The organism is Staphylococcus schweitzeri, from assembly GCF_002902405.1.
Taxonomy (GTDB): domain Bacteria; phylum Bacillota; class Bacilli; order Staphylococcales; family Staphylococcaceae; genus Staphylococcus; species Staphylococcus schweitzeri.
Genome location: NZ_PPQS01000034.1, coordinates 7,422 through 122,764, shown reverse-complemented (window position 1 = coordinate 122,764; position 115,343 = coordinate 7,422). Strand labels below are relative to the sequence as shown.

Sequence of the window (115,343 nt, the reverse complement as noted above, 5' to 3'; positions counted from 1 at the left end):
TCTACCTTGTTTATTTTGACTTTAAATCCGATGATTGCCTTAGCTTGCATTCGTGTACTTTCTGCAAGATTATCCCACAAAACTGGATTTTCACGATATTGTTCATACTTTGCTAGTAACGTTTTCAAATCATTCATCGTTTCTTGTTCACTCAATACAGTCGCTTCCCCATATAAATGAATTGCCTGATAGTTCCAAGTTGGTACATTTTCCTTTTCATACCATGATGATGAAACATAAGCATGTGGGCCTTGATATATAATCAACACATTGCTATTCCTATTTAATGTCTTCCATTGCGGATTTCCTTTAGCAATATGTCCACTAATATAATAATCATCACCTTTTTTCTGTAAAATCAATGGTAAATGTGTAGCTAATGGCTTGCCAGATTTCTCAGTTATAATCATTCCAAAAGAGTTACTTTTTACAAATTGTTCGATTTCTTTAAAATCATCTATTTGAAAGAAATTGGGTATATACATATAATCCCCCCCTCTTTAACAATATTGATTATATAGTGAAATTTCAACAATTACATGTATTTTAGCTAATATTAAAACCTCATTATATTCAAGGTTAATCTTTCCACCTAGCTTGTTTCTTTAAATAATATAATACGATAAAAATTAGCAACAAATATAACGTAAAGAAAACTATTTCATCAAAACCGAAATCTTTACTTGTAATTAAAATATCGATGTCCTCTAAATCCATCATTTCAGTTTTAATGTAACTATTAAATCTTGGTAATTCCATTAAATGCACATTGTAAATATAGTAATAAAAGTCTATAAAAAAGATGTTAAAAAATATGTATGTCTTATCTAGATTAGTTTTAAAAAATAAAATGCCTGATATTGTCATTGGAATCACTAGTATAAGCATCATTGCTACTAAAATATTAATATTTAAACCAATTGCAGATAAAATGCCAAATATCAATAAATTAGCAACTAAACTAAGGATAAGATATTTCATAAAATCACCTCGTCGTTAAATACCATAATTATATTATATAAATATAATTTTATATTGCAAACAAGGTTGAGGACATAAAAAAGAGTGCTCAATTTGATATTGGCACTTAAAGCATTAAGTATTAGTAATAAGCATATAAAAACACCTTACATCTTGGTAAGGTGTTAGTTAAAATCAATGATTATAATCTAAGAATTATAGTTTAACAACGTTTGCAGCTTGAGGACCGCGATCGCCTTCAACTACTTCAAACTCAACAGCTTGACCTTCTTCTAAAGATTTGTAACCATCTTGGTTAATTGCTGAAAAATGTACGAATACGTCATTTTCTCCTTCAACTTCGATAAAGCCGAATCCTTTTTCAGCGTTAAACCATTTAACTGTACCTTGTTTCATAATCTGAAACCTCCAAGACTAAAATTCATTCAATATGCTTATTCGCATATTACAAAAAATACATGCAAATTTCACTCAAATATTCTTTGCAATATGGAATAATCATCTGCTTAACTTGTATTATAGTGCAGTTATTACCAAATTGCAATACAATAATAAAAAATATTCATTTAATCAATTATTGGTAGTTTATAATATACTTCATTATTTTGTAAAACAATGAAACTATAAAATATTTGTAAATCCTCTTCACAATCTTCGCAATAGTTCATATCACAATTATTATAAAATGCATAAATATTATATTTTCCTGTGACATAATTATCAAATTTAACTTTGCAATGATTAATTAATTGTTGATAGTGCGCAAGCATATCATCAAAAGTCTGATATTCATACTTTTCAACAATGTTATCTGGCCAGTCACTGAATAACCACCATCCCTCATAATCGGCTCTAATTTTGGTAACTGTCCACATTATTAAAGACCCCTTCCATACTTCAAGAACTATATACTTATTTTTAAACCTTTCGACTCTGAAAATCAAGTTTGACGACTCGAAACAATCATGATTAGTACTATAGTAATTATTAGTTTTTTTGAGTAAAACTCCGTATAATAACAATATGAGGTGGTAAATATGAGACATATACTTTTACAAGTATTTGGGCGCGTACAAGGCGTCGGATTTAGATATTTTACTCAGCGTATTGCAATGAAATATAGCATAGTCGGAACTGTTCAAAATGTAAATGATTATGTAGAGATATATGCACAAGGGGATGAAAAAGATATAGAGAAATTTATACAAAGCGTAATTGATGGTGCCTCACCAGCATCTGATGTGACAAATCATCATTTAGAAGAACTAGAACCTAATCAAACATTATCAGATTTTAGATCAATATAAAATGCTAAATAAAGGAAGATGACAGTGAGATATAATATTTCTCATATATTTGGGGTGTTAGTGGGAATTCCTGTAGCGTTTTTAACAAGCATATTTGGGATGATTGCACTTGATGTATCTTTTTTAATTGATATGTCTATTGGTATTGTTGGCTTTTTAATGACATACCTACCGATACAAAAACTCACTTCACGCAAATATTTAAACGAAATTGGTTTGACTAGAAAAGACTATCGCTATATTCGAAATCAGTTAAATCATACACACCAAAAGCTTAGAGGTATTTTAAAAACGTATGTCAATATAAGATCAATTAAAGATTTTAGGCAGATTAATGATATATACCAAATTTCACGTTCTATTTATACGACAGTTAGACAGAGACCTGCATCATTTTATAAAGTTGAAGGCTTTTTTTATTCTCATATTGATAATGCATTAAATTTGGTTGATGCATATACACGTCTAGCAAAAATGCCAAAAAAATCAATTAATGAACAACAAAAATTAGAACAAACACGAATTACTTTGGATGAGGTCAAACGAACATTAATCGCTGATTTAAAGCGTCTCAACGAAGATGATTATGAACGTTTAGATATTGAAATGGAATTAAATAAGTTACATCAAAAGCATCATCAAGATTGATGTAAAATAGCAACTATTGGAGAGATTATTGATGACTGAAAATAAAAGTTTCAAAGAAAACCATCCACTAGATGATTTTATAAGCGATAAAGAATTATCGAATACTACTATTCAAAAAGAAAAGTTAACAATTGAACAACAAAAACAGGTAGACACAATCAGTAAACAAATTAACCCTTTAAACAATGAAGGTTTATTAGCGTTTGGTTCTGATTTACAAAAACAAATGTCTCAATTTTCACATCAAATGTTGGATGAAGTACAAAGTAAAGATGTTGGTCCTATTGGAGATACTTTGTCAGATTTAATGTCAAAACTAAAGTCAGTTAATCCAAATGAGTTAAATACTGATAAACCATCTCTGTTTAAAAAAATCTTTAGCAGAGCCAAGTCTTCTATCAATGAAATTTTTTCAAGAATGCAATCTGTCAGTGCTCAAGTTGATCGTATAACAATCCAACTTCAGAAACATCAAAGTCATTTAACAAGAGATATTGAGTTATTAGACACATTATATGATAAAAATAAGCAATATTTTGATGACTTATCGTTGCATATTATTGCAGCACAACAGAAAAAATTACAATTGGAAACTGAAACCCTTCCAAAATTGCAAGAGCAAGCGCATCAGTCAACTAACCAAATGGATATTCAACAAGTTGCAGATATGCAACAATTTATAGATAGACTAGATAAACGAATTTACGATCTACAACTTTCAAGACAAATCGCGTTGCAGACTGCGCCACAAATTAGAATGATTCAAAATGTTAACCAAGCACTTGCTGAAAAAATTCAAAGCTCTATTTTAACAAGTATTCCTTTATGGAAAAACCAAATAGCCATTGCGTTAACACTTATGAGACAACGAAATGCAGTTGCAGCACAACGAGCTGTTACAGATACAACAAATGACTTATTAACAGCCAATGCGGAAATGCTTAAACAAAATGCAATTGAAACTGCAACTGAAAATGAGCGTGGCATAGTCGACCTCGATACATTGAAACGTACGCAGAATAATATTATTGAAACAATTGAAGAAACTCTAATTATTCAACAACAGGGTCGCGAAGAACGACAATTAGCTGAAAAAGAATTACAACAATTAGAACAAGATTTAAAGTCACATTTAGTGAATATTAAAGGACCTAATAAACAATCATAAATTACGAATTAGGTAATAACAAAAGGAAGCATCCTATCATTGAATTGGAGATGCTTCCTTTTATATTATTCATTATTCCTGTTGATATTTAATTGGATCTTGTTTTACAAATTTACCAACTAGATAGCCTAAAAGCGTTGCAAAGATTGCCACTGGGAACCATTCTAAAGAATATGCTCTTAAAGGCAATGATTCAATAAAGTTAATTTTCAGCCAACCTAACTTACTAATAACACTGAAAATCGACAATATAAATACAATAATAACCGGAATTTGTTGCGTAATACGTTTTGTTGGTATGAATTTGGCAATTAAAATTAATAATACAACAGTTATTGCTACTGGATATACAATGCTTAATACTGGGATTGACATTGATATAACAGCATTTAAACCTTGGTTAGCAATAATAAAACTCATTAGAATGAATATTAACACAAATGCTTTATATGATACTTTTGGTACGATTCTATGGAAATATTCAGAAACTGCAACAATAAGCCCACATGCTGTAGTAAGACATGCCAATGCCACAATGATGCCCAATAAATATTTTCCAAATGAACCAAATCCTGTTGAAGCCATTGTCGTTAATAAATATGTCCCAATATTTCGGTCTTTGGATTTCAATTGATCTAACATCATGTCACTTACCGGCATATGATTACCAATATAACCTAATGATATATATATGAAAATTAAAGCAACGGCCGCAATTAAACCAGCAGTCAAAGTTTGTTTGAAAATTTGATTCGTTTTTGTAATACCTGTTAGTTTTACTGCATTAACAACAATCATTGAAAAAGCAATTGCTGCAATGGCATCCATTGTTAAATAGCCTTGAGTGAATCCTTCGGCAAAACTTGAAAAATTAGAATGATAGAGAGCTTCATTGCCCTTTCCAGCATTATTGCCGCTAAAGTCTATGTATCCCTTAATAATCATCGCTAAAATAGTAATCAATAACAATGGTGTTAATAATGAACCAATACGATCGATTAACTTAGATGGATTTAAACAAATATACAAAACGACTATGAAATAGATAATCGTAAATATAAATAAAGCGATACTACTGTTGCTATGTATAATTGGTGTAATTGTCATTTCAAAAGATGTAGATGCAGTTCTTGGTATTGCGAAAAGTGGTCCGATAGTCAAATAAATAATAATTAAGAACATTATTGAAAATTTAGGTGAAATTTTATTTAATGCACCAATATATCCTTCTTTATCAAGTGCACCTACAATCACACCTAGTAATGGTAAACCAATCCCAGTTAGAACAAACGCTAAAATGGCAGGCCAAAAATATTGACCACTATCCAATCCGAGATTAGGAGGAAAAATTAGATTGCCTGCGCCAAAAAACATAGCGAAGAGCGTAAACCCAATGACCCATGTATTTTTATTCATAGAGTTACTCCTTTTTTGAAAACACGAAATAATTTACAAGTAAATATTTTAGCACAAAAAATAATAAAGAGTCTACATGAAATATGTTGTACATAGCAGGATTAAAACAAATGTGTTGTTTAAATCAGACTGTGACAGAAAATAAAATTCTTCAAATTTACTTTTTAGCTAGTAATAGATGACTTTTGTTCACAATTTTTAGATAGTCAAATTAAGATAAATCACTACTTTACTGTTTTTTAACGCCAGTAATTAAAATAGCTACTTTTAATAATTTGTCATTTGTTAGATAAAAAATTAAATATCTTCAAAATCAAATACTGATATTAAATCGTTATATTTTTCAGAATATCTTGCATAATCTTCATCATTATTAAAAGCTAACCAGAGTCCCCTATCATCATATAAATGATATATTAAGTTTTTAGTATTATTAATTATATATATTTCAGAATATGTATCGTTCTGATTGATATTTGGAACTAAGCCTTTAAAGTCTTGATTGGATATAGCTTTTAACAATTTTTTATATTTTATATCTTTTAGGGTACACTTATATGAAAACTCTCCGCACAAAATATTTTCATCCATCACAAACATATATTCTTTAAAGTAATATAATTTATCTATTGTTAACGATGTGAATTTTTTTATTATATTTGTTTTCTTATATGGTTCATTATATACATATACAACATGAACCAAATTTATAGAATCAGAGGATGAAAATAAATCCTCAAAAATGTTAATCGCATTTTCATATACAGCCAAAAAATAAGCTTTATTAATAGTATTGCCATTATCCAATAACTGGTATTTATCGCCACTTAAATTTAAATGAATTGCGTTTTTTATTTTAGAAAAATTCAACTTTTTTATGTCCGAACTATTTATATCAAAACGCATAATTTATAACACCCTTTTCCCTTAAGATTTTCCCTTCTTTAATTAAAGAAGTTATTCTTTTTCCTTTGCTATTTATTAACTTCTAATTAGAACCATCATGTGGTTTGCCCTTAAATTTGGGCGTAGTCCATTTAGTTTTGGATCTCCCTAGGTAGTTTTCCCTAAACATACCGTAAATTCTTATATCAGAAGAATCAGTCCTGTGTTCACCTCTGATAATAATGGTGTCAGGTGTCCATCTATCAACTACATTTTCATGGATATAAGCTTGACTGTTCTTTTAGGAGTAGTATTCCATGTCGGCCTCGGCCGCAATTAGATTTTCTTTACTTGCATTCTTGATGATATTCAAGTGCAGATATACCTGACTTAAGAGCATAGATTACGTTATATATTGTCTGTTTAGAACGTTTCTATCTACTTGAAATCTCTTTAACTGAAAGATTCTAGATTTAATATGCTGCTATGAATGTAAATCTATCCGTGTTAGGTTATGTATAGTCCATTCCGTACTAACTCCTTATGTTTTCTTTGGCAAGAAATACATATGGAGTTTAGCATAGAAGGCATTTTTAGTTGGCTAGCTTAATTTCACAATTTCACATAAACTCATATTTTAAATTTATTCATAAAGATTTAAGTAGTAATTTTTTCAATAATGGAGAAAGATGTCCAGGTAAATGCGCAACACCTTCAACGAAAATAGCATATTGACCATAAATATTATGAATTGTTTGTTCAACATCTTCAGTTATTGGATCTTGACTCAAAAATACATTAAATACTTCAATGCCAAATTTACGTGACATTTCTACAGCTTCATACGTATCAATAATACCATCTTGACTATAATTAAATGCAGACGGTTCGCCGTCTGAAAATACGATTAAAAATCGTTGATGTTGATTTCGACGCATTAATCGTTCACTTGCAACTCTAATAGCAACACCATCACGATTATCATCTTGAGGTTCAAGTGCCATAATACGTGGGCCATCTTTTTCAAAGGTTGAGTAATCATAGTTAATAATTTCATTAATGATATTTGGTTGTGCATGCTCGTCTGAATCAAAGGCGTCCTCACTGAATGATAAAATTTCATGTTTAATGTTCAATGCTTTTAACGTCTCGTGGAATAACACAACACCTTTCTTCGTTTCAGCCATTTTATCATGCATACTTGCTGACGCATCAATTAACAATGTAAACGTCGCATCAAATGATTTACTTAAATCTTGTTTTTTGTAAAACAATTTATACTGATCGTCGATAAACCAATTAATTAAATCCTTTTGTAATCGCCCTTTAGTTAAATTATAACGAGCATCACGTTGCTCTCTTTCGATTGTTTTCTTAATGATTTGAATTAAATCTTTGATTTCGTATTGAACAGCTTGCTTCGATTCTTGATATTCTAATACATATTGTGGCTCAATTTCAGGAATTTGCCATTTTATTTCTACATTTTTGTTCACACCATCAAGTTGAAATGCCTGGCTTTGACCAACAGCATCGCCTTCTTCACGATTTAGCGTATCGTTTGATCCTTTGCCCTTTTTGGTCATCATATCAGTCATATCGTCTGTAGCATCGCCTTCACGTGCTTCATCATCACCCAATGTTTCACTATTTTGTCCTTCGTGAAGCTCCATTTCTAAATAGGCACCGCCTTTTGACTCACTATCTGCAGATTTAGAGTCAGCTTTTTCACTTTGGTTATCATCATCTTCTGAAGTATCATCTTGCCCATCGACTTGGCTTGCATCCGTTCTCTTCAATTCATCAAAATCTTCACTAGCTAATGTTTCATATAATGTTTTTGGTAAGTAATAATATTCGTTCAACATATCTTCTTTTAAAATGTGATCCACTTGATACATGATGCGTTGAACTAGATACATATTATCTTCAGAATTTTGATTTTGGAAAAAATTAGGTAAATATAAGAACATATTAACTAAAATATCATCTAAATCTGAATGTATAGATGGTATATCAAAGAAATCTTGACTTAAAAATGCATGTTCTAAATACAAAAATAATAAATCTGTATATTGTGTTTTAGTACGATAAACTTTTATTTGAGATTCTGTATAAGCAATACGAGTAGCTAAACGAAGATTAACCAATTTAGCAGTACTTGGTCGTTGCTCCTTTATTGTATTAAATACACGCATATCTTCTAATAATTTAAAGAGTTGTTGATAAAATTTAGGATGTTTAAATGTTTCATCATTTGCTACTTCATTAACAATTGAAATATCCATCATTTGATATCCATAAGCCGCTAACATAACATCCGTTTTTAAGCCAGCCATTTCGATATGGCTGGGTCGATGTGACCAAAACCAACTTGTAATTAATACATTTTGAATTGGATTATAATAAGGGAACTTTTGAATTTTAACTTGTGTTTGTTCATTTTCTAATAGAAGTCGCGCTAAGTCTTGCAACATCATAACTTGTTTCGCGTCTAACTGTTCGTCGTTAAATTTTATGAAACGATCACTCATATTTTATCCCTCTTTAAAAATTTAATTCTACAGCGTTGTAAATTGCTTGTTGTTCACGTTCATCTTCTAATTTATCTATAATTGTACGTTTTATTGCTCGTTCAACTGGCATAACAGTCAATAAGTCACATAAATCTAATAATGCACGAATACTTGCGGCTTCTTCAGAAATTTGCCCTTGCTTAGACATTGTGCGTAAATCTTCATTAAATTTAATAATTTGTTCAATTTGTTTGTCTTCTTGCAACAAACTTTGTTCTTTTATAACATTTTTCAAAATATCCCCATCAATATAATCAACGTGAATAACGACAAATCGATTTTTTAATGCTTCATTCATTGGTAATGTTCCAACATATCCTTCATTGATTGCTGCTATCACATTAAAACCTGGTGCAGCCTTAATGACTTCACCAGTATAAGGATTTGTAATTTGTCGACGATAATCTAGCACACCATTCAGTACAGGTAAGGTTTCTGGTTTAGCCATATTGATTTCATCAATATATAAAATATGTCCTTCTTTCATCGCCTTGATAACTGGACCATCAACAAAGACAATTTCTTGTTGACCTTGAGCATTTGTTTTAATTGTTTTAAAGCCTAATAGACTTTCTGTATCTAAATCTACAGAACAATTCACTTGATGCATCGGTGTATCAACAACTTCACTTAAGGTTTCCGCCAACTTTGTTTTCCCAGAACCAGTTGGACCTTTCAGCAAAATATTTTTATTTAAATCAAATAATGCTTTTGCATCATTAAAAACAGTTGAATCTGAATTCTTATAGTGTTTAAGTGACATTTTTAAAACATTCTCCTTTAAATAAAGTAAAAAACTAAGACACGGAAAATGTATCCAAATGCCTTAGTTTACTATTCTATTCTGATATAAATTACAATTCATGAAATTTGAATTGATTATATTTTAACAAATTTAGCAAATGAAAATCTCATATTAGGATTTATTTCAATAGTTAAGCTTATACTTCTTTGAAATATGTTTTATAATAGCCACCAACTAATCCTGAATTATCAATAATTTGATAATATTCTTCAGTTTCATTGATAACATCATACTGTTTACCTATAGTTAACATATCAGATACTGTAAATTTCTTGGCATCGGTATTTATAACTTCTACTTTCTTAATAGGTGTATGATCTTTCCAAGTTTCATGTAACATATAATTCTTCCTCACTATCGTAAATAATTATTTTTGTAAAGTGAATATAAAAGATAATCCACTATTTTCGGTAATTCTAATTGATTCTATATCTTCTTGTTCAAGTGTTTGATAAGGAATTTCGACCTCATCTAAACGTAATTTCGCTTGGTTAAAGTAATCTTTATCTTTCGTTTCGAATTCAACTTGATCAACTGCACCATATTCTGGCATCTCAATTTCTTTGTCAGTAGGCATCAAATGGATCTCGCCACCTAAACCACCTTCACCAATTTTAAAAACTTGAACATGGTAATCAGCATCATCGAATGGTTGGTATTCTGCAAATACTTCAAGACCGAATATATTCGTTAAAATTTGTGCTGTGATATCGACATGGTTCACTTTAAGAATAACTGGTCCTAAACCTTGTACTTGATGTAACGGATTGACAGTACTTTCGAAAGAAGGCATACCTAAACCTACGCCATAATTATTCTCGTTTGAATATATTGAGAAAATATGACCATTGTTATCTTCGAAGCTGAAATATTTATTACCATTTAATTCTTTAACTGTTGTAAATGGAATATCTTTACTTGATAATATTTCTGCATACTCTTCTAAACCTAAGTCGCTAGGTGTACGTAGTCCGATACCAACAAAATGCGTATCAGATAATTGTTCACTTGGAACTTGTATAAATTGAAGTCTTGTTCCTGCACTAATATCAGCATCGCCAAAGCGAATTGAATTATCAAGTAGTTCTTCATAATTTAACCCTAATATGTCAACCATATAATGTTTAGTTTGTTCAATATTTGTTGTACCTAATGTAATGCTTCTAAGTCCACACATTATAGCCACCTCTATCTTTATCTTTACGAATATATTATAACTTATTTTAATCATAAATTATAGAATACCGGTCAGTTGATTTTGATTATAGATTCATATGTGAAAAGTGTATTTCTTTTTAAGAACAAATTTGTGTTAACAGTTAACATAATAATATTATAGTTATAATTGATTAAGTCTTTCAACAATTATCTAGTTTTATAAAAATAAAAGAACATAGCGACTTGTAAAAATTGCCGCTATGTTCTTAAATATTATGATTTTAAGATTCTAATAATAAGTCTTCTGGGTTTTCAATCAATTCTTTAATAGTTTTTAAGAAACCAACTGCTTCTTTACCGTCAATAATTCTATGATCATAGCTTAATGCGATATACATCATTGGACGATTTTCAATTGTATCTTGATCAATCGCAATTGGTCTTGTAATGATTGAGTGCATACCTAAAATTGCAGCTTGATTACCGTTGATAATTGGCGTACTCATCATTGAACCGAAAATACCACCATTTGTAATTGTAAATGAACCATTTACCATGTCATCTAAACCAAGTTTTTTCTCTCTTGCTTTCACTGCTAAATTTGCAATTTCTGCTTCAATTTCAGCAAAATTCTTTTTATCACAGTCTCTAACAAATGGTACTAATAATCCGTCATCTGTAGATACAGCTACACCAATATCATAATACTGCTTTGTAATCATATCTTCACCATCAATTTCTGCATTGACTTCTGGATATTTCTTCAATGCTGCAACAGATGCTTTAGTAAAGAATGACATAAATCCTAACTTAGTGCCATCATGATCTTTCATAAACTGTTCTTTCTTACGTTTACGTAATTCCATTACATTAGTCATATCAACTTCGTTAAATGTCGTTAACATTGCTGTATTATTAGATACTTCTAATAATTTTTTAGCAGCTGTTTTCTTTCTACGTGACATTTTTTCACGAATAACTGGTTTTGTTGGATATTGATTGTATTTTTTCTCTTCTTTAGCAGGTGCTTTTTGTGAAGTTGGAGCTGGTACTTGTTGTTTCTTATCAATATCTTCTTTACGAAGCACATCATTTGTTTTCGGACTTACTTCAGCTAAATTCACACCATTTTCACGCGCATATCGACGAGCAGAAGGTGTAGCGTTAACACGTTGTTGATTTTCATCAGATGTTTTTGATTCGATTGAATCATCACCCGTAACTTTCTCTGCTTTATTGTTCTCTGTTTCTTCTTTTTGTTGTGGAGTTTTATCTTTATCTTTATCTTTTTCTGACTCATTTGAAGCATTTTCACTGCCTTCGCCAATGACAGCAATTGCTTGACCTACTTCAACCGTGTCACCTTCACTTGCAAGTTGTTCAGAAAGTACACCTGCTTCTTCTGATACTACTTCGACATTTACTTTATCAGTTTCTAATTCAAGAATAGCTTCACCTTTTTCTACGCTATCCCCAACGTTTTTTAACCATTCTGCAATGGTACCTTCTGTAATAGATTCTGCTAATTCTGGAACTTTAACCTCTGGCATGACTTATTTCCCCCTAGTTATTTTTTAATGCGTTTTCTATAATTTTACTTTGAACAAGTTTATGAATCTCGCCGTCACCTTCAGCTGGTGCTGCTCTTTGAATCCTACCATGGTAACTTAAATCATATTTATCTGATACCAGTACTTTAACATATGGATAAACATACAACCATGCACCTTGATTTTTAGGTTCTTCTTGAACCCATGACACTTCTTCAAGTTTAGGTAACTGTTCTAATAGTGCTTTAATTTCTTCTTCAGGGAACGGATATAATCTTTCAATTGCTACTAATAATACCGTTTCATCTGGATTTTTAGCTAAAGCTTCTTTTAAATCAATAAACATTTTCCCTGTTGCTAAAATAACTTTTGTAACCTTATCCGATTGATATGATTCTGTCAAAATTGGTTCAAACCCACCAGCAGTAAATTCATCAATTGGTTTTGCAACAGTTTTATTTCGCAATAAGCTTTTTGGTGACATAACAACTAATGGTCGCATTTGTTCAGAATCTAAACTAGCTGCTTGTGCACGCAATAAGTGGAAATAATTACTTGAACTAGATAAGTTTACAACTGTGCAATTGTTTTCAGCAGCTAATTGTAAAAATCTCTCTAATCTTGCTGATGAATGTTCAGGCCCCTGTCCCTCATATGCATGAGGTAAGAATAATGTTAATCCTGAACGTTCTCCCCATTTTGAGCGAGAACTGAATAAGAAGTTGTCAAAAATCATTTGAGACATATTGGCAAAATCACCATATTGCGCTTCCCAAATATTGAAACTTTTTTTGTTTTCCACATTATAACCGTATTCAAAGCCAACTACTGCTGCTTCTGAAAGCGGAGAATTGTGTATATCAAATGTCGCTTTTTGATCAGGGACATGATGTAACGGTGTATATGTTTCACCTGTTTGCTCATCATGCAACACAGCATGTCTATGACTGAATGTACCACGTTCGCTATCTTGACCAGTTAATCGAATTGGTATGCCATCTTGTAAAATCGTAGCAAATGCAAGTTGTTCTGCTTGCGCCCAATCGACTAAACCATTTTCTTTAATAAACGGCTCATGACGCTTCTCAAGAACTTTGTTTAACTTTTTCAAAATATTAAAGCCATCCGGATATGTTAACAACGCCTCATTTATTTCTTTTAAATGCTCAAATGTAAATGATTGTTTGTCTGCTTGTAAAGGTAATGCAAGATCTGCTGGCTTTTCCATATCTGGATTATCCATTTTATCAGCTTTATTAATCTTATCATGCGCTTGTCTTAATTCCTTTTGTACTTGCTCTATAAACGAATGCATTTCATCTTCCGAAATAACACCTTCATTAACAAGCTTTTTGCCAAACACATATTCTACAGAGTCATGTTTGCGAATATTCTGATAAGGAACAGGATTCGTAATTGAAGGTTCATCCATTTCGTTATGACCATAACGACGATAACCTACTAAATCAATCACAACATCTTTATGGAACTCTTTTCTAAATTCCATCGCAATGTCAATAGCTTCAATTGTAGCTTCTACATCATCAGCATTGACGTGGAAAATAGGTACATCATAACCTTTTGCCACATCAGTAGAATAAGTTGTTGAACGTGCATCGACTGGTTCAGTTGTAAAACCAATTCTATTGTTCGTAATGATATGCAATGAACCGCCCGTTGAATAACCTTTCAAGTTACCTAAGTTCATTGTCTCAAAGTTAATGCCTTGTCCAGGATAAGCAGCATCACCATGTATGATTATTGGCATTGCTTTATGATGATCAGTTGTCGGCGCACCAGCACGATGTGTATCATCTTGAGCCGCTCTTGTTCGACCTTCTACAACCGGTGCAACAATTTCCAAATGACTTGGATTGTTAGCTAATGCGATTCGTTGAGTTGTACCGTAAGAGTCAGTTGTCTTTATGCCACCTAAATGATACTTTACATCTCCAGTCCAACCAGCAGTTAACTGCAAACTATCATCTTCAGGTAAAAATTTCATTGGATCTGTATGCATAAATTCTGAAATCATCATTTCGTAAGGTTTTTCTAAAACATGCGTTAAGACATTTAAACGTCCACGGTGAGCCATGCCTATTTGTATATTTTTAATACCTTCTTTAGCGGCGATTGTGATTGTTCGTTGTAACATTGGAACAAGCGCGTCTACCCCTTCAATTGAAAAGCGCTTTGCACCAACGAAATTTTTATGAAGATATTTTTCAAAACCTTCAACATAAGCTAATTGTTTAAATAGTGCCCTTTTTTCGTTATTATTTAACGTTACTTTATATGGCGTTTCAATTCTTCTTTTTAACCAACCACGCTCCGTATTATTATTAATATGCGTATACTCAAACGCGATTGGTCCTTTGTAACGTTTTTCCATTCTTAAAATTGCTTCATAAGCATTATCATAAATGTCGGCAAAGTGATCTGAAACAATTCCTGCTGATATACCTTCTAAAGTTTGTTGATCTAAATCAAAGTCTTCAATCTCTAATTTAGGTACATGTTTCCTTTTAGGAGGATTTACAGGATAAATATCGGCTTTAAGATGCCCGTATTGGCGAATATTATCAATTAAACGCATGACACGTTTAATTGTTCCGTCACTATTTTGACTACTTGTACTTTTTAAAGCTGGTACAATTGAGTCATCATTCTTAATTGTGCTGAATAAGACTTGTAAATCTTCTGGTACAGATGATGGATCTTGTAAAAAGTCATCATATAGATCTAACATTAGACCTAAATTCGCACCGAAGTTTACAGGAGCCTCTGAAACTTCTTTTCTTTCGTTAGTCATTTTACACCCTCCACAAAAATGTTGAAACGCTTACAATGTAATAATATCACTATTTAGTTATTTGTTAAAGTAGATTTACCTATTTATCTACTAAAAAGAAGAATCAACAAAAGCGTTGATTCTTCTAGGTTTATAGATATATTTTATTGTAAATTTTGAAGCTGGGATAGAAATGATAAAGAAGCACTAATGACTTATTATATAATGGTTCTTACACATTAGCTGTGGCTAAAGTGTACTTAAAAATAGGAATACATGAGCAAAACTTATACATAAGAAATACTAATTTCTAAAGAAAAAGTATTCCTTTATTGTTGTATCCCCAACTTGCACATTAATGTAAGCTGACTCCCGTCTGCTTCTGTGTTGGGGCCCGTCCCATGCAATGTTGTGTCTAGAATTGGAAAAGCTTGTTACAAACGCATTTTCATTCAGTCAACTACTAGCCAATATAACATTGTAGATTCTAGGACATTGTTTTATATTCCATACATGATTAAAAAATGATTTTAAATGTTGTTCCTTTATTGATTTCACTTTTGATTTTTATAGTACCACCATTTAACTGTATGATTTTTTGCGCAATTGATAAACCTAATCCATTACCTCCTTGACTTCTAGACCTAGACTTATCAACACGATAAAAACGATCAAAAATGAAATCTTGATCTTCTTTAGGAATACCAATACCGTGATCTGTTATTTCGATAATCTTCTGCTTATTCTTTAATCTTGTTTTTACTTTGATTTTTTTATTTTTAACATCATATTTAATAGCATTGTCAATAAATATTAAAAATAGTTGTTCAAATTGATGAGGTTTCATTTTAATTTCAAGGTTTTTAGAAGTAAGATCTGTTTCAAACTGATAATCTGGGTGTAATTGTTTCAATGAATGAATTCTTGAACGAATTTCATCATTAATATGAACTACTTGCGTTTCTGATGAAATATCATTCACATCACCTTTTGTGAGTTCAAGCAATTCTTCTACCAATTTGATAATACGATTCATTTCTTCAATTGAAATATTTAAAGATTCCTCTAGTATTGCTGGGTCTTTTTTGCCCCAACGTTGAATTAAGTTTAGATGTCCTTGAATGATTTGAAGTGGTGTTCTTAATTCATGAGACGCATCTTCAACAAATTGACGTTGTTGATTAAACGATTCTTCAATTTGACTCATCATTTCGTTAAATGTGTTTGCTAAATTATCAATTTCTTCATAATTTGTGTTTAATTGCAACTTATTTTGAAAACCATCGCGTCTAATCTCAATCATTTTATTGGATAAGCTTACAAGTGGTTTAGTGATTTGCGTTGAAAATACATAACTAATCGTTGCTGTAATAATTGTTGCAATGACACCGAATGCTAGTGCAATGATATATAATGATTTAACAATGTTATCGTAATTTTCAAGGGAATGAATTAATAAACTGTATCCCTTAAAATCTTGAGTCGTAATAGGCTCTTTAATTATCAAATAATCTATACCTTTATAATTTTTTTTAATTACACGGTCAAAATATCTATGTTCATAACCAGGTTCAACTCGAACTGTATTATCATTTGAAGTTTCAAATAATTTATTATTGTGTTCATCATATATAATAATTTCTTGAAAATTACCTAATGAAGCATTCAAATCTAATGCGGAAATATCTTTAACAGGCTTAGAATGAAAAAGATTGTTTATATCACTCGAACTTCGCTCTGCATCGTCAAGTTCACTATTATGTAATGTATCTTTCAAGAAAAATATTATAATCAAACAGAATAAGAAAATGGTAACAAAAGTAATCATCGTTGTGACAATAATCCAGTTATTGCGCAATTTTCGTTTTGTCATCGTATCACATACCCTACGCCACGTACAGTTTCAATCATTTTATCGCGATCATATGGCTTTAATTTATTACGTAAATATCTAATATAAACGTCTACTACATTTGTTTCAACTTCACTGTTATAACCCCAAACGTGATTTAAAATTTGTTCCCGTTGCATAACATGGTTTTTATTTTCAGCAAGTAAATATAATAAATCATACTCCGTCTTGGTTAAATCTATTTCAGCGCCATTTACAGTAACTTTAAAAGCATTTTTATCTATAGTTATACCATTAACATCAATAATATCTTTTTGTGGTTGTCGACGTAATATAGCACGAATTCTAGCTAAAAGTTCTTCTATATCAAAAGGTTTAACTATATAGTCATCTGCCCCATAATCAAGACCAGCTACTTTATCATAAGTATCACTTTTAGCTGTAATTATTATAATTGGTGTAGATTGATGTTGTCTTATTTTCCGGCAAATTTCTAAACCATTTATCGACGGTAGCATTAAATCTAAAATAATTAAATCATAGTAATGACTAAGTGCCTTGTCTAAACCATCTTGTCCATCATATTCAGTATCAACATTGTAATTTTCATGTGTGAGTTCTAATTCGATAAATCTTGCTAAATTTTGTTCATCTTCTACTATTAAAATTTGCGTCATTTGTACACCTCATATTACGACTTTTTCTAATAAGGTAATATATATTAAATTTTGTATTTTTCCATACAATAGTTGTTTTACAAATTAGTTTGTTTACATTTAAATTTTATCACAAATCAATAAATCTGTTTCGAATTTTTCAGAGTTAAATCATTAATTATTTATTAACTTGACTACTAAGCATTGACTTTTTAAAACATTTTCAATTTTTAATGCTAACTCTATCATAAAAGGAGCTTTATAAATTTAATCCTGAAAGTTACCTAAAATGCGTAGTGAAAATAACTTTTAAGCTGCAACATTAATATTTCTATTTTCACATAATATGAATGACTTAAACATAATCAGGTCCATAAATGAATAAGCATCGGTTTAATCCTACAAATTTTAATAAATACTGTAAATTAGTATGTGCAAGTCCATAATTATTTTTAAAATTTTTTATACTTTAAAATTGCATTATAAAGGGCTTTATTTACATTTGATAAAAAATTTCTCAAAAAAGTTTTAGTTTCTAATTGACAATGATTCTCACTAATGTATAATAGTAGTTGAAAATGATTATCAATACCACATAGAACATCCCCCCCACAACGTTTCGTTCATGTTGGATTGGTCATTTTCAGATATTCCCCTTTTATATGCCCGTAAAAGACAATATACGTTATAACAACGTTTTATAAAAGCAGTAAACCCTTACGACACTTTAGGTTTACTGCTTTTGTTATGTTCATATATATATTTAATTTAATAATTTATTTTTTAGTAGTACCGTTGATAAAATAATACAAAATACGCCACCTATAATACCGGCAATTATATCAGTCGGGTAATGTACACCTAGATAAACACGGGATATTGAAATTAATAGAATCATCACTGAACATAATCCGATAAGTAAACCTTTTGAATTACCATGTCCAAACCGATTTAAAATATAAATACCACTTCCAAAATATGCTGTTGAACCCATCGCATGTCCACTTGGGAAGCTAAACCCTGTTATGTCAATTAAACGTAATAATGTTGGTCTCTCTCTATCAAATATATTTTTTAATGCTGGATTTAAAATTCCTGATAAAGCCATTGTTAATGCGAAAAATAATGCTTCAATTTTATGGCGCTTTAACATTAAATACGCCACAAGAAGTAATGAAATACATAACATTGCCCATACTTCACCTACTTTAGTAGCACCAAGCATAATAGATGTCGTTATGAAGCTCTCAGATGCATAAATAAATTCATAAACTTCATTGTCGATCCATTTTCCAAGTCTTGATTCATGAAAAAAAGCGATGATTCCAAAAACCAAAGTAAAAACAATGAGCAAAGAGATACGTTTCCATTGACTCATAAAGCACTACCTCCCATTAATTCAAAGCATCTTTAATCATTTTATTAAATAAAGCTTCCTTAGTATAACTTTGTTCATAAGCTTTCATGTCATTGATGATTTGAGTTCTTTCCTTTTCTATAACAGTTAATTCTTCTAATAAATTTTCCGCAGTTAATTGATTTTCTTCAATTGTCTTTGCATAACCTTTTTCAGCAAAGTGTTTGGCATTATCAATTTGGTCACCACGTGATTGATCTAAACCTAGTGGCACTAGTAACATAGGTATTCGTAATGTTAAAAATTCATAAATGGCATTTGAACCCGCTCTACTTATAACTGTATCAGCAATAGCTAATAAATCTGTTAAATCTTCCTTTACAAATTCATATTGTACATAACCAGATTTTTTTACTTGATTATCATTTAACCCTTTACCAGTTAAATGAATCACTTGATATCGCTGTAGTAATGCGTCTAAATTCTTTCTAATAATTTCATTTAGCTTTTTACTACCTAAACTTCCACCCATAACGAGTAGTACTTTTTTATTATTATTAAAACCTGTCAATTGGTAACCTTTGTGAGCACTACCACTTTTTAAATCTTCACGAATTGTAGCTCCTATGAAATCTGCTTTATCTTTTGGTAAGTAATTTAACGTTTCTTCAAACGTCGTATAAATTTTCTTAGCAAATTTTAGTGCAATCTTATTTGCTAAGCCAGGTGTTAAGTCAGATTCATGAATAATTGTTGGTATTTTCAAAGATTTAGCTGCTATAACAACAGGTACTGATACAAAACCACCTTTTGAAAATAATAAATCTGGTTTTTCCTTTTTCAAAACTTTACGAGCATCTAAAATACCTTTCAATACTTTAAATACATCTTTTGCATTTTCTAATGAAATGTATCTTCTTAATTTACCACTCGAAATAGGATAATACGTAATTGCTGGTAATTGTGTTTCAATCATTTCTCTTTCAATTCCATTTTTAGAACCAATATAAAACGCTTCATGACCCTGGGATAATGCAGTCGGAATTAAACTTAAATTTACTGAAACATGTCCAACTGTACCACCACCGGTAAACGCGATTTTCGTCATTAATATTACCTCTATTCTTTTAAATTTTTATAATATGCATAAAAAGGCTCACCTTTATCATAAGGCGGATATTCCATTAATTGTTCCCCTACCTTATGAAAACCGAATTTAGCAAACAAACCTTGTGCTGGCTTATTTAATGCAAATGTATCTGTTAAAATAACGTTAGCTCCACGTGCTTTTACTACATCAATCACATAATTAAATAATTCTGTTGCTGCACCTTTATAATCTTTGGATCCAGTTAAACGATGTATGACAAAAGCACCATCTCTATTTACAGGCCAGTCAATGTCATCATACCATTCTGCTTGATTTTGGTCGACAACAATAAAGCCATAAATTTTGTCATTTTCCTCTAAAACATATAAGTAGTCTTTCGCAATATCTTCTTCGAAATGTTCCAAAAGTGGGTACTGATCGTCCCATTGTTCGTTGTCGTGTTCCTTCATAATTTCTTTCGCTTCTTCTACAAGATTTAAAATTTGATCTAAATCTGTCATTTTACCCAGACGAATCATGTACGTCACTCCTCGTATAATAAATTTAAAATGCGTTTTATTGCACATGTTATTCATACACACTATCGTGATACTTTAAACGTTTAATATGCATGAAAAACAGTAATTATAAAACATTGGGACAATAGTAGCCGATAAAAGTAGCATATACTAATAACAAAGTAGTTAGTGGTCATGAAATCAACTGTCCATAATTATGTTTACTTCAATTAATTGCCTTAAATGACATAATATCAGTCTTGATTCTTAAATGTTCTACCGACTTTTATTAATACTGAACGTCTAATTTATAACTTTTGTTATCCAACGTCAACAAGAGAGTAGGACAGAAACGATAAAAACCTCTAATGATTTATTATGTAGAGGAGGTTCTTACGCATTAGCTACAACTGATGTGTACTTAAAAAGGGAATACATTAGTAAAACTCATGCATAAGAAATACTAATTTCTAAAGAAAAAGTATTTCTTTATTGTTGTCTCCCCAACTTGCACATTATAGTAACCTGACTTTCTGTCAGCTTTTGTGTTGGGGCCCCGCCAACTTGAATTGTCTGTAGAATTTCGTTTTTGAAATTCTCTATGTTTGGATTCGTTCTCTGGCAAAATTGTAGAGTCTAGGACATCACTTTATATCTCAGGTACCTAATGAAAGCATTTTTTACTTACTTATTTTTGTTTTTAAAAAACACACTTCCTAAAATGTAACTAAAAACATTTCTGAAAGTGTGTTATCGTAATTTAACTATAATATTTTCTATAAATTTCTATCATAAATTATTTAAGTAGTTTAAGTAATTTGTCTAGAACATCATCATGTTTATTAGCTTTTTCAACTAATAATTCTGTAAATTTATTATTTGTTTCTTTATTAAATTCACCGTTTACTTCAACTTTATTATCTTGTTGGAACGCTTTAACTTGATTTTCTAAATCAGTATCAAATTTAGACGATTCGTTACCTACATTATAGCCTAATGCAGATAATCCGATTTTTATTGTTTTAACATTTTTATCATCATCGCCTAATTTAAATGTTCTAGAACTTGGAATAACATTTAATGATTGATATTTCGGTGTATTTATAGCTACATCTGGCTTAATACCTTTACCGTGAATATAATGACCATTTGGAGTTAACCACTTCATCTCTGTATATTTTAGTAATGAGCCATCATCAAACTCACGTGTAGTTTGAACAATGCCTTTTCCAAATGTCTTAGAACCATATACCTTTGCCTTATGATAATCTTTTAACGCACCAGTAAACACTTCAGATGCACTTGCTGAACCTTCATTCACTAAAATAGAAACATCCATATCTTTAGCCTCTTTTAAAGCATCATTTGATGTTTTAATTGATTCTGTGTCATTACCTTTTTCAAGTTTAACTACAGTTTTACCTTTATCAATAAAAATATTAGACATTTTAACAGCTTCATCTAATAAGCCACCTGGATTATTTCTTAAATCTAAAACAATTTTTCTTAATCCATCTTTATGCGCTTTAAGAACTGCATCTTTTAATTCACCTGAAGTATCATTTTGGAATTTATTGATTGTGATAACACCAACGTCACTTTTTTTCTGATATTCAACACTTTTGACATGAATTTTTTCACGTTTAATTTTTACATCTTTTTCTTCACTACCACGTTGAACAGTTAAAGTTACTTCAGTATTTTCTTTGCCTCTCACTTCTTTGACAACTTCATCAAGTGCTTTTCCTTTAATTGATTTGCCATTAACTTTAGTAATAACATCTTTCGGACGTATACCTGCACGTTCTGCTGGAGAACCTTTCATAGGACTTGTAACCATAATTTGATCATTTTTCTTTTGCATTTCTGCACCGATACCTACAAAATCACCTGATACGCCTTCATTAAATGATTTCGTTTGTTCTTGCGTTAAATATTCTGAGTAAGGATCTTTAAGTTCTTTAACCATGCCATCAATTGCTGCTTTCGTTACCTTATCAGAATCTTGCTTTTTATAATAATCCTTATTTAAAGTTTTATAAACATATTCAATCTTGTTTAAATTTTCTTGTTCTGTTTTACTTAAACCACTTATTTTTTGATTAATAAAAATATAGGCAAATACCGTAATAATAGCTGTAATTAAAATTGTTGCAATAATAATGGATATAAATTGCCAACGTTTAAAGTGAACTTGTTTCTTCGGAATTTGCTGATTCTGTTTATTCTGCTGTTCGGACTCGCTCTGAACAGCATTGGATGAAGATGTATGTCGCTTATCATCCATTTTATCACTTCCTTAATTATGGACTTTACATATATGTGTAGTTAATCATATCAATTTCTGCAGAATAGCGCACGATATTTCATTATAAATTGACATTTTCTAGTTTGAAATTATTTTTATCCAAATTAAAACCAGGATAATAGCGTTGCATCACCCTGGTTCTAATTATAATTGCCTTAATTAGCTAAAATTTTAGCCATTCAGTATATTCTTCATATAAATCATCAAATACAGACATTGGTAATGTAAAATCACCATGTGTTTCAATATAGTCAGATAACGTGTTAAAATCATCTTCATGTTTTGGAAAAGCAAGATCATCAAATATCTCTTCTGCAAGACGACCTTTATCATCGTGTCTACCACGAACTGTCATAACAAATTGATAAAATGAATAATTTTTCATTAGTTCATTGACACATCAATAACTTTTGTTTCGCCTTTGATGACTGCTTTTTCATCGTGAATATTGATAGAAGCTACTTGATCAGAGTTTGTAATAATGATTGGTGAGATTACAGATTTAGCATTTTTATTAATGAATTCGAGATTAAATCTTACTAATGGATCACCAACATTTACCTCATCCCCACTAGATACTAGCACTTCAAAGCCTTCACCATCTAATTGAACGGTATCTAAACCGATATGAACTAATAATTCTAATCCGTTATCAGCTTTTAAACCAATAGCATGCTTAGTTGGAAAGACATTGTCAACACGACCTGAGATTGGAGATACTACTTCTCCCTCAGTTGGATTAATGCCGAATCCTTCACCCATCATTTTTTGCGCGAAAACAGGGTCTGGAACATCTTCAATCTTTACGTATTCACCTGTTAATGGTGCATAAATCGCTATATCTTTATTAACTTCTTTGCCTTTACCAAATAATTTTTTAAACATACTTTCCACTCCTACTTATCAAAATGTGATATTAAATCGCCGTAACCCAACTCTTCTAATTTGTCATATGGAATAAATTGAATTGCAGCGGAATTGATGCAGTATCTTAATCCGCCACTTTCTTTTGGACCGTCATTGAATACATGTCCTAAATGGCTATTTGATTCTTCTGAACGAACTTCAGTTCTTAACATACCAAATGATTTATCAACTAATTCAATAATTTCTTCATCGTCTAGAGCTTTTGAAAAACTTGGCCAGCCGCATTCTGAATGAAATTTTTCTTCTGAAGTAAATAATGGTTTACCAGAAATTTTATCTACGTAAATGCCTTTAGCAAAATGATTCCAGTACTCATTCATAAATGGTGGTTCAGTGCCATTTTCTTGAGTGACAATGTATTCAATATCTGTTAATTCACTTTTATCTTTTTTAAGCATTTTGATTCCCCCAATGTGATTCTATAAACGCCTTTCTACCAGAACCTCGTTGATACTGGTAATAATGTACCGGGTTCTTTTTGTAGTAATCTTGATGGTAGTCTTCAGCTGGATAGAAATTTTTATATGGTTTAATAGGTGTAATCACTGGTTTCTTGAAAATACCTTCTTCATTCAATTGTTGTTTTTTAAATTCAGCAGCTTTCTTCTGATGTTCATCATGATAGAAGATCACTGGTTGATAGCTTTCGCCTCTATCGAAAAACTGACCTTGATCGTCGGTAGGATCAAATGTTTTGAAATATATATCTAATATATTTTCAAAGGAAGTAACCTCTGGATCAAATGTAATTTGTACTGCTTCGACATGGCCGGTTTGATTCGTACATACCTGTTCATAAGTAGGGTTTTCAACGTGACCACCACTATAACCAGATACGACTGACTTGATGCCCGGATATGATGTAAATGGCTTTACCATGCACCAGAAACATCCTCCTGCTAATGTTGCATATTCTTTTGTCATATGAATTACCTCCTTTATCTATCTAATTATAAATTTAGTCTATAAAAGATTGAAATGGAAGTAATTAACACTGAAATTGATAAATTTACTGCTTAAGGACTACAAGTCCAATAGCACCCTGCCCTGTATGTGCTGAAATTACAGGTGTAGTTACATTTATATCGTAGTTATTTATTGGGAATGCATCACTAAACACTTTTTTTAATTTATCAACATATTCAATGACATTAGCATGAGCCACACCAACGGATTTAATTTCATGATTACCAATAAATTCAGCTATTTCCTTTTTCAAGTATTGGATACTAGAATTTTGAGTTCTTGCATTGTGCACAAGCTCCAAGCGACCATCATCGAGTGTACCAATTGGTTTAATTTTCATAAGATTACCTATTAAACCTTTAGTTTTACTGATTCTACCACCTTTAATTAATTGATTTAATTGTCCAATAACTACGAATAATTTAATGTTTTCTCTAAAAGTATTTAGCTTTTCGACAATTTCGTCTGTAGATAAATCTTTATTTATTAGTTCAACTAAATGTTGTATTTGATATCCTAAACCAAATGAAATAGATTTAGAATCAATGACCGTTACATTTGCATCTACCATTTGACTCGCTTGAAATGCTGTATTAAAAGTACCACTTAAACCGGAAGAAAGATGAATACTTATGATTTCTACATCATCTTTTCCTAGTTCTTCGTACATTGATATAAATTCACCTATAGCAGGTTGACTTGTTTTAACATCTTCATCATTTTCAATATGATTTATGAATTCTTCAGATGTAATATCGACTTGGTCAACATATGATGCACCTTCAATAGTCAAACTTAAAGGAACTACATGGATGTTGTGTTGTTCTAAATATTTTTTTGATAAATCGGATGTTGAGTCTGTCACAATAATCTGTTTTGTCATGTGATTCTCCCCCTTATTTTTTTCGAATTAGATGTAGGAAGGTATGTGGAATTGTATTTTTTTCATCGAGTTGGCCTTCATCTGAAGAAGCCACTTCCCAATCTTCAAATGTGTAAGGTGGAAAGAATGTATCGCCACGGAATTTACCTTCAATGACTGTAATATACATGTCATCTACTTTATCAATCATTTCTTCAAATAATGTCTGTCCCCCAAATACAAAAACATGCCCAGGTAAATTGTATATTTCATCAATTGAATGAATAACATCAACACCATCAACTGCAAAATTTGTATCGGTTGTCAAAACCACATTACGGCGATTTGGCAACGGTCGACCGATAGATTCAAATGTTCTTCGACCCATGACAAGTGTATGACCAGTTGATAATTTTTTGACATGTTTCAAATCGTTTGGTAAATGCCAGGGCAATTGATTTTCAAAACCAATTACACGTTGCAAATCATGTGCAACTAGAATGGATAAAGTCATAATTATCCTCCTTCTTCTATCATTTCATTTTTTACTACTAAGTTACCTTTAATTTAACACAATTTTCACCATAAAGTGTGATAGAAATAATGATTTTGCATAATTAATGAAAACGTTTAACACAAAAAAGTACATTTTAACACTTGAAAATACTACAATGACATTTTGATGTCTAGATGGTTAGTTAATTATGCAATGATTACACCGCTATTGGAGCTTTAATTGCTGGATGTGATTCATAGTCAACAATTTCCAAATCTTCGTAATTTATATCGAAAATAGACTTGTCACTGTTAATTTTTAATGTCGGCGGATTGAAGCTTTCACGTGCTAATTGAGTTTGAATTGCATCAATGTGATTTGAATAAATATGTGCATCTCCAAATGTATGCACAAATTCTCCTACTTCGAGTCCACATTCTTTGGCAATAAGGTGTGTTAATAAAGCATAGCTTGCGATATTAAATGGCACACCTAAAAAGATATCTGCACTACGTTGGTACAACTGGCAACTTAGCTTACCACCTTGGACATAAAATTGGAACATTGTATGACAAGGCGGAAGTGCCATTGTGTCGATTTCTGTTGGATTCCATGCAGATACGATGTGTCGTCTTGAATCTGGATTATGTTTAATTTGTTCAATTACTGTTTTAAGTTGATCAAAATGATTGCCATCTTTATCAACCCAATCTCTCCATTGCTTTCCATAAACGTTACCTAAATCACCGAATTGCTTCGCAAAAGTATCATCTTCAAGAATGCGTTGCTTAAACTGGTTCATTTGTTCTTTATATTGTTCATTAAATTCAGGGTCGCTCAATGCACGATGTCCGAAATCTGTCATATCAGGACCTTTATATTCGTTTGATTTGATATAATTTTCAAAAGCCCATTCGTTCCAAATATTATTATTATACTTTAATAAGTATTGGATGTTTGTATCTCCTTTAATGAACCATAATAATTCGGTTGCTACTAATTTAAAAGAAACTTTCTTTGTTGTTAAAAGTGGAAATCCTTTAGATAAGTCAAAGCGAAGTTGATGTCCAAATTTCGAAATCGTACCTGTGTTCGTCCGATCATTTCGTGTATTTCCTATTTCTAAAACTTCCTCACAAAGACTGTGATATGCTGCATCAAATGAATTTAACATATGCGATAACACCTCATTTTCATTATTTATACTATGTATATTTAGTCCGATATAATTTAACTTTATGTAGCATTTTATTACCACTAATTTAAGGAATATGACATTAATTTCATGAATTCCGTTACTTTATTTATAAAATTTTGATTAAGCTACAATTACATAATTACGCGATATAAGCTTCCAATTGCTAATTGTTTACCCAAATCTATAACTTTAATGCTAAATAATTTTAAAAAAGAGGTTAACACATACTTTAAATATTATGTTTGATGTCCTATTAAAACAGCTAAATTTCGAGAAAATATAGTTAATGTGTACGGTCTTTATTTAACAATTGATATTCAACTATATTCTCTATTTTCAATGACAGACACCATTTTTAATATTATGAAATGTGTTAACCTTTATCTTTATTTATGTGTACTATTTACAATTTTCGTCAAAGGCGTCCTTTAAGTCCATTGCAATGTCATTAATATCTCTACCTTCGATAAATTCTCTAGGCATAAAATAAACCAAATCCTGTCCTTTAAATAAAGCATATGAAGGACTAGACGGTACTTGCTGAATGAATTCTCGCATTGTAGCTGTTGCTTCTTTGTCTTGTCCTGCAAAAACTGTAACTGTATTTGTTGGTCTATGTTCATTTTGTGTTGCAACAGCTACTGCAGCTGGTCTTGCTAATCCAGCTGCACAACCACATGTAGAGTTAATAACTACAAAAGTTGTGTCATCAGCATTTACTTGGTTCATATATTCTGTTACTGCTTCGCTCGTTTCTAAACTTATAAAACCATTTTGAGTTAATTCGCCACGCATTTGTTGCGCAATCTCCTTCATATAAGCATCATATGCATTCATATTTAATTCCTCCAATTAAATTGTTCTGTTTGCCATTTGCTTCCATACTGAACCAAGTGCTTCATCTCCGTTTTCAATACGAGATATGGCCATTTCGATTTGTAATTTAACTTCAAACGCATTGTCATTGATATGGGCTTTAAGTGCAGGAAGTTGCTCAGTATTACCTTCATCAAAGATAAACATTGCAGCACGCCACCTAACAATTTTCTGAGGGTCATCTAAGAGTAACACCATTTCTGGTAGTGCTTCTGGATACCCTAAATCACTTATACAATCCCCTGCTGTTCTTCTTACAGCAGGACTTTTGTCACGAAGTCCTTTATACAAGTACGGCAAAATATCTTTACTTTCAATCATACCTAATAATACAATCGCTTGACGTCTAACTGGTACTTTTTGATCAGATAACGCTAAATCAAGTAAAGGTATATCTTCAAAAGTCGGCTTTGGAAAATGATTTAACATTCGTAATCGAGTCTTCCAATTATCAGTCACAAGATATTCATCCAAAGAGACATGTCGATAGAAATGATAATTATTAGTCGTATGCCTTTCTTCTAAAGCATGTTTTACCAATACAGATAATTGTGATTCTGGATAGGTAACCAGTACTTCCTCTAAGACGCTAGACATTACTTCTTCAATATCTCCATAGCGATTTCCTAAGTCTAACCATTTGCGCATAAAAACGATATTATCACGTTCTGTTTGCGCTTGAGTCATATGATCAACATATGTTTGCGGTAATTGTTCACGTAATTCTTGGTCAGCAGAAGTTAATTTAATTTGATATGGAATACCTTTAAAAGTTAATAGTTCAGCTTTAATTTCACCAAAATGTTTATCAATTTGTGTTTCTTTTGCAGATTCTAAAACCTGATTTCCACCAGAAAAAACTACTTTAATTTTGGGTAATATTACTTCCCAATCAGCTTTTGGTGCCTTATCAACAGCTAAGAAGTCCAAGACATGAAAAATAGACGTGATACCATCTATAGATAACAGCTGATTAATAAACCTTGGTTGTGTTGCTTCAACTTTTTTATATGTGTTAGATAACTTGTCTTCTCTTGTATATGACAAAACAACTTTCATTGTATTTGGACTTGGTGTTGGCTCTATACGTAAAATTTCCATATACTTTATTCCCCCCGAATACTAGTTGATGAAAAATTTATTCGAATACAGCCTCTACTTTTGGCAATACCGTTTCCCAATTTGCGTCATTTTCTTTATCTACTGAAATAAAGTCCATAACATGGAAAATTGATTTAACACCTTCAATCTTTAAGATGTCATTAATAAATGCTGGCTGTGAATCATCAACTTTAGTATACGTATCTGATGTCATACCTTCTCTGGTTTCACTAAGTGTAATCTTCATTGTGTTGTGGTTCGGTGTTTCTGATATAGATATAATATGCATTTGACTTCCTCCTATTGAAGTTCATTTCCTAATTGTTTTATTTCTTTCCCTATTGAACACTCATTGATACAAAAATGATGTGCCTTCGTTTTCCCCTCTAATTTACGCAGACGAGTTTTGATTGGACATTGATTGCAATAAGTATTCATTAAATCATCTATTTTCGCGAGTGCATTTTGCTCTGAAAAAGTTAAAATACGCGACACTTCCTTTATTACTTCAAAATATTGCAACCTTGTAAATAAGTGTTACTGTTTTAAATTTGACATAAAAATATTATAACATTTTTGACCCTAAGATTTGAATGAAACCTTTTACAATTCTATACGTAAAATGTATTTATATTCAATTACTATTGCATCGCAAACGATTTTTCAGTAAAATAAGTAAGTTATTTATTGAGCGGTTTCTAAACACCCGCATGATCAAAATTTAGGAGGACATTTTAATATGTATAATGAAATTTTAGGACTAGTTACGTTTTTTGCAACGTTTGTACTTATGGTACTTATGTATCGTTTTTTCGGTAAGCAAGGTTTGATTGCATGGGTTGCTATTGGCACAATCATCGCCAATATACAAGTAATTAAAACAGTAGAAATTTTTGGTATTTCAGCAACATTAGGAAATGTTATGTTTGCTTCTATTTATTTAGCAACAGATATATTAAATGATATCTATGGGCGTAGGGTTGCAAAAAGAGCAGTTTGGTTAGGCTTTTCTTCAACATTAATTATGATTATTGTTATGCAATTATCATTACATTTTATTCCTGCACCAGAAGATATGGCACAAAAAGCATTGCACGCAATCTTTGATGTTGTACCACGTATTGCATTAGCATCTATCATCGCATATATTATCGGTCAACATATTGATGTATTTATCTTTTCACTAATTAAAAAGGTGTTTAGTTCTGACAAAACATTTTTCATCCGAGCATATGGTAGTACGTTTTTAAGCTCAATAATTGATACAGCATTATTTGTAGCAATTGCATTCGTTGGAAGTTTACCTGGTACAGTTGTATTTGAAATATTTATTACAACATACGTACTAAAATTATTGTCAACGATTTTCAATGTACCATTCGGCTATATTGCTAAATCTTTTTATCGTAAAGGGAAAATTGATAAGTTAGATCAAGGATATTAAAAGACTTCAAATAAATTTTTTATGACATATATTTGAAAATGTTTTATCAAGATGATTTTTTAATTATGAAGTCTATTACAGCTACTATGAATTAAAAACATTTCAGACTCAGCCATAATTTTTAACACGTATTACTTAACTTAAGTGATGCGTGTTTTTTAATGGATTGTTCAACATATTTTGTATTACAGTAAAAGTAACTTTAACTAAGTATTGAAAAGAAAGTAGGTTAATTATGGCGAAAATTAATTTTGATGCTGCGACAAAAGGAAATCCAGGAGTAAGTACGTGTGCCATTGTAATAAAAGAAGATGAGCAGCATTATACATATACGCACGAGTTAGGTGAAATGGATAATCACACTGCTGAATGGGCTGCTTGTATTTATGCATTAAAACATGCACGTGAATTAAATGTTCACAACGCACTATTATATACTGACTCAAAATTAATTGCAGATAGTGTTGAAGCAGGATATGTGAAAAACGCAAAATTCAAACCTTATTTTGATCAAATAGAAATATTTGAAAAAGATTTTGATTTATTATTTGTTAAATGGATACCAAGAGAACAAAACAAAGAAGCGAATCAATACGCACAGCAAGCACTTTATAAATTAGTAAAAAAGCATAAATAAAAGGAGCACCGACTGATGTGAAGTCAATCGGCGCTCCTCTTCTTATCGAAGAAGCGAATTATTTTTTATTTTTTTTAGATTTCTTTTTCTTCTTTTTAGCTGATATCTTTTTAGAAGCATTTTTTGACGTTGAATTTTTGCCTTTTGATTGATTATTTTTTTGATTTTTCTTTTCAACCAATAATAAAGGTACGTCCTCATCCTTAGATTCAATACTAGTTGTTGTTTCAACATTTTCCTCTTTATCTTTGCGACGTTTTGCAATTAAGATTGGTGAATGTTCGTTATCTTGTAACACTTTTTCATCTGTGTTTTCATTTGTAACTTCAACATCTTCTTCATCTTCTTTTCTGCGACGTTTAGCAAATAATAGTGGTAAATGCTTAATTCCGTCTAAAGCATCTTTTTTCGTATCTTTATTATTTTCTCGAATTTCTAATTCTTCCTCATCATCTTCTTTACGACGACGTTTTGCGATGAAGAACCAGAAGCTTGCAAGTAAACCAGATATTCCTACAACTCCTAGTGCCCCTTTAAGAACATTAGAGAAATTGTTACCGAAGTGACGCATATGAAGCGGATCAATGTCATCATCTTCTTCGTGTTTCTTCTTACGTCCATTCGTCGAATTGTTATATGGATGATTTGTAGTGCCATAACCAACTCGTGAATTTCCAGATTCGTGAATTACTATATTTCTTGGTTGCGTACTATTCTCAATCGGTATAATTTGAACTGCTAAAATACGAGCGATACCTTTATTTAAAGCATCTTCAACTTCTTGAGTCGAATGTGCACTGTTAATATTTCTAATTGTATCAAGCACAATTTCTTTAATATGATTTATAGCAATTTGTTTTTCATCAGCTGTACCAATTGTACTATTTCGAATACTATCAAGTTTATCATTAGAAATATCTTTTACCCTTGATATAGCTTGTTGTTTTTTCTTAACTAATTCAACACTAGTTGGGCTTACCGTACTAATTTGTGAGTTAAATTGACTTAACTGTTCCTTAATATCAGCAATGTTTTGTGCACGTTGAATAGCTTTAATTGTATGATCTTTTAATTGATTTAAAATAGCTATTGCTGCTTCTTTTTCTTTATCTGTCAGATCTGTGCGTGCATGTATTTCATCAATTTTATGCTGAATTTCAACTTCAATCGCTTTGATAGCATTAGCTTTGGCTTGATCAATAGTAAATTGATTTGGATTAAATTGTTCGATGTGTGCTTGTTCTTGGTGTTGAACTTCTTCAACTGAGTGAACATTAGGTGCATTATTAATATAATCAATTGCTTGTTGTTTAAGCTTATTAACTTCTGCAATTGCTGCTTCTTTTTGTTCAGGTGTTAATGTATCGTCGTTATTGATGTCGTTAACCTTTTGTTGTGCAGCATTTTCAATTGATTGAATCGCTTGCTGTTTCGCAATTGTTAATTCTTTTTCAATCACTTTAACTGGAACATCAACAATCACTTTTGTTCCATCAAGTAAAGTAACTTCAACTTTTGCTGTTAAGCTATCTGAAATGTTACCTGTAGACGGTGTTTCGATTACTTTCGCTGTAATCTGATCTATTAGGTTAATATGTGCTAGAACATCTTGTTCTGTAATGATGTCATCACGGTGTATGATTAGTTCACCATTTACAAGTATTTGTTCAGGTGTGGCTTCTGAAATATCGTTTACAGCAGGTTGTTCGTCAGCTTCCCATACATGCGTATTTCTAATATCATCTAAACCTAAATCTAAACCTTTATTTAATTGATCTTTTGTTTGAGCATTTTCAATATTTTGTAATGCTCGTTTTTCAGCTTCGTCAATTTCTTTAAGTGCTTTCGCTTTTTGCTCAGATGTTAAATTGGTATTTGAATTGATTTGATCACGCTTAGCATTTGCTAATGATTTTATTGTATTTTTCGCATCTTCTTTAGTTTTCACTAAATCTTGGATAGCTTGTAATGCTTGTGCTAAATGCTCTTTTGCTTGTTCAATTTCTTCTTTAGTCATCGCATTGTTTATGTCGTTATGACCTTGTTCAAGTATTTGATTGATTTTATCTTTAAGTGCTTGTTTTTCCTTATCTGTTAGATTTGGATTTTGATCGATTGCATCAATTAAAGCTTGAACACGTTTATCAACATCTTGTTTCGCATCTTCTTTAGTTCTCACTAGATCTTTGATGGCTTGTAATGCTTGTGCTAAATGCTCTTTTGCTTGTTCAATCTCTTCTTTAGTCATCGCATTGTTTATGTCGTTATGACCTTGTTCAAGTATTTGATTGATTTTATCTTTGAGTGCTTGTTTTTCCTTATCTGTTAGATTCGGATTTTGATCGATCGCATCAATTAAAGCTTGAACACGTTTATCAACATCTTTATTTGTATCAATTTTAGCTTTCGGTATTTCATTTGCGTGCACTTGTATAATCGCTTGGTTACCAGCTGTTTGAACTTCAGTTACAGTTTGATTACTTAAAGATTTATTAATGTTGTTAATAATATTGTTTGCTAATTCTTCTGCTTTATTTTTCGCAATAAGTTTGTCTTGATCAGTTGCATTTGATGCTTCGATTTCTTTCAATTTATCAGCTAATGCTTGGTTAACTGCTTGAATTGCTTTTTCTTTGGCTTCTTGTAGACGTTGCTCACCATTAAGATTTTGAATTGCATCGTTTACTGTTTGAATTGCACCATTGATTTCATTCACATTTGTGTTATCACTATTTGTTAACACATTAGCTAGACGTTTCGCATCAACAAAGTTTGATTTAGCATTGTCATCAGCATTTCGATAATTAACAGTTTGTTCTACATTTGGAATTTCATTGTCAACTAGGTGCTTCAATGCTTCCATTGCGTCATTCAAGTCGATTTGATTATTAACAATATCTTTTACACCTGCTACAGTATCGGCATTATTAATGGCTTGATGTGCAAGATCTTGTTGTTGTTTATTTAAGCCATTTAATGTATCGATATATGCATTTGCTTTTTCTTTGGCATGTGCAAGGTTTTGATCGCCGTTTAAAGCTTTTTGCGCATCGATAATATTTTGTTTCATTCGCTCAACTTCAGCTTTAGTGATTGCACTACCTTGAAGTTTATCTAACTCATTTGCTGCATTCATAACGGCATTATCATAATTCGATTTTAAGTTATCATCTGCATTTTGGTAATTTGAACTACTAATAACATTTAAGTGATGCTCATCAATATATTGCTGTAAGCCACCCATTACTTCATCTAATTGTTTAGCCCTATTAATCGCTCGAGACACTTTGTTAAGTGTTTCAGCATTATTAATTTGTTGCATTGCTAATTGTTTTTGTGCATGGTTTAACTGTGCTAATTGATCTAATCTTTGTAACGCTTCAGATTTACGATTGTTTAGTCTTTCTTCTCCGTTTAATGCATTCTTAGCTGCAGTAACTGCTTCATTTAATTTAATAACTTGATCTGAAGTTAAATTTTGACCTGTCGTTTTATCAAGTGCTTGTTTCGCATTTTCAACTGCTTCATCATATGCACGCTTCAATTGCGTATCTGCATTGACATAATTCGTACTACCTTTCGGACGACCTTCATTTTCAGAAATATCTTGAGACAATTGACCCATTGAACTATTTAGCACTTTAGCTTCATCTACAATTTGTTGAATTTCATTTAAATCATTTGACTGATTAATTCTGCCTTTAAATCCATCTTGTTGTGCATGATTTAATGCATTTAATTGATCAATGTCATGTTTACCATTTGTTTTAGCAATAGCCACACGTTCATCGCCATTTAATGCTTGTTTGGCATTTAAGATGTTTTGAAGAGCTTGATCTAATTGTTGCTTATTTACATTTTGTTTCAATACATTTTCAGCATCAGTAATAGCTTGTTTATATGCATTTTGCTTATCTGAATCTGCTTGAGTGTAATCTATAGTTTGCTCAACGTTTGTATGCGCATTAACCGCTTGTTGTAATTGATCCATAGATTGGTTCAATTGCGTTGCTTGATCTACTAGTTCAGCTATTGGTTGAAGCATAGTCGCTTGATCAATGTCTTGTTTAGCAGTTGCAATCTGATCAACATTTAAATGTGTTAATTGGTCAATGTTTTGCTTCGCTTGTGCTTTAGCTTCAGTGACTCTCTCATTACCATTTAACTCATTTTCTTTTTCTTGAAGCTTAGTTAACGCTTGTTCAACTGCGTCTTTATTAGCATTTGAACCATTAGTAGGGTTAATAATGCTTTGCGCAGCTTGTAACGCTTGATTCACTGCTTCTTTTTTATCCGTTGACGCTTCAGTGTAATTTGGACGAGCCTTATCTGTGTTAACTTGATCTACTTTGTTCTTCAATGTTTCCATCGCATGATCAAGTTCAGTTGCTGTTTGAACATGTTGTGCAACTTCTGTTCTTGTAGGTGCTGCATTAATAGCATCTGTTAATGATTGTTGTTGTGCATGATTTAAGTTTGGTAATGCATTAACAGTCGTTACTGCTTGTTGTTGATCATGAGCAAGTTTTTGATCACCATGTAGGTTATCTTTTGCAGTAGTAACAACTTGTGTCAATTGCTCTACTTGTGACTTATCAAGTGTTGGATTACCTGCTTGGTCAATTAAATCTTTCGCATTTTGAACTGCTTCTTGATATGCATCTTTTTGCAGCTTATCTTCATTGATAAACTTGCTACCAGATTCAGTTTGTGGTTGATCTTGGATGCTATCACGTAATGATTGCATTGCTTGATTTAATGCATTTGCTTCAGCTAATTTTTGAGCTACTTCGCCACGAGTTGCTGCATTGTTTATTTGACTTTCAAGTGCTTGACGTTGCGGACCATTCAAACCATTTAATTGATTTAAATCAGTAACCGCATGTTGTTTATCGTCTGCTAGTTTTTGATCACCGTGTAGGTTATCTTTAGCTTGGTTAACAGCTTGTGTCAATTGTTCTATTTGCGCTTTATCAAGTGTAGGATTTGATGTTTGATTAATTAAATCTTTCGCGTTTTGTACCGCTTCTTGATATGCATCTTTTTGCGGTTGATCTTCATTGATAAACTTGCTATTCGCTTCTGTTTGCTGTTGATCTTGAATACTATTACGTAAATCTTCCATTGCTTGGTTAAGGGCTTGTGCTTCAGCTAATTTTTGTGCTACTTCATCGCGAGTCGCTGCTTGATTAATTTGATTTTCAAGTGCTTGACGTTGCGGTGCATTCAAATTAGATAAATTATTTATCGATTCATTAGCGTGTTGTTTATCATCAGCTAGTTTTTGATCACCATGTAAATTGTTTTTAGCATCAGTTACTGCCTGTGTCGCTTGATCAATAATTGATTTAGCTAATGTAGGATCAGTTGTTTTGTTGATCAAATCTTTTGCACGTTGTACCGCTTGTGTATATGCATCTTTTTGCGCTTGATCTTCGTTAATAAACTTGCTACCCGCTTCTGTTTGTGGTTGATCTTGAATGCTATTTTTCAATGCTTGCATTGCTTCATTTAATGCTTGTGCTTGTGCAATAATTTCAGCCACTTTCTCACGAGTTGCAGCATTATTTATTTGATTTTCTAGCGCTTGTTGTTGAGCTGGTGACAATTGATCTAAATGATCTAGAGAATTTCCAGCTGTTTGCTTATCTTGAGCTAAGCGTTCAACTCCGTCCAACGAATTTTTAGATGACATTACTGCTTGCGTTGCACTTGATACATTACCTTTATTAATTGTTGGATTATTTAATCCTGCAATGATAGACTCAGCATTTTGAACTGCTTCATCATATGCTTGTTTTTTATTCAGTTCTGCATTGACATAGGCACTGCTCGCACGTGTTGCATCTTTGTCAGCAATACTTTGTTGCAATGTATTCATAAGTTGATCTAATGCTTGTGCTTCAGTCAAATCATGGTTAACGGCTGTTCTAGTTGTTTCACTATCAATTAACGTATCTTCCATATGTTTTTGAGCATTGTTTAGATGCGCTAATTGGCTAACCGTTTGTTTCGCACGATCTTTATCATTTTGTAATTTCACATCACCATGTAATGCTGCTTTCGTTGTATTCACAGTTGTCGCTGCTTGATTAATTGCGTTATTATCTAACGTTGCTGTTTGTTCATTGATAATATTATTTGCAGCTTGAACAGCTTGATTATAATTTTGTTGTTCTGGTTGATCTTCATTGATATAAACGCTATTCGCTTTAGTTGCTGCGTTATCTGAAATACTTTCTCTTAAACCATGCATTGCTTGGTTAAGCGTATTCGCATTTTGCTCAATTTGAAGAACCGCGGTAACTAAAGTTGCAGCTGTAACTTGGTCTTTTAATGCTATTTTTTGAGGATCATTTAAGCTTGTTAAAGATTCAATTGCTTGCGCTGCATTTGCTTTAGCAACTTGTAAATTATGATCTCCGTTTAACGCTTGAAGAGTAGTTTGAACTTTAGTTATAGCTTGTTCTACTTCTGTTTGGTTCGCATTTTGACCAGTTTGTTTGTTAATTATAGCTTCTGCTTCATTTACTGCTGTAGTATAAGCAGTTTGTTTATCAGTATCAGCATTGACATAGTTGCCACGTTGTTCAACTTCTTGATGATTCGCAATCGTATTAATCAAGTTACCCATTGCTGTATTTAAAGCTTCTGCTGTTTGCTTATGACCATTAACTGTTGCAATATCTGATGATTGTGTAATTTGTGATTGTAACTGTTGCTTTTGCGCATTATTCAAATGATCTAATTGATTAAGTCTGTTGTTTGCTTGTTGTTTAGCTGCTGTAAGGTTTTCATCACCATCTAATGTAACTTTCGTGTTATTCACTTGTGTCGTTGCACTATTAACTTCATCTGGATTCATCGTAGGTGACGTTGTTTGATTAATGATGTTTTTAGCAGCTGTTACAGCTTGGTTATAGTCATTTTGTCTTTGCGCAGTTGCATCATGATAATCTTCAGATGCTAATGTCGCTTGGTTATCCGCAATACTATTTCTTAATAATTCCATTGCATGATCTAACGCTTGTGCTTTTTGATTTATCGTAGTGACATCTGTAACAAGTGGCGCTTGAGTAATTTGACTTTCAAATGAATGTTTTTGTGCATCATTTAAGTGTGTTAGATTCGCCAGTTGTTGTTTCGCTTGTTGCTTAGCATTCGCTAAATTATCATTACCATTTAATGCTTGTTTCGCTGTATTCACTTCATTAGTGATGCTTTCAACTTGGGCTTGTACTTCATTAGTACCACTTTGTTCATTTAGTAATGCTTCAGCTTTTGCTACTGCCTGTTTATACGCATTTTGTTTGTCAGGATCTGCATTTAAGTAATTACCATCCGCTAATGTTTGAGCCTTATCATTAATAGCTTGTGATAATTGATCCATTGCATGATCTAGGCTTGTTGCTGTTTGTTTAACTTGAGTTACTGTAGCAATTTCAGGCGATTGATCGATTTGACCTTTTAATGCTTGTTTTTGAGCATCGTTTAAATGCGTCATTGCATTGACAGCATCTTTAGCATTTTGTTTTTCAGTTGCCAATTTAGCTTCACCATTTAAACCATTTTTAGCATCAGTCACTTGAGTTAATGCACGTGTAATGTCATCTGGGTTAAGCGTTGGATTTGTCGTTTGATTGATAATACCTTCCGCTTGAGACACTGCATTTGTATATGCCGTTTGTTTATCGGCATCAGCATCGTGGTAGTTCTCACTTGATTTTACAGTATCTTTGTTTGCAATACCTTGTTTCAAGTTACCCATTGCTGTATTCACATTTTGTGCATTTTGTTTAGTTTGTTCAACTGTAGCTAACGCTTGTGCTTGATTGATTTGGTTTCGTAATGCATCACGTTGTGGTTGATTTAAGTCACGTAACGTATCAAGATTTGCTATAGCTTCTTGTTTCGCTTGTGCTAATTTTTCATCACCGTTTAAAGCATCTTTCGCTTGATTCATAGTTGTAACTGCTTGGGTTACTGCATCAGGTGTTAATACGGGTGTTAGTGTGCCATTTGCGATTTGTTGCGCTTGGTTAGCTGCATTGTTATATGCTTGTTGTTTATCTTGATCCGCTTGTGTAAAGTCAACTGATTGTGGTACTTGACTGTTTGCTTGAATTTGTTGTTTCAACGTACCCATTGCATTATTTAATGCATCAGCATTTTGCTTAATAGCATTAACACCTGTAACAAGTTCTGCATGTGACACTTGGTCTTTTAACGCTGCTTTTTGTGGTTGATTTAAGTTTGGTAACTGATCAATGGCTGTATTCGCATTGTCTTTGGCAACTTGTAAGTTGTGATTACCGTTTAAATCACCCTTAGATTGAGTCACTTGTTGTAACGCTTGAGCCACTTGTTGTGGATCTACGTTTGCATTTGGTGTACCACTAATAATTTGTTCAGCATGTGTTACGGCATTGTTATATGCATTTTGCTTATCAGGATCTGCATTGACAAAGTTACCATTTGCTTTAGTTTGCTCTTTATCTGCAATTCCTTGTTTCAATTGTGTCATTGCTTGATTTAAATCTTGTGCTGTTTGCTTAACCGCGTTTACATTTGCAACAGTTTGCGCAGCATCGGCTTGTTGTTTTAACGCATCTTTTTGTGCTTGATTTAAATCATTTGCATTTGTAATTACTTGTTTCGCTGCATCTTTTGCACGTTGTACATTGTCATTACCATTTAATGCTTGTTTCGCTTCGTTCACGCGTTGCATCGCTTGTTCCACTTCAGTTTGACTTGCATTACCACCATTTGCTTTAGATAAAATACCTTCTGCATGTGCAACTGCATTAGTATAAGCATCTTTCTTAGCTTGATCTGCATCAGTAAAGTTAATGCTATTTAATGTCTCAGTTTTATCTTGTAATGCATTACTTAAGTTAGTCATTGCATTATTCAGATTTTGAGCATTTTGCTTAACATGATTAACTGTTGCAATATCAGGTGCTTGTTCAACTTGCGTTGTTAACGCTTGTTTTTGGGCATCATTTAAATGATCTAATGTACCAAGCGTTGACTTAGCATCTTGTTTAGCATCAGCTAATTTTTGATTACCGTTAAGTGCTTGATTTGTGTCATTTACTTTTGTTAATGCTTGTTGAATTGTATTTGGATCCATTGTTGGATTTGTTGTTTGTTTCAACAATTCTTCTGCTTTTGTTACTGCATTATCATATGCTGTTTGTTTGTCAGTATCAGCATCGTGATAGTTTTCGCTACCTTTAATTTGTGCTTTATCAGCAATACCTTGTTTCAATTGTGTCATCGCATCATTAAGCGTTGTTGCTGCTTGTTGAATTGCATTGACGTTTGGTACAAGTGTACCTTGCGTAATTTGTCTGTTATATTCGTCACGTTGCGCTTGATTCAAGTTTGGCAATTGCTCAATAGCATGTTGAACATTTTGTTTCGCAGTTGCTAAGTTCGTATTACCATTTAAATCATTTTTAGCTTGTGTAACTTTATTTAATGCTGCAGTAATTTCACTAGGTGTAACGACAACATCAGGCGAACCACTAATTAATGCTTCAGCTTTGGCTATTGCTTGTTTATATGCATTTTGTTTATCAGGATCTGCATTGACAAAGTTACCATCTGCTTTCGTTTGATCTTTATCTGCAATTCCTTGTTTTAATTGTGTCATCGCATTATTTAACTCTTGAGCCGTTTGTTTAATATTGTTCACTCCAGCTACAGTCGTTGCATTTTGTGCTTGTTGTTTTAATGCATTTTTCTGTAATTGGTTAAGATCATTAGAGTTATTAATTAAAGCAGTTGCTTCGTCTTTTGCATGTTGAACATTGGCATTACCATTTAATGCTTGTTTTGCGACACTAACTTGTTGTATTGCTTGCTCAACTTCAGTTTGTGTTGCATTGCCGCCGTTAGCTTTTGAAATAATATTTTCAGCATTTGTAACAGCAGTGTTATATGCTTGTTGTTTTGCTTGATCTGCATCAGTGAAGTTAACTGCTGCTTTAGTAGCATCTTTGTCAGCAATCGCTTGTTTCAAGTTACCCATCGCTGTATTTAAGTTTTGCGCATTTTGTTTAATTTGATTTGCTTCATCAACAGTATGCGCGCCATTAATTTGATCAGTAACAGTTTGTTTCTGCGCATTATTTAAGTTATCTAATGAACCTAAAGATTGCGTCGATTGTTGCTTAGCTGCCTCTAAATTTTCATTACCATTCAAAGCATTTTTAGACGTACTTACTTGTCCAGCAGCTTGAGTGATTACCGTCGCATCTAATGTTGGATTAGTCGTTTGATTGATAATACCTTGTGCAGTTGTTACTGCATTATTGTATGCATGCTGTTTATTCGGATTTGCATCGGTATAATTTTGGTTTTGTTTTGTTGTCGCATTATCTGCAATGCTTTGACGTAATTTATCCATTGCTGCATCAACATTGTTTGCTTTTTGTTCATTACCTTGTGCTTCTGCAACAGTAGTCGATTGTTGTACCAATTGTTTTAATGCCTCTTTTTGTGCATTTGTTAAATGGCTTAGACCGTCAATTGCTGTATTCGCATGTTGCTTAGCTTTTTCAAGGTTTTGAGAACCATTAAGCGCTGCTTTTGTTGCATTCACTTGATTCATAGCTGCTTCAACTTGATCTTTAGGTACATTCGTACCTGTAGATTTATTTAAAATACTTTCAGCATTATGAACCGCTTCATTGTATGCATTTTTCTTCTCTGGATCTGCATCTGCAAAGTTTTGACTGCCAAGTGTAGTGTCTTTATCATTCAAGCTGTTTTTCAAGTTACCCATCGCTGTATTCAGTTCCTGAGCTGTTTGAATGGCTTGCGTTACTTCAGCTATAGTGTGCGCTTGATTGATGCTTCCAGTAACAGCACCTTTTTGTGCATTGTTTAAGTTATCTAACGTAGATAATGTTTGATTTGCATTGTTTTTAGCATCTGTTACTTTTCTATCACCATTTAACGCTTGCTTAGTAGTTGTTACAGTTGAAAGTGCTGCTTCAACTTGTGATTGGTTCGCATTTGTACCATTTGCTTGATTAATAATATTTTCAGCTGCAGTTATCGCATTGTTGTATGCTGTTTGTTTTTCTGGATCTGCATCTGTAAAGTTAACACTTTGTTTCACTTGATCTTTGTCATGGATTCCGTTGATTAAGCGTTCCATTGCTTGATCTAATTGTTCAGCTTTTGTCTTCACTTGATTTACTGTGCTGATGTTTGGTGCATTTGTCACTTGCGTTTTTAAATCTTGCTTTTGAGCATTATTTAAATGACTTAATTGGTTGATGTTAGCAATTGTTTCTTGCTTTTTATTCGCTAAGTTATGTACACCATTAAGCGCAGTTTTGTTTGTGTTCACTTGATTAGCTGCTTGTGTTACTGCAGATGGATCAAGTGTTGGTTGATTAGTTGCATTAATGATATTTTCAGCACTAGTAACAGCTGTGTTGTATGCATTTTGTTTATCCGTATCTGCATCAACATATGGTTGACTCGCTTTTACTTCATCTTTATTCGCAATGCTATTTCGAAGTTGATTCATGGCATTGTTAAGATTTGTAGCGTTGTCTTTCACACTTTGTACACCAGTTACTTGTGTCGCATTATCAATTTGGCCAGTAATATTTTGTTTTTGTGCATCAGATAAATGTGTCATTTGACGTAATGCATCTTTAGCTTGTTGCTTCGCAGTTGCTAAGTTTGAATCACCATTTAAACCTGTTTCAGCATTATTTACACGTTGTGTTGCCGTTGTGACATCAGCTGCATTTGTAATCACATTAGGTGAACCATTTACAATGTTTTTCGCTGCATTATATGCATCTGTGTAAGCACCTTGTTTATCAGGACTCGCGTTAGTGTAATTACCACCAGCTACAATTGTGTCATGATCAGCAATTGCTTGTTTTAATTGATTCATCGCATTATTAAGTGATGTAGCACTATTTTTCAGGTCAGTTACACCTGATACGCGTTGTGTAGCGTTCACTTGTTGTTTTAATGCTGTTTTTTGCGGTGTATTCAAATGTGTCAAGTTATCGATAGCTTGTGTAGCTTCAGTTTTAGCGCGTTGTAAATTCGCGTCACCGTTTAAAGCATTTTCAGTAGACGTTACACTTTGAATTGCTTGTTCAACAGCTTGCTTATCTTTATTCGCGCCTTGATCTTTATTTAAGTAAGATTCAGCTTGTGTGATGGCATTATCAAATGCTGACTTCTTAGTTGGATCTGCGTCGATGTAGTTTTCGCTCGCTTTAGTTTGATCTTTATTTGCGATTGCTGATTGTAATCGTTGCATTGCGTTATCTAAATCTTGCGCTTTCGTTTTAACTCCATTTACACCGTTGACTGTTGTAGCGCCATCGATTTGTAATGTTAAATCTTGTTTTTGTGCATTATTTAAGTGTGTTAATGTACCTAAGTTTGCTTTAGCATCTGATTTTGCTTGTCTTACATTTGCATCACCGTTTAAAGTATTCTTAGCAGTCGTTACTCGACTTAATGCGGATTCAACTTGTGCTTTTGTCATATTTTGACCGTGTGCTTTATCTAAAATACCTTGCGCATTCGTAACAGCATTTGTGTAAGCATCTTTCTTACCTTGGTCAGCATCTGTAAAGTTCACTTGTTGTTTAACAGTGTTTTGGTCATTAATACCATTTTGAAGTTGACCCATTGCTGTATTTAATTCATTAGCAGTATTTTGTGCAGCAGTTACTTCTGCTACTGTCGTTGCATTGTCGATTTGACTAGTTGCCGCAGTTGATTGCGCGTTATTCAAGTTACTATATGAAGCTAATGCACGTTTCGCTGCTTCTTTCGCTTGAGCAACTTTATTATCACCATTCAAGTCATTTTTAGCTTGATTCAATTGGCTAAGCGCTGCTTGAACTTGTGTTTCATTCGCGTTGCTGCCATTAGCATTAGTAATTGCTTCTGCTTGTGTAACCGCAGTATCATACGCTTGTTGTTTAGGTTGATCCGTATCTGTGTAATTGACACTACGTTTCGTATTATCCTTTTCAGCAAGTGCATGTTTCAAATTACCCATTGCTGTGTTTAACGATGTTGCTTTATTTTTAGCCGCTGTGACAGCTGCAAGATTTGGTGCTTGATCCACTTCAGCATTTGCCGCAGTTCGTTGTGCATTGTTCAAGTCTGTCAAACGACCGATATCTGATTTCGCAGTTTGTTTTGCTGCTGCTAATTTTTCATCACCGTTCAATGCAGACTTCGCACTGTTCACTTGGCTAGCTTTTTGGTTAATCGTATCTGGATTCATTTCAGGATTATTCGTTGCACTAATAATACCCTCAGCATCAGATACTGCACGGTTGTATGCATTTTGTAAATCTGCATTCGCGTCTTGATAATCTTCGCTTGATTTAGTTGCATCTTTAGAAGCAATACTTTGTCTTAATTGATTCATTGCTTGATTTAAAGTACCAGCATTTGCTTGAATACCTTGAACACCAGCAACAGTCGTACCGCTTTCGATTTGCGATGTTAAGTTTGCTTTTTGAGCATTAGTTAAATGTGACATTGTCGCTAATTGTTGTTTAGCTGTGTTCTTAGCTTCATTTAATCGCGCGTCACCATTTAATGCTGACTTAGCAGTATTCACACGTTGTAATGCTTGTTCAACCGCTGCTTTATTGTCATTTGAACCAGCTGTTTTATCTAATAACGTTTTAGCTGCTGTTACAGCATCATTATATGCTGTTTGTTTATCTCTATCTGCATCAGTATATTTCTGAGCTGCTTTTGTAGCTGTTTCATCATTAATACCACTTTGTAAGTTGCTCATTGCAGTATTTAATTCAGATGCCGTTGTAGACACTTGATTTACACCTGCAACTGTTGTCGCACTATCAATTTGTGATTTCAAAGCTTCTTTTTGTGCATTATTAATAGACGTTAGGTTATTTAATGCATTTTTCGCGTTTGTCTTAGCATTCGCAACATTTTGATTACCGTTCAATTCGTTTTTAGCACGTTGTACATTTTGTAACGCAGTTTCGACACCGTCTTTTGCAGTATTTGGACCTTGTGCTTTATTTAAAATTTGTTCAGCTTGCGTCACTGCATTTGTATATGCATTACGTTTCGCCTCATCTGCATCAGTGAAGTTAACACCTTGCTTAATCGTATTTTGATCTTGAATACCATTTTTCAAGTTCGTCATAGCTGTATTTAATGCATCCGCATTATTTTGTGCTTGTGTTACTTCATTAACATGCGTTGCACCTTCGATTTGACGTTTCACTGCATCTTTTTGAGCGTCAGTTAAGTCACTTAAGCCATTCAAATGTTGCTTCGCATTTGTTTGCGCAGTTCTTAAGTTTTCTTGACCATTTAAGGCTTGTTGTTTAGCTGTCACTTGCTCTTTCGCTTGATTGATATCTTGCGCATTCATAGTTGGACTAGATGTTTGACCAATGATTGCTTTTGCTGCAGAAACTGCATTGTTGTAGTCAGTTTGTTTGCTTTGACTTGCATCAGTGTAGTTTTGAGCTGCTTTAATCGTTGATTCATTCGCAATGCTATCTCGTAGACCTTTCATTGCAGTGTTCAATGTTTGTGCATTATCACGAACAGTTTGAACATTTGGCAACGTCGTCGCTTGACCCACTTGTTCTTTAAGTTTTGCTTTTTGCGGACCATTTAATGAAGTTAAACCATCAATTGCTGTGTTAGCATTTTGTTTCGCTACTTCTAAATTATGATTACCGTTTAACTGCGTCTTCGCATTCGTTACTTGTGTTGCTGCATTTGTAACATCTGATGGTGTTAACGTTGGTGTTGGTGTACCACTAACGATATTTTCTGCAGCTGTCACTTTTTCATCATATGCTTGACGTTTATTCGCATCAGCATTGACATAGTTACCACTAGCTTTTATCTCAGTTTTATCAGCAATGGCATGTTTTAAAGCTGTCATCGCAGTATTTAATTCAGTCGCATTATGTTTGACACCATTTGCTGCAGATACGCGTCCCGCACTCGTTACTTGTGCTTTTAAAGCTTCTTTTTGTTTCGTATTTAAGTCCGAAGCATTTGTAATAGCTGTGTTAGCATCCTGTTTCGCACGATTTAAGTTTTGAATACCGTTTAATGCAGTATTGGTTTGTGTAACAGCTTGCATTGCTCTTTCAACATCTGCTTTAGATGTATTACCACCAGCTGTTTTATTTAAAATTGTAGCTGCTGCATTTACTGCTTGAGAATAAGCTGTTCGCTTAGCATCATCAGCATCTTGATAATTTTGACTTTGTAACGTCGTGTCTTTATCCCGAATTGATGATTCTAATTGACCCATAGCACCATCTAATTGTTGTGCTTTGACTTTAACTGTATTAACACCATCAATATTTGTTGCTTGTGTAATTTCATTATCTAATGCAGTACGTTGTGCATTATTAATGTGTGTTAATGCACCTAACGTTTGTTTCGCAGTGGTTTTAGCTTCATTTAATTTCGCATCACCGTTCAACGCCGTCTTCGTACTATTCACATTTTGTAATGCTTGTTCAACTGCTGCTTTGTCTACATTTTGACCACTAGCTTTTGTTAAAATTGCTTTCGCTGCAGATACTGCTTGATCATAAGCTGATTTCTTACTTGGCTCAGCATCTAGATATTTCTGAGTTTGTTTTGTTTGTGTCTCATCATTGATACCGTTTTGTAAACTATGCATTGCGTTATTTAATTCTGTTGCTTTTGCAGATTCTTGATTTACACCAGCTACTGTTGTTGCACCATCAATACTATGCGTTAACGCATCTTTTTGTGCATTGTTGATTGATGTAAGGTTATTCAAACCATTTTTTGCAGTTGTCTTAGCTTGAGCTAAGTTTTGTGCACCATTTAGTGCATGTTCTTTAGATGTCACTTGTGATGTTGCTTGCGTAATAGTACTTGGTTCCATCGTTGGGTTCGATGTTTGATTAATGATTGCTTGTGCTGAGGTTACTGCACTATCGTATTCATTACGATTATTTGGACTTGCGTCAGTGTAGTTTTGACCTGCTTTAATCGTTGCTTCATTCGCAATACTATCTTTCAAGCCTTTCATCGCTGTGTTCAACGTTTGAGAACTATTTTTCACGGTTTGAACGCCTTCTAATGTAGTCGCACTTTGAACTTGTTCTTTTAATTTTGCTTTTTGTGCATTATTCAATTGTGCTAAGCCATCAATTGTATTGTTAGCATGCTCTTTCGCTACACGTAAGTTGTTATCACCATTTAATGCTGTTTTAGCTGCATTTACTTGTGAAGTCGCACTATTTACGTCATTGACTGTTAATGTCGCATTCGGTGTACCACTAGTTATATTTTCAGCGTTCGTCACTTTTGAATCATACGCTTGACGTTTTTCTTGATCAGCATTGACATAATTACCGCTCGCTTTTGTTCTTTCTTTATCAGCAATAGCTGCTTTAAGTGCTGTCATCGCGCCGTTCAATTCAGTAGCTGTATGTTGAACATTATTTGCATCAGATACACGTTGTGCATTGTTAACTTGTGTTTTTAATGCATCTTTTTGTTTTTGGTTTAAGTCATGTGCGTTGTTAATTGTGTTCGTCGCATTTGTTTTAGCTTGAGCTAAGTTTTGAGTTCCATTTAACGCTGCTTTTGTTGTATTGACTTGATTCGCCATGCCATTAATCGCATTTACATCCATATTTGGATTGTTAGTTGCATTAATAACGGCATTGGCATTATTAACAGCAGTATTGTAATTATTTTTGTTGCTATCAGATGCATCAAGATAATTTTGACTTGTTTTCGTCGTATTATCATTTTGGATACTTGTACGTAATGCACCCATCGCAGTATTTAACGTATTCCCTTTATCTTTAACACCATTTACACCCGCTACATTTTGTGCTTGATCAACCTGATGCTTCAAGTTGTCCTTTTGTAATTGTGTTAAGTTTGGTAAACCATTAATTGTATTTGTAGCTGTTGTCTTCGCAGTTCTTAAGTTTTCAGTACCATTTAAAGCAGCTTTCGCCCTTGTAACTGCATTTAATGCATTATCGACGTCTGCTTTAGATGTGTTTCCACCAGTTTGTTTATTTAAAATGCCTTCAGCCGCTGTGACAGCTTGCGTATATGCATTTCGTTTTGATTCATCCGCATCAAGATAATTTTGATTTCTTAATGTAGCATCTTTATCACTGATTGAACTTTGTAAACTATTCATTGCACCATCTAATGCATTGGCATTAGTTTTAACGGAATTGACATCATCCACCGTTGTTGCATGATTGATTTGACTTTCTAATGCAGTACGTTGCGTATTAGTAATATGGTTTAAAGTACCTAGATTTTGTTTCGCAGCTGCTTTAGCTTCTGTTAATTTAGCGTCACCATTCAATGCATCTTTCGTACTTGTGACTTGTTGTAAAGCACGGTCAACTGCTGCTTTATCTGAATTTGATCCAGTTTGTTTATTTAAAATTGCTTTCGCTGCAACTACAGCTTGATCATAAGCAGTTTTCTTACTTTGCTCTGCATCACGATATTTTTGAGTTTGTTTTGTTGCATTTTCATCGTCAATACCATGTTGTAATTGACCCATAGCTGTATTAAGTTCATTTGCAGTTTGTTGGATACTTGTTACATTTGCAACACGTTGTGCACTTGTCACTTGTACTTTCAGTGCATCTTTTTGCGCTTTATTTAAGTTAGTAGCACCATCGATGGCATTTGTTGCTGTTTGTTTTGCTTGCGTTAAATTATGTGTACCATCTAATGCATTTTTCGTTGATGTCACTTGTGTAGCGATTTGCTTAATTGCATTAGCATCCATATTTGGATTGCTTGTTGCATTAATGACACCATTAGCACTATCAACAGCATTGTTATAGTTTGTTTTGTTACTTTCTGTAGCATCAAGATAGTTTTGGCCATTTTTCGTAGCTGTGTTATCTTGAATGCTATTTCTTAACGTACCCATAGCACCATTTAAGGTGTTAGCACTTGATTTAACAGTATCTACACCTGCAACATTTTGTGCTTGTTGCACTTGTTGTTTCAATTTATCTTTTTGTGCAGTTGTTAAATGTTGAAGTCCGTTTATAGTAGTGTTTGCATTTGATTTAGCTTGCTCTAAATTATGGTTACCATTTAGGGCACCTTTCGCATTTGTCACTTGTGACAACGCGTTTTCAACGGCAGCTTTGTCTAAATTTGATCCACTATTTTTGTTTAAAATATTTTCTGCGTTCGTAACGGCTTGAGTATAAGCAGTTTTCTTATCTGAATCAGCATCATGATAGTTTTCGCTCGCTAAAGTATTCGCTTTATCATTAATACCATTTTGCAAGTTAGCCATCGCTGTATTCAATTGTGTACCTGTATGAGATACCGCTTCAACACCAGCTACTGTTGTTGCTTGATCAATTTTAGTTGTTAAGTCACGTTTTTGCGCATTATTAATTGAAGTTAAGTTATTTAATGCATTTTTAGCTGCATTCTTCGCATTTGTAACGTTTTGATCACCATTCAATGCATTTTTAGCACTTGAAACATTTTGAATAGCCGCTTCAACATCCTGTTTAGAAGTATTTGCACCTTGTGTTTTATTCAAGATTGTTTCAGCTCTACTTACTGCATTTGTATAAGCATCACGTTTAGCTTTATCTGCATCAGTGAAGTTAACACCTTGTTTAACTGTGTTTTGATCATGGATAGCTTGTTCCAAATTACTCATTTGCGTATTCAAATCAGTTGCTGCATTTTTAGCAGATGTTACCTCACTCACATGACCTGCATGATCAATTTGCGATGAGATTGCAGTTTTTTGGTTATTTGTTAAGTGTGATAATGTACTTAAGTTTTGCTTAGCAGTGTTTTTGGCATTGCTTAAGTTTTCAGCACCGTTTAGTCCATTATTAGCATTAGTAACTTGAGATGTTGCTTGGGTAATTGCACTAACATCCATAGTTGGATTATTAGTTTGATTAATGATGCTTTTCGCATTTGACACCGCGCTATTATATGCTGATTGGTTATTCGGACTTGCGTCAGTATAGTTTTGACTAGCTTTGACTGTTGTTTCGTTAGCAATACTATCTCTTAAGACTTTCATTGCATTATTCAATCCTTGTCCATTTGTTTGAACAGATTGTACATCTTCTAATCTATTAGCTTGTTCCACTTGTTCTTTTAATTTAGCTTTTTGAGGCGTATTTAATTGTGCTAATGCATCAATAGCAGTATTGGCGTTTTGTTTTGCTACACGTAATCTTTCGTCACCATTTAATTCTTGTTTCGCGCTGTTCACTTGATTAGCAGCAGCTGTTACTTCTGAAGGTGTTGTAACAACTGTTGGCGTACCGCTAATAATATGTTCAGCATTGGTAACTTTAGTTGTGTATGCATTTTGTTTAGTGCTATCGGCGTTAACATATTTACTACTTGCTAACGTATTCGTCTTATCTGCGATGGCATGTTTTAAAGTACCCATTGCCGTGTTCAGTTCAGTCACATTACGTTGTACATCTTGTGCATTAGAAACGCGTTGAGCACCATTGGCTTGTGTTTTTAATGCATCTTTTTGTTTTTGATTTAAATCAGATGCGCCATTGATTGCTGTAATCGCTGCTTGTTTCGCATTATTTAAGTTTTGCGTACCATTTAATGCATGTTTAGCACTATTAACATTATTAAGTGCTTGTTCGACTGCAGTTTTCGCTGTATTCGGTCCAGTTTGTTTATTTAAAATTGTTTCTGCAGCTGATACAGCTTGATTGTAAGTATTACGTTTTTGCTCATCAGCATCTAAGAAGTTTTGGCTCGCTAATGTTCCAGATTTATCGTTGATAGCAGTTTGTAAGTTACCCATTACGCCATCTAAACTGTTCGCACTTTGTTTAACAGATTCAACACCAGCTAAGTTTGTAGTTTGTGAAATTTGACTTGTTAAATCATTGCGTTGTGCTGTAGTGATATGTGTTAACGTACCTAAATGTTGTTTCGCTGCGTTTTGAGCTGCAATTAATTTTGCATCGCCATTCAATGCATCATTCGCAGTATTCACACGTTGCAATGCTGCTTCAACTGCATTTTGCGCAGTGTTTGGACCTGTCGATTTATTTAAAATCGCTTTCGCTGCAGCAATAGCATTATCATACTCTTGTTGTTTATTTGTATCAGCATCACGATATTTCTCAGATGATTTCACTTGAGATTCGTTGTTAATACCACTTTGTAAACTAGCCATAGCTTGGTTTAGATGTTGTGCATTTTGTTTTACAGAATCTACACCACTCACTCTTGTCGCACTAGTAATTTGGCTATTCAAATTGTTCTTTTGATTATCTGTAATACTTGTCAATGTGTTTAAGTATGTTTTCGCATTTTGTTTTGCTGTAGCTAAGTTTTCATCACCGTTAAGTGCTGTCTTAGTACTATTCACTTGCTCTGCTTTTTGTGTAATCGTACTTGGATTCATTTCCGGATTACTATTTGCATTAATAATCGTTTCAGCAGTAGCTACTGCGTTGTTATATGCTGTTTGCTTATCATTATTAGCATCTACGTAATCTTCACTTGCTTTAGTCGCATCTTTGTTGGCAATACTTTGTCTCAACGTATTCATCGCTTGATCTAATGTATTCGCATTTGATTGAACCGTTTGAACACCAGCGACAGTCGTACCACTGTTAATTTGATTTGTTAAATTCGTTTTTTGTGCAGTTGTTAAATGCGTCATATTATTTAACTGCTGTTTCGCTGTTTGCTTCGCTTGATCTAATAAACGCGTACCATCTAAGTTGTTTTTAGCTGAATTCACTTGATTCATCGCTTCAGTAACTTGATCTTTCGTTTTATTAGCGCCACGTGCTTGATTTAAAATATCTTTCGCAGCTTGTACTGCATTTGTGTATGCTGTTTTCTTACTTGGTGTCGCATCTTGATAATTTTGACTATTAAGTGTCGTTTGTTCATCATTGATTGCGCCTTGCAAGTTACCCATCGCTGTATTTAAATCTGTACCTTGTTGTTTAACAGTATTTACGCCAGCAATATTTGATGCAGCATTAATTTTAGATTTAACATCTGCTTTTTGTGCATTATTTAAATGTGGTAATGCATCAATTGCGCTTGCAGCATCTGTTTTAGATTGTGCTAATTTTTCATCACCATTTAATCCATTTTTATTAGTAGTAACAGCTGAAGTTGCAGGATTAACATCATCAACAGACATTGTCGGATTAGCAGTTTGATTAATGATTGTTTCAGCACTTGAAACAGCGCTGTTATATGCGTTTTGTTTAGCTGTATCTGCATCCGCATAATCTTCTGTACGTTTCACTTGATCTTTATCTGCAACAGCTTGTCTTAAATTACCCATTGCACTATTTAAGTTTGTTGCATTTTGCTTAATCGAATTAACTGTCTCGATTTGATGCGCACCATTAATTTGCGATTGTAAGTTTTGATGTTGTGCATTATTCAAGTTATTTAATTGACCTAATGCAGTGTTCGCTTCTTGTTTCGCAGTATTTAATTTTGTATTACCATTCAATGCTTGTTCTTTACTTGTGACATTTGACAATGCATTGTTAACATCACTTGGTGTTATAACTGGATGTTGTGCATTACCATTAATAATATCATTCGCATGGTTGTATGCATTGTTGTAATCATTTTTCTTATTAGTATCTGCGTTGACATAATTATCACTTTGTACGACTTGGTTATGATTAGCAACGCCACGTTTTAAACCTGTCATAGCAGTATTTAAGCTTTGAGTCGTTTGTTTAATATCATTTACTGCTTGTACATTTTGAGCGCTATTTACTTGTTGTGTTAATGCATTCTTTTGTGCTTGGTTTAAATCACTTGCATGCGTAATCGCATTTGTTGCTTCTGTTTTCGCACTTTGTAAGTTTTGTTGACCATCTAAAGCATCTTTCGTCGATTTAACAGATGCTGCTTTTTGGTTCACTGTATTAACATCCATCGTTGGATTATTTGTTTCTCCAATGACACCTTTAGCCGCAGTAACTGCATTATCATAAGCTTGTTTATTAGCTTGTGTTGCGTCAGTGTAATTTTGATTTGATTTAATTGCATTATTATCCGCAACACTTTCTTTTAGCTTAGTCATCGCATTATTTAAAGCTGTAATGTTAGACTTAATTGTTTCAAGTGCAGCATGATTTGGTGCAGTGTTAATTTGTTGCGTGAAATTATTTTGTTGTGCTTGGTTTAAGTTAGATGCACCATGTAACGTATTTAACGCTGGTTGTCTATCTAATGTTAATCCTTGACGTACTGTATTTAATTGATCCTTAGCTTGGTTTGCTTCTGCCACTTTATCATTGATATTATGGACAGTTGGGTTACCATTCAACACTTGATTAATTTCAGTTAACTTTTGACGTGCTGCTTGTAATTTTTGGTTATACGCATTTAACGAAGCGGTCGTCATACCTGTTGTATCCGTTGGTTGATTAATGCTTTGTTCTAATTGCGTTTTCGCAGTTTGAAGCGGTGCTTTATCTGGTGTTAACGCTTGACGTGCATGATCCAAATCAGATTTAGCTTGATTTGCTGCAGTCGTATTTGTATTGATTTGATCTACTGTAGGTGAACCTGCTAATACTTGATTGATTTGTTGAATCTTATTACGTGCAGCCGTTAACTTCGCATTATAAGCATTTACAGAGTCTTGCGTCATACCAGTTGTACTTGTTTGCGTGTCAATACTATGTTGTAGTTGAGTTTTCGCATTTTCTAAAGGTGCTTTATCGACAGTTAATCCATTACGCGCTTGATCAAGTGCTGATTTCGTAGCATTCGCTGCTGTCACGTTTTGACGAATCGTTGCAACATCTGGATGAGACGCTAATACACGATTGATTTCTTGAATTTTAGTTCTAGCTGCTGAAAGTTTTTCATTAAATGTAGCTACAGATGCACTTGTCATACCTGTCGTACTTGTATGCTGGTCAATATCATTTTGTAACTCTGTTTTAGCAATATTTAATGGTGCTAGGTCAGGTGTTAATCCAGCAATTGCTTGTTTTAAACTATTGTATTTTTCTTCTACTTTCGTTTTCTCAGAAGCAATTTGTTGGTCTGTTGCATCACCATTATTAATAACATTTTGTGCGTTTGTTGATTCTGTTTGACCCGCACGCTTAGCACTTTCATAAGCTTGGATTGATGATTGTGTCATACCATCAGTAGTTACTGATTTATTGATTTCTTCATCAAGTTTCGTCTTAGCTGTTCTTAAAGCACTATTATCAGCTAAAGGTACTAATTGATTAATAGCTTGTGTTAAACGTTCGTTTACACGATTTACATTTGTTAATGCTGTTTGTACTTCTTGTACTGTTCTAATTGGCTTTTGAATAATGGCATTAGCATTATTTTTAGCACTAGTTAAGTCACTTTGAAGTGCATGAATCGAATTATTATAGGCAGTGATACTTGCTGGTTTCTTACCAGTAGTTGTACCTGTGCGATTCAATTGTTGAACTGCTTGTTCCAATTCATGTGTATCTGCAGTTAAATCATGTTTCGCTTGATTTAAAGCTGTTAACGCATTATCTACACGATGTTTTTCATCTGAAATTTGTTGTGCAGATGCATCACCATTATCAATGATACGTTGCGCTGCCGTAATTTCAGTTTCTGCTTCACGTTTCTTCGCATTATAGTTATCAATACTTTGTTGCGTCATACCAGCAGTTGTCGGTACTTGGTTTACAGAACTTTGTAGATTATTTTTAGATGTCACTAATTGGCTATTATCTTCTTTATTTTGAAGTAATGCTTTAGCTTGATTAATCTTAGTTTGTGCTGCACGAACTTTAGTTAGTGCGTCAGAAACTTGTTGTGGTGTTGCACGCTCATTATTAATCACTTGTTGCGCTTCTGTTTTCGCAGTATTGATTTGTTGTTGCGCATTATGAATTGCATTATTGTACTGCGTAATTGTACCTGGCTTTTTACCTTCAGTACTTACTGGATCATCTAAATGGTTTTTAGCTGTGATTAACTCACGTTTATCCGCTTTTGTGAAAATGGACTCTTGTACTTCTTCAGTACTGCCATCATTGTAAGTTACTGTAACAGGAATCGTCGTTGTGCTACCACCAGCTAAATTAGTAGGCATTGCTGTGCCATTTTTAATTGTTGCAGTGCGTTTGTTGTTAGCTTGAACAGCATTGTTAATTTCAGCAGCTGTTACATTTGAACCATAATCTTTTACAATTTCAGTTGTGTTGACAGTATGAGTTGCCGGTGCAGTTAATGTACTTGGATTACTACTTGCTGAGTGACCTGTACCAGCTTTCGGCGTAATTGTGATTGTTGAATTTGGTTTTATAGTATTGGCATTGAACGTCACTTTACCAGTTTGTGCATCTAACGATACATAGTCAGGTTTATTTGCGATTGTCCATTGATTATTTTGACTAAGAACAACAGTAATTGTCTTACTATGTTCTACACCATTACCAATCTTTTCAGTGTAAGCAATATCCATTGCTTGTGTTGGATTAATTAAATGTCCTGATGGATTATTAGACGTGATATCAATATGACCATTTTGCCAAATTTTAGTAGTCGCCTGATTTGGTTGTGGTGCAACGACAGTAAAATCATCACTTCGTTGTTCATCACTGGCTGTTTCACCACTACCTTGAGTTGCAACAACTTGAATCGTGTCAGCTGGATTGAAAGTACCTGCTGCCACTGTAATGCCATTATTTGTTCCAACAATACCTGCCACATTAGCCGCTGAAGTTTCTTTTACCCATGGACTTGTGTTATTACGACGAGTAAAGGTTGTCACAACATTACCATTTCGTTTAATTACTAATTTATCAGCATATGTTGTTACATTACCGGTATGTGTATTAACTGTTTGATTCGCACCAGGTGTAATAGTAATAGCGCCTGCCGTTGTTTCAGTAAGCGTTGGTTTTGCTGGTTGTATATCTTTCACAACAAACTTAGCAGGTTGAGATGTCGCAAATGTATGACCATTATAGATGACATCATACTTAGCGTTAACGACTTTAGCCACGTTCGGTTTATTCATTGCTGTCCAGTTTGCATCATTTGTACCCGTAGTATCACGATTCCATTTATAAGTAAATCCATCAGTTGGCAATCCATTCGGATTTTCAATATGAATATAATTCGAAACTTGAGTTCCATTTGCTAATGTACCACCCACTGTTGTAGTATACGTATTTTGAGGAAAATCAAATTGATATACATTGACAGTTACAGGTAGACGTGTTGCTGTAGAGATACCAGGATAATTTACATCAATATTTAAATGTTGAACGCCAGCTTGCTGATTATTAGGTTGTTGGCCATTAACCCATGTTGCAGTTATACCTGTCGTATTTTGATTAGGCTCAAAAGAAACATAATCAATAGCATTCGTTCCATGTGTTAACGTTTGACCTTTTACATCACGTGTTACAGCTTTTGCAGTTGCTACAGGATAAACTTTTACAGGAATTTCAACATCCCTAGTACCTTGTCCATTCGGTAAAGTTACTACTGCAACTTTATTATAACTACCAACATTATTTTTCCAATTATTAGCATTATCTTGCCAAGCAACAGTTGCTCCTCTTGGTACATTTTGAATAAATCTTTCTACATGACCAAAGTCAAAATTCGTATCACCTTTAATATAAATTGGTCCTGTTGATGTAGGTTGTAATTGTGGTGTTACTCGCACAGAAGCACTATGATTTGAATCAATCTGTTTTCGTTCTGTTACATCAACTACTTGACCTTGATCATTTTGCGTTGTATAGGTAGCATGGTCGTCTACAAGTGATGAATAAACTTTGATATCCCCATTTGGTAGTGCATCACTTACTGTAATAATTGCTGTATTACCTCGGCCATATTCTGTATGTGTAATAGTTAATGGTGTATTATCAGCTTTCAATAATGTTAATGGTGAATTCGTAAGTACATTATTAATTTTAATTTGTTGGTTCGTTAATCCAGCTTTATATGTGACAGAGTTTCCATCTATCCTTGGAGCATCAGGTCTTACTAGTGCTAACACTTTAACATCTTCAGTTTGACCATTAGCATAAGTCACCCTAGCAGTTTTAGACTGCACACCTACAACTGTTGAATTAGGTCCATCATTGTTTAAAAATGCAAAAGACATTCTTGGTTCATCTTCCCATGATTGATTAATCGGTTTTAAATAATCTTTAGCGTAAAAGATATGTTCAACACCTGGGAATTGTCCAACTCTACTTGTAATAAATATTTGTTTTGGCACTGTACGAACTACGCGATAAGTAGATGTTTTGGTAATTGGTGCCGTCTCACCATCAATTAAAATATGAGCAGTTACCGTTATATCTTCACCAATTCGTGTATTATTCTTATCTGGCGCTTGATTTGCCAACCAAGTAATTGTAGCATCTGGCACTGGACTACCATCTTGCAATTTAAAGAAATCTGCAGCAGTGCTTCCCTTACCAGACGGAAAATCTTGCCCTTGAATCGTATATCTAGGATTTGCGATTATATCAGGAATAACATGTTTTACTGGAACATTAACAGTTGTAGAAGTACCATCACTGTAAGTTACAGTTACATTAACACTTGCATTATTTCCAGATCTGTTCACATTACTTACGGTCTTATTAGTGATTTCATTTCGACCTGGTGTTGCATAGTTTCTTCCAGATGCAAGATCTGTCGTTGTTATTGAATTAATTATCGCTTGCTGATCAGCTTGAGATACTGTCGCATTATTCGCAATATTGGCAATTCTTATAGGATTATTAGTTGTTGCCGATGTTGTTACTCGATATTTATCTTTTAAAGGTTTTACTAACACATTAAATGATGTCGTTGCTGTATTTCCACTAGTATCTGTAGCTAATAGATTAATCGTCTTCGTAGTTACGGATGTAACATTTGGTGCTATCAACGACACTTGACGATGATTATTATCAACAGTTCCTGTAATTTGAGATGAACTCGGAACAGTTACAGATTGAATTCCAAAATTATCATTTGCTGTAATTGTATTTGTAAATGTTTCACCTGAAAATACTTGATGATTTGCATAATTACCAACAGTAATCGTTGGATTTGTTACATCACTCGGTACAAAATATATATTTATTACATTAGTATTATTTGCCAAATTAGTATTTAGATGCTCCATATATACTTTTGGTGAATATGGTGATAAATATAATTGCGCCTTGTATACCGAATCTTGTGCATTATGTGTTGAATTATTCTTCAAAACATGATTTATTGTAAAAGCACTTGCACCATTTGCCGCTGGTTCATTAACATTAACGACAGTTGCGTTACTATGATTTGAATGTACATTTGAATTTGTCACAGTTTGCCCACCATATCCATTGGTAGGATTAACAATATCTAAAACTTGAATTACTTGTCCATTATATGTGTATTGTCTTTGACCATCTGAAGAAGGATTCGATTGTGAATAGCCTGTCGTTTTATAATTTGGACGACCACCAGCTTCCGCTTGCACCTTCTCATTACCGTTAATGTTATTTCTCAAACTAGGTACAGTTGTTGTTGCTCTTAATAAAGGTAAAATATCATTTGTGGTAATTTGTCTGCCTAATGTAGCATCATATCTGTAAATAATTGATTTATGATCATTGGACCATTCAAATCCACCATCAGTAGGTCTTGAAGTGATTTTATCGTGTGACCATGTCACTGTATAATCACGTGGAAAATCAATCCATTGTAAAAAGTTCATATGTTCCAAAGTAGATGTAAACGTTTTACTTAACCTACCTTTATGGATATTGACAGTAATCGTACTAGCGTTCGCACCATTTGGCGTATTTGTTACTGTTATATCATTATTATTTAAAGTAATCGCTGCTCTATTTGCATTAATAAAAGCTTGTTTAATTCTTTCAATTTCATTAGTAGTAACATCATATGTCGAAGTACGATATACACGTTGATTACCTTCTGGTTGTGTAATATCTACAACATTGACTTTTAAGAATAAGTTATCTTGATCTTCATGATATGCATTATTTGCTTGAACACGATATAAATAAGTACCAGCATTTTGTTGTGATAGTTGGTCCGCAGTTGGAAGTGTATTTGCACCTGTCATACTAGTAAATGTTGATGATGGTATTGCTTGACCATTACTTAATTTAAAATACTGACTTATATCTCCAATTGTATAGTGTTGACCTTTGGCAATTGTTATTGTTGCCATTTTATGATTACTTCCGTCCAAAAATTCATCTTTAGCTACAGGTTCATACGTCATTACATTGCTAGCATCAATTTCATCTTGAGAGCCATCGCGATAGTTAAACGTAACATTTCCATTATTTGAAACAGTAATCGGATTGCTTGATGCTAAATAGCCATTGATATTCGGATTTTTCGCTTTAATCGTATTTAAAATTCTAGTCTTTTCATCATTGGTTAATGCATTTGGATTTACTACAGTAATTTTTTCAACGTTTCCAAGAACAATCGGGTTTACATCTTCACTAATTTGCCCAACATGCACTGATACATGCTTAGAATGACTATTGTCAGTCGTATTGTTCGCATTATCCGTTGATGAAATTTTGAATGTAATATCACTATTAAATGGTTGATTCATCGATACTGTACCGTTAACAGTCAATGTAGCATTATGATCATTATTTGATTTTACTAAATTAGATGTCCATCCATTTGGTAAAGTGACAATTGGCGTATTCTTTATTCCAGTGTGTTGATCTGATGTCTCAACAGTAAAGTTTACAGTATCACCACGATAATATTTGGCATTTATACCAACTGGTTCATTTAATGTTGGTGGTGTTTCATCTGCTAAAATTGGTACAGCATTACTAAAATTAGAAGCTACATTTTTGTTATAGAAAATTAATGCCTTTATCTCCCTCCCAACTGGCGGTATAAACACACTATACCCTGATGGTTGGATTGTGAGTGTATTATTATAGCCATCCGGTGTTCCACTTGCAATAATTGTGTAATTTTGCGGTACCGATGATGGACTACTATTCCCATCAGTTGTTTGTGGCGTTGGCAAAGCTATATATACTAATGCATCAGGATCTAATGGAACTCCTGATACTGTAATTGGCACTTTCTTGTAAGCTTGTCCTCGTAATTCTTCTGCAGTAGTAGTAATTGTTGGTGGATTTGGTTTGACTCTAATTTCAAAAGGTTGTTCCTTTCTTCCAAAACGAACTGTTGCAAAATAATCACCTGGTGCTAAATTACCAACTAATTCCAAATTTCGTTCTCTAGGACTTCGCGTTCGACGAACAGCATCTTCAATTCTTAATGAAGATGGTAATCCTGTAATTTCCCAATCGTTATCTGCAAAGTTTTCATTACTAGTTAAATTGATACGTAACGGTTGGTTTGCTCTAAAGCTCCCAGACCCTGTATCAACAACTGAATTACTTACTTGCCCTTGATTTACACTGAATACTGGATGTCCAGCTTGACGAGAAATCTGTGAATCAGCAAGGTTTTGAGGATTATCATTTTCAAAAAATTTAATATTATGTTGTACTTCTGGTTTAACTGTTAAATATACTCGTTTTAATGTTTCCTGATTACCTGATCTATCTGGATAGTTAAAACCAATTACTAAAGGAATCTTATTTCCAGTTCGTGCAGCCTCAGCTAACTTACTATCTGAAAATAATTGATTCAAGGCATATTGTTCAAGTGGTTGTGCGGCTACTGGTCTATAGTGATCGACATCTGCATTAGATGGGTAAAATCCAATTATGCTACTGCTTGGTGTTCTAACATAACTTGATACATCTTCAAGAAAATCATCTGTATTTAAATTTGTATTGTCTAAAATTTTCTTTCTAGAAACGTTACCATTTTGTGCTTCAACTAACTTAGTCGAATTCAAATGATACGTACGATCTACTACTTGTGTCAGTCCTGCTAGTCTATTCGCTAAATCCTCATTTGTTTCTTCAAATAACTGGCTATACATATATTTTTGATTATATTCAAATGCTTTACCACCAGCAGCATAATATAATTTCGTTGTTGTAGGGCCTTGAGTTTTAAATGAGATTGTGTAACTAGCATCACCACTACCTATAAATCTATAAATTTTATCAACACCTGAAGTCTGTTGAGTATCACCATTGATGTATTGGAAAATCTGTCTTCCAAACAATTTAGCAGCTTCTGTTGCACCTTCTTCAATAATAAAGTCATCAGCTCTAGCTAAATCTCTTAAACTATTTGTATCTGTTGCTTTGTTTATAATTTTAAAATCACGTGAGCGATTATCATCTACACCGCTGTTCCACATAACATTTAATGGTTGATTAGCTGCACTACCTACACCAGTACTCCAATTAACGTTAGAACCATCACGGCCAACTGTTACAAAAGTCGTCTTATCAACAGGTGTTTGATCACTTGGCAAAGCAAACCAATAAGTCATTTCACCATGGTTCCAATGGCCTTTATTAAATTTAATTATCCATTGATATCCATCTTTTACTTGTTTGACAGTCATTAACGCAATTTCTTTTGCATCAGATGCATTCAAAAGATTATACCTTTTCTTCGGTAAATTGAATGGCCATCTTCTATTTGATGCATTGATATATGTACCTGCGGGATAGCCAGAACCATCATTTGCAGTAGACACATAATAAGATGATTTAGCATTTGCGTAATCGGAAGCTGCCCTTGATTCAATATTACTACGCGTCTCTGGTTGAACAGACCGTTCTTCAATTCGACTAGATTGTCTAACAGGTGCTTGTCTTTTCGGCATAGTGCGAATTAATGCTACGGCGTTTTCTAATTCTTTATATGCAAGTTGCAATTCATTATTATTAATTACCCCATTATTGCCTAACAGCATGTTTATTTTATCAAAAATACCTTTTACATACTTAAATGTTCCAGAATCTGCATTTTCGCGATCAATAAAGCGATAATCATGATAATTTGCGTCAAAAAATGCTTGTAATTCGTTGCGATCATGGTGAACATTACCACTATCATCCGATACGCCTGAAGCTGTCACTACATTAGCTCGATGACTATCTACGTGAGTTACCTCATTAGCATTTGCAGAATAATCTGCAGAACGACTTTCATTGTGTTTAAGATTACCCTCAGAAATATTTGATTGTTCTTTCGCAGCAACTTTTGTTTCTATCTTAGCTTGTGTATTTTGAGATACAGTTTGTTGCTGTTTAGAAGTAGATGGTTGTGCTGCATTGGCATCTACACTGTTAGTTATACTATTAGTTGGTTGTTCATTTACATGAGTAGTATCCAATGATTGACTATCTTGAGAATTTTGAGAATTTTGTACTTGAGATTTTCCATTCTCAGTCTGCTCATTACTACTTTGTTGCTTCTGTTTCACCACGCTTGCTGGTTGGTTTGTCTCAGTAGCTTGTGCTTGTGATGTATTTAATCCTAAAAACACCAATGTCGCAATAACAGTTGAGAAAGTCCCAACGGTATATTTACGAATACTAAACTTTTGAATTTTGTCACGATAATTCACTGCTATTGTTCACTCCTTATCTTGTTGTTATGTCTCTGTTGTGTTGTGAATGTATTTACAATTGATTGGTTGTATATTGTAATGCTCATTTCATTCTCATTTAAAAAAATTAAAACGATGACGATTCAATACGATTACGCAATCTATCTAAAAAGTATCGAAACACATTACAACTATATGTTGAACAATTTATTTATGCTCCAGAATATAATATCACAAAATATATTGTGACGTAAATTGAATTTGTGACAATTTATAATAATTATAAATAAAGTAATGAAAAAGAGTAATAAAAAACCGACCTTATGTTGTATCATTTATAATGATTACACATAAAGATCGGTCTATTTTTTACAAGATTACTTAATATAGTAGCGACGTTTATAATTTCATATTTATTAAAGTTTATTGTAATTGTGATACGTCTTGTTTTGGTACAAGGAACATAATGATTATAAATGATAAAATTCCCATACCAGCGTTCAACCATAACGCTATCATTGCACCCGTATAAATGTTTGTAATGTTTGATATGATTGCGTAAACTGCACCGCTTAATGCAACTCCAAATGCACCGCCCAATGCTGATGCCATTTTATAGATACCTGCAGCAACGCCTACTTTTTCCAAAGGTGCATTTGCGATTGCAGTATCTGTAGATGGTGTGGCATATATTCCTAGACCTAAACCAAAGAATAAGTAACCGATAATACAACAAATGACATAAATTAATTCTGGCAAGAATGTTAATGAGATAAGAAATTCTCCGACAATTAGAACTCCCGTTCCGATTAACATTGGTTTCTTGCACCCAAGTGTTTGCAGTAATTTTTCACCGACACGTATCATCAATAGTACCATTACTAAATAGGTAATCGATAAACTACCTGCTTGCAACGATGAGTAACCTAAACCACGTTGCACAAATGTATTTGCTACAATTAAAGTTCCAGCAACACCATTTAACAAAAAGTTCGATGCTGTTGCACCTGTATATGCCTTATTTTGAAATAGTTTAAAATCAATCAAAGGGTTTTTAACATGTTTTTCAAGAATGATAAAATATGCGAAAGACCCGATAGTAATAGCTAGCAAAATGATGAAAATCATTGATGTTATACCTAATTCTGCCCCTTTTGTTATTAAAATATTTAAACTCAATAACATAATAACTAATACAACTAAGCCTTTAATATCGAATTTGTTTAACGAAATATTTTTGGCTTTCGTTTCAGGCGTACCTTTGATTAAAAAAAGTGCAATTAGCGAAATAATAATAGAAATAATAAAAATCCAACGCCAACCTAATATTGTAGCCACTGCACCTCCAAAAAACGAACAAACACCAGAACCGCCCCATGAACCAATCGACCAGTAACTTAAAGCACGTTGCCTTTCTTTTCCAACATAATACGATTTTATAATAGATAATGTTGCTGGCATAATACATGCTGCAGAAAGTCCTTGTACTAATCTACCGAAAATAAGTAATAAAGGAATATTTGAAATAATGATTAATAATGAGCCTAAAATACTTAAAATTATACCGATATTTGTTAGCTTAATTCTGCCATACTTATCTGCAAGTCCACCTGCACCAACAACAAACATTCCTGAAAATAATGCAGTTATACTTACAGCAATATTTATCGTTCCAATATCTGTACTAAAACTGTCTTCAAGTATTGGTACAACATTAACCAAGGATTGTGCAAATAACCAAAACGTTATAACACTTAACACAATCCCTATTAATAACTTATTATTGCCTTCAAACACTACTCTTGACGGCTTTTCCATCTCAATTTGCCTCCCTATGCTTTTGAAAACCAGACAAATTTCATTATCGAAACTTGTCTGGTTAATTGAATAATTGAATGATTTCAGGCTGACTTAAATAAACGTTACATTCATTTATTCTCAATGATAATTGTCACACTTTATACCATCTTTTGTTTCTTTTTATAGTAATAAACTGGTATTCCTAGTGCCGTAATTAGAATACCAATGATGGCTAGTATAAATTGTGTAAACAGTGTATTAATTAATACAAATGATCCTGCTAATATTGCAATTAACGGTATGATTGGGTATAAAGGTACTTTATATGGTCGCTCCATATTTGGCTCGCGTTTTCTTAGAATGATTACGGCTACGAATGACATACAGTAGAACAGCCAAATTACAAAGATTAACATATTTGTAATCGTATCAAATGCGCCCATTGACATCATGACGATTGCAATTAATAGTTGTATAATTGCGCCAAACCATGGTGCACCTGATTTTGTTAATTTTGCGAATAAGTGACTAAATGGTAATAACTTTCTTTCAGCCATGGCATAGGGTACACGCATACCAGTCATTGTATAGCCGTTGATTGTACCGTAAACTGATATTAAAATTCCAATTGTAATAATTTTACCGCCATATTCACCAAATAATATTTTAGATGTATCTGATGCTGCATTTAAATTACCAGCAAGTAGTTCAATTGGTAATGTTAATAAAAATGTAGCGTTAATCAATAAGTAAACAGCCATAATACAACCGATACCTACTGAAATAGCTAGAGGTAAATCTCGTTTTGGATTTTTAAGTTCACCGGCAACATTTCCTACATGAATCCAGCCGTCATATGCAAACATAGTTGCCAATAGTCCACTACCGATTGCCGTAAAGAAACCATTTCCTGAATTACCAGTAGTTGGAATCAATGAAAACGTGACGTCTCCAGATTGAAAAATACCAAAAATTACGATAACGATAATTGGAATAAGCTTAATTACTAAGGTAACAGATTGTAAAATACCACCTGCTTTAGAACCTAGGAAATTTATCAGCACTATCGATAATGCCGAAGCGATAGCTATAGGAATTAATGATCCTGTTGATAAATGGAATAAATTAATTAATTGTGTCGCAAATACGATAGATAAGGCTGCAACGTTTGCTGGAAAATAAATAAATGATTGTGCCCATCCTGATAGGAAGCCCCAGAAATCACCGTATGTATATTCTATATACTTCGTTAAGCCACCTGTCTCAGGGATTGCAGCAGCAAGTTCTGCTGCTGTTAACCCCGCACAAATGGTAATGATGCCGCCAAGGAACCATACAAACAAGGCCATTCCTGCTGTTCCTGTAACTTCTGTCACGTTTGATATTTTAAAGAATACTCCCGAACCAATAACTGTTCCCATTACAATAGCAAACGCTGAGAAGAAACCTATATTTTTTTGTAATTCTTTACCATTTGACATAATTACACCTCATTTTTAAGATTAAATGTTTTAACCTACCACACCCTTGCTTGTATCTGCAATGTTAAGTCCATGTTCAATGACACCTGACACTCTAGTTAAATCAACGTTGCCACCTGACACTAACGCCACAACATTTTTATCTTCAAGCCACTTTTTATTTATTTTCCCACTTAAAATTGCTGCTGTTGGTAATGCACCGGCACCTTCAGTAATGATTTTGGCACGTTGCATTAAATCTTGCATTGCATGTTCAATTTCTTCTTCAGTAACAAGAATAAATTCATCCACTAAATGTTTTACTACTTCATAAGTTTGTTCACCTGGCACTTTTACATCACAGCCATCTGCAATAGTACTATCATCACGATGCTCAGTTAAATCTCTCTTATAGAAAGACTCAGCCATACCATGAACATTTTCAGATTGAACGCCAATAATATGAATTGAAGGATTAAATGATTTTAATGCGGTGGCAATACCTGCAATTAAGCCACCGCCACCTACTGGTACGATAACTGTGTTAACATTCCAAATATCATCTAATATTTCTAAACCAATCGTTCCTTGTCCTGCCATGACAAATTTATCATCATATGGATGAACGATTGTCATGCCATTTTCTTTTGCCAATTCTTCCATATAAAGTCTGGTTTCGTTAAAGTTTTTACCTTTTAAGATAACTTTGGCACCGTAGCCTTTTGTTGCTTGTTGTTTTGCTTGTGGTGCTGTTTCTGGCATACATATTGTTGCATCAATACCCAATAATTTAGCGGTTAAAGCCACACCTTGTGCGTGGTTTCCAGCTGATGCTGCAATAATGCCTTTGGCTTTTTGTTCATCTGTCAAATGGTTGATTTTATTGCTTGCGCCTCTAAATTTAAAAGATCCAGTGAATTGCATATTTTCTAATTTTAAAAATACATTTCCTTTAGTTATACTTTGGCTTAAATACATTGATTTAATAAGCGGTGTTCTTCGAATAAATGGCTTTGTACATGCTTTCGCTTCTTCAATATCTCCTAAACTTACAATATGTGCTGTTTGTAATGTAACTGTGTTGGTTGTCATAATGATTACATCCTTCCGTTTTGTAAATTTTTAGTCCAAATTATAATGCTTTATTTAAAATATTCATTTCACGCTATTTTGTTGCGTTGTTATTTAATCAATGACACTTAAGATATCTTTAAACTCTAGATTATGTGATGTAGCTAATCCTTGGTTTGTCACTTGTCCTTTGTATACGTTTACACCAGTACTTAAAGCTTCATTTTCTTTGATAGCTTTTTCTAGACCTTTATTGCAAATTTCTAGAATATAATCAATGTTTCCTTGTGCTAACGCCATTGTTGAAGTTCTTGGGACAGCACCTGGTTGGTTAGGTACACCGTAGTGAATTACACCTTCTTCTTCATATACTGGATCAGATATTGTAGTTGGTCTGATTGTTTCTATGGTTCCACCTTGGTCAATAGCTATATCGATTAATACAGATCCTTTTTTCATTGATTTAACCATGTCACGCGTAACTAATTTTGGTGGTTTCGCACCAGGAATTAAAATTGTAGAAATAAATACATCGGCTTTTTTGATTTGTTCAGCTAAGTTTTCTGGAGTTGATTTGACTACAGTAACGTCTTTATTAGCGTACATTTCTTCTAGATATTTAATACGATTATCGTCTAACTCAATGATGATAACTTTAGCATTTAAACCTAGTGCAACATTTGCAGCGTTTGTTGCTGCAACACCACCACCAAAGATGACATATGTGCTTCCTGGTATATCTACATTTTCATGCACACCTGTTACTAATGTACCTTGCCCACCATGTTGTGCTTCAGAGTAATAAGCACCCATAATTGATGAACGTTGTCCTGCTATAGCACTCATCGGCGCTAATAATTCTGCTTTCCCATTTTTTACAATGGTTTCACCACTAATAGCAGTAACACCAACTTCTTGCATTTTTTCTACTATCTCTTTTGAAGATGCTAAATGTAAGAATCCCCAGATAATTTGATTCTTTTTGAAGTATTGATATTCGCTTTCATGAGGTTCTTTTACTTTAATAACAAGATCTGCTTCCCATGCTTGTTCATGGCTTACAATTGTTGCCCCTTCTTGTTCATACATTTCATTAGAGAAACCTGAACCAATACCTGCATTTTTTTCAACTATTACTTTATGACCTGCATCCGTTAACTTACGAACATTTTCAGGTGTACAAGCTACACGTCCTTCACCTTGTTTTAATTCTTTGACTACTGCAACTAACATTTGCAACACTCCTCTTTCATTTGTGAATAATTTCACAATAATTTTATCCTTTGATTATGAATATGTAAATACCATTAATTAATAATTCATAATTTATCTATAATTCGTTAATAAATATTTAAAATATTATTCTTATTTTTAAATATTCCGTGCAATTATACCACTATATTTATTTCTTATACTCCATTCGATTTAAAGTTGCATTAATATATTGACTCAAAAACTAAATAATATAATCTGTTTTTTAAATGAATAAAATTGTAACTGTACTATTTTGTAGTGTATAGTTATTTATTTGGATGAAATTTAATTCTTGAAACTCTATTGATTAACCAAGATACATCTACAAATTTAGGGCTATTTATTCACTCTGACATTTTCAAACACACAAAAAAGACTATTTCCACCTTGTATCAATAGAAATAGTCTTTTTATACTTAATTAGTTTTATTTTTCATAAAATCTTATAACTTTTTAAAAATGGGATGAAATATATTTCCCTGAAACATATAATTCATGTTCGTTACAAATCGATAAGATATGATTAAGTGTTGTGGCAAATGACATTTTTTCAAAAAGTGCTTCACTATCAATTGGTACTTGTGTGTGAATTTCAGCAAGTCGTTTTGATAAATATAGTTCATCTAAATTGTCATTAATTTTATTACGTTGACCAGCTGATAATGCGTCTATGTTTTCAACCACATTTTCAACGCTTTGATATTGCTGAATTAACTTAATAGCTGTTTTCTCACCAATACCTTTAACACCTGCATATCCATCTGCTGTATCACCCATAAACGCTTTAATATCGATTAGTTGTTGTGGTTCAAGGGCATATTCTTCGTTAAAACGATGTAATGTATATCTATTATAAATGTTAAAACCTTTTTTAATTAGCCAAACTTCAACATTGTCATTAATACATTGCAGTAAATCTTTGTCGCCCGTAATAATATAGACATCGTTATCAGTTGAATATTGTTGTGCTAATGTACCTATAACATCATCCGCTTCATAGTTTTTAACACCAATATTTACAAAGCCAAATTGCTCAGAAATTTCTTTAACATAATCAAATTGTGGTATCAATTCTTCTGGTGGTGCAGAACGGTTTTGCTTATAACCATCAAACATATCATTTCTAAAAGTTGATTGACCCATATCCCAACATACAGCTACATGTGTAGGTCGTATTTCATGTATCGCCGAAAAGATATGACGCACAAATCCTTGTATCCCATTTGTAGGTACACCTTGTGAATTGTACATAAATTGTTTATGAAGACTTGTAGCGTAAAAATGTCTAAATAGTAGCGCCATACCATCTACAAGTAATATTTTATTTGGCATTTAAATTGTTCCTTCTTTCTTAATATATAATAGCTTTAAGTTGTTGATGTTTATCTTTCAATTGATTGATAAGTGTTGTATCTAAATCAAATGCTAATAAATCGTTTATTTGCGTTTGAATATTAGCTTCAAAACTTTCAAATTGCGATTCAGCTTCTACAGCCATTTGCTTTACATATAATTCAAGTTGTTGCCTTAATAATCCCATTTGTGGTTGTAATAATCCTAACGTACTTTGGCAAATCGATTCGTGTATATCTCTTTGCCCATTTGGATTCAAAATTTTACGTTTCGTTAATTGTTTAGGCAATGCATTTAGCATATCGTTGAAATCGATGTGCAATAATGGTTGTTCTATATTAGCTGATTCAAAGTTAAACTGAGGATTAATAATGACATGTAAATCTGCTAATTGTTGAACGATTGGTGCAATTTGCTCAGTGAGTTGCTTATTAAAGTATTTTTTTATACGTTCTGTAATTAAAGATTGCTCTAAAAACAACCGTTGATGAATTTGATCTAAGTATACTTTCGTAGACACTTTCTTTTCTCCGTTAAAATCACTATTTTGCGTCATTTGTGAATTAAATATTGATTTAACATCGTCAAGTAGTTGTAGTTTTAAACGTGCATTTAAATGATATACTTGTTCTTCCACTTCATTGTCTGTATGTTGTAATGTCGCGTCAATTAATTGATATTTCAAGCGCTGTTTATCTTTATAAACTGTTAACTTTTGTTGGCGACGTGAAATATCAGCTTTGTTTGTTTCAAATTCTGTAATCATCTCAACATAAGAATGATCCATTTGTTGAAGCTGATGAATCATTTGTTGTTCTAAAATTGATTTAGATTCAACATCCACAAATTGTTGTATGCTTTGTTTTAATTGATCAATGCCCTTATCTTTACCTTGCAATGCATTTCGACTTGATACTGCAAAAATGTCTGATTGTAATTGTACTTGTCTTAATGCATCCGATACATATGTTTCAACCGCTTCAAGATCATCTTGACTTTCTGCTAAATCAGCAGCATTAATTACCATTTTAAATGCTTGATTTTCATTCAATTGATTCATATCTTTCATGTGTTCTATAAACGCCTTGTCATTATCAGTAAATGAATGATTAAAATAACTTACATACAATATTAAGTCTGAAGAAGTTAAAATTTGCTCGGTTTCATTTGTATGTCTTTGGTTATTTGAGTGTAATCCTAATGAGTCAACAATTATTTTACCTTTTAACCAATCATGCTTTAATGCAATATGCACTGTTTTGACAAATGTTGCATATTCATCTTCTGCACTCCACTTTTTCAATTCTTGTTGATCAATGGCATGTTTTTCTCCATTTTTCAACATATTGACATACAATTTATAATGTTTTTCAACTGCATGAACAAAAGCAAGTTGATTTTTATTTAAATGTGATTTTAACTTTTCTAAATCTGAATTAACAAAGTCTTCTATAGTCGAAAAAGATATATCTTGGTATTCAATTACTGCATTAATTTCATCTAATAATTGCGATTGTGATTTTAGCGTTATATAACTTTCGTCTCCATAAGATATTTCTGTTGTAGCTGCTGTAGTAGGATTTGGAGAACTGACTAAAATATGTTCGCCTAATAATGCATTTATCAAACTACTTTTACCAGCACTAAATGTTCCAAACACACCAATTTTTATTAATTTATTATCTATACGTGTTAATGTTTCATAGATATCCTGCTTAGTACGCTTGAATAAAGGCACATCAGAAATTATATCAAGTGCTTTTTGAATATCGATTGACATATTTGTTGTAGCTGTTTGCTGATTTAGTTGTTGTTTATCTCGGTTATCCTGAGCAATATCAGTAGCCAATTGATATGTCGTCTCTTGACGACCTACTAATTTATCTAGAGATTCATCTAAATGAATATAGTAATGTCGATAATTCTTAGTCGTCAATGACTGACGTAACTCATTTAATTCTGTGTAATGTTGATATTCTTTTAAATCTTCACTTTCTTCTGTTGGTAATTCATCTACCTGCACATTTTCTATAATTTCTTTAAAAATCGGTGTTGATTCTTGTTCAACATGTTTCTTAATGGATTTAACCACTTCGTCTGAAAATGTAAGCACATAAGTATTGCTGATTGATGTTTGTGGCTGATATAAACCTTCAATCGTTTCCGGTTTGACGTCATAATGCTGATTTAACACTTTGTCTGAAGCTTCTTTTTTATTTATAAAACGCGTAACAAAAGACATATCCTCTCGCATTGGTTGACGAATTTGTTGATTAACGTGTTCTTGTAACGCATCTATCGCTGTTAATAATCGTTGTTGTTGAATTTGTAGTTTTTTCTTCTTTTTATTAAAAAGCCCTCCAACAATAAAGTCTTGAGACATACTTTCCAAATAACTACGTAACATTTCTCTCATATTATGAGGCATAATGTATGCATTTTCTAAAATATTTTTACGCTTGTTCTTTAAAAATGCCATTAATTCATCTGGATTATTTAAAAGTTGTGCCTCTTCACTAATTGCTTGATGCTGTTGACTATTTAAAAATGCTTGTTCAAAATCTGCTTCTTCGATACCCAAACCTTCTAATACTTCCTGAATTTCAGACTGAATGTAATCTAGCTGAGCTTCGGTAATATATTCAACCGTTCTTGATGTATAATCTTCAATTGTTTCTCTGTGCTGATCTAAAGATACAAGATAATTAGATAATGCTTCAAGTTCATTTTCAGGATGATCAAATTTTGAAACGTAAAATGTTCGTGCCAATTTAATATCCCAATCTGCAATTGACTTTTCAACTCGAGATTTAAACGTAGTGAATGACAATTCATCGTCTTGATGTTTGTCAATTTGATTGATGATAAACACTACAGGTATTCCAACATCATTTATATGCTTCATAAACTTAAAATTGAGTTCAGATTGAACGTGGTTATAGTCAACCGTATAAAATATCATATTACTTGTATACATGTATTGTTCTGTTATTGACTGATGTGATGCAACATTAGAATCAACACCTGGCGTGTCTTGCAACGTAAACCCATTTTCAAATTTAGTTGATTGAAAATTAATTTCTACAGATTCAACATCGACATTTTGGCGATTCATTTGTCTTACTTCATCATAATTGGCTAATTTGGCATACGTTTGGTTCGGCAAATTAGCAATAATTTCGTGATTGTCTGAAACTGACACGATTGCAGTATTGCTTGTAGTTGGTACAGGTGAACTTGGTAAGATATCTTGTTCAATTAATAAATTTATCAGTGTCGATTTACCTGCGGAAAAATGTCCAACGAACGAACATGTATATTGTTGCAAATATACTTTCTTAATTACTTGGTTAATTGTATGTAAAAGTGCTTCATTTCGCGACTTTTCAACTTCTTTTTTTAATTTATATAAAAGATCTAATTGTTCTTTATTAATCATGTTACTTTCCCCTTTGGTTCGTTCACATATAAATGTTTGCTTGTTAAAGCGAATTCACACAATATCGGTGTCCATTCATACATAGATAGTTGAACAGCTCATATTGTATTATGTTTAAATTTTATCATAGCTGCTTGATAAAACATACGGATATTCAATTTTCCCAAATATTTTAACTCAAAAATCCACTTTTCTAAAATTCATAATTTACCGTTAAATTTTTTTAAAAAATAAATATTGTCACATTTTGTTCACACACGTCGCAGAATTGACACCGTATAATAGCCAATTGGGAGGGAAATATGAAAAATACATTTAATCCATTACAAAGATTGCATTTCTATGCAGCAATATTTATTGCACCACTGTTAATCACTTTAACTATTTCGGGCATTGGTTACTTGTTCTTTCCAGAAGTTGAAAATAATATTTATAAGAGCGAGTTTTTTGGTAACAGTGATGTTAAATCGCATCAAACGTTAAATGATGCAGTGCATCAAGTTGAACGACAATATGAAGGATTCTTTGTTAGTAAAGTTAGTATACTTGAAGAACCATATAATAAACGAATTACACTGAGTGATATGGCAGGAAATCAACGTTACGTCTTTCTAGATCAAAACAATCAATTTGTTGCTGATCAAAATGCGAAACATACGTATTCCAATGTAATGCGAAGTATACATAGTTCATTGTTTACTGAAAATACTATTATTAATTATTTAGTTGAGTTAACCGCATGCTGGACGATATTCATGATTTTATCTGGGACTTATTTACTCATTAAGAAGCACCTGATTTCTAACAAAAGCAAAGCGCTTCGTTGGCAAAAATGGCATGCTATAACTGGAGTTACAATTGCAATTCCAGTATTTATATTAGTCTTAACTGGATTGCCATGGTCAGGTTTTATGGGCAGTAAAATTGCCGGTATGATGGATACAAATGGCGACCTTGGTCAAGGTGAATTATCGATTAATCCACCTAAATCAGATTTGAATGAGTTACCTTGGGCTACACGTAAAAATAAACAGCCAGCTTCATCTGAAAAGAGTTCAAGTGGTCATCATGGTAATGCAGCAATGCCTCAAACCAAATTAGATCATCAAATATCTATTGATAAGGTCGTTGAACAGGCGCAAAAAGGTGGTGTTGAAAAGCCATTTTCAATCGTATACCCAAGTGATAAACATGGTACCTTTATTGTATCTAATACTAGTAACTCAGGTGTTACTGGGCTAGATGTATCACCTCATAAGGAACAAACGCTTTATTTCGATCAATATAGTGGTAAAAAATTGGGTAGTATTAAATATGATGACTACGGCATTATTGCTAAATGGTTTACATGGGGCATCCCGCTTCACGAAGGACATTTATTCGGTATTTTAAACAAAATCATTAATTTATTAGTATGTATCGCTTTATTAGTAGCAATTGGTATGGGGTTTGTCTCATGGATAAAGCGTACAAAAAACACTGTTGTAAAAGTACCACATCGCGTCAAAAAACCAGCATCATTATCTTTAGTTTCCTTCTTAGTAATATTAGGACTATTAATGCCGTTATTTGGATTATCACTCATACTAGTGTTGGTAATTGAATTAATTTTGTATTTTAAAGATCGAAAAACTAAGCAATAATATATACAAGATTAAAAATCAAACAAAAGAAATAACGGAAACTTTTCATCAGTCAAATTTAATAAAAATCCAAAAATAAAAGCATCTAAAACGTATTTTTAGGTCGAAATTATAAGACCATAAATACGAAATAGATGCTTTTTTATTAATTCATATGCATGTCGTGAATTTTCATCATTAAACCGTGAGGAACATCATCATGTTCAACAACATCTTGTTTATAAAATGTCTTACCATCATCTTTAGAGACAAGTTTAACAAAGTCACCTTTTTTCGGCTTGAAATCATTAGATGGTTCTACTTTGATATTATGTTTTACTAACCCATCTTTTTCACTGACAACTTTTTCTGCATTTGTATTACTATTCATATAACCAAAATAAGTAGTTTTTTGACTTGAAAAAACCATTAAACATACAACGGCAATACCAATAACAACCAATGTTATAGATAAACCTAGGCCCATTTTTTTGCTCATGTATAAACTCCTCCATTTTTCAAAAATACCTATAATTATGAGAACATAAATATAAATAATTTTAGTCATGCATTAGAAACACTTTAGTTTTCAATGATTTTACGTTCTGTCTTTTTACCCCAGTATTGATAATAAGTACATTCTATATATCCATTAAATAACTTACGTCGCTTCGTTGCTTTACGATCTACTAAATATTCAAATTCTTTATTACTTGTCAAAATGTATGTCGATAAAAATGGATGTTGTTTCATTAGTTTACCAATATAACGGTACATCTCTTCAACTTCTTCACGATCACCAATACGCTCACCATATGGTGGATTTCCAATTAATGCCACCGGTTCTTCTGTATCAATTGTTAATGTATTCACATCTTTCACACTAAATTTAATAATGTCTGACAAGCCAACTTCTTCAGCGTTACGTTTAGCAATCTCTACCATTTCTGGCTCAATATCAGAAGCATAAACTTCGATTTCTTTATCATAATCAGCCATTTTATCCGCTTCATCACGGTAGTCATCATAAATATTTGCTGGCATGATGTTCCATTGTTCTGATACGAACTCACGATTAAAACCAGGTGCGATATTTTGAGCAATTAAACAAGCTTCTATAGCTATTGTTCCCGAACCGCAAAATGGATCAATTAAAGGTGTATCGCCTTTCCAGTTTGCCAGACGGATTAAACTCGCTGCCAACGTTTCTTTAATTGGTGCTTCGCCTTGCGCTAGTCTATAGCCACGTCTGTTCAAACCAGAACCTGAAGTATCGATAGTCAATAATACATTATCTTTTAAAATGGCAACTTCAACGGGATATTTGGCTCCTGATTCATTCAACCAACCTTTTTCATTATATGCACGACGTAATCGTTCAACAATAGCTTTCTTAGTTATCGCCTGACAATCTGGCACACTATGTAAAGTTGATTTTACGCTTCTACCTTGAACTGGGAAATTACCTTCTTTATCAATAATAGATTCCCAAGGGAGCGCTTTGGTTTGTTCGAATAATTCGTCAAACGTCGTTGCGTTAAAACGTCCAACAACAATTTTGATTCGGTCTGCTGTGCGCAACCATAAATTTGCCTTTACGATTGCACTGGCATCTCCTTCAAAAAATATACGACCATTTTCAACATTTGTTTCATAGCCTAATTCTTGAATTTCTCTAGCTACAACAGCTTCTAATCCCATCGGACAAACTGCAAGTAATTGAAACATATATAATTCTCCTTTTATACAGGTATTTTATTCTTAGCATGTGTTTTTTATACATTTCCAACATTTTTAATCACTGATACATTAACGTATTCGCTTATTATTTTAAAATGAGGCAGTGTCATTATATCAAGACAAGCTATTAATTTTAAGTGTTCTTTTCATGAAAAAAGCTCTCCATCATCTAGGAGAGCTAAACTAGTAGTGATATTTCTATAAGCCATGTTCTGTTCCATCGTACTCATCACGTGCACTAGTCACACTGGTACTCAGGTGATAACCATCTGTCTACACCACTTCATTTCGCGAAGTGTGTCTCGTTTATACGTTGAATTCCGTTAAACAAGTGCTCCTACCAAATTTGGATTGCTCACTCGAGGGGTTTACCGCGTTCCACCTTTTATATTTCTATAAAAGCTACGTCACTGTGGCACTTTCAAATTACTCTATCCATATCGAAGACTTAGGATATTTCATTGCCGTCAAATTAATGCCTTGATTTATTGTTTCATCAAGCACGAACACTACAATCATCTCAGACTGTGTGAGCATGGACTTTCCTCTATTAAAAATAGCGATTATCCAAAATATCACTTTTAAAATTATAACATAGTCATTATTAGTAAGACAGTTAAACTTTTGTATTTAGTAATTATTTACCAAATACAGCTTTTTCTAAGTTTGAAATACGTTTTAATATATCTACATTATTTGAAGATGTGTTTGTTGTTGTATTGTTTGAAGAAAAACTTTTATTATCTTGAGGTCTAGATGTTGCTACACGTAGTCTTAATTCTTCTAATTCTTTTTTAAGTTTATGGTTCTCTTCTGACAATTTTACAACTTCGTTATTCATATCGGCCATTTTTTGATAATCAGCAATAATGTCATCTAAAAATGCATCTACTTCTTCTCTTCTATAGCCGCGAGCCATTGTTTTTTCAAAATCTTTTTCGTAAATATCTTTTGCTGATAATTTCAATGAAACATCTGACATTTTTTCCACCTCATTAGAAACTTTGATCTTCAGACCACTGTAAGTCATTGATGAATGCTGTTAATTCATCGAACGTCACAATATCACAAGTATAGTTTGTTTTATTCATAAAATCAACTAACATCTGCTTGAAGAACTTAGGACTCGCCTCTTGTTCCTCATCATAAATGAGCAATGTTTGATCCGAATGTTCAAGCATAAACTGATCTGCTTGCTTAAATTGAAAAGGACCTTGATACGGGGCATGAAAAATACTATCAACATAATCTGCATGTTTAATAATATTGGCATACTTGCTTTGATTATGTTCATTCCACTTTTCGGTATGTCCTAGAAACGGTGTAATAACAGCGAACTTTAATGTTTCGTGCATTTTTTTAAGTTCAATCACCACTTCAGCAGTCCATAATTCTATACCCATTTGTCCTTGAATTAACACCCATTCTAATCCTTCATCTAATAATTGTTCGATTTTATGTTTTATAAATTGTTTTAAATAATGAACTTCAGGTGCGTCGTCTTTAAAAATATTTAATTCGAATGATTTATAACCTGTGACATATACTGTTTTAACCATAAATGCCCTCTTTAACTAAGCCATCTAAAATATTTTTCAAATCATAATGAACACTTTTCAGCTTTTCAACAAATAACTTTCTGCTAGTTCGCTTAAAATGACATTCAACTGATAGTTGTTCAATGTTAGCGATTAGGAGTTCAAACTTCCTCGCATTCATATATGGTATTTCAATGATAATTTCACGTTGCAACTTCATTTCGTTTAATAAATTATCAATATATACTGTATATGGTTTTACAATTTGATGAAAATCATGGTCTTGTTGTTGAGATTTAACATTTTCAAAATTTTGTTGCATATTATTAACTTCATAAATTAGTGATTCAATTATATCATTCATGAGGACGCCTCCTACATTTTTAAATTTATCACAATATACTACAATAGTCATGTTTTAAGACTTTAATTGATTTTAATTTTTTATATTTCAAAATAGTCAGTTTGCATACCAAGATAATCTAAAAACTTCCTATATAAATGGTGTTTTTTATAGCTATTTCATGAAAGGATAAATAAGACAAACCTATTTATTTTTTAAGTGTTTTTTTAAATTTAACCTGTCATTACAATCATACATTACCACCAAATTTTAAAAAACTTGTTTTAGATTTTAATTTTTAGAAGTAAATCTTTTACAAAGTATAAATTCATGTGTAAATTTCCAACAATAACGGTAAATGTATTATAATAATATTGTGTTAATGTCGAAATCACGTTAAAATAAGCTTTGGTGTATTGTGTCTTTCGCATTTATACTAATTTAAGTTTGGTGTTTTACTATAATGTTGTGTATAATGAACATCGTTTACTACCAAACTTGTGTGGTGAAATTTATGAATTATCCAAATGGTAAACCATATCGTAAAAATAGTGCTATAGACGGAGGGAAAAAGCTCCCTGCCTTTAGTAATATTGAATACGGTGGACGTGGTATGTCACTTGAAAAAGATATCGAACATTCAAATTCGTTTTATCTTAAAAGCGACATTGCTGTTATTCATAAGAAACCTACTCCTGTACAGATAGTTAATGTTAATTATCCAAAACGGAGTAAGGCTGTGATTAACGAAGCATATTTTCGTACACCTTCAACAACTGATTACAATGGCGTTTACCAAGGTCATTATATTGACTTCGAAGCAAAGGAGACCAAAAATAAAACTTCCTTTCCTTTAAACAATATACATGACCACCAAGTCGAACATATGAAAAATGCATACCAACAAAAAGGTATTGTCTTTTTGATGATTCGTTTTAAAACGCTAGATGAAGTTTATCTCTTACCTTATTCAAAATTCGAAATATTTTGGAATAGATACAAAGATGATATTAAAAAATCTATAACAGTTGATGAAATACGAAAAAATGGTTACCATATTCCTTATCAGTATCAACCAAGATTAGACTATCTAAAAGCAGTTGATAAGTTGATATTAGATGAAAGTGAGGACCGCATATGACGGAAAACAAAGGATCTTCTCAGCCAAAGAAAAATGGGAATAACAGCGGGAAATCCAATTCAAAAAAGAATAGAAATGTGAAGAGAACGATTATTAAGATTATTGGCTTCATGATTATTGCATTTTTCGTTGTTCTTTTACTAGGTATCTTATTGTTTGCTTATTATGCTTGGAAAGCACCTGCTTTTACCGAAGCTAAATTACAAGATCCAATTCCTGCAAAGATATATGACAAGAATGGTGAACTTGTTAAGACATTAGATAATGGTCAAAGACATGAGCACGTTAATTTAAAAGATGTGCCAAAATCAATGAAAGATGCAGTACTAGCTACTGAAGACAATCGTTTCTACGAACATGGTGCGCTAGATTATAAACGTTTGTTTGGTGCGATTGGTAAGAACTTAACAGGTGGATTTGGTTCTGAAGGTGCTTCGACGTTAACACAACAAGTTGTTAAAGATGCATTTTTATCTCAACATAAATCTATCGGACGTAAAGCTCAAGAAGCTTACTTATCATATCGTTTAGAACAAGAATATAGTAAAGATGATATCTTCCAAGTATATCTGAATAAAATTTACTATTCTGATGGTGTAACCGGCATCAAAGCTGCCGCTAAGTATTATTTCAACAAAGATTTGAAAGATTTGAACTTAGCTGAAGAAGCCTATTTAGCTGGATTACCACAGGTTCCAAACAATTATAATATTTATGATCATCCAAAAGCTGCCGAAGATCGTAAAAACACTGTTTTATACTTAATGCATTATCATAAACGTATTACAGATAAACAGTGGCAAGAAGCGAAGAAAATCGACTTAAAAGCGAACTTAGTAAATCGTACTAAAGAAGAACGTCAAAACATTGATACGAATCAAGATTCTGAGTATAACTCATACGTTAACTTTGTAAAATCTGAATTAATGAACAACAAAGAGTTCAAAGATGAAAATTTAGGTACTGTGTTACAAAGTGGTATAAAAATTTATACAAACATGGATAAAGATGTTCAAAAAACATTACAAAATGATGTTGATAACGGTAGCTTCTACAAGAATAAGGACCAACAAGTTGGTGCAACTATTCTTGATAGTAAGACTGGTGGCTTAGTTGCTATTTCTGGCGGACGTGATTTCAAAGACGTCGTAAATAGAAACCAAGCAACAGACCCACACCCAACTGGCTCATCTTTAAAACCATTCTTAGCGTATGGACCTGCCATTGAAAATATGAAATGGGCAACAAATCATGCGATTCAAGATGAATCTTCATATCAAGTTGATGGTTCTACATTTAGAAACTATGACACGAAGAGTCATGGAACTGTATCTATTTATGATGCATTACGACAAAGTTTCAATATTCCAGCGTTAAAAGCTTGGCAATCAGTTAAACAAAATGCCGGAAATGATGCACCTAAGAAATTCGCTGCCAAACTTGGCTTGAATTATGATGGCGAAATCGGACCTTCTGAAGTACTTGGTGGTTCTGCGTCAGAATTCTCACCTACACAATTAGCATCAGCATTTGCTGCAATTGCTAACGGTGGTACTTATAACAATGCTCACTCAATTCAAAAAGTAGTGACACGAGACGGTGAAACAATTGAGTATGATCACACTAGTCATAAAGCTATGAGTGATTACACAGCTTATATGTTAGCTGAAATATTAAAAGGTACTTTTAAACCTTATGGTTCTGCATATGGTCATGGTGTATCTGGCGTAAATATGGGTGCTAAAACTGGTACTGGTACTTACGGTGCTGAAACTTATACACAGTATAATTTACCTGACAATGCAGCGAAAGACGTATGGATTAACGGCTTTACTCCTCAATACACTATGTCAGTGTGGATGGGCTTCAGTAAAGTTAAACAATATGGTGAAAATTCATTTGTTGGACATAGCCAACAAGAATATCCACAATATTTATACGAAAATGTAATGTCTAAAATTGCTTCTAGAGATGGCGAAGACTTCAAACGTCCAAGCTCAGTAAGTGGTAGCATTCCATCAATCAATGTTTCTGGCAGTCAAGATAACAACACTACAAATCGTAGCACACACGGTGGTAGCGACACGTCAGCAAACAGTAATGGTACAGCTCAATCAAATAGTAATAACTCTAGATCTCAACAATCAAGAAATAGCGGTGGATTAACAGGAATATTTAACTAATTCACACACAACATAAAATCCTCAGTTATCCCATAATAATGGTGTAGCTGAGGATTTTTTATTTCTATACACACATGCACTATTTGATACTTTGGTGGAAATGGTAAAGCCAATTATTTACTAATATTATACAAGAGTCTATTATAAACACTTTTATATTACCGTTTTAAGATTAGTTATAATTTTGAATTCCCATAATTGTTTGTCTCCTTTTTAAATAACCTGGTCTTTTTTTCATAAAAATTAACAACAAGAACATTCAACAAGTTGTTTTGCTTCTATTTTTAAAATTCTGATCATATACTTTCGTAAATTGATATTATGGTAAATTTACTACGTCTGTTAATCAGTCGAATATCAACATACTTGTAATGTATATATGCAGTTATAGACATAAGAAAACCACCTACGACTCGAAATTGAAATCTTAAAGCATGCATCATGATTTACATTTCGATATAGGTGGACAGTTTTTAAAATTAAGAAATTAATCACACGACCCCTAACATAAAAGCTCATATTAGTGTATGGATTAGTTTATAAATTATCGACATTAGGAAATGTTCGAATTACGGTTTATATGCTTATTTTTTAATCTTGTTTGATAACTGGCATTCATTTTAATAATTTCTATTAAAAATGTTTTCATTTGTCGATATCCCATAAAATGATATTTACGTTCAATCATATAATCATATCTTTCTTTGAAATTCATAGGAACCACAGGATAGTAATCTAGATTATCAAAATCAATATCACCACTAATTTCATTAATATGCTTAAAATATGCAATGATTTTTTCATGATATTCATCTAAATACGGCTTTGCTTCATCAGAACCTAATTTTTTATTTTTAGCAAGAATATCAATAGTGTCTTCTAATGTTTGAAAATCCTCTTTCGTTATCTTAGTCATCATATCACGCTTCTTTCAAACTAGCTTTATAACGTTTTTGTCCTTCTCTACAATCATCTAACAATGGACATATATCACACTTAGGCTTACGAGCTAAACAGTGGTATCTTCCAAAGAAAATTAGTTGGTGATGGCTTCTATTCCATCTATCTCTAGGTATAATAGAGCATAAACGATCTTCTACTTGACGTACATTGTCTTTCCATCGGTTAATACCTAAACGTTTTGATACACGTTCTACATGGGTATCTACTGCTAATGACGGCTCTCCAAATGCTACACTCATAACTACATTTGCAGTTTTGCGCCCAACACCTGCTAAACTTTCTAATTCTTTATGTGTTTGTGGTATTTCTCCATTATATTGATCAAGAAGTGATTGACAAAGTTTTTTAATATTTTTAGCCTTATTACGATATAAGCCAATAGAACGAATATCATTCATTAGTTCTTCATCACTCACTACTAAATAATCTTCTGGTGTTTTGTATTTTTTGAATAACTCATTAGTTACTCTGTTTACAAGTACATCTGTACATTGTGCAGACAGTAGTACTGCTATAGTCAATTCGAATGGATTATCATGTTTCAATTCACACTCTGCATCTGGAAACATATTCGCTATTATATCAATCATTTCTAAAGCTTTTTTCTTACTTACCATCAAGGTTCTCTCCATTTAACCAATCAAATTTCGGCACCGGTTTAACGGTGTGAGTCATTTTAGGTTTATTAAATTTTTGACGTATTTTTCTAGAATCATCAATGGTTTTCACATTATTTTTCTTCCAATTTAGTAAAATACGATCCATATATTTAAAACTGAGTTTGTTTAAACTATTCGCTTCATCTAAGGCAGCTTGAATAATTGCAGTATCATGCTTATCAACATCAATCCATTGATTTAATGTTTCAATTTCAAATGGAGATAAAGGTCTAGCAAAAGTATCTTCTAATATTCTAAATAGTTGTTTGAACTTTTCTTTATTATCTTGTTCTTTCGTCTCCATATTTTGTTGTTTTAAAATCTGGCTTAACTTTTCAAAAAATGGATCAAGATTCATATATTCAGTAAACTTACCTTCTTCGTCTTTCTGAACTTGTAATTCAAGCAATTCACGTTGAATTAAATTCTGAATAACTGCAGTAACATCACGTGGTTGCATAGTTGAACCTTTTTGTAATAATTCTATTGAAGGCTGTTTATTTGAAGTTTCGGAAGCATAAATCAATTTGAGTAAAATAACTAAATCTTGCTCATCTAAACCTAATTCACTGTAATGGTCTAACAATTCTCTTCGAATCACTACAGGTCTTGTTTTCAATTGATATTTATCCATGTTAGTGCCTCCCTATATATTAAATCATTACTTATTAGTATAAATCATTTTCTTTAATTATCGACTAAAATGCTTACTATATTTAAAATTATTAAAGCTAACTTTATAAAATTGATATGTCACCTGAAATGAAATATCAATCATCATATCGAACATATTTTCAATTTGAACTAAGATAAATTAATGAAAAACTAAGCACAAATCGCCCAGCCATTTAACAATAGACTGGACGATTGGTTTAATAGTCAGAAAATAAACTTTTGATTCATTTATCGAAAATTATGGGTATAAACGGTTTAACAATCTTGGGAATGGTGCCGTTTCTCGAACGTGTTCTACACCAGATATCCAAGCAACTGTGCGCTCTAGGCCTAGACCAAAACCACTATGTGGTACGCTACCATATCGACGTAAGTCTAAATAGTAGCTATATGCTTCTTCATCTAATCCGTGCTCTTTAACGCGTTGTTCTAATAATTCTAAATCATCTACACGTTCAGATCCACCAATAATTTCACCATATCCTTCTGGAGCAATTAAGTCTGCACATAATACAGTTTCTTCATTTTCAGGATTTGGTTGCATGTAGAAAGGCTTGATTTTAGTTGGATAATTAGTAATAAACACTGGTAAATCATAATGATTAGCAATAGCTGTTTCATGTGGCGCACCAAAATCTTCGCCCCATTCAATATCATCAAAACCTTCTGCTTTTAAGAATTCAATTGCATCGTCATATGAAATTCTAGGGAATGGCGTCGCAACTTTTTCAAGTTTTGAAGTATCACGCTCTAAAATTTTCAATTCAAGTTTACAATTTTCTAAAACTGATTTAACAACATGCGTCACATATTGTTCTTGAATTTCTAGACTTTCAGCATGATTTGTAAATGCCATTTCACCTTCAATCATCCAGAACTCAATTAAGTGTCTACGTGTTTTAGATTTCTCAGCTCTGAAAGTTGGACCAAATGAAAATACCTTTCCATGAGCCATTGCAGCAGCTTCTAAATATAACTGACCACTTTGTGATAAAAATGCATCTTGATCAAAGTACTTAGTATGGAATAATTCACTTGTACCTTCTGGTGCACTTGCAGTTAAAATTGGTGGATCAACCTTAGTAAATCCATCATTATTGAAAAATTCATATGTAGCACGAATAATTTCATTTCTAATTTTCATTACAGCATGTTGCTTTTTAGAACGTAACCATAAGTGACGGTGATCCATTAAAAATTCTGTACCATGATTTTTAGGTGTAATTGGATAATCATGCGCTTCAGAAATCACTTCAATTGATTTCACTTGCATTTCATATCCTAAGTCAGAACGATTATCTTCAGTAATTGTACCAGTCACATAAAGTGATGATTCTTGTGTAATTTCTTTCGCAAGTTTAAATACCTCTTCATCAACTTCTGATTTAACTACTACACCTTGCATAAATCCAGTACCATCACGTAGTTGTAAAAAGGCGATTTTACCACTTGAACGTTTATTTGTTAACCAAGCACCAATTGTAACGTCTTGGTTTAAATGATCTTTCGCTTGTTTAATCGTTGTTTTCATAACCATTCTCCTATTTATTTTTTCGTTATACAATACTCATTCATTTTAACAAAATACGCTTTCAAGTTCTAGAACTACACATAAAGATAACGTGTAAATGGTAATGATTTACGTATAGACTTTTAATAAAATCTACAAAAAGGATTCTATTATCTTGTTTTGCAATTATATTAGTTAAGTCCTAAAACATATATCTAATTATAAAACTATATGATTAAAACAACATTTTCTTTAATATCTCTATGAATTTAAATTATATGTACTCAAACATAAACACAAAATCCTCGTAACATAATATCAATTTCAACATGTTACGAGGATTTTATAATTTATATTACTTTTTCTTTTTTTGAATTTGTCTTAATAACTTTCCAAATTGTTGAATGTCGCCCTTTTTCTGACGATAATTTTCTAATGTTTGTTCAAAGAAATTTTTGTAATTACTGTTAATTAACCGATCATCAAATGACACTATAACGCCTCGATCATTTTCATTTCGTATTAATCGACCAAGTCCTTGTCTAAATCGAATGACCGCATCTGGTAACACATATTCTCTAAATGTTGAGGTGAATTCTGAATCCATTAGCCAATATTTTGCATTATGTTTATTCATAAATGGCAATTTAGCAATCATGACACATTTAATGCCATTTGCTTGGAAATCAAAACCTTCAAAAAATGTTGAGGTACCTAATAAAATAGCTTTGTCAAAATTATTAAATTGTTGTACTATTTTATAATTTTGGTTCTGCTGTTGTGTTAAAACAACATAATCTTCAAATTCAGGTAATTCATTCAACATATCTTGAACCATATGCATCATTTTATAACTTGTAAATAACACTAAACATTTTGATGAGGTAATTGACGTATATTCTATAATATAGCTCACTATTGATGCTACGTATTCATCTATATTTTTATATTGATAAGATGAAACGTCGCTTGGAATAAAGACACTTGTATTTTTCGAGCTTTGTAATGAAGTGTTTACTTCAAATGTATTAAAATGAACATCTTTATTAAATAAGTGTTTAAATGCATCAAATGAATGGTTGAATTTTAAAGTGCCAGAAATAAAAATTAAAGATTTGAATTTTTCAAGTACTTGTTTGGTTAATACGTCTTTCACAGCATAGTCTTTAACATATAAACGAATTGTTGATTTTTGTGATAAATTTTTAATTGAAATAAAACTCGTATGACCTGCTTTCAAGCTTTGTTCAATATTTTTAAATTTATCTTTTAAATATAATAATTGCTTACGCAAAGACTTAACTGTCTTATGACTGATACCGTTAAAAATTTCTAAAGTCTTATTGAGCTTGTCGATAATTGCATGTAAGTCTTTCAAAATATCTTTCGATTCAAAAGTAAAAACATTATGGAATCTATGAATATCATCATCATAAACTTCTGAATCGTTAACAATTTTATAAATTGTCGAGAACAACTGTTCATTCAACTCATGAATTTCATTCATACTCGCTTTTAAACCAAATATATCAATAGGTGCTATATCTAATTTTTCCAAAATTCGTTGTTTCTCTAATTGATCAATTGCTTTTAGTAACTTTTCATTTTCATTTTTACCAATTAATCCAAGCTGATATTTAACATCTGCATAACTTAATTCGTTAGTCACTTGATTCAACGCATAATCCGGTAATCGATGTGCTTCGTCTACTATGCAATCATCAAACAATTGATATATTGAATTTTCCGCATCTGAATGTATTAAATGCGCATGGTTTGTTATACCAATTTGAATATTTTGTGCATTTCGTTTAATAAAATTATAATAATGTACATCATGACGTGCCGGAACGTATGTTTCAATTTTCTGGTCAAAATACATCTTTTGACCACCTTTTAAATTCAACTCTTGAATATCCCCGGATGGTGTTTCAGTAATCCATATCAATAATTGCATTTTTAAAATGCCAACTTCATAGTTACTAGTTTCATCTTTTAAAATTTGGCTAATTAATCCTAATGATATGTAATCACTCTTACTCTTAATTAATAATGCATTAATTTTAAAATTCAACGCCTCATTCATCGCAGGAATATCTTTCTCTAACAATTGACTTTGCAATAATTTAGTATTCGTTGATATCATTACATGCTTACCAGTTTCAATATTATACATTAAAGCGGCAAGCAAATATGCTAGTGACTTACCACTACCTAATGAAGCTTCAATCATCGCTTTTTCACTATGCATTAATTGATCTAAAATTGTTTCTGCCAAATATAATTGTTGCGGTCGATAAGTTAATTCCATTCGCTCTACAACTTTACTATATAACGATTTTAAACTTCCATTATAATTAGTTGTTGGCTTTTTCAAATCTACTTGCTTACGATAAATAATCTGTTCAAATTTATCATAAGACTTATCCAACGGCTTAGCTTCATATTGCCTAACCATTTCAAAGAAAATATCATATAAATCATACTTCAATTGTTTACTTAAATAATACAATTGTTTTAAAGTATCTAGTGGTAACTTTTCAAATTTTTTAAAAGCTAAAATCATTAATTTTGCAGTTGTAGCAGCATCTTCATCAGCTCGATGTGCATTCGTTAAAGTAATATCATGTGCTTCTGCTAGCTCACTCAATTGATAGCTTTTATCTGTTGGAAAAGCAATTTTAAATATTTCTAGCGTATCTATCACTTTTTTAGGACGATAATGAATGTTACAATCTTTAAATGCTTTTTTTATAAAATTTAAGTCAAAATCAACATTATGTGCGACAAATATACAATCTTTTATTTTATCATATATTTCCTGTGCGACTTGGTTGAAATATGGCGCTTTTTGCAACATATTTTCTTCAATGGATGTTAACGCTTGAATAAATGGTGGAATTTCTAAATTTGTTCTAATCATTGAATGATATGTATCAATAATTTGATTATTACGCACAAACGTTATCCCAATTTGAATAATATCGTCAAAATCTAATTGGTTTCCTGTTGTCTCTAAATCGACAACAGCATAGGTTGCCATACCCATAGCTATCTCTCCTTGCTTTAGTGTTAAAAATCTATATCTGCACTAATTAAACGGTGTGATTCACCCGCTTCATCTCTAACAATTAGATAGCCATCGTAATCTAAATCAATTGCTTGACCTTTAAACTGTTTGTCATTTTCTGTAAATTGTAATGTTCTATTCCAAATGTTTGAAGCTACAATATATTCATTTCGAATTTCAGAAAACGGTAACGTTAAAAATTGATTATATCTCTTTTCAATTTCCTGAAGTAATTTCTCTAAAAATTGATATCTATCTAATTTATTTTCACCATGTAATTGTATACTTGTTGCTCTATGTCTAATACTTTCATCAAAATCTTCTATTCGCTGAGTCAAATTAATCCCAATACCACATATAATTGCTTCAATACCGTCATTATTTGCTACCATTTCGGTCAAGAAACCACAAACTTTTCCATCACCAATATATATATCATTTGGCCATTTCACTTTAACTTCATCTTTACTAAAATACTGAATGGCATCTCGTATGCCTAAAGCAATAAATAAATTAAATTTAGATATCATTGAAAAAGCAACATTGGGTCTTAAAACAACCGACATCCATAATCCTTGGCCTTTCGTAGAACTCCAATTTCGATTGAATCGGCCACGTCCTTTGGTCTGTTCGTCACTTAATATAAAAAATGATGAATGATTGCCTACAAGTGACTTTTTCGCAGCAAGTTGTGTTGAATCTATTGAATAATATACCTTACTAAAATTAAATAGTGCTGAGTTTTGTGTATATTGATTAATAATACCTTGATACCATACATCTGGTAATTGTTGTAATAAATGACCTTTATGATTCACTGAATCAATTTTACATCCTTCTAATTTCAATTGATCAATTACTTTTTTAACCGCAGTTCTTGAAATATTTAGTGATTCAGCAATAGTTTGACCAGATATGTAATTAGGCTTACTTTTATATAATAATTGAAGTACATCTTGACTATATTTTGACATGATTATCCACCCATTTCAAAATTTCAGTTTCTTTGTTATTTACTTTACCTGTTACAATCGCTATCTCAATTTGTCTTAGCACATCTTTTAACCATGGACCACTTTTTTTATTTAAGTGCGACATTATCACGCCACCATTTATATTCATTTCTTTCCTATTATTCATAGGTAATTGATGGTTAATTTCATCAATCGTTTGAAGGTTAACTATTAATGGTTCATGTCCTTGAATATCATTTGCCTTTAACACGTCTGCTGCAACCATTACATTTTTAATGAGATTCGTATCATAATCATAAACAAACATTTTTAATTGTTCTTTGGTAATAATACTTGGTAATGCATTCATAATTTGAATATATTGATTTATATCTTTTACTTGTCGGTTACTTAGCTTTAAAGGCTTTAATGAGTAATTAATATCAAATTTAACTGACACTATAGCAATCAACAATTCTAAATCAATTGGTTCAGTCACATTAATTTGATTCATATCAAGATGTTCGAAATATGGCATATAATTAAATGCTTTCAGCGATTTTAAATGATTAAAACTCTCTTCAACATTAATACCTCGCATTAATTTAGTTAGTTCAATCACTATACGCTCAATTGATAAAAATTTAATATCTGCCATTTGTGTACGCATCGCTTCAAATGTTTCCGTTGCAATATCAAATGATAATTGTGACTGGAATCTTAAACATCGAATCATACGTAAAGCATCTTCTTGGAATCGTTCCTCAGCTATACCTACAGTTCTTATTATTCGATTATTAATATCTTGTTGACCATCAAAATAATCATATAATTTGTATGCTGTATCCATTGCTATCGCATTCATCGTGAAATCTCTTCGTTGCAAATCTTCGTATAAATCACGAACAAATGTAACACCACTTGGTCTACGGTGATCGACATAATCTTCTTCAGCCCGGAATGTTGTCACTTCATAATTTTCATCATTAAAAACTACATTTATCGTGCCATGTTCTTTACCTACAGGTATCGTATGTCTAAAAATCATTTCTATTTCATCTGGCGTTGCACTTGTTGTGATATCTATATCATGAATATTTCTTCCCATGACATAATCTCTTACTGAACCACCTACATAATATGCTTCAAAACCATTGTCTTGAATTTGTTCTAATATAGGTCTTGCCTGTTCAAATAGTGATTTATCCATTTTATTACTCGCCTTCATTTTTACTTTTATCATTTAGCATCTTTTTATAAAAATACTCATATTGGTCTGTAATGAGTTCTGAACCAAAGCGTTCAGCAATATCTTCAAGCATATTTTTTTGAAGTTTTTTGTATAATGCTTTATCTTGAAGTAATTGTATAGCATATTCACTTGCAGCATCACTGTCTCCTACATCAACGACAAAACCAGTTTCGCCATGTTTAATGACCTCTTTGATACCACCTGCATTTGAACCAATTGGCACTACTCCCGTCTTCATTGCTTCAAGTAATGTTAGGCCAAAACTTTCCTTTTCACTTAACAGTAACACTAAATCAGATAATTGATAAAATTCACTTACACAATCTTGTTTTCCTAAAAATAAAATATTCTCTTCTACGTTTAACTCTTTCGTCATTTGACGCATTGGCACTAATTCAGGACCGTCTCCAAGTAAAAGTAATTTACTAGGTATTTTTTCACGTACTTTTGCAAATGTTTCTATAATAGTATCTATGCGTTTTACTTGTCTAAAATTCGATACATGTATTAACACTTTTTCATCTGGTGCTATACCAAATTGTGATTTTAATGCTGTGTTATGTTTAGTTGGAAACTCATTTTCACGTACAAAATTATAAATCGGTATAATTTCTTTGTTTGTTTCGATAATTTCATGTGTTTCTTGCGCTAAAGATTTACTCACACTTGTCACAATATCACTTTTTTCAATGCCAAATTTAATTGCACCTTGGAGTGAATGATCATAGCCCAAAACAGTAATATCAGTACCGTGTAGCGTTGTCATAATTTTTATATCTTTACCTGACATCTCACGAGCTAAAATCCCACAAATTGCATGAGGTACAGCATAGTGCATATGTAACAAATCAAGATCATATTCTTTGATAACTTCAGCAATTTTAGTACTTAACGTAATATCATACGGTGGATATTGAAATACTGCATATTGATTCACTTCAACTTGATGAAAAATCATATTCGGTAATGGTTTTCTTATTCTAAACGGGATATTTGAAGTGATAAAATGTACTTCGTGACCTCGCTCTGCTAATTTAATTCCTAATTCTGTGGCAATAATTCCAGAACCACCCATGGACGGGTAACATGTTATACCTATCTTCATTCGCTTGCCCATCCTTTCTATTTCTATATATTATTAATAATCGTGTCATTTTGATATTTATCTTCAAATTCAATATTAATAGGCTCGTTAGCTTTATATTTCATGATGCATCATAATTTATACTTAGCAATATTTTAAAAACTAAAGCGTTTTATCTTTCTGTAACGCAATTCAAACTAACATTCGTCTTAGAAACGCTTCTGATTTTTCATAAAGCGGCTAATGTATCAATGTCTATTTACGTTCAAAACGATTTTTATCTCGTGTATTAAACTTTTCCATTGTTTCATTAAAGCTCTCTGTCATATCTATTCCCATTGAATTCGCTAAACATAACAACACAAATAAATTATCACCTAATTCTGCTTTAATTGTATTTGCTTCCTCTGTTTCTTTTTTCTTTTTTTCACCATAGGTATGATTTATTTCACGTGCAAGTTCGCCCACTTCTTCAGTCAATCTAGCTAAGTTAGCTAATGGTGAAAAATATCCTGTTTTAAATTGTCCAATATATTCATCAACTTCACGTTGCATTTCTACCATTGATTTCATTTCTACGTTCTCCTTATATTGCATTTCTAATATAGTATATATCAATTTGAAGTCTCATGCATGTTTAGTGCAATCTACTGACTCTAGCTAAACTAGATGACAAGTTGTTTATTTTAGAAGTTTAATAATTCAGTTTATATAAATGTAATGCATTCCTAACTAAATTAAATCAATTGAAATTGGGATTATAACTTTATGATACGTAACACTACAATAAAATAATATAGTGAATAATCTACCATTAGAAAAATAAGCACAAAAAAACTAGCAACCACACAAAAATGTGATTAGCTAGTTAATAAGTGTCTAATTTAAGTTAATTGTTAATCTATAAGATTAATCACTTGAACGCGCAATCAAAATAATACGTACAAGCTCTGCTACAGCGACAGCAGTTGCTGCAACATAAGTCATTGCTGCTGCAGATAATACTTTACGCGCATGTTTGTATTCCTTTTCGTTTACAATGTTCAATGCCGTAATTTGTTTCATCGCTCTTGAACTCGCATCAAACTCAACTGGTAACGTAACAATTGAGAATAATACCGCTAATGACATTAAACCAGCACCAATCCATAAAGCAGTTGAACCAAATGCACTACCTATCGCTGTTAAGATAATACCTAACATGATGATCATATAACTTAATGAACTCCCTAGGTTTGCAACAGGTACTAATGCTGCTCTGAATCTTAAGAACCAATATCCTTGGTGATCTTGAATGGCATGACCAACTTCGTGGGCTGCAATTGCAGTTCCAGCAACTGATGGTCTGTCATAGTTTGCAGGAGATAGTGAAACAACTTTCTTTTTAGGATCGTAATGATCTGTTAAGAATCCTTCACCTTTAACAACTTCGACATCATAAATACCGTTTGCATGTAAAATTTCTAATGCAACTTCACGACCCGTTTTACCACTCGTTGATCTAACTTGTGAATATTTCTCATAGTTAGATTTAACTTTGTGTTGTGCCCATAAAGGAAGCACCATTAATATTACGAAATAAATTATCATAGTAAAAATTGAAGACAATAAACTCACTCTCCTTTATAAATATTTTACTGTCATTTGCCGTTTTTATCAAATCATTTACACTTTAATAATTTGTTTAATTCAATATAAAGCAAAAGTCCAAAAACACTCAGACAACATGATAATACACCAATTTGCCACACATGTGTAGTTATAAAATCATAATATGGAAATTGAAGGTGAAAATAGTCAATATAATCATTCAAAAATACCCAAGTCATCGCTACACTGATTCCAATCATAGAACGTCTAAACCTAGGATAGAAGTAGATTGCCTGAACAGCCATTATACTGTGGGAAAACATTAATACCAGGCCATTTACTGAAATATCACCTTGTTCAATAATAAATAATATATTCATAATAACTGCCCAAATCCCATATTTGAATAATGTTACAAATGCCAGTGCATCGATAATACTATTTTGTTTTTGGATTAATATCAATGAGATAGAAATAACTAAGAATAATATTGCAGTTGGGCTATCTGGAACAAAAATCTTAAACTGCCACGGCGTATGACTTAATTGTTCACCATACCATATATAACCATAAATCATCCCTAATATATTACAAATGAGTAACATCATTAACCAAGAACGTTGATAAAGTGTATATTGCCAAAATGTATTAATCGTCATCTGCTAAGTCCTCAAATTGATTATGTTTATTTACTAGCTTGAGTGTATTTAAAATTTGCGTTAGTTGATAAAAACGTTGCTTTTCATTCATCTGTAAACTTAAATCAATATTATGTAGCAAGTAATCTATTAATAACGCATGTTTATGACGATCTATAGACATACTATTTAAATCATGAAGATAAGTTTGATAGCTGGGTGATTCCGTTAGTTGAGCAACTATTAAATCATCTAGTCTTTGCTCACGCTTTGACACGTTTGCGAAGTGAATTTGAATATCAAAAGCACAGTTATGATTAGCAATATAATCAAATATTTCATTTGTATTCATTAACTTTATATTATGCTTAGTAAATTGAATTGCAGAAGCGTGACTTCCCACTTCTGCAATTTCTAATGTTTCATGATGATTAATTTTTGTATCTACAAAATGAATGTTTGCCAACTTCGTCTCATTCACTTTTATATAGTTAAGCACCCAAACTGTAATACGCGACTTAAATCGATATTGAAAAAGTAAATATTCAATAAAACTTTCTTTAATTTGATTGAGTGTCTCTGACATCAAATACCCCATTTTAAGATTGCAATCTTGATAATTCATCATGCCAATTTTCATTACTTGGTTCTAGTTCCAACAATTGATTTAAAATAGTAATTGCTTGTTCCTTTTGACCAGTTTCAATTAAATAGAAATAATAATCACTCATAAAATCAATATTTGTTTTCATTGTTGGATATGCTAATTCAAAGAAATGTTGAGCTTCTTTATCTCGCTCTTCTTGACCATAGGCGAACGCTAAATGCCACATGAATGTAGGATCCAAATCTTCTTCATCTACATATGTTAATAACTCAATGATTGCTTCATAATCTTCTTCATTACGATATAAATCACTTAAAATCAATAAAGGTTCTTGGTAAGCATTATCAACCTCTAATGCTTGTTTTAACAATAATACACCTTCATTAGCATCGCCGTGTTCTATTTCCAAACATCCAGTTGTATACATTAACTCTTTATAAAATTGACTTAGTCGTAATCCTTCTTTACCCGTTTCAATGGCATCTGGATAATTTTTTTCATTTTCATATAATGATTGTAAATACAAGTAGCCTTGAATATAATCAGGATCTTTAGAAAGTAATGTAGTCATTATTTTAATTGCTTCTTGAGTGATGTCATTTTTATCGTAAGAAACAGCTTTTTTGAAATAATCTTCAGACGTCATTTCTTCTTCATTAATTTCATCATATAAACGAATTGCATCACTATAGTTACCACTTTGTAAACTACAATCTGCCATACGAGAGAATAAGTTTACACCATTAACTTGATATTCACCAGTTTCTAAAACAGTTTCGTATTCAGAGGTAGCACGTAAATATTGACCATCATAATATAACATTTCAGCCAACGCAAAATGGATTATTGGATCATTTGGCTCTAGTTCAAGTGCTTCTTGTAATTTATCAATAGCAACTTCCATCATATTAATTTGTTGATATAAATCTGCTTCTAACATTAATTTTTCAGGCGATGGTTCAACATAACTTAAATATTCTAATGCTTCATCTGTCTGATTTTCAGACATTAATCCTTCAATAAAATAGATAAGTAATTCACTTTCATCTGGATATTTATGATATAACACGCGGAATACTTCTAAGCCTTGAGGCATTAATCCGAAATTATAAAGTGTTTCTCCTAGAATAAATAATGCATCATCGTTGTCAGTCGTTATTGCTTCATTAACACGAGAGTCTAAATTTTCTAGTTTTTGTAGATTGATATCGTCTATTAATTTATAGATATCTTCCATATTGTATTATCCCTCATTTTCTAAAAGCTTTAATTTTGGTAAAAATCCTGGAAATGATACATTAACTGCATCAAATTGTTTAATTTTAATTGGTTCACTTGACAGTAAAGATGCAACAGCAAGCATCATCCCTATACGATGATCAGTTAAACTATCGACTGTTGCATTTGTTTTTAACTCAGATGGATGAATAATCAAACCATCATTTGTAGGTTGCAAGTTAAAGCCTAATAAATTCAACATATCTGCCGTAGTATCAATTCTATTTGTTTCTTTCACTTTTAATTCCTCGGCATCTTTAATCATACTCGTTCCAACTGCTTGTGTACAAAGTAATGCAACTACAGGTAATTCATCAATTGCTTTTGGTACTATTTCACCTTCAATTGTAATAGGTTGAAGCATCGGTGTGTATTGTACACGAATAGATGCAGTAGGTTCTGCTCCAGTTGTTTCATTGAATAACTGAATATTGCCATCCATTTTTTTAACAATGTCAATAATACCTGAACGAGTAGGATTTATACCAACATTATGAATTGTCACGTCACTAGCTGGCGTGATTAGTGCAGCTACAATAAAGAATGCTGCTGATGAAATATCGCCAGGTACATGAAAATCTGCTGGTTTAATATATTGAATGGCATCAGCTGAAGTTGTAATTGTTAAGCTGTCAGTTTCAATCGGAATATTAAAATGTTTGAACATTGTTTCGGTATGATTTCGACTAACATCTAACTCCTTTATTACTGTTGTTTCATTTGAAAACAAACTTGCAAATAAAATGGCACTTTTTACTTGTGCGCTTGCAACTTCCATTTGATAATTTATGCCTTTTATGACAGATGGCTTTATAATTAATGGAGTATAATTATCTTCAACACCTTCAATATTAGCATCCATAAGTTTCAATGGTTTTAAAACACGATCCATAGGTCTTTTACCAATTGATACATCTCCAGACAAAACACTTTCAATACCTAAACCACTTAACAAACCAGCTAATAATCGAGTTGTTGTACCAGAGTTCCCAGTATATAAAACTTGGTGAGGTATTTTAAAGGCTTTATATCCAGGTGAATTCACAACCAATTTATCTTCCTCTTCTTTAATATCTACGCCTAATAGTCGGAATATATCTATTGTACGACGACAATCTTCACCAAGTAATGGTTTATAAATATTGGAAGTTCCTTCAGCTAAAGATGCTAACATGATTGCTCGATGTGTCATTGACTTGTCTCCAGGTACTTCAATTTCACCTTTAAGTGGTCCTGAAATATCGATAATTTGTTCACTTACCATTTACTTCACCTACTTAAAATATGTTTTTAGTTGTTCGCACGCATGTTGCAGCGTCGTTTGATCGATGTGTTGTACTACAATATCTCCAAATTCTTTAATCAACACCATTTGAACACCTTGTTTATCATTCTTTTTATCACTTAGCATGTACTGATACAACGTTCCGAAATTTATGTCAGTTATTATTTCTAAAGGATAACCTAGTTTCGTTAAATAATTAATATAATGTTGGATATCATGGTTTGAATTGAACAATGTGTTTGCAACAATAAATTGGTATATTATGCCTATCATTACGGCATGACCGTGTGGTATTTTATGGTTATATTCCACGGCATGACCAAATGTATGACCTAAATTTAAATACTTTCTAACACCTTTTTCTTTTTCATCAGCAACAACAATATCTAATTTTGTTTCAATGCCTTTAGTTATATATTTATCAATTCCATTTAATGATTGTAATGATGCACGATCTTTAAAATGTTGCTCGATGTCATTTGTAGCAGATTTACCATTTAATAAGGCATGCTTATATACTTCTGCATAGCCACTCAATATTTCATCAAATGGCAAAGTATTTAAAAAGTCCAAGTCATAAATTACAGCATTTGGACGATAAAATGCACCGATTAAATTTTTACCTTGCTTTGAGTTAATACCAACTTTTCCACCAACGCTAGAATCATGTGCTAGTATAGTCGTTGGCACTTGTATAAAGTGTACTCCTCGTAATAGTGTCGCCGCAATAAATCCAGCAAAATCACCAGTTGCACCACCACCAACAGCAATAATTACTGTATTACGCGTCACATGATGGGATAAAATATACTCCAATGTTTCTTGATATTGATTAAACGTTTTTGTATTTTCACCTGCTGGAATAATGACTTTATGTACATTTCCAAAAGATAAAATATCATTAAATTTATCAGCAAAATATTGATTTACATGCTCGTCAATTAATATAAAACTTTGATCAAACTGATGAATATAAGTGTTGATTTGTTCAATTGCACCATGTTCAACAAATATTGGATAATTGTTTGAAGGATACGTTGTTTGTAATTTCATAATCACACCTCAATTGTTCTCGTTGTTAAAATTCAATATTTAATTGTCTGCGTTCAGCAATTTGGTGTTGAAGTTGTTCAATGTGGTTTGATTGGAACTCTTCAAGCAATGCTTTCGCTATTTCAAATGCAACAACGTGTTCACACACTATACTTGCTGCAGGTACAGCACAACTATCAGAACGTTCAATTGTTGCCTTAAAGTCTTCTTTAGTATTTATATCAACTGAATTTAACGGTTTATATAACGTAGGAATAGGTTTCATTACACCATTTACAATAATTGGCATACCATTTGACATACCACCTTCTAAACCACCTAAATGATTAGAACCACGATAATAACCAATTTCACTATTATATAGAATTTCATCTTGAATCTCACTACCTGGCTTTTCAGCTGCTTTAAATCCTTCACCAAAGCTTACACCTTTAAAAGCATTTATGCTGACAACACCTTGTGCAATTTTACCATCTAACTTACGATCATAATGCACATAACTACCAACACCAACAGGCATATTTTCAACTACAACTTGAACGACACCGCCAATTGAATCTCCTTCATTTTTAGCTTCGTCAATTTTATCTCGCATTGCTTGTGCGATACTGTCATCAATTACACGAACATCATTACGATCAAGATTTGCTTTAAATGTTTCTGAATCATAAAAATCTTTATCTTTAATTCCGCCTATTTCAACAACACGACTGTATATATCGATATCTAACTGTTGTAATAACACTTTACATAAGGCACCGACTGCAACTCGAGCTGCCGTTTCTCTAGCAGATGATCGTTCTAGCACATTTCGTAAATCACGATGATTATATTTCATACCTCCAACCAAATCTGCATGACCAGGTCTTGGTTTTGTAATAGTACGTTTCATATTTTCACGTTCTTCTTCACTTATTGGTGCTGCTCCCATAATTTTTCTCCAATGTGTAAAGTCATCATTGGTTACAACCATAGTAATTGGGCTACCTAATGTATAGCCATTTCTAACCCCTGATACTATTTCTACTGTATCTTTCTCAATTTGCATGCGTCGGCCACGACCATAACCACCTTGACGCTTGAACATTTCTTTATTAATATCTTCAACTTTAATTTCTAAATTTGCTGGTATACCTTCGACAATAACTGTTAATTGAGGTCCATGTGATTCTCCTGAAGTTAGATATCTCATACACACTCGCTCCTTTCATACTTCCGCAATAACATTATAATATGTTGTTAATCTTATCACATTCATTGTGAATTCATAAACGTTTGTTTTCAAGCTTAATTAAGAAAATGGATGACATTCAGTTATAAATGTCAGAATTATCTTAATATTAAACGAACTAAAATTAATTATAATATATTCGTCTGTAGAAAAGTATCATGAATTTATAATACAGTTGCATCATATAATCATTAATTAAAAATAATTAGCCGTTTCAATATAATCGTATATCAACCTTAGTAAATAATATACTGACTACATTTCTTAATATGAAAGAATGACCTGTTAATTATTAATAAAGTTAATCAGTCCGTTTAAAAATAGTTTAGCCTATTAAATATATTTAAATGTTAGAGGTTCTTGTTATACTTCGACTTCAAAAATAAAATAAACTCTTTTAGTAATACATAAAAAATATAAATGAGAGTCAGTATAAAAATAATTTTTATTAAAGGATTAAGTGGTTTATCTAAAAATATAGCACCATATAATAATTCCATTGATTTTAAGAACATTAAAATCCCCAAAATAATTGAAATAATATTCTTCATTTTAACAACCCCTTCTTTCTGTTTAGTTTCATTTGATTAAGAATTTTACTACAACATAAAAAACAGGTCTTGTTATGTATAATCATAATGACTAACCACATAACAAAACCCTTTTTTACCTTTATAAATAAATCGTAAAGGTTTACAATCTATATTTTATTCATATAACCATGCATCACGTGGTGAAGCATAGCTTGTAATTTCATTTTCATTAAACCATAAATTAATTTCACGTTCGGCTGACTCTAATGAATCCGAACCGTGTATAATATTTCTACCAACAGTCAAACCTAAATCTCCTCTAATTGAACCGGGTGTAGCTTCAGAAGGATTTGTACTGCCAATAATATGTCTAGATACATTAACTGCATCTTCACCTTCAACTACCATTGCGAAGACTGGTGCTGATGTAATAAATGAAATTAAATCATTATAAAACGGTTTACCTTGGTGTTCGCCATAATGTGTTTCAGCAAGTTCCATTGGTACTTGCATTAATTTACCGCCAACAAGTTTAAGTCCTTTTCGCTCAATTCTTGATATTACTTCACCAATTAGATTTCTTTGTACTGCATCTGGTTTAATCATTAAAAATGTACGTTCCACTTTATGTATCCCCCTGTGTTTAATAGGTTTATGTATATTACTATTATATATTAACAGGTTGGTAAAGCGCTTTCAATACTTTTCATAAATACTAAGTGTTTCTTGAACCCATTTTTTTCGTTAAACTTTGTAAAAGTGATTTAGGGTGGCTATCTGGCAATTCATCAATTAAATTTAAAGCTTTCTTCAAATACTTTGTACTAACTGCTTTAGATTCATTAATAGTGTCAGATTTTCTAATAATTTGAATACATTCTTCAAATTCTTTACGATCGCTGTCACGTCGTAATTGTTCAATTTTCAATTTGAATTCTGGATTTTTTCTCATTTCTAATAAAATCGGTAATGTAATATGACCATTAAGCAAATCACTTCCGACCGGCTTACCTAATTTCTTTTCGGTACTAGTGAAGTCTAATACATCATCGATGATTTGGAAGCTCATACCTATATAATGACCAATCATTTTCAATTTTCGTACAGTCTCTTTATCAGATTGAGATGTAATTGCACCAACTTCTGTTGACAACTGAATTAACAGTGCAGTTTTACGATTAATACGTCTTAAATAGTTGATAATAGATTGCTGACTATTAAATTGATCTTGAAATTGGAATAATTCCCCTCGACACACATCTACAATTGATTCAGAAATCAGCTTATGCACTCTATTGTCTTCTACTGCCATTAAGTGTTCAAGTCCTAATGCCAATAAAAAGTTTCCAGTTAAAATAGCTGTTGTCTGATCCCATTTCTTTGATATGGTTAACTTACCACGGCGTTTATCACTCTTATCGATAACGTCATCATGAACAAGTGTTGCCATATGAATTAGCTCTAATGCGACTGCAACTTGATAAGTTTGTTCAGACGTTTGTTCATCTTCACCAAATTGGCTACTAAGAATCACAAAAGCAGGTCGTACGCGTTTACCACCAGAAGACAATAAATGTAAAGAAGCTTGCTCTAGAACAGAATCTTTACTTTTAATTGCCTTTTCAAGTCGTTGTTCCACTTTTTTAATTTCATTGTTCATGTTTAACTTTGCCACGTTAATCACCTTTGGAATTATCTTTTTCTTTATAGCCAAGGTGCATTGCAGCAACGCCACCTGTAAAGCTACGTACTCTTACATTTATAAATCCAGCTTTTTCGAACATTTGCTTTAATTCGTCTTTGCCTGGAAAATTAAATGTAGATTGCTGTAACCATTCATATTCTTCTTTTGACTTTGCAAATAACTTTCCAAATATCGGCATAACGAATTTAAAGTAAAGCGCGTATACTTGTTTGAATACTGGCAAAGTTGGTTGGCTCGTTTCAAGGCAAACTACCATACCACCTGGTTTAAGCACTCTATTCATTTCTTTTAATGCACCTAAATAATCTGGTACATTTCTCAAACCAAATCCAATCGTTACATAATCGAATGAATTATCTTCAAATGGTAAGTCCATCGCATCGCCATGAACAAGTTTAACATTTTCCATTGAAGCAGTTTTCTCTTTTCCTACTTCTAGCATATTTTCACTAAAATCAATACCTGTCACTTCGCCAGTTGGTCCAACCGCTTTACTTAGGGCTATCGTCCAATCTCCTGTACCACAGCATACATCTAAGGCTTTTGTACCTTTTCTTACGCCCATATCTTTCATGACGCGTTTTCTCCATACTTTATGCTGTTCAAAACTAATAATATTGTTTAATCTATCATATTTTTTGGATATATTTTGGAATACTCGATGTACTTGTTCTTTATTCGCTTTATTGTCAGCCATGCTTAATTACCTCTACTTTTCAAATAACTTTTTTGGATATCGTGTAAGTAACGTTTTACTTCACTTTGATTATATTTCTTGAAGTATGATGGATAGTAATCAGACATATCTTCAAATAAATAATTATATATTTTCGACTCATCAACAATGGTACCAAAATGAGAAATTGTAATATATGGAAAAAGTGTTTCAATCCTTACTATTGCTTGTGATATTTCATAATCACTCAGAGCTTGATGATGTAAAGATGATTTTAATTCATTGATTTCAACAATTGCTTTACTAATTTCATTTTGAAATGATAAATCATTGATTTCTGCAAGTAATGTATAAAAATGTGCACTAATTAAATCACCAATCAAAATTGAATGCTTAGATAAATGATTATAAGTAATGTCATCTAGGTGTCTCATTGATGTGTCAATTGTGAGGCATGCTACTTTGGCAACATCTGGAATATCATATGAATCTAGTAATGCACCTAATCTATGATTAATATTTATAGGTTCATACTCGGATACGCCATTTAATCTTTTTTTTATTTGTCTTTCCAATTTGCTTACAGTTGTTTCCATGTCTACACCTCACGATATTATCACTATTCATATTAACATTATATGTAAGAAATTAAAATCTTTTGAAGCATTAAGATTAGTAATCATTTTTATATTCCAATTTATAGAGAGATCATTTTATGTATATTTTACAATTCTATTTTTAATTATCGTTTTAGTAGTAACTTTTATGAACTCAATTGAACATCATTACCACTGTTTGATTTCTATCTTTATTTTTAAAATTCGTTCCTAAGACATAAATCAATGTCCTAGGCTCTAAAATGATCCATTGGCAGTAGTTGACTGAATGAAAATACACTTGTAACAAGCTTTTTCAATTCTAACCAATCTTACCGGCGGAACGGCCCCAAACATAGAGAATTTCAAATAGAAATTCTACAGACAATGCAAGTTGGTGGGCTCAAACATAATGAATTAGTTTTTCTATAGAAATTAGTATATCTTATGCATGAATTTTATTCATACATTCCTATTTTTATGTACACATTAGCCACAATCAATGTGTAAGAGCCACTACATAATAAATCATTAGTGTTTCTTTATCACTTCTGTCCCTCTACCATCTATGAAAATGAAATTCATATCTTTTAATCACATTTATTTGAATGTCAAAACAAACTCTTATTTTAATTTAACTCGAAATTAGATGGCTTACTTTTATTAGTTAATATCTTAAACTTTATACGTTTTTTCGTTTATTACAACTAATGAAGGCAAAATAAAAAGCCCTTATTCAGGGCTTTCTAAGTAAAATTATTTTACAGCATCTTTTAATGCTTTACCAGCTTTGAATGCTGGAACTTTACTTGCTGGGATATCAATTTCTTTACCAGTTTGAGGATTACGACCTTTACGTGCAGCACGTTCACGTACCTCAAAGTTACCGAAACCAATTAATTGTACTTTTTCACCTTTAGCAAGTGAGTTTTGGATTGATTCGAATACAGCATCTACTGCTGAACCAGCTTCTTTTTTAGTTAAATCAGCTTGTTCTGCAACTGCATTGATTAAATCTGTTTTGTTCATTAGACATTCACCTCCTGAGGTTTGATAATGATATGTTTATATCATTATGGTAAAACTTTAACACAAGCATTACATAAATCGCAATCATTTATGTGGCAAAAACGTTGAATTTAAGCCATTTCTATTCATTTTACGTAATAATTAGCTGTATATGTGTAATAATACACAATTTATTCAGATTTTTTATCGCGCTCCATTAAATCTTTTACGCATTCTTTTACAGAGATATTTTCAAATAACACTCTATATAAAGCATTTGTAATTGGCATATCTACATTCATTTCTTTAGCTAAATGATAAACCGATTTAGTTGTATAAATTCCTTCGACAACCATATTCATTTCAGATAATGCCTGATCCATTGATTCACCTTGACCAAGTTTATATCCTAATGTGAAATTTCTCGAATGTGTTGACGTACATGTAACAATTAGATCACCAATACCGCCCAAACCTAAAAATGTCATAGGATCTGCACCTAATTTTTCACCTAGTCTGCTGATTTCAGCTAAACCACGAGTCATTAATGCAGCTTTGGCATTATCACCATAGCCAATTCCAGCTACAATACCACTTGCTACAGCGATGATATTTTTCAAAGCACCACCAAGTTCAACACCTATCAAGTCATCATTCGTGTACACACGTAGATAATCATTCATAAATAAATCTTGCGTTAATTTACTAATATTTTTATCTTTTGATGAAGCTGCAACAGTAGTTGGTTGCTTGACTACAACTTCTTCCGCATGACTTGGCCCTGACAACACGCCAACACCTGCATTATATTCAGGTGAAATAGAATCTACAATCATTTCTGACACTCGTTTAAATGTGCCATTTTCAATACCTTTAGCAACATGAATAAATGTTTTCTTAGATGTCAACTTATCATTAATTTGAGTTGCAACTTCTCGCATTGCTTTAGTAGGTAAAGCCATTAAATAAATATCTGCAAATTGAATTGCTTTAGTCATATCTGACGTAGCATTGATGCTATCATCTAATTTCGCATATTTTAAATACTTTTTATTTGTATGGCATGTGTTTAATTCTTCAACAGCATCTTGATTTTTACCCCACATCAAAACATCATGTCCATTTTCAGCTAGTACATTAGCAAGAGCCGTTCCAAAACTTCCCATACCAAATACGGTGATTTTAGTCATAATTATCCCCCAATCATTAATTTCTCTTTCGAGCTATAATATGAATTGGCGTACCTTCAAATCCAAATGCAGCTCGGATTTGATTCTCTAAATAGCGCTTATAAGAAAAATGCATTAATTCAACATCATTAACAAATACAACGAACGTTGGCGGTTCAATCGCAACTTGTGTCGCATAAAAGACATTAAGTCTTCTACCTTTATCTGTTGGCGTAGGGTTCATCGAAATCGCGTCTGTAATAACTTCATTCAATGTAGAACTTTGAACACGTTTTTTATGATTTTCACTTGCTTCTTTAATATATGGGAATAATGTACGTAATCTCGTACGTTCTTTTGCAGATACAAAAGCAATCTGTGCATAGTCTAAAAATTGGAATTCTTTACGTACTTCATCTTCAAACTTTTTCATTGTTTTGCTATCTTTTTCAACTGTATCCCATTTATTAACAACGATTACTACTGCTTTACCTTGTTCGTGTGCATAACCAGCTACACGTTTGTCTTGTTCGATAATACCTTGTTCAGCATCGATTACTACAAGAACAACATTTGAACGTTCAATCGCTTTTAATGCTCTTAACACTGAATATTTTTCAGTTGATTCATATACTTTACCTTTTTTACGCATACCAGCAGTATCGATCAAAACATAATCTTGTCCATCATAACTATATTCAGTGTCGATTGCATCTCTTGTTGTTCCTGCAACATTAGAGACAATGACACGATCTTCACCTAAAATAGCATTTACTAAACTTGATTTACCTACATTTGGTCGTCCAATTATTGAAAGACGAATCGTATCTTCATCATATGGATCTTCTTCCTCTTCACCAAAATGAGAAACCACTGCATCTAACAAATCACCAAGACCTAAACCATGTGATCCAGATATTGGATATGGTTCACCAAAACCTAATGAATAGAAATCATATACATCTGTACGCATTTCCATATTATCTACTTTATTTACCGCTAATACGACCGGCTTTTTAGATTTGTATAAAATTTGAGCGACCATTTCATCGCTTTGTGTCAATCCTTCACGCACGTTAACCATAAAAATAATTACATCCGCTTCATCTATGGCGATTTCTGCTTGCGCTCTAATTTGTGTTTGGAATGGTGCATCACCAATTTCAATACCACCTGTGTCAATAATATTGAAATCATGTGTTAACCACTCACCTGAAGAATAAATGCGATCTCGTGTTACACCTGGCGTATCTTCAACAATCGAAACACGTTCTCCAACTATTCTATTAAAAATTGTAGATTTACCTACATTAGGCCTACCTACAATAGCTACTATAGGTTTAGTCATAAGCTAACTTCCTCTCTTTCTTATATCTTTTTAATAATATCACATGAGACTGTGTATTCAAAATGAGTTTATAATTGTGCTAAGAAAAATTATTATCAAAATATAACAATTCAAAATAACTAACTTTTTCTGTTCTTTTTCATTCATTACAAATATAGATAATTACAGAAAAATACTCCACATGTTTATCAAAAGCATGTGGAGTTCATCATAATAGTTATATTAAAATTATAATTTAAGATTTTTCAGCTTATCACCAATCATATCGCCAATAGTTGGATTGTCTTCACCTTCATTATCTAAGTATGCCTCAGTTGTTGCAGAATCACTTTCAATAACGTTTTCATTTGGTAATGTAGCTTTAATAGACAATGATACTCTCTCATTTTCTTCATCAATGCCTAAAATTTTAACGCTAACTTGTTGACCAGGTTCTAGCACTTCACCTGGCGAACCAATATGTTTATGTGCTATTTCTGAAATGTGTACAAGTCCTTGCACACCAGGTGCGATTTCAACAAATGCACCAAAGTTCGCTAATCTAACTACGACACCTTCGATAACATCATTTTCATTGAATTTCCCTTTAATGTTTTCGAATGGTGTAGGCAACGTATCTTTGATTGATAATGAAATACGCTCTGTATCTCTATCAATAGATTTAATTTTAACTTTTACATCTTGACCAATTGATACTACCTCTTCTGGTGTTTGAACATGTTCATGCGAAAGTTCTGACACGTGAACTAGACCATCAACACCACCGATATCAATAAATGCACCAAATTGTGTTAAGCGTGCTACTTTACCATCAATCACATCGCCTTCATTTAATGATTGTAATAATTGATTCTTTTTAGCGTCATTTTCTTCTTGTTCAACTGCTTTACGGCTTAAAATGACTCTATTATTTTCAGGGTCTAACTCTTCAACTTTAATGCGAATTGTTTGTCCATCAAATACAGAGAAATCCTCAATGAAGTCTGTTGAAATTAATGAAGCTGGTACAAAACCTCTTTGCCCTACATCTACAACTAAACCACCTTTAACTACTTCTGTAACTTTCGCTTCGATGATTTCGTTGCTATCCAATTTTTCTTGTAAATAGCTATAAGACTTTTCAGTTTCAAATTGTCTTCTAGATAAAATGTAAGCACCAGATTCATTTTCTTCATCAAACTCAACTTTAGTGACATACGCTTCAACTTCATCGCCCACTTTTACAACTTCACTTGGGCTATCAATATGATGCGTAGATAGTTGACTAATAGGTATAATACCGTTAAATTTACCACCGTTGATATGAACAACAACTTGTTTATCTTCAACTTGTTGCACTTCACCAGTGACTTTGTCACCTTCTTTAATATCGTTAATCATTGATTCATTGAATTCTTCAGTCATCTTGTTTGCCTCCTTATACACTACATATTTATAACATCTTATAAACTGACAGAATTGTCAAGAAATTCCACCTCGATTACATTTTGTGAAATAGTCATATACACAAATATGTCACTTTATCATATTCAATTCGTCATTTCGACAAATATTTTTTACAACCATTTTTGTATCAAGGTAATGCAGTTCGCTATGTTTATACATATTTTTTGTATAAAAATTAGCATAACTCATTATTAAGTTTAATAAGTCGTCATTTCATTGTTCTCTACAAAATATATTATAGTAAAATTTTATACTTTTATAAAACAAAAAGCCACACAATTAAGAAACTTTTACATTTTGTTAGTAAGAAGTGGGCATAGAAGGTATCATCCTATAATCATTACATTTGTTAATGGTAATAATAAGTCATTGCTAAATTGCACTTTAATATAGATAAATTTTAAAGCGGCGTTTGAATCTTGAAAAAATTAAAGAACATACCAATTTATGTATTTTTGTTAAGGCGATTCAGAAATAGTTTATACATCTGTTGCATTTCTAATAATCTTGATTAATTATAAAGTTTTATTTCTAGTATTGTCGTTATTCGTTTATAGATTAACAAAAAGCCATTTCTATTCAATTAGAATAAAAACAGCTTTTTCCATTCATCAAGGAACTTTAAATTTATTAATGTTAGCTTCGTAATTAATTAATTAATTTGATTAACCATCTCTAAAATTTCTTCTGTAACATCTTCGATTGATTTGCCAGTTGTATCTAATGTAACTGCGTCATCAGCTTTTCTTAGAGGTGAAATCTCACGGTTCATATCATATTGATCACGTGCTTCAATATCTCTTTTTAAATCTTCAAAATTAGATTCAATGCCTCTTAATTGATTATCTTTTAAACGTCTTTCTGCACGTTCTTCAACTGATGCAATCATATATACTTTTAAATCTGCATCTGGTAAAACTACTGTACCAATATCACGACCATCCATTACGATACCTTTTTCTGCAGCTAATTCCTTTTGTTTTTTAACAGCGAATGAGCGCACAGGTTCTTTAGAAGCTACGTATGAAACATGTTGCGTCACATCATTACTTCTTAGATAGTCTGTAACATCTTCGTTATCTAAAATGACACATTGACCTTTATCTGCTTTATAAGTTAAATCTAATGTTGTTTGGTCAACAAGTTTTGCAAAGTCCTCAGTTTTATTTAATTTTAAGTATTTGTATGTTAATGCACGATACATCGCACCTGTATCGACATAAATCATTGATAGTTCACTCGCTACACGCTTCGCAATTGTACTTTTACCGGCAGCAGCTGGACCATCTAATGCAATATTAATGGCTTTCATGCGTCATTTCCCTTCCTTGTCGTTTTATGAATAATATTTTATCATAATTAGGTAAACGAAATATAGGAGGAAATATATGAAACATCTACTTGTTATTCATACTGGTGGCACAATAAGTATGTCACAAGACCAATCTAATAAAGTAGTAACAAATGATATCAACCCTATTTCAATGCATCAAGATGTTATTAATCAATATGCACAAATAGATGAATTAAATCCTTTTAATGTTCCATCACCTCATATGACAATCCAACACGTTAAACAATTAAAGGATATTATTTTAGATGCAGTAACAAAAAATTTTTATGATGGCTTTGTCATCACACATGGCACTGATACATTAGAAGAAACAGCATTTTTGCTTGATTTAATATTAGGTATTGAAGAACCTATTGTCATCACTGGTGCAATGCGTTCATCAAATGAAATTGGTTCAGACGGTTTATATAACTATATTTCCGCTATTCGTGTAGCTTCTGATGAAAAAGCACGACATAAAGGTGTCATGGTTGTATTTAATGATGAAATTCATACAGCACGAAATGTAACTAAAACCCATACTTCAAATACTAATACTTTCCAAAGTCCGAACCATGGACCACTTGGTGTTCTAACAAAAAATTGTGTTCAATTCCACCATATGCCTTATCGTCAACCCGCCCTGTCAAATGTCAATGAATCTCTTAATGTACCGCTAATCAAAGCATATATGGGTATGCCTAGTGATATTTTTACTTTTTATAGTCGTGAAGGAATTAACGGGATGGTTATTGAAGCATTGGGACAAGGTAATTTACCACCAAGTGCATTAAATGGCATTAATCAATTAGTTAAACTAAATATACCAATTATTTTAGTTTCTCGTTCTTTCAATGGTATTGTAAGTCCTACATATGCATATGATGGCGGTGGTTATCAACTTGCACAACAAGGCTTTATTTTTTCAAATGGCTTAAATGGTCCTAAAGCACGTCTAAAACTATTAGTTGCTTTAAGTAATCATCTAGATACCGCTAAAATAAAATCATACTTCGAATTATAATTTTTGTATAAAAAAGGTCTATTTGCAATGGTTAGTCATCAACAAAGTTTGACATAATGAGCATGTCAATTATTGATGAACTAAACTTCTAGCAGATAGACCTTTTGATTTATGATTCTAACGGTGTTTGTTTTTTAGCGAGCATGCTTTGTGCGATAATACCACCGTGAAACTTACCATTTTCAATGAAAATAGTATTCGCATCATTTCCTGCTGCAATTACACCTGCGATATAACAATTTTCGATATTTGTTTCGTATGTTTCTTTATTATACATGGGTGCAGTTCCAAATTCATTTGTATTAATTTGAATGCCTACTGATTTTAAAAATTCATAATCAGGATGATAACCAATCATCGCAAATACATAATCATTGTGAATCGTCTTATTCTTACCGTTTACTTCATAAGTCAAAGTATCTTCAGTAATTTGTATGACATTGGCATTGAATTCCATGTCTATTTTTTCATGATTTACAAGTGCTGTGAAATTCGGAAGGATCCACGGCTTAATTGACGGTGAATAATCACCACCCCGATATAAAACTGTCACGTTTGCGCCAGCTTTTTCCAATTCCAAAGCAGCATCGATAGCAGAATTCTTACCACCAATAATAACAACATCTTGATCAAAATATGGATGTGCCTCTTTAAAATAATGGAACACTTTAGGTAAATCCGCACCTTCAACTTCTAATGTATTATGTTGACCATAGTAGCCTGTCGCGATTGTTAAAAATCGACATTCATAAACATCTTTCGTTGTCGTGATTGTAAATTTATTATCTATTTTTTTAACTGTTAATACTTCTTCGAATGCATTTACTTTTAATTGATGATGTTTCACAACTTCTCGGTAATAAACTAACGCCTGATTACGTCTTGGTTTACTTTCTTCAACGATAAACGGTACATCCCCAATACTTAATTTATCACTTGATGAGAAAAATGTTTGGTGTGTCGGGTAATTGTATATCGATTCCACAACATTACCTTTTTCTATAATTAAGGTATCAATACCCTTTCTTTTTTGTTCAATAGCCGCACTTAAACCGCATGGCCCTCCACCAATTATGATACTTTCTACTTTTTGCATTGTTTCGGCCTCCTTTAATCCCAAACTATTATAACAGTTCAATGATTATAGCGCTAAGTCTGTGCTTGAAGATTTATGATATATTTTCGACAATTAGTAGGTTTAAACTAAAATATTGTCATACATGTAATTGTCCACTTCATATTTTTTTGTAACATTTAGGAAAATAAGTCATAACATAATATTGATAATTCTAATTTGATATTTGAGCAATTACGTCAATTTTGTATATTTAATCTTTATTATCAGTAAACAGCAATAAAATAGACACTTATTAATGAAGTTAACTGAAAAACACTCTCTAAATCCTTACAAAAAACTGCTACATTACGATAAGTGATTTATAAGTAAATCAGGTTACTCTGAACTTACTTTAGATCACAAATGTGTATGTAGCAGTTGAATTGATATTAATTATGGAATAATAATTTGTTGACCATTTCTAATATTATTACCACTTAAGCCATTAGCACGTCTAATTTTTTCAACGTTTTCAGGTGAACCTGAACCATAGTATTGAATTGCGATTCGATAAAGGTTCTCTTGACCACTAACTGTATGCCTTTGTCCTCCGCCTTGACGTTGCTGTTGTTGGTTTTGATTTGCTTGTTGTTGATTTTGATTATTTTGCGTTTGGTTATTCGCTTGATTTGCATTATTTTGATTATCAGTTGTTGCTTTATCTTTATTATTATCAGATTTTGACTCGTCATTGTCTTTAGATTTCGATTTGTCTTTTGCAGAATCTGCTGAAGTTGCTTTATCCTTATTATCATCAGATTTGTTTTTGTTCGTATTTGCTATTTTATTTTCTTTCGTACCATTATTATGGTTGTTTAATGCCATACCACCAAAGATTGCTAACGCACCAACAATTAAAACGGCTGCAATTAATGGTAATAATACTTTCGTCATGCCGCCTTTTTTATGATCTTTTTCTTTATCTTGATGATCACGATGTTCATGATTATGGTTCGTTTGAGCAGAAGCTTGTTGTTTTGAAGCGGCATCTGCTCCTACTACACCAGCTGTACCAGCACCAACAGCGGCACCCTTTTTATTATTATGATCTTTTTCCTTATGTTTCACTTCATTATTTTCAGTAGACTTTTCAACACTATCTTTTTGATGATTTTGTTGTTCTTTTGCATGATTCTTAGCTTTTGATGCGCCACCAACTGCACCCGCAACTCCAGCTGTGCCTGCACCAATTGCTGCTGCTTTTTTACCATGATGATTTTCTTTTGTATCATCAGTTTTCGCTTCAACCGGCACGTCTTTACTATTCTCTGCTGATTCTTTTGGCTTATTATTATCAGTTGTAAAATGTGGTTTAGGCTGTTGTACTTTTTCATGATTGACATTGTTTGTCGCACTCTGATTTTTCTCATTAACTCGCGTTTCTTGAGCTTCCTCATGTTTCACAGGTTCTTCATTTGGTTCTGGATGTGATTTATCCAATGCAAATGCATTTTTAGTATAATTTGATTCTTCATTATGAGGCTTACTTTCGTGATGGCTAAATTCTTGATCCGAAGAACTATGTAATGATGATTCTTCTTGGCGATCATCTAACGTTCCAGCTTCATTTTGAACTTTGTCTTCAGTCACTTGTGACTCATGGTGGTCTTGTTTATTATGATTTGTTGCTAAATCACGACGTCTTTTTCTTCTTTGGGCATTTCTTGGCGGAAACTGTTGCTCCGTTTTCTCTGTTCTATCTTGATGTTCTGCTTCTGCTTGGTCTTTTTCAGCATCTTCCTTATAATCTTGATGTGAATTTGTGTCTATCGATTGACGATTTTTTTCAAAGTCATCTTTAAAATTATTAGACATAGCCATCTTCCTTTCTATTCTATTACAATGATTTTACATAAAATATACCCGTATGACACAAGTTTATGTATATTTTTCAAAATTATTTCAATCATTTTTCAATTGTGTATACACTAATTATAGCTTGTCAATTTTCTTTTAGTAAAGTAATACTATCTGGGAAATAAATTTTGCAACTTTTCTTCAAAACCGATACTTCTAATTACCTTTTTCTTATTTAAAGCCACTATATCCAACATATTCGAATCATTGTCACAACATCGATCTTGTGACGGTGGATATTCTCCGAAAAATTCTAATAAATACTTGCGCCTACATTGATCTAACTTACTGTATCCAATCATGCGAAAGAATCCTAGTTGTTTTCGCTTAAAAGATTGTTTAAATATCTGTTTCAAGGCGCTGATGCTATAGAATGAATGCAACGTTGTCAAAATGTCTTGTTTGTCTGGCGCTAAAAATTCTCCTATTTCGTAATTTTGCACATCTTCTTCTGTAATCATATCTGCAAATAATAATGTTTCTAAAATATATTTATCGTCTGGTTGGAATAAACTAATTGCCTGACTTGGTTCACCATCGCGACCCGCACGGCCAATTTCTTGAATGTAGTTAGAAGGACTCGTTGAAAGATGAAAGTGAATGATTGTTCGAATATCTTTTTTATTAATTCCCATACCAAAAGCACTCGTTGCGACTATGACCGGAATGTCATTATTTAAAAATTGCTGTTGAACTGTGTGTCGCTCTTGATAATTCATATCACCATGATAAATGCCTGTAAGGAACCCTGAATCATAGATACGTTGCGCTAAATTTAGACACATTTTTTTAGATGATACATAAATAATCGTTGGTCCCGATTGTTCTAAAAACGGAAGTAACCACTCAATTTTATCTTCGTCATCATGAAAATTAAGATGCTTAAAGCTTATGTTTGGACGATTCATTGTAGTTTTAATCACGTTAAATTGGATAGCTAACATTTCTTCTAAATCATTTTGCAAGTGTGGTGGCGCAGTTGCCGTCAAAGCTAAGACTACCGCTTCTTTAAAGTGCTTTGTCACTTTACCTATTAAAGCGTAATGTGGTCTGAAATCATATCCCCATTCTGATAAACAATGTGCTTCATCTAGAACGATCATGCCGAAATCTATTGTGGATATTAATTTAAAATTTGACGGTTGTAAAAGGAATTCGGGACTTAAAAAGATAAATCGACTATGCCGTAAACATTTAATATTATGCTTTTTCTCAATTTCATCCATACCAGAGTGAATACAGGCAACACGTTTTTCTCCATTTATTTTCAACTGCATAACTTGGTCATCCATTAAAGATATTAACGGTGAGATAATTAATGTCGGCTTACCTGATAAATACGTAGGTATTTGATAACACAAACTCTTTCCACTTCCAGTTGGAAGAATACCTAGAGTGTGTTGTTGAGACATTATACTTTCTATAATTTCCTGTTGTCCCGGTTTAAAACTCTCGAAGCCAAATTTGTTTCGTAAAATATCATGCAACATTCAGATCACCTCTTTCAAATCCAACGATTAATACTTTTAATTGAAAATATGATAACATGTCAAATTGTTCTTTATAAAATTTTAAACGTTCGCCACGATGTTGTTGATAAAAATTTAA

The 115,343-nt window shown here is 32.5% G+C and carries 80 protein-coding genes, 1 other RNA gene and 1 pseudogene (1 of these 82 only partly in view); 9 read left to right on the top strand and 73 right to left on the bottom strand.

Annotated elements, in window-relative coordinates; genetic code table 11:
* The 4 genes from CD116_RS06970 to msaA all read right to left on the bottom strand — a co-directional run.
* Positions 1-485, bottom strand: the 5' portion of a protein-coding gene (locus CD116_RS06970) for an FMN-binding negative transcriptional regulator (protein ID WP_047550701.1). The gene continues 133 nt to the left of window position 1, outside the view; only the first 485 of its 618 coding nucleotides appear in the window; the start codon lies at positions 483-485; its stop codon lies beyond the left edge, outside the window.
* 94 nt (positions 486-579) lie between these two features.
* Positions 580-981: a sarA expression modulator MsaC gene (gene msaC, locus CD116_RS06965; RefSeq protein WP_047529520.1), complete on the bottom strand. Its 402-nt coding sequence runs from the start codon at positions 979-981 to the stop codon at positions 580-582.
* Between the two features lie 195 nt (positions 982-1,176).
* Positions 1,177-1,377: a cold shock protein CspA gene (cspA, locus tag CD116_RS06960; protein ID WP_000809131.1), complete on the bottom strand. Its 201-nt coding sequence runs from the start codon at positions 1,375-1,377 to the stop codon at positions 1,177-1,179.
* A gap of 170 nt (positions 1,378-1,547) precedes the next feature.
* A complete protein-coding gene (gene msaA, locus CD116_RS06950) occupies positions 1,548-1,856 on the bottom strand; it encodes a regulatory protein MsaA (protein WP_047425470.1) in 309 nt (102 codons plus the stop codon).
* Positions 1,857-2,018: 162 nt separating this feature from the next.
* On the opposite strand from msaA, the gene CD116_RS06945 reads away from it, so the two are divergent.
* From CD116_RS06945 to CD116_RS06935, 3 genes are read left to right on the top strand one after another with little or no spacing between them, the layout of a single operon-like run.
* Positions 2,019-2,288 carry an acylphosphatase gene (locus CD116_RS06945; protein WP_047550704.1) on the top strand — a complete coding sequence of 90 codons (270 nt, stop codon included), beginning with the start codon at positions 2,019-2,021 and terminating at the stop codon, positions 2,286-2,288.
* An 18-nt stretch (positions 2,289-2,306) separates the two neighbouring features.
* On the top strand, positions 2,307-2,936 hold the full coding sequence (locus CD116_RS06940; protein ID WP_001788788.1) for a 5-bromo-4-chloroindolyl phosphate hydrolysis family protein: 630 nt from the start codon (positions 2,307-2,309) through the stop codon (positions 2,934-2,936).
* A gap of 31 nt (positions 2,937-2,967) precedes the next feature.
* Positions 2,968-4,104 (top strand): toxic anion resistance protein, encoded by a 1,137-nt coding sequence (locus CD116_RS06935; protein WP_047550707.1) that lies wholly within the window; start codon positions 2,968-2,970, stop codon positions 4,102-4,104.
* Between the two features lie 72 nt (positions 4,105-4,176).
* Here CD116_RS06935 and brnQ3 read toward each other — a convergent pair whose 3' ends face one another.
* From brnQ3 to CD116_RS06805, 26 genes are all read right to left on the bottom strand, one after another.
* Positions 4,177-5,520 carry a branched-chain amino acid-like transporter carrier protein BrnQ3 gene (gene brnQ3, locus CD116_RS06930; protein WP_047550710.1) on the bottom strand — a complete coding sequence of 448 codons (1,344 nt, stop codon included), beginning with the start codon at positions 5,518-5,520 and terminating at the stop codon, positions 4,177-4,179.
* Between the two features lie 297 nt (positions 5,521-5,817).
* Positions 5,818-6,426 (bottom strand): DUF3885 domain-containing protein, encoded by a 609-nt coding sequence (locus CD116_RS06925; protein ID WP_047550713.1) that lies wholly within the window; start codon positions 6,424-6,426, stop codon positions 5,818-5,820.
* Between the two features lie 626 nt (positions 6,427-7,052).
* Positions 7,053-8,939 carry a VWA domain-containing protein gene (locus CD116_RS06915; RefSeq protein ID WP_047550716.1) on the bottom strand — a complete coding sequence of 629 codons (1,887 nt, stop codon included), beginning with the start codon at positions 8,937-8,939 and terminating at the stop codon, positions 7,053-7,055.
* A 13-nt stretch (positions 8,940-8,952) separates the two neighbouring features.
* A complete protein-coding gene (locus CD116_RS06910) occupies positions 8,953-9,744 on the bottom strand; it encodes an ATP-binding protein (protein WP_047550719.1) in 792 nt (263 codons plus the stop codon).
* A gap of 178 nt (positions 9,745-9,922) precedes the next feature.
* Complete coding sequence (locus CD116_RS06905; protein ID WP_047425485.1) at positions 9,923-10,126, bottom strand: DUF6501 family protein; 204 nt, start codon at positions 10,124-10,126, stop codon at positions 9,923-9,925.
* A gap of 27 nt (positions 10,127-10,153) precedes the next feature.
* On the bottom strand, positions 10,154-10,963 hold the full coding sequence (locus CD116_RS06900) for a VOC family protein (RefSeq protein WP_047550722.1): 810 nt from the start codon (positions 10,961-10,963) through the stop codon (positions 10,154-10,156).
* Positions 10,964-11,225: 262 nt separating this feature from the next.
* A complete protein-coding gene (sucB, locus tag CD116_RS06895; protein WP_047550725.1) occupies positions 11,226-12,494 on the bottom strand; it encodes a dihydrolipoyllysine-residue succinyltransferase in 1,269 nt (422 codons plus the stop codon).
* Between the two features lie 13 nt (positions 12,495-12,507).
* Entirely contained in the window at positions 12,508-15,306 is a 2,799-nt protein-coding gene (locus CD116_RS06890) for a 2-oxoglutarate dehydrogenase E1 component (protein WP_047550728.1), read from the bottom strand.
* Positions 15,307-15,802: 496 nt separating this feature from the next.
* Entirely contained in the window at positions 15,803-17,158 is a 1,356-nt protein-coding gene (gene arlS, locus CD116_RS06885) for a sensor histidine kinase ArlS (protein WP_047447056.1), read from the bottom strand.
* Positions 17,155-17,814: a response regulator transcription factor ArlR gene (gene arlR, locus CD116_RS06880; protein WP_000192133.1), complete on the bottom strand. Its 660-nt coding sequence runs from the start codon at positions 17,812-17,814 to the stop codon at positions 17,155-17,157. The genes arlS and arlR overlap by 4 nt, the downstream gene beginning before the upstream one ends.
* Before the next feature lie 431 nt (positions 17,815-18,245).
* On the bottom strand, positions 18,246-18,383 hold the full coding sequence (locus CD116_RS13890; protein ID WP_224757356.1) for a hypothetical protein: 138 nt from the start codon (positions 18,381-18,383) through the stop codon (positions 18,246-18,248).
* Between the two features lie 173 nt (positions 18,384-18,556).
* Positions 18,557-19,171 carry a phosphatase PAP2 family protein gene (locus CD116_RS06875; RefSeq protein ID WP_047529505.1) on the bottom strand — a complete coding sequence of 205 codons (615 nt, stop codon included), beginning with the start codon at positions 19,169-19,171 and terminating at the stop codon, positions 18,557-18,559.
* Between the two features lie 16 nt (positions 19,172-19,187).
* Positions 19,188-20,258, bottom strand: a complete 1,071-nt coding sequence (locus tag CD116_RS06870) for an undecaprenyldiphospho-muramoylpentapeptide beta-N-acetylglucosaminyltransferase (RefSeq protein ID WP_047529503.1) — start codon at positions 20,256-20,258, stop codon at positions 19,188-19,190.
* Between the two features lie 11 nt (positions 20,259-20,269).
* Positions 20,270-20,779: a GNAT family N-acetyltransferase gene (locus tag CD116_RS06865; RefSeq protein WP_047425497.1), complete on the bottom strand. Its 510-nt coding sequence runs from the start codon at positions 20,777-20,779 to the stop codon at positions 20,270-20,272.
* Positions 20,780-21,554: 775 nt separating this feature from the next.
* A complete protein-coding gene (locus CD116_RS06860; protein ID WP_047550731.1) occupies positions 21,555-23,045 on the bottom strand; it encodes a S41 family peptidase in 1,491 nt (496 codons plus the stop codon).
* A 184-nt stretch (positions 23,046-23,229) separates the two neighbouring features.
* Positions 23,230-23,451 carry a YozE family protein gene (locus CD116_RS06855; protein ID WP_000801009.1) on the bottom strand — a complete coding sequence of 74 codons (222 nt, stop codon included), beginning with the start codon at positions 23,449-23,451 and terminating at the stop codon, positions 23,230-23,232.
* Complete coding sequence (locus tag CD116_RS06850; protein WP_047550734.1) at positions 23,451-23,951, bottom strand: PTS sugar transporter subunit IIA; 501 nt, start codon at positions 23,949-23,951, stop codon at positions 23,451-23,453. Before CD116_RS06850 ends, CD116_RS06855 begins: the two co-directional genes overlap by 1 nt.
* 11 nt (positions 23,952-23,962) lie before the next feature.
* Positions 23,963-24,391, bottom strand: a complete 429-nt coding sequence (gene msrB / locus CD116_RS06845) for a peptide-methionine (R)-S-oxide reductase MsrB (RefSeq protein WP_047425507.1) — start codon at positions 24,389-24,391, stop codon at positions 23,963-23,965.
* Positions 24,384-24,917, bottom strand: coding sequence for a peptide-methionine (S)-S-oxide reductase MsrA (gene msrA / locus CD116_RS06840; RefSeq protein WP_031787038.1), 534 nt, complete (start codon positions 24,915-24,917; stop codon positions 24,384-24,386). The genes msrB and msrA overlap by 8 nt, the downstream gene beginning before the upstream one ends.
* An 85-nt stretch (positions 24,918-25,002) precedes the next feature.
* Positions 25,003-25,842 carry a fatty acid kinase binding subunit FakB2 gene (fakB2, locus tag CD116_RS06835; protein WP_047550737.1) on the bottom strand — a complete coding sequence of 280 codons (840 nt, stop codon included), beginning with the start codon at positions 25,840-25,842 and terminating at the stop codon, positions 25,003-25,005.
* A gap of 13 nt (positions 25,843-25,855) precedes the next feature.
* Positions 25,856-26,335 (bottom strand): dihydrofolate reductase, encoded by a 480-nt coding sequence (locus tag CD116_RS06830; RefSeq protein WP_047529494.1) that lies wholly within the window; start codon positions 26,333-26,335, stop codon positions 25,856-25,858.
* A gap of 199 nt (positions 26,336-26,534) precedes the next feature.
* The gene (locus tag CD116_RS06825) at positions 26,535-27,491 is read right to left on the bottom strand and encodes a thymidylate synthase (protein ID WP_047550740.1); all 957 of its coding nucleotides are present in this window, start codon (positions 27,489-27,491) and stop codon (positions 26,535-26,537) included.
* A 423-nt stretch (positions 27,492-27,914) separates the two neighbouring features.
* Positions 27,915-28,352, bottom strand: a complete 438-nt coding sequence (gene brxA, locus CD116_RS06820) for a bacilliredoxin BrxA (protein WP_047550743.1) — start codon at positions 28,350-28,352, stop codon at positions 27,915-27,917.
* A 15-nt stretch (positions 28,353-28,367) separates the two neighbouring features.
* Positions 28,368-29,492 carry a virulence factor gene (locus CD116_RS06815; RefSeq protein ID WP_047550746.1) on the bottom strand — a complete coding sequence of 375 codons (1,125 nt, stop codon included), beginning with the start codon at positions 29,490-29,492 and terminating at the stop codon, positions 28,368-28,370.
* A 37-nt stretch (positions 29,493-29,529) separates the two neighbouring features.
* Positions 29,530-29,781, bottom strand: coding sequence for a NifU N-terminal domain-containing protein (locus CD116_RS06810; protein ID WP_047550749.1), 252 nt, complete (start codon positions 29,779-29,781; stop codon positions 29,530-29,532).
* 11 nt (positions 29,782-29,792) lie between these two features.
* Positions 29,793-29,987, bottom strand: a complete 195-nt coding sequence (locus tag CD116_RS06805; RefSeq protein WP_001795441.1) for a zinc-finger domain-containing protein — start codon at positions 29,985-29,987, stop codon at positions 29,793-29,795.
* Positions 29,988-30,231: 244 nt separating this feature from the next.
* On the opposite strand from CD116_RS06805, the gene CD116_RS06800 reads away from it, so the two are divergent.
* Entirely contained in the window at positions 30,232-30,936 is a 705-nt protein-coding gene (locus tag CD116_RS06800; protein ID WP_047550752.1) for a queuosine precursor transporter, read from the top strand.
* A gap of 235 nt (positions 30,937-31,171) precedes the next feature.
* A complete protein-coding gene (locus tag CD116_RS06795) occupies positions 31,172-31,573 on the top strand; it encodes a ribonuclease HI family protein (protein WP_047550758.1) in 402 nt (133 codons plus the stop codon).
* A gap of 58 nt (positions 31,574-31,631) precedes the next feature.
* Here the strand turns inward: CD116_RS06795 and ebh are convergent, their stop codons facing one another.
* The 7 genes from ebh to CD116_RS06760 all read right to left on the bottom strand — a co-directional run bounded on the left by ebh (position 31,632) and on the right by CD116_RS06760 (position 73,508).
* Entirely contained in the window at positions 31,632-63,149 is a 31,518-nt protein-coding gene (ebh, locus tag CD116_RS06790) for a hyperosmolarity resistance protein Ebh (RefSeq protein ID WP_103325226.1), read from the bottom strand.
* Positions 63,150-63,554: 405 nt separating this feature from the next.
* Positions 63,555-64,949, bottom strand: a complete 1,395-nt coding sequence (locus tag CD116_RS06785) for an MFS transporter (protein WP_047549363.1) — start codon at positions 64,947-64,949, stop codon at positions 63,555-63,557.
* A gap of 140 nt (positions 64,950-65,089) precedes the next feature.
* Positions 65,090-66,412 (bottom strand): APC family permease, encoded by a 1,323-nt coding sequence (locus CD116_RS06780; protein WP_047425535.1) that lies wholly within the window; start codon positions 66,410-66,412, stop codon positions 65,090-65,092.
* A 30-nt stretch (positions 66,413-66,442) separates the two neighbouring features.
* Positions 66,443-67,483, bottom strand: coding sequence for a bifunctional threonine ammonia-lyase/L-serine ammonia-lyase TdcB (gene tdcB, locus CD116_RS06775; RefSeq protein WP_047425536.1), 1,041 nt, complete (start codon positions 67,481-67,483; stop codon positions 66,443-66,445).
* A 93-nt stretch (positions 67,484-67,576) separates the two neighbouring features.
* Entirely contained in the window at positions 67,577-68,695 is a 1,119-nt protein-coding gene (locus CD116_RS06770) for an alanine dehydrogenase (protein WP_047447972.1), read from the bottom strand.
* 474 nt (positions 68,696-69,169) lie between these two features.
* Complete coding sequence (locus CD116_RS06765; protein WP_047549360.1) at positions 69,170-70,048, bottom strand: 5'-3' exonuclease; 879 nt, start codon at positions 70,046-70,048, stop codon at positions 69,170-69,172.
* A 19-nt stretch (positions 70,049-70,067) separates the two neighbouring features.
* On the bottom strand, positions 70,068-73,508 hold the full coding sequence (locus CD116_RS06760) for a dynamin family protein (protein ID WP_047549357.1): 3,441 nt from the start codon (positions 73,506-73,508) through the stop codon (positions 70,068-70,070).
* Between the two features lie 302 nt (positions 73,509-73,810).
* Here CD116_RS06760 and CD116_RS06755 point away from each other — a divergent pair, with 302 nt between their 5' ends.
* On the top strand, positions 73,811-75,151 hold the full coding sequence (locus CD116_RS06755; protein ID WP_047549355.1) for a PepSY-associated TM helix domain-containing protein: 1,341 nt from the start codon (positions 73,811-73,813) through the stop codon (positions 75,149-75,151).
* Positions 75,152-75,296: 145 nt separating this feature from the next.
* On the opposite strand, the gene CD116_RS06750 is transcribed toward CD116_RS06755, so the two are convergent.
* The 6 genes from CD116_RS06750 to CD116_RS06725 all read right to left on the bottom strand — a co-directional run bounded on the left by CD116_RS06750 (position 75,297) and on the right by CD116_RS06725 (position 78,772).
* Positions 75,297-75,629 (bottom strand): DUF4889 domain-containing protein, encoded by a 333-nt coding sequence (locus CD116_RS06750; RefSeq protein WP_047529470.1) that lies wholly within the window; start codon positions 75,627-75,629, stop codon positions 75,297-75,299.
* 83 nt (positions 75,630-75,712) lie between these two features.
* Positions 75,713-76,858: a THUMP domain-containing class I SAM-dependent RNA methyltransferase gene (locus CD116_RS06745; RefSeq protein ID WP_047549352.1), complete on the bottom strand. Its 1,146-nt coding sequence runs from the start codon at positions 76,856-76,858 to the stop codon at positions 75,713-75,715.
* Positions 76,859-77,066: 208 nt separating this feature from the next.
* Positions 77,067-77,445: RNase P RNA component class B (rnpB, locus tag CD116_RS06740), an RNA gene on the bottom strand.
* 62 nt (positions 77,446-77,507) lie between these two features.
* The gene (gene gpsB, locus CD116_RS06735; protein ID WP_001286320.1) at positions 77,508-77,852 is read right to left on the bottom strand and encodes a cell division regulator GpsB; all 345 of its coding nucleotides are present in this window, start codon (positions 77,850-77,852) and stop codon (positions 77,508-77,510) included.
* A 13-nt stretch (positions 77,853-77,865) separates the two neighbouring features.
* Positions 77,866-78,429, bottom strand: a complete 564-nt coding sequence (locus tag CD116_RS06730; RefSeq protein ID WP_047425549.1) for an SLOG family protein — start codon at positions 78,427-78,429, stop codon at positions 77,866-77,868.
* Positions 78,422-78,772, bottom strand: a complete 351-nt coding sequence (locus tag CD116_RS06725) for a DUF1798 family protein (protein WP_047549349.1) — start codon at positions 78,770-78,772, stop codon at positions 78,422-78,424. Before CD116_RS06725 ends, CD116_RS06730 begins: the two co-directional genes overlap by 8 nt.
* A gap of 493 nt (positions 78,773-79,265) precedes the next feature.
* Between CD116_RS06725 and recU the strand changes: the two genes are divergently transcribed.
* Together recU and CD116_RS06710 are read left to right on the top strand one after the other, a co-directional pair.
* Complete coding sequence (gene recU / locus CD116_RS06715) at positions 79,266-79,892, top strand: Holliday junction resolvase RecU (protein WP_047425553.1); 627 nt, start codon at positions 79,266-79,268, stop codon at positions 79,890-79,892.
* On the top strand, positions 79,889-82,075 hold the full coding sequence (locus CD116_RS06710; protein ID WP_047549346.1) for a transglycosylase domain-containing protein: 2,187 nt from the start codon (positions 79,889-79,891) through the stop codon (positions 82,073-82,075). The genes recU and CD116_RS06710 overlap by 4 nt, the downstream gene beginning before the upstream one ends.
* Positions 82,076-82,628: 553 nt before the next feature.
* Here CD116_RS06710 and CD116_RS06705 read toward each other — a convergent pair.
* From CD116_RS06705 to cmk, 26 genes are all read right to left on the bottom strand, one after another.
* Positions 82,629-82,991, bottom strand: coding sequence for a YpoC family protein (locus tag CD116_RS06705; RefSeq protein WP_047549375.1), 363 nt, complete (start codon positions 82,989-82,991; stop codon positions 82,629-82,631).
* 4 nt (positions 82,992-82,995) lie between these two features.
* Positions 82,996-83,655, bottom strand: a complete 660-nt coding sequence (gene nth / locus CD116_RS06700; protein ID WP_047549343.1) for an endonuclease III — start codon at positions 83,653-83,655, stop codon at positions 82,996-82,998.
* Positions 83,645-84,331 carry a DnaD domain-containing protein gene (locus CD116_RS06695; RefSeq protein ID WP_047425559.1) on the bottom strand — a complete coding sequence of 229 codons (687 nt, stop codon included), beginning with the start codon at positions 84,329-84,331 and terminating at the stop codon, positions 83,645-83,647. The genes nth and CD116_RS06695 overlap by 11 nt, the downstream gene beginning before the upstream one ends.
* A 279-nt stretch (positions 84,332-84,610) precedes the next feature.
* Positions 84,611-85,903 carry an asparagine--tRNA ligase gene (gene asnS, locus CD116_RS06690; RefSeq protein ID WP_031787057.1) on the bottom strand — a complete coding sequence of 431 codons (1,293 nt, stop codon included), beginning with the start codon at positions 85,901-85,903 and terminating at the stop codon, positions 84,611-84,613.
* A gap of 334 nt (positions 85,904-86,237) precedes the next feature.
* A complete protein-coding gene (locus CD116_RS06685) occupies positions 86,238-88,931 on the bottom strand; it encodes an ATP-dependent DNA helicase DinG (protein ID WP_047549340.1) in 2,694 nt (897 codons plus the stop codon).
* 23 nt (positions 88,932-88,954) lie between these two features.
* On the bottom strand, positions 88,955-89,926 hold the full coding sequence (locus CD116_RS06680; RefSeq protein ID WP_047549337.1) for a biotin--[acetyl-CoA-carboxylase] ligase: 972 nt from the start codon (positions 89,924-89,926) through the stop codon (positions 88,955-88,957).
* Positions 89,913-91,115, bottom strand: coding sequence for a CCA tRNA nucleotidyltransferase (locus CD116_RS06675; RefSeq protein ID WP_047549372.1), 1,203 nt, complete (start codon positions 91,113-91,115; stop codon positions 89,913-89,915). Before CD116_RS06675 ends, CD116_RS06680 begins: the two co-directional genes overlap by 14 nt.
* Positions 91,116-91,119: 4 nt before the next feature.
* Positions 91,120-92,262, bottom strand: a complete 1,143-nt coding sequence (gene bshA, locus CD116_RS06670; RefSeq protein WP_047549334.1) for an N-acetyl-alpha-D-glucosaminyl L-malate synthase BshA — start codon at positions 92,260-92,262, stop codon at positions 91,120-91,122.
* Between the two features lie 234 nt (positions 92,263-92,496).
* Positions 92,497-92,814: a nucleotide pyrophosphohydrolase gene (locus tag CD116_RS06665; RefSeq protein ID WP_047425569.1), complete on the bottom strand. Its 318-nt coding sequence runs from the start codon at positions 92,812-92,814 to the stop codon at positions 92,497-92,499.
* A 336-nt stretch (positions 92,815-93,150) separates the two neighbouring features.
* Positions 93,151-93,831, bottom strand: coding sequence for a zinc metallopeptidase (locus CD116_RS06660; protein ID WP_001827022.1), 681 nt, complete (start codon positions 93,829-93,831; stop codon positions 93,151-93,153).
* A gap of 71 nt (positions 93,832-93,902) precedes the next feature.
* Positions 93,903-94,490 (bottom strand): DUF1405 domain-containing protein, encoded by a 588-nt coding sequence (locus tag CD116_RS06655; protein ID WP_047549330.1) that lies wholly within the window; start codon positions 94,488-94,490, stop codon positions 93,903-93,905.
* Positions 94,480-95,055, bottom strand: a complete 576-nt coding sequence (locus CD116_RS06650) for a YpiB family protein (RefSeq protein WP_047549327.1) — start codon at positions 95,053-95,055, stop codon at positions 94,480-94,482. The genes CD116_RS06655 and CD116_RS06650 overlap by 11 nt, the downstream gene beginning before the upstream one ends.
* A gap of 13 nt (positions 95,056-95,068) precedes the next feature.
* On the bottom strand, positions 95,069-96,313 hold the full coding sequence (locus CD116_RS06645) for a tetratricopeptide repeat protein (RefSeq protein ID WP_047549324.1): 1,245 nt from the start codon (positions 96,311-96,313) through the stop codon (positions 95,069-95,071).
* Between the two features lie 6 nt (positions 96,314-96,319).
* Complete coding sequence (aroA, locus tag CD116_RS06640; RefSeq protein WP_047549320.1) at positions 96,320-97,618, bottom strand: 3-phosphoshikimate 1-carboxyvinyltransferase; 1,299 nt, start codon at positions 97,616-97,618, stop codon at positions 96,320-96,322.
* A gap of 9 nt (positions 97,619-97,627) precedes the next feature.
* Positions 97,628-98,692, bottom strand: coding sequence for a 3-dehydroquinate synthase (gene aroB / locus CD116_RS06635; protein WP_047549317.1), 1,065 nt, complete (start codon positions 98,690-98,692; stop codon positions 97,628-97,630).
* 25 nt (positions 98,693-98,717) lie between these two features.
* Complete coding sequence (aroC, locus tag CD116_RS06630; protein WP_047549314.1) at positions 98,718-99,884, bottom strand: chorismate synthase; 1,167 nt, start codon at positions 99,882-99,884, stop codon at positions 98,718-98,720.
* Positions 99,885-100,273: 389 nt separating this feature from the next.
* On the bottom strand, positions 100,274-100,474 hold the full coding sequence (locus tag CD116_RS06625) for a hypothetical protein (protein ID WP_047529441.1): 201 nt from the start codon (positions 100,472-100,474) through the stop codon (positions 100,274-100,276).
* 156 nt (positions 100,475-100,630) lie between these two features.
* Positions 100,631-101,080 carry a nucleoside-diphosphate kinase gene (gene ndk, locus CD116_RS06620; RefSeq protein ID WP_047529439.1) on the bottom strand — a complete coding sequence of 150 codons (450 nt, stop codon included), beginning with the start codon at positions 101,078-101,080 and terminating at the stop codon, positions 100,631-100,633.
* Positions 101,081-101,171: 91 nt separating this feature from the next.
* Positions 101,172-102,131 (bottom strand): polyprenyl synthetase family protein, encoded by a 960-nt coding sequence (locus tag CD116_RS06615; protein WP_047549311.1) that lies wholly within the window; start codon positions 102,129-102,131, stop codon positions 101,172-101,174.
* Position 102,132: 1 nt separating this feature from the next.
* On the bottom strand, positions 102,133-102,858 hold the full coding sequence (locus CD116_RS06610) for a demethylmenaquinone methyltransferase (protein WP_047425588.1): 726 nt from the start codon (positions 102,856-102,858) through the stop codon (positions 102,133-102,135).
* A gap of 2 nt (positions 102,859-102,860) precedes the next feature.
* Positions 102,861-103,433, bottom strand: coding sequence for a heptaprenyl diphosphate synthase component 1 (locus tag CD116_RS06605; protein ID WP_047529435.1), 573 nt, complete (start codon positions 103,431-103,433; stop codon positions 102,861-102,863).
* 756 nt (positions 103,434-104,189) lie between these two features.
* Positions 104,190-104,462, bottom strand: coding sequence for an HU family DNA-binding protein (locus tag CD116_RS06595; RefSeq protein ID WP_001043863.1), 273 nt, complete (start codon positions 104,460-104,462; stop codon positions 104,190-104,192).
* A gap of 170 nt (positions 104,463-104,632) precedes the next feature.
* Complete coding sequence (locus CD116_RS06590; protein WP_047425592.1) at positions 104,633-105,631, bottom strand: NAD(P)H-dependent glycerol-3-phosphate dehydrogenase; 999 nt, start codon at positions 105,629-105,631, stop codon at positions 104,633-104,635.
* Positions 105,632-105,647: 16 nt separating this feature from the next.
* On the bottom strand, positions 105,648-106,958 hold the full coding sequence (gene der / locus CD116_RS06585; protein ID WP_000165527.1) for a ribosome biogenesis GTPase Der: 1,311 nt from the start codon (positions 106,956-106,958) through the stop codon (positions 105,648-105,650).
* 228 nt (positions 106,959-107,186) lie between these two features.
* Positions 107,187-108,362: a 30S ribosomal protein S1 gene (rpsA, locus tag CD116_RS06580; protein WP_047549308.1), complete on the bottom strand. Its 1,176-nt coding sequence runs from the start codon at positions 108,360-108,362 to the stop codon at positions 107,187-107,189.
* A gap of 694 nt (positions 108,363-109,056) precedes the next feature.
* Positions 109,057-109,716 (bottom strand): (d)CMP kinase, encoded by a 660-nt coding sequence (gene cmk / locus CD116_RS06575; RefSeq protein WP_047529429.1) that lies wholly within the window; start codon positions 109,714-109,716, stop codon positions 109,057-109,059.
* Positions 109,717-109,792: 76 nt separating this feature from the next.
* On the opposite strand from cmk, the gene CD116_RS06570 reads away from it, so the two are divergent.
* The gene (locus tag CD116_RS06570) at positions 109,793-110,761 is read left to right on the top strand and encodes an asparaginase (RefSeq protein ID WP_047529426.1); all 969 of its coding nucleotides are present in this window, start codon (positions 109,793-109,795) and stop codon (positions 110,759-110,761) included.
* Positions 110,762-110,870: 109 nt separating this feature from the next.
* Here the strand turns inward: CD116_RS06570 and ypdA are convergent, their stop codons facing one another.
* The 4 genes and pseudogenes from ypdA to CD116_RS13885 form a co-directional block, all read right to left on the bottom strand.
* On the bottom strand, positions 110,871-111,857 hold the full coding sequence (ypdA, locus tag CD116_RS06565; RefSeq protein WP_047529424.1) for a bacillithiol disulfide reductase YpdA: 987 nt from the start codon (positions 111,855-111,857) through the stop codon (positions 110,871-110,873).
* A 414-nt stretch (positions 111,858-112,271) separates the two neighbouring features.
* Entirely contained in the window at positions 112,272-113,693 is a 1,422-nt protein-coding gene (ebpS, locus tag CD116_RS06560) for an elastin-binding protein EbpS (RefSeq protein WP_047549305.1), read from the bottom strand.
* 152 nt (positions 113,694-113,845) lie between these two features.
* Positions 113,846-115,225, bottom strand: coding sequence for a RecQ family ATP-dependent DNA helicase (locus CD116_RS06555; protein ID WP_047549302.1), 1,380 nt, complete (start codon positions 115,223-115,225; stop codon positions 113,846-113,848).
* Positions 115,215-115,343, bottom strand: a pseudogene (locus CD116_RS13885) (helix-turn-helix domain-containing protein); the annotation flags it as partial. The gene CD116_RS06555 and the pseudogene CD116_RS13885, both read right to left, overlap by 11 nt.

Excerpts from the sequence above, each read along its gene's own strand:
- msaC (WP_047529520.1), bottom strand. The coding sequence starts at position 981 with ATGAAATATCTTATCCTTAGTTTAGTTGCTAATTTATTGATATTTGGC.
- cspA (WP_000809131.1), bottom strand. The coding sequence starts at position 1,377 with ATGAAACAAGGTACAGTTAAATGGTTTAACGCTGAAAAAGGATTCGGC.
- msaA (WP_047425470.1), bottom strand. The coding sequence starts at position 1,856 with ATGTGGACAGTTACCAAAATTAGAGCCGATTATGAGGGATGGTGGTTA.
- CD116_RS06945 (WP_047550704.1), top strand. The coding sequence starts at position 2,019 with ATGAGACATATACTTTTACAAGTATTTGGGCGCGTACAAGGCGTCGGA.
- CD116_RS06940 (WP_001788788.1), top strand. The coding sequence starts at position 2,307 with ATGACAGTGAGATATAATATTTCTCATATATTTGGGGTGTTAGTGGGA.
- CD116_RS06935 (WP_047550707.1), top strand. The coding sequence starts at position 2,968 with ATGACTGAAAATAAAAGTTTCAAAGAAAACCATCCACTAGATGATTTT.
- brnQ3 (WP_047550710.1), bottom strand. The coding sequence starts at position 5,520 with ATGAATAAAAATACATGGGTCATTGGGTTTACGCTCTTCGCTATGTTT.
- CD116_RS06925 (WP_047550713.1), bottom strand. The coding sequence starts at position 6,426 with ATGCGTTTTGATATAAATAGTTCGGACATAAAAAAGTTGAATTTTTCT.
- CD116_RS06915 (WP_047550716.1), bottom strand. The coding sequence starts at position 8,939 with ATGAGTGATCGTTTCATAAAATTTAACGACGAACAGTTAGACGCGAAA.
- CD116_RS06910 (WP_047550719.1), bottom strand. The coding sequence starts at position 9,744 with ATGTCACTTAAACACTATAAGAATTCAGATTCAACTGTTTTTAATGAT.
- CD116_RS06905 (WP_047425485.1), bottom strand. The coding sequence starts at position 10,126 with ATGTTACATGAAACTTGGAAAGATCATACACCTATTAAGAAAGTAGAA.
- CD116_RS06900 (WP_047550722.1), bottom strand. The coding sequence starts at position 10,963 with ATGTGTGGACTTAGAAGCATTACATTAGGTACAACAAATATTGAACAA.
- sucB (WP_047550725.1), bottom strand. The coding sequence starts at position 12,494 with ATGCCAGAGGTTAAAGTTCCAGAATTAGCAGAATCTATTACAGAAGGT.
- CD116_RS06890 (WP_047550728.1), bottom strand. The coding sequence starts at position 15,306 with ATGACTAACGAAAGAAAAGAAGTTTCAGAGGCTCCTGTAAACTTCGGT.
- arlS (WP_047447056.1), bottom strand. The coding sequence starts at position 17,158 with ATGACAAAACGAAAATTGCGCAATAACTGGATTATTGTCACAACGATG.
- arlR (WP_000192133.1), bottom strand. The coding sequence starts at position 17,814 with ATGACGCAAATTTTAATAGTAGAAGATGAACAAAATTTAGCAAGATTT.
- CD116_RS06875 (WP_047529505.1), bottom strand. The coding sequence starts at position 19,171 with ATGAGTCAATGGAAACGTATCTCTTTGCTCATTGTTTTTACTTTGGTT.
- CD116_RS06870 (WP_047529503.1), bottom strand. The coding sequence starts at position 20,258 with ATGACGAAAATCGCGTTTACCGGTGGTGGTACAGTTGGACATGTTTCA.
- CD116_RS06865 (WP_047425497.1), bottom strand. The coding sequence starts at position 20,779 with ATGATTCGTCTGGGTAAAATGACAGATTTAGATCAAATTTTAAATCTT.
- CD116_RS06860 (WP_047550731.1), bottom strand. The coding sequence starts at position 23,045 with ATGGATGATAAGCGACATACATCTTCATCCAATGCTGTTCAGAGCGAG.
- CD116_RS06855 (WP_000801009.1), bottom strand. The coding sequence starts at position 23,451 with ATGAAAAATTATTCATTTTATCAATTTGTTATGACAGTTCGTGGTAGA.
- CD116_RS06850 (WP_047550734.1), bottom strand. The coding sequence starts at position 23,951 with ATGTTTAAAAAATTATTTGGTAAAGGCAAAGAAGTTAATAAAGATATA.
- msrB (WP_047425507.1), bottom strand. The coding sequence starts at position 24,391 with ATGCTTAAAAAAGATAAAAGTGAATTAACAGATATTGAATACATTGTC.
- msrA (WP_031787038.1), bottom strand. The coding sequence starts at position 24,917 with ATGACAAAAGAATATGCAACATTAGCAGGAGGATGTTTCTGGTGCATG.
- fakB2 (WP_047550737.1), bottom strand. The coding sequence starts at position 25,842 with ATGACAAAACAGATTATTGTGACAGACTCAACATCCGATTTATCAAAA.
- CD116_RS06830 (WP_047529494.1), bottom strand. The coding sequence starts at position 26,335 with ATGACTTTATCCATTCTAGTTGCACATGATTTGCAACGTGTAATTGGT.
- CD116_RS06825 (WP_047550740.1), bottom strand. The coding sequence starts at position 27,491 with ATGTTAAATTCATTTGATGCAGCATATCACAGTCTTTGTGAGGAAGTT.
- brxA (WP_047550743.1), bottom strand. The coding sequence starts at position 28,352 with ATGAATGCATATGATGCTTATATGAAGGAGATTGCGCAACAAATGCGT.
- CD116_RS06815 (WP_047550746.1), bottom strand. The coding sequence starts at position 29,492 with ATGGAAATTTTACGTATAGAGCCAACACCAAGTCCAAATACAATGAAA.
- CD116_RS06810 (WP_047550749.1), bottom strand. The coding sequence starts at position 29,781 with ATGCATATTATATCTATATCAGAAACACCGAACCACAACACAATGAAG.
- CD116_RS06800 (WP_047550752.1), top strand. The coding sequence starts at position 30,232 with ATGTATAATGAAATTTTAGGACTAGTTACGTTTTTTGCAACGTTTGTA.
- CD116_RS06795 (WP_047550758.1), top strand. The coding sequence starts at position 31,172 with ATGGCGAAAATTAATTTTGATGCTGCGACAAAAGGAAATCCAGGAGTA.
- CD116_RS06785 (WP_047549363.1), bottom strand. The coding sequence starts at position 64,949 with ATGGAAAAGCCGTCAAGAGTAGTGTTTGAAGGCAATAATAAGTTATTA.
- CD116_RS06780 (WP_047425535.1), bottom strand. The coding sequence starts at position 66,412 with ATGTCAAATGGTAAAGAATTACAAAAAAATATAGGTTTCTTCTCAGCG.
- tdcB (WP_047425536.1), bottom strand. The coding sequence starts at position 67,483 with ATGACAACCAACACAGTTACATTACAAACAGCACATATTGTAAGTTTA.
- CD116_RS06770 (WP_047447972.1), bottom strand. The coding sequence starts at position 68,695 with ATGTTAGTTGCAGTAGTCAAAGAATTAAAACAAGGTGAAGGACGTGTA.
- CD116_RS06765 (WP_047549360.1), bottom strand. The coding sequence starts at position 70,048 with ATGCCAAATAAAATATTACTTGTAGATGGTATGGCGCTACTATTTAGA.
- CD116_RS06760 (WP_047549357.1), bottom strand. The coding sequence starts at position 73,508 with ATGATTAATAAAGAACAATTAGATCTTTTATATAAATTAAAAAAAGAA.
- CD116_RS06755 (WP_047549355.1), top strand. The coding sequence starts at position 73,811 with ATGAAAAATACATTTAATCCATTACAAAGATTGCATTTCTATGCAGCA.
- CD116_RS06750 (WP_047529470.1), bottom strand. The coding sequence starts at position 75,629 with ATGAGCAAAAAAATGGGCCTAGGTTTATCTATAACATTGGTTGTTATT.
- CD116_RS06745 (WP_047549352.1), bottom strand. The coding sequence starts at position 76,858 with ATGTTTCAATTACTTGCAGTTTGTCCGATGGGATTAGAAGCTGTTGTA.
- gpsB (WP_001286320.1), bottom strand. The coding sequence starts at position 77,852 with ATGTCAGATGTTTCATTGAAATTATCAGCAAAAGATATTTACGAAAAA.
- CD116_RS06730 (WP_047425549.1), bottom strand. The coding sequence starts at position 78,429 with ATGGTTAAAACAGTATATGTCACAGGTTATAAATCATTCGAATTAAAT.
- CD116_RS06725 (WP_047549349.1), bottom strand. The coding sequence starts at position 78,772 with ATGAATGATATAATTGAATCACTAATTTATGAAGTTAATAATATGCAA.
- recU (WP_047425553.1), top strand. The coding sequence starts at position 79,266 with ATGAATTATCCAAATGGTAAACCATATCGTAAAAATAGTGCTATAGAC.
- CD116_RS06710 (WP_047549346.1), top strand. The coding sequence starts at position 79,889 with ATGACGGAAAACAAAGGATCTTCTCAGCCAAAGAAAAATGGGAATAAC.
- CD116_RS06705 (WP_047549375.1), bottom strand. The coding sequence starts at position 82,991 with ATGACTAAGATAACGAAAGAGGATTTTCAAACATTAGAAGACACTATT.
- nth (WP_047549343.1), bottom strand. The coding sequence starts at position 83,655 with ATGGTAAGTAAGAAAAAAGCTTTAGAAATGATTGATATAATAGCGAAT.
- CD116_RS06695 (WP_047425559.1), bottom strand. The coding sequence starts at position 84,331 with ATGGATAAATATCAATTGAAAACAAGACCTGTAGTGATTCGAAGAGAA.
- asnS (WP_031787057.1), bottom strand. The coding sequence starts at position 85,903 with ATGAAAACAACGATTAAACAAGCGAAAGATCATTTAAACCAAGACGTT.
- CD116_RS06685 (WP_047549340.1), bottom strand. The coding sequence starts at position 88,931 with ATGGGTATGGCAACCTATGCTGTTGTCGATTTAGAGACAACAGGAAAC.
- CD116_RS06680 (WP_047549337.1), bottom strand. The coding sequence starts at position 89,926 with ATGTCAAAATATAGTCAAGATGTACTTCAATTATTATATAAAAGTAAG.
- CD116_RS06675 (WP_047549372.1), bottom strand. The coding sequence starts at position 91,115 with ATGGATAAATCACTATTTGAACAGGCAAGACCTATATTAGAACAAATT.
- bshA (WP_047549334.1), bottom strand. The coding sequence starts at position 92,262 with ATGAAGATAGGTATAACATGTTACCCGTCCATGGGTGGTTCTGGAATT.
- CD116_RS06665 (WP_047425569.1), bottom strand. The coding sequence starts at position 92,814 with ATGAAATCAATGGTAGAAATGCAACGTGAAGTTGATGAATATATTGGA.
- CD116_RS06660 (WP_001827022.1), bottom strand. The coding sequence starts at position 93,831 with ATGATAATTTATTTCGTAATATTAATGGTGCTTCCTTTATGGGCACAA.
- CD116_RS06655 (WP_047549330.1), bottom strand. The coding sequence starts at position 94,490 with ATGACGATTAATACATTTTGGCAATATACACTTTATCAACGTTCTTGG.
- CD116_RS06650 (WP_047549327.1), bottom strand. The coding sequence starts at position 95,055 with ATGTCAGAGACACTCAATCAAATTAAAGAAAGTTTTATTGAATATTTA.
- CD116_RS06645 (WP_047549324.1), bottom strand. The coding sequence starts at position 96,313 with ATGGAAGATATCTATAAATTAATAGACGATATCAATCTACAAAAACTA.
- aroA (WP_047549320.1), bottom strand. The coding sequence starts at position 97,618 with ATGGTAAGTGAACAAATTATCGATATTTCAGGACCACTTAAAGGTGAA.
- aroB (WP_047549317.1), bottom strand. The coding sequence starts at position 98,692 with ATGAAATTACAAACAACGTATCCTTCAAACAATTATCCAATATTTGTT.
- aroC (WP_047549314.1), bottom strand. The coding sequence starts at position 99,884 with ATGAGATATCTAACTTCAGGAGAATCACATGGACCTCAATTAACAGTT.
- CD116_RS06625 (WP_047529441.1), bottom strand. The coding sequence starts at position 100,474 with ATGAAGAATATTATTTCAATTATTTTGGGGATTTTAATGTTCTTAAAA.
- CD116_RS06610 (WP_047425588.1), bottom strand. The coding sequence starts at position 102,858 with ATGGCTGACAATAAAGCGAATAAAGAACAAGTACATCGAGTATTCCAA.
- CD116_RS06605 (WP_047529435.1), bottom strand. The coding sequence starts at position 103,433 with ATGGAAACAACTGTAAGCAAATTGGAAAGACAAATAAAAAAAAGATTA.
- CD116_RS06595 (WP_001043863.1), bottom strand. The coding sequence starts at position 104,462 with ATGAACAAAACAGATTTAATCAATGCAGTTGCAGAACAAGCTGATTTA.
- CD116_RS06590 (WP_047425592.1), bottom strand. The coding sequence starts at position 105,631 with ATGACTAAAATCACCGTATTTGGTATGGGAAGTTTTGGAACGGCTCTT.
- der (WP_000165527.1), bottom strand. The coding sequence starts at position 106,958 with ATGACTAAACCTATAGTAGCTATTGTAGGTAGGCCTAATGTAGGTAAA.
- rpsA (WP_047549308.1), bottom strand. The coding sequence starts at position 108,362 with ATGACTGAAGAATTCAATGAATCAATGATTAACGATATTAAAGAAGGT.
- cmk (WP_047529429.1), bottom strand. The coding sequence starts at position 109,716 with ATGAAAGCCATTAATATTGCATTAGATGGTCCAGCTGCTGCCGGTAAA.
- CD116_RS06570 (WP_047529426.1), top strand. The coding sequence starts at position 109,793 with ATGAAACATCTACTTGTTATTCATACTGGTGGCACAATAAGTATGTCA.
- ypdA (WP_047529424.1), bottom strand. The coding sequence starts at position 111,857 with ATGCAAAAAGTAGAAAGTATCATAATTGGTGGAGGGCCATGCGGTTTA.
- ebpS (WP_047549305.1), bottom strand. The coding sequence starts at position 113,693 with ATGTCTAATAATTTTAAAGATGACTTTGAAAAAAATCGTCAATCGATA.
- CD116_RS06555 (WP_047549302.1), bottom strand. The coding sequence starts at position 115,225 with ATGTTGCATGATATTTTACGAAACAAATTTGGCTTCGAGAGTTTTAAA.